This is a genomic window from Variovorax sp. DAIF25 (assembly GCF_050711835.1).
GTDB lineage: Bacteria > Pseudomonadota > Gammaproteobacteria > Burkholderiales > Burkholderiaceae_C > Variovorax.
The window spans coordinates 4782467-4895191 of sequence record NZ_CP136636.1; the positions used below are offsets into that span (position 1 = coordinate 4782467).

At 70.4% G+C, this 112725-nt stretch carries 106 protein-coding genes (2 of these 106 only partly in view); 41 read left to right on the forward strand and 65 right to left on the reverse strand.

Features of this window, described 5'->3' with window-relative positions; translation table 11 throughout:
• The 5 genes in view from R0232_RS22000 to R0232_RS22020 are tightly spaced (at most 48 nt apart) and all read left to right on the forward strand, a layout consistent with a single transcriptional unit that may run on beyond the window.
• Positions 1-67, forward strand: partial view of a hypothetical protein gene (locus R0232_RS22000; protein ID WP_431509412.1) — the 3' portion only. The gene continues 119 nt to the left of window position 1, outside the view; the window shows 67 of its 186 coding nt (coding positions 120-186); the start codon falls outside the window, past its left edge; it ends in the stop codon at positions 65-67.
• A 48-nt stretch (positions 68-115) separates the two neighbouring features.
• Positions 116-796: a hypothetical protein gene (locus R0232_RS22005; RefSeq protein WP_431509413.1), complete on the forward strand. Its 681-nt coding sequence runs from the start codon at positions 116-118 to the stop codon at positions 794-796.
• 27 nt (positions 797-823) lie between these two features.
• Positions 824-1009 (forward strand): hypothetical protein, encoded by a 186-nt coding sequence (locus R0232_RS22010; protein WP_431509414.1) that lies wholly within the window; start codon positions 824-826, stop codon positions 1007-1009.
• 32 nt (positions 1010-1041) lie between these two features.
• On the forward strand, positions 1042-1503 hold the full coding sequence (locus R0232_RS22015; protein WP_431509415.1) for a YiiD C-terminal domain-containing protein: 462 nt from the start codon (positions 1042-1044) through the stop codon (positions 1501-1503).
• Between the two features lie 8 nt (positions 1504-1511).
• Entirely contained in the window at positions 1512-2249 is a 738-nt protein-coding gene (locus R0232_RS22020) for an IclR family transcriptional regulator (protein WP_431509416.1), read from the forward strand.
• Positions 2250-2258: 9 nt separating this feature from the next.
• On the opposite strand, the gene R0232_RS22025 is transcribed toward R0232_RS22020, so the two are convergent.
• Positions 2259-3155, reverse strand: coding sequence for an HpcH/HpaI aldolase/citrate lyase family protein (locus R0232_RS22025; RefSeq protein ID WP_431509417.1), 897 nt, complete (start codon positions 3153-3155; stop codon positions 2259-2261).
• 147 nt (positions 3156-3302) lie between these two features.
• On the opposite strand from R0232_RS22025, the gene R0232_RS22030 reads away from it, so the two are divergent.
• From R0232_RS22030 to R0232_RS22095, 14 genes are all read left to right on the forward strand, one after another.
• Entirely contained in the window at positions 3303-4673 is a 1371-nt protein-coding gene (locus R0232_RS22030; protein ID WP_431509418.1) for an MmgE/PrpD family protein, read from the forward strand.
• Positions 4670-5170: a MaoC family dehydratase gene (locus tag R0232_RS22035; protein WP_057593609.1), complete on the forward strand. Its 501-nt coding sequence runs from the start codon at positions 4670-4672 to the stop codon at positions 5168-5170. The genes R0232_RS22030 and R0232_RS22035 overlap by 4 nt, the downstream gene beginning before the upstream one ends.
• Before the next feature lie 4 nt (positions 5171-5174).
• The gene (locus R0232_RS22040; RefSeq protein WP_431509419.1) at positions 5175-6410 is read left to right on the forward strand and encodes an acyl-CoA dehydrogenase family protein; all 1236 of its coding nucleotides are present in this window, start codon (positions 5175-5177) and stop codon (positions 6408-6410) included.
• A complete protein-coding gene (locus R0232_RS22045; RefSeq protein ID WP_057593607.1) occupies positions 6407-6898 on the forward strand; it encodes a MaoC family dehydratase in 492 nt (163 codons plus the stop codon). Before R0232_RS22040 ends, R0232_RS22045 begins: the two co-directional genes overlap by 4 nt.
• A 62-nt stretch (positions 6899-6960) precedes the next feature.
• Positions 6961-8139, forward strand: a complete 1179-nt coding sequence (locus R0232_RS22050) for a CaiB/BaiF CoA transferase family protein (protein WP_281081374.1) — start codon at positions 6961-6963, stop codon at positions 8137-8139.
• 27 nt (positions 8140-8166) lie between these two features.
• Positions 8167-9078 carry an HpcH/HpaI aldolase/citrate lyase family protein gene (locus R0232_RS22055; protein ID WP_261216515.1) on the forward strand — a complete coding sequence of 304 codons (912 nt, stop codon included), beginning with the start codon at positions 8167-8169 and terminating at the stop codon, positions 9076-9078.
• Between the two features lie 70 nt (positions 9079-9148).
• Positions 9149-10174: a Bug family tripartite tricarboxylate transporter substrate binding protein gene (locus tag R0232_RS22060; RefSeq protein ID WP_093356081.1), complete on the forward strand. Its 1026-nt coding sequence runs from the start codon at positions 9149-9151 to the stop codon at positions 10172-10174.
• A gap of 148 nt (positions 10175-10322) precedes the next feature.
• Complete coding sequence (locus tag R0232_RS22065; protein ID WP_177239591.1) at positions 10323-11216, forward strand: helix-turn-helix domain-containing protein; 894 nt, start codon at positions 10323-10325, stop codon at positions 11214-11216.
• 138 nt (positions 11217-11354) lie between these two features.
• Positions 11355-12959, forward strand: coding sequence for an amidohydrolase family protein (locus R0232_RS22070; protein WP_431509420.1), 1605 nt, complete (start codon positions 11355-11357; stop codon positions 12957-12959).
• Entirely contained in the window at positions 12956-13990 is a 1035-nt protein-coding gene (locus R0232_RS22075; RefSeq protein WP_431509421.1) for a CobW family GTP-binding protein, read from the forward strand. Before R0232_RS22070 ends, R0232_RS22075 begins: the two co-directional genes overlap by 4 nt.
• Entirely contained in the window at positions 13987-14790 is an 804-nt protein-coding gene (locus R0232_RS22080; RefSeq protein ID WP_057593600.1) for an ABC transporter permease, read from the forward strand. The genes R0232_RS22075 and R0232_RS22080 overlap by 4 nt, the downstream gene beginning before the upstream one ends.
• Complete coding sequence (locus tag R0232_RS22085) at positions 14787-15851, forward strand: ABC transporter ATP-binding protein (RefSeq protein ID WP_431509422.1); 1065 nt, start codon at positions 14787-14789, stop codon at positions 15849-15851. The genes R0232_RS22080 and R0232_RS22085 overlap by 4 nt, the downstream gene beginning before the upstream one ends.
• Positions 15852-15888: 37 nt before the next feature.
• A complete protein-coding gene (locus tag R0232_RS22090) occupies positions 15889-16923 on the forward strand; it encodes an extracellular solute-binding protein (protein ID WP_431509423.1) in 1035 nt (344 codons plus the stop codon).
• 3 nt (positions 16924-16926) lie between these two features.
• A complete protein-coding gene (locus R0232_RS22095; protein ID WP_431509424.1) occupies positions 16927-17841 on the forward strand; it encodes an ABC transporter permease in 915 nt (304 codons plus the stop codon).
• On the opposite strand, the gene R0232_RS22100 is transcribed toward R0232_RS22095, so the two are convergent.
• Genes R0232_RS22100 through R0232_RS22120 form a run of 5 tightly spaced genes read right to left on the reverse strand, consistent with a single transcriptional unit; the run spans position 17744 to position 22544 of the window.
• Positions 17744-18487 carry a tRNA-uridine aminocarboxypropyltransferase gene (locus R0232_RS22100; protein ID WP_431509425.1) on the reverse strand — a complete coding sequence of 248 codons (744 nt, stop codon included), beginning with the start codon at positions 18485-18487 and terminating at the stop codon, positions 17744-17746. The genes R0232_RS22095 and R0232_RS22100 overlap by 98 nt on opposite strands.
• A gap of 38 nt (positions 18488-18525) precedes the next feature.
• The gene (locus R0232_RS22105; protein WP_431509426.1) at positions 18526-19767 is read right to left on the reverse strand and encodes an ROK family transcriptional regulator; all 1242 of its coding nucleotides are present in this window, start codon (positions 19765-19767) and stop codon (positions 18526-18528) included.
• On the reverse strand, positions 19760-20557 hold the full coding sequence (locus R0232_RS22110; protein WP_431509427.1) for an ATP-binding cassette domain-containing protein: 798 nt from the start codon (positions 20555-20557) through the stop codon (positions 19760-19762). The genes R0232_RS22105 and R0232_RS22110 overlap by 8 nt, the downstream gene beginning before the upstream one ends.
• Positions 20557-21516 (reverse strand): ABC transporter permease, encoded by a 960-nt coding sequence (locus R0232_RS22115; protein WP_431509428.1) that lies wholly within the window; start codon positions 21514-21516, stop codon positions 20557-20559. Before R0232_RS22115 ends, R0232_RS22110 begins: the two co-directional genes overlap by 1 nt.
• Before the next feature lie 26 nt (positions 21517-21542).
• Positions 21543-22544, reverse strand: a complete 1002-nt coding sequence (locus tag R0232_RS22120; protein WP_431509429.1) for a sugar ABC transporter substrate-binding protein — start codon at positions 22542-22544, stop codon at positions 21543-21545.
• 279 nt (positions 22545-22823) lie between these two features.
• On the opposite strand from R0232_RS22120, the gene aspT (R0232_RS22125) reads away from it, so the two are divergent.
• From aspT (R0232_RS22125) to R0232_RS22155, 7 genes are all read left to right on the forward strand, one after another.
• On the forward strand, positions 22824-24515 hold the full coding sequence (gene aspT, locus R0232_RS22125) for an aspartate-alanine antiporter (protein ID WP_431509430.1): 1692 nt from the start codon (positions 22824-22826) through the stop codon (positions 24513-24515).
• A gap of 26 nt (positions 24516-24541) precedes the next feature.
• Positions 24542-26230 (forward strand): aspartate-alanine antiporter, encoded by a 1689-nt coding sequence (gene aspT, locus R0232_RS22130; RefSeq protein WP_093355865.1) that lies wholly within the window; start codon positions 24542-24544, stop codon positions 26228-26230.
• A 55-nt stretch (positions 26231-26285) separates the two neighbouring features.
• Positions 26286-27953, forward strand: a complete 1668-nt coding sequence (locus R0232_RS22135; RefSeq protein ID WP_208508563.1) for a bifunctional aspartate transaminase/aspartate 4-decarboxylase — start codon at positions 26286-26288, stop codon at positions 27951-27953.
• Between the two features lie 301 nt (positions 27954-28254).
• Positions 28255-29493, forward strand: coding sequence for a hypothetical protein (locus tag R0232_RS22140; protein ID WP_431509431.1), 1239 nt, complete (start codon positions 28255-28257; stop codon positions 29491-29493).
• Positions 29494-29658: 165 nt separating this feature from the next.
• The gene (locus R0232_RS22145) at positions 29659-31377 is read left to right on the forward strand and encodes an Hsp70 family protein (RefSeq protein ID WP_431509432.1); all 1719 of its coding nucleotides are present in this window, start codon (positions 29659-29661) and stop codon (positions 31375-31377) included.
• 16 nt (positions 31378-31393) lie between these two features.
• Positions 31394-33079, forward strand: coding sequence for a TonB family protein (locus R0232_RS22150; RefSeq protein WP_431509433.1), 1686 nt, complete (start codon positions 31394-31396; stop codon positions 33077-33079).
• A gap of 40 nt (positions 33080-33119) precedes the next feature.
• A complete protein-coding gene (locus tag R0232_RS22155; protein WP_431509434.1) occupies positions 33120-33779 on the forward strand; it encodes a site-2 protease family protein in 660 nt (219 codons plus the stop codon).
• Between the two features lie 7 nt (positions 33780-33786).
• Here R0232_RS22155 and R0232_RS22160 read toward each other — a convergent pair whose 3' ends face one another.
• The 9 genes from R0232_RS22160 to R0232_RS22200 form a co-directional block, all read right to left on the reverse strand.
• Positions 33787-34983, reverse strand: coding sequence for an MFS transporter (locus R0232_RS22160; RefSeq protein ID WP_208508568.1), 1197 nt, complete (start codon positions 34981-34983; stop codon positions 33787-33789).
• Positions 34983-36095 carry a chorismate synthase gene (gene aroC, locus R0232_RS22165; RefSeq protein WP_093355845.1) on the reverse strand — a complete coding sequence of 371 codons (1113 nt, stop codon included), beginning with the start codon at positions 36093-36095 and terminating at the stop codon, positions 34983-34985. Before aroC ends, R0232_RS22160 begins: the two co-directional genes overlap by 1 nt.
• A gap of 75 nt (positions 36096-36170) precedes the next feature.
• Positions 36171-36356, reverse strand: coding sequence for a hypothetical protein (locus R0232_RS22170; protein ID WP_208508569.1), 186 nt, complete (start codon positions 36354-36356; stop codon positions 36171-36173).
• Between the two features lie 54 nt (positions 36357-36410).
• Positions 36411-37958: an MFS transporter gene (locus tag R0232_RS22175; protein ID WP_431509435.1), complete on the reverse strand. Its 1548-nt coding sequence runs from the start codon at positions 37956-37958 to the stop codon at positions 36411-36413.
• A complete protein-coding gene (locus R0232_RS22180) occupies positions 37955-38311 on the reverse strand; it encodes a YciI family protein (RefSeq protein ID WP_261216487.1) in 357 nt (118 codons plus the stop codon). Before R0232_RS22180 ends, R0232_RS22175 begins: the two co-directional genes overlap by 4 nt.
• The gene (locus tag R0232_RS22185; RefSeq protein WP_431509436.1) at positions 38308-38679 is read right to left on the reverse strand and encodes a YciI family protein; all 372 of its coding nucleotides are present in this window, start codon (positions 38677-38679) and stop codon (positions 38308-38310) included. The genes R0232_RS22180 and R0232_RS22185 overlap by 4 nt, the downstream gene beginning before the upstream one ends.
• Positions 38680-38772: 93 nt before the next feature.
• Positions 38773-40029 (reverse strand): RNA polymerase sigma factor, encoded by a 1257-nt coding sequence (locus tag R0232_RS22190; protein WP_431509437.1) that lies wholly within the window; start codon positions 40027-40029, stop codon positions 38773-38775.
• Positions 40026-40502: an SRPBCC family protein gene (locus R0232_RS22195; protein ID WP_431509438.1), complete on the reverse strand. Its 477-nt coding sequence runs from the start codon at positions 40500-40502 to the stop codon at positions 40026-40028. The genes R0232_RS22190 and R0232_RS22195 overlap by 4 nt, the downstream gene beginning before the upstream one ends.
• A complete protein-coding gene (locus R0232_RS22200) occupies positions 40391-40855 on the reverse strand; it encodes an ArsR/SmtB family transcription factor (protein WP_208511283.1) in 465 nt (154 codons plus the stop codon). The genes R0232_RS22195 and R0232_RS22200 overlap by 112 nt, the downstream gene beginning before the upstream one ends.
• A 119-nt stretch (positions 40856-40974) precedes the next feature.
• Here R0232_RS22200 and R0232_RS22205 point away from each other — a divergent pair, with 119 nt between their 5' ends.
• Complete coding sequence (locus R0232_RS22205; RefSeq protein ID WP_208511284.1) at positions 40975-41397, forward strand: cupin domain-containing protein; 423 nt, start codon at positions 40975-40977, stop codon at positions 41395-41397.
• 13 nt (positions 41398-41410) lie between these two features.
• On the opposite strand, the gene R0232_RS22210 is transcribed toward R0232_RS22205, so the two are convergent.
• The 4 genes from R0232_RS22210 to R0232_RS22225 form a co-directional block, all read right to left on the reverse strand.
• A complete protein-coding gene (locus R0232_RS22210) occupies positions 41411-44656 on the reverse strand; it encodes a bpX6 domain-containing protein (protein WP_431509439.1) in 3246 nt (1081 codons plus the stop codon).
• Positions 44649-46520, reverse strand: a complete 1872-nt coding sequence (locus tag R0232_RS22215; protein WP_431509440.1) for a hypothetical protein — start codon at positions 46518-46520, stop codon at positions 44649-44651. Before R0232_RS22215 ends, R0232_RS22210 begins: the two co-directional genes overlap by 8 nt.
• Positions 46521-46581: 61 nt before the next feature.
• On the reverse strand, positions 46582-47028 hold the full coding sequence (locus tag R0232_RS22220; RefSeq protein ID WP_431509441.1) for a hypothetical protein: 447 nt from the start codon (positions 47026-47028) through the stop codon (positions 46582-46584).
• On the reverse strand, positions 47025-48149 hold the full coding sequence (locus R0232_RS22225; RefSeq protein WP_431509442.1) for an AAA family ATPase: 1125 nt from the start codon (positions 48147-48149) through the stop codon (positions 47025-47027). Before R0232_RS22225 ends, R0232_RS22220 begins: the two co-directional genes overlap by 4 nt.
• A 199-nt stretch (positions 48150-48348) precedes the next feature.
• Here R0232_RS22225 and R0232_RS22230 point away from each other — a divergent pair, with 199 nt between their 5' ends.
• Positions 48349-49335 (forward strand): DUF2167 domain-containing protein, encoded by a 987-nt coding sequence (locus R0232_RS22230; RefSeq protein WP_431509443.1) that lies wholly within the window; start codon positions 48349-48351, stop codon positions 49333-49335.
• A 2-nt stretch (positions 49336-49337) separates the two neighbouring features.
• On the opposite strand, the gene R0232_RS22235 is transcribed toward R0232_RS22230, so the two are convergent.
• The 6 genes from R0232_RS22235 to R0232_RS22260 are packed head-to-tail and all read right to left on the reverse strand — an operon-like array spanning position 49338 to position 54665.
• On the reverse strand, positions 49338-50126 hold the full coding sequence (locus tag R0232_RS22235) for an enoyl-CoA hydratase-related protein (protein ID WP_431509444.1): 789 nt from the start codon (positions 50124-50126) through the stop codon (positions 49338-49340).
• Position 50127: 1 nt separating this feature from the next.
• Positions 50128-50958, reverse strand: a complete 831-nt coding sequence (locus R0232_RS22240) for an SDR family NAD(P)-dependent oxidoreductase (RefSeq protein ID WP_431509445.1) — start codon at positions 50956-50958, stop codon at positions 50128-50130.
• A gap of 27 nt (positions 50959-50985) precedes the next feature.
• Positions 50986-51405 carry a MaoC family dehydratase gene (locus R0232_RS22245; RefSeq protein WP_203201704.1) on the reverse strand — a complete coding sequence of 140 codons (420 nt, stop codon included), beginning with the start codon at positions 51403-51405 and terminating at the stop codon, positions 50986-50988.
• Between the two features lie 14 nt (positions 51406-51419).
• Positions 51420-51860 carry a MaoC family dehydratase N-terminal domain-containing protein gene (locus R0232_RS22250; RefSeq protein ID WP_093355806.1) on the reverse strand — a complete coding sequence of 147 codons (441 nt, stop codon included), beginning with the start codon at positions 51858-51860 and terminating at the stop codon, positions 51420-51422.
• A gap of 14 nt (positions 51861-51874) precedes the next feature.
• On the reverse strand, positions 51875-53059 hold the full coding sequence (locus tag R0232_RS22255) for a lipid-transfer protein (RefSeq protein WP_431509446.1): 1185 nt from the start codon (positions 53057-53059) through the stop codon (positions 51875-51877).
• A gap of 43 nt (positions 53060-53102) precedes the next feature.
• The gene (locus R0232_RS22260) at positions 53103-54665 is read right to left on the reverse strand and encodes a long-chain-fatty-acid--CoA ligase (RefSeq protein WP_208510543.1); all 1563 of its coding nucleotides are present in this window, start codon (positions 54663-54665) and stop codon (positions 53103-53105) included.
• 178 nt (positions 54666-54843) lie between these two features.
• Here R0232_RS22260 and R0232_RS22265 point away from each other — a divergent pair, with 178 nt between their 5' ends.
• The gene (locus R0232_RS22265) at positions 54844-55896 is read left to right on the forward strand and encodes an AraC family transcriptional regulator (protein WP_296789319.1); all 1053 of its coding nucleotides are present in this window, start codon (positions 54844-54846) and stop codon (positions 55894-55896) included.
• A gap of 50 nt (positions 55897-55946) precedes the next feature.
• Entirely contained in the window at positions 55947-56528 is a 582-nt protein-coding gene (locus R0232_RS22270) for a GbsR/MarR family transcriptional regulator (RefSeq protein WP_431509447.1), read from the forward strand.
• Positions 56529-56556: 28 nt separating this feature from the next.
• Here the strand turns inward: R0232_RS22270 and R0232_RS22275 are convergent, their stop codons facing one another.
• Positions 56557-57528 (reverse strand): tripartite tricarboxylate transporter substrate-binding protein, encoded by a 972-nt coding sequence (locus R0232_RS22275; RefSeq protein WP_431509448.1) that lies wholly within the window; start codon positions 57526-57528, stop codon positions 56557-56559.
• A gap of 32 nt (positions 57529-57560) precedes the next feature.
• On the reverse strand, positions 57561-59072 hold the full coding sequence (argH, locus tag R0232_RS22280; protein WP_431509449.1) for an argininosuccinate lyase: 1512 nt from the start codon (positions 59070-59072) through the stop codon (positions 57561-57563).
• A 99-nt stretch (positions 59073-59171) separates the two neighbouring features.
• Here argH and R0232_RS22285 point away from each other — a divergent pair, with 99 nt between their 5' ends.
• Positions 59172-60092 (forward strand): LysR substrate-binding domain-containing protein, encoded by a 921-nt coding sequence (locus R0232_RS22285; protein WP_431509450.1) that lies wholly within the window; start codon positions 59172-59174, stop codon positions 60090-60092.
• Here the strand turns inward: R0232_RS22285 and cydX are convergent.
• From cydX to R0232_RS22345, 12 genes are all read right to left on the reverse strand, one after another.
• Complete coding sequence (gene cydX / locus R0232_RS22290; protein WP_296799786.1) at positions 60089-60238, reverse strand: cytochrome bd-I oxidase subunit CydX; 150 nt, start codon at positions 60236-60238, stop codon at positions 60089-60091. The genes R0232_RS22285 and cydX overlap by 4 nt on opposite strands.
• A gap of 21 nt (positions 60239-60259) precedes the next feature.
• Complete coding sequence (gene cydB / locus R0232_RS22295) at positions 60260-61414, reverse strand: cytochrome d ubiquinol oxidase subunit II (RefSeq protein ID WP_431509451.1); 1155 nt, start codon at positions 61412-61414, stop codon at positions 60260-60262.
• Positions 61411-63012 (reverse strand): cytochrome ubiquinol oxidase subunit I, encoded by a 1602-nt coding sequence (locus R0232_RS22300; protein WP_281077868.1) that lies wholly within the window; start codon positions 63010-63012, stop codon positions 61411-61413. The genes cydB and R0232_RS22300 overlap by 4 nt, the downstream gene beginning before the upstream one ends.
• Before the next feature lie 64 nt (positions 63013-63076).
• Positions 63077-64783: an amino acid ABC transporter ATP-binding/permease protein gene (locus tag R0232_RS22305; RefSeq protein ID WP_431509452.1), complete on the reverse strand. Its 1707-nt coding sequence runs from the start codon at positions 64781-64783 to the stop codon at positions 63077-63079.
• Complete coding sequence (cydD, locus tag R0232_RS22310) at positions 64780-66474, reverse strand: thiol reductant ABC exporter subunit CydD (RefSeq protein WP_431509453.1); 1695 nt, start codon at positions 66472-66474, stop codon at positions 64780-64782. Before cydD ends, R0232_RS22305 begins: the two co-directional genes overlap by 4 nt.
• A gap of 155 nt (positions 66475-66629) precedes the next feature.
• Complete coding sequence (locus R0232_RS22315; RefSeq protein WP_431509454.1) at positions 66630-67751, reverse strand: acyltransferase family protein; 1122 nt, start codon at positions 67749-67751, stop codon at positions 66630-66632.
• Between the two features lie 65 nt (positions 67752-67816).
• Complete coding sequence (locus R0232_RS22320) at positions 67817-68779, reverse strand: NAD(P)H-dependent flavin oxidoreductase (protein WP_093355778.1); 963 nt, start codon at positions 68777-68779, stop codon at positions 67817-67819.
• A 156-nt stretch (positions 68780-68935) separates the two neighbouring features.
• On the reverse strand, positions 68936-70726 hold the full coding sequence (locus R0232_RS22325; RefSeq protein ID WP_431509455.1) for an acyl-CoA dehydrogenase: 1791 nt from the start codon (positions 70724-70726) through the stop codon (positions 68936-68938).
• A 74-nt stretch (positions 70727-70800) separates the two neighbouring features.
• Positions 70801-71733 (reverse strand): electron transfer flavoprotein subunit alpha/FixB family protein, encoded by a 933-nt coding sequence (locus R0232_RS22330; RefSeq protein WP_431509456.1) that lies wholly within the window; start codon positions 71731-71733, stop codon positions 70801-70803.
• Between the two features lie 14 nt (positions 71734-71747).
• On the reverse strand, positions 71748-72497 hold the full coding sequence (locus tag R0232_RS22335; protein ID WP_431509457.1) for an electron transfer flavoprotein subunit beta/FixA family protein: 750 nt from the start codon (positions 72495-72497) through the stop codon (positions 71748-71750).
• Positions 72498-72633: 136 nt separating this feature from the next.
• Positions 72634-73914, reverse strand: coding sequence for a mechanosensitive ion channel family protein (locus R0232_RS22340; RefSeq protein ID WP_093356142.1), 1281 nt, complete (start codon positions 73912-73914; stop codon positions 72634-72636).
• A 75-nt stretch (positions 73915-73989) separates the two neighbouring features.
• On the reverse strand, positions 73990-74943 hold the full coding sequence (locus tag R0232_RS22345) for a histone deacetylase family protein (protein ID WP_093356145.1): 954 nt from the start codon (positions 74941-74943) through the stop codon (positions 73990-73992).
• 77 nt (positions 74944-75020) lie between these two features.
• Between R0232_RS22345 and R0232_RS22350 the strand changes: the two genes are divergently transcribed.
• From R0232_RS22350 to R0232_RS22375, 6 genes are all read left to right on the forward strand, one after another.
• The gene (locus tag R0232_RS22350; RefSeq protein WP_093356147.1) at positions 75021-75941 is read left to right on the forward strand and encodes an AAA family ATPase; all 921 of its coding nucleotides are present in this window, start codon (positions 75021-75023) and stop codon (positions 75939-75941) included.
• A complete protein-coding gene (locus R0232_RS22355) occupies positions 75938-76915 on the forward strand; it encodes a DUF58 domain-containing protein (RefSeq protein WP_431509458.1) in 978 nt (325 codons plus the stop codon). The genes R0232_RS22350 and R0232_RS22355 overlap by 4 nt, the downstream gene beginning before the upstream one ends.
• Positions 76916-77585: 670 nt before the next feature.
• Positions 77586-78716: an IS481 family transposase gene (locus R0232_RS22360; protein WP_431509459.1), complete on the forward strand. Its 1131-nt coding sequence runs from the start codon at positions 77586-77588 to the stop codon at positions 78714-78716.
• 135 nt (positions 78717-78851) lie between these two features.
• Complete coding sequence (locus tag R0232_RS22365; RefSeq protein ID WP_431509460.1) at positions 78852-80882, forward strand: transglutaminaseTgpA domain-containing protein; 2031 nt, start codon at positions 78852-78854, stop codon at positions 80880-80882.
• A 57-nt stretch (positions 80883-80939) separates the two neighbouring features.
• Positions 80940-82214, forward strand: coding sequence for a lytic murein transglycosylase B (gene mltB / locus R0232_RS22370; RefSeq protein ID WP_431509461.1), 1275 nt, complete (start codon positions 80940-80942; stop codon positions 82212-82214).
• A 10-nt stretch (positions 82215-82224) separates the two neighbouring features.
• A complete protein-coding gene (locus R0232_RS22375; RefSeq protein WP_431509462.1) occupies positions 82225-82866 on the forward strand; it encodes an HD domain-containing protein in 642 nt (213 codons plus the stop codon).
• A 16-nt stretch (positions 82867-82882) separates the two neighbouring features.
• On the opposite strand, the gene R0232_RS22380 is transcribed toward R0232_RS22375, so the two are convergent.
• The 16 genes from R0232_RS22380 to glpD all read right to left on the reverse strand — a co-directional run bounded on the left by R0232_RS22380 (position 82883) and on the right by glpD (position 98283).
• Positions 82883-83374, reverse strand: a complete 492-nt coding sequence (locus R0232_RS22380) for a hypothetical protein (protein WP_431509463.1) — start codon at positions 83372-83374, stop codon at positions 82883-82885.
• Positions 83371-84459, reverse strand: a complete 1089-nt coding sequence (locus R0232_RS22385) for a beta-ketoacyl synthase N-terminal-like domain-containing protein (protein ID WP_431509464.1) — start codon at positions 84457-84459, stop codon at positions 83371-83373. Before R0232_RS22385 ends, R0232_RS22380 begins: the two co-directional genes overlap by 4 nt.
• A gap of 7 nt (positions 84460-84466) precedes the next feature.
• Positions 84467-84739, reverse strand: a complete 273-nt coding sequence (locus R0232_RS22390; protein ID WP_296798125.1) for an acyl carrier protein — start codon at positions 84737-84739, stop codon at positions 84467-84469.
• Positions 84736-85893 (reverse strand): ABC transporter permease, encoded by a 1158-nt coding sequence (locus R0232_RS22395; protein WP_431509465.1) that lies wholly within the window; start codon positions 85891-85893, stop codon positions 84736-84738. The genes R0232_RS22390 and R0232_RS22395 overlap by 4 nt, the downstream gene beginning before the upstream one ends.
• Before the next feature lie 6 nt (positions 85894-85899).
• Entirely contained in the window at positions 85900-86808 is a 909-nt protein-coding gene (locus R0232_RS22400) for an ABC transporter ATP-binding protein (protein WP_431509466.1), read from the reverse strand.
• Positions 86808-87821: a BtrH N-terminal domain-containing protein gene (locus R0232_RS22405; protein ID WP_431509467.1), complete on the reverse strand. Its 1014-nt coding sequence runs from the start codon at positions 87819-87821 to the stop codon at positions 86808-86810. Before R0232_RS22405 ends, R0232_RS22400 begins: the two co-directional genes overlap by 1 nt.
• The gene (locus R0232_RS22410; protein WP_208508520.1) at positions 87818-88213 is read right to left on the reverse strand and encodes a hypothetical protein; all 396 of its coding nucleotides are present in this window, start codon (positions 88211-88213) and stop codon (positions 87818-87820) included. The genes R0232_RS22405 and R0232_RS22410 overlap by 4 nt, the downstream gene beginning before the upstream one ends.
• A 32-nt stretch (positions 88214-88245) precedes the next feature.
• Positions 88246-89388: a beta-ketoacyl-ACP synthase III gene (locus tag R0232_RS22415; RefSeq protein WP_431509468.1), complete on the reverse strand. Its 1143-nt coding sequence runs from the start codon at positions 89386-89388 to the stop codon at positions 88246-88248.
• Complete coding sequence (locus R0232_RS22420) at positions 89378-90361, reverse strand: dialkylrecorsinol condensing enzyme (protein ID WP_431509469.1); 984 nt, start codon at positions 90359-90361, stop codon at positions 89378-89380. The genes R0232_RS22415 and R0232_RS22420 overlap by 11 nt, the downstream gene beginning before the upstream one ends.
• Positions 90362-90584: 223 nt before the next feature.
• The gene (locus tag R0232_RS22425; RefSeq protein WP_093354765.1) at positions 90585-92315 is read right to left on the reverse strand and encodes an ABC transporter substrate-binding protein; all 1731 of its coding nucleotides are present in this window, start codon (positions 92313-92315) and stop codon (positions 90585-90587) included.
• 101 nt (positions 92316-92416) lie between these two features.
• Positions 92417-92725, reverse strand: a complete 309-nt coding sequence (locus R0232_RS22430) for a DUF2160 domain-containing protein (protein ID WP_093354762.1) — start codon at positions 92723-92725, stop codon at positions 92417-92419.
• A gap of 13 nt (positions 92726-92738) precedes the next feature.
• Positions 92739-93551 carry a carbohydrate ABC transporter permease gene (locus R0232_RS22435; protein ID WP_296777404.1) on the reverse strand — a complete coding sequence of 271 codons (813 nt, stop codon included), beginning with the start codon at positions 93549-93551 and terminating at the stop codon, positions 92739-92741.
• A complete protein-coding gene (locus R0232_RS22440; protein WP_203201731.1) occupies positions 93548-94438 on the reverse strand; it encodes a carbohydrate ABC transporter permease in 891 nt (296 codons plus the stop codon). Before R0232_RS22440 ends, R0232_RS22435 begins: the two co-directional genes overlap by 4 nt.
• Positions 94435-95514 (reverse strand): ABC transporter ATP-binding protein, encoded by a 1080-nt coding sequence (locus R0232_RS22445; protein WP_296798109.1) that lies wholly within the window; start codon positions 95512-95514, stop codon positions 94435-94437. The genes R0232_RS22440 and R0232_RS22445 overlap by 4 nt, the downstream gene beginning before the upstream one ends.
• Before the next feature lies 1 nt (position 95515).
• Complete coding sequence (locus R0232_RS22450; RefSeq protein ID WP_431509470.1) at positions 95516-96589, reverse strand: ABC transporter ATP-binding protein; 1074 nt, start codon at positions 96587-96589, stop codon at positions 95516-95518.
• Positions 96589-98283, reverse strand: coding sequence for a glycerol-3-phosphate dehydrogenase (gene glpD / locus R0232_RS22455; protein WP_431509471.1), 1695 nt, complete (start codon positions 98281-98283; stop codon positions 96589-96591). Before glpD ends, R0232_RS22450 begins: the two co-directional genes overlap by 1 nt.
• A 157-nt stretch (positions 98284-98440) precedes the next feature.
• Between glpD and R0232_RS22460 the strand changes: the two genes are divergently transcribed.
• Both R0232_RS22460 and glpK read left to right on the forward strand, forming a co-directional pair.
• Positions 98441-99226 carry a DeoR/GlpR family DNA-binding transcription regulator gene (locus tag R0232_RS22460; RefSeq protein ID WP_093354748.1) on the forward strand — a complete coding sequence of 262 codons (786 nt, stop codon included), beginning with the start codon at positions 98441-98443 and terminating at the stop codon, positions 99224-99226.
• Positions 99227-99233: 7 nt separating this feature from the next.
• Entirely contained in the window at positions 99234-100733 is a 1500-nt protein-coding gene (glpK, locus tag R0232_RS22465; protein ID WP_431509472.1) for a glycerol kinase GlpK, read from the forward strand.
• 15 nt (positions 100734-100748) lie between these two features.
• Here the strand turns inward: glpK and R0232_RS22470 are convergent, their stop codons facing one another.
• On the reverse strand, positions 100749-101165 hold the full coding sequence (locus R0232_RS22470) for an SH3 domain-containing protein (RefSeq protein WP_256223038.1): 417 nt from the start codon (positions 101163-101165) through the stop codon (positions 100749-100751).
• A gap of 211 nt (positions 101166-101376) precedes the next feature.
• Between R0232_RS22470 and R0232_RS22475 the strand changes: the two genes are divergently transcribed.
• Complete coding sequence (locus R0232_RS22475) at positions 101377-101853, forward strand: hypothetical protein (protein ID WP_208508513.1); 477 nt, start codon at positions 101377-101379, stop codon at positions 101851-101853.
• 226 nt (positions 101854-102079) lie between these two features.
• A complete protein-coding gene (locus R0232_RS22480) occupies positions 102080-103651 on the forward strand; it encodes a phosphoethanolamine transferase (protein WP_431512923.1) in 1572 nt (523 codons plus the stop codon).
• A 25-nt stretch (positions 103652-103676) separates the two neighbouring features.
• Here R0232_RS22480 and R0232_RS22485 read toward each other — a convergent pair whose 3' ends face one another.
• The 9 genes from R0232_RS22485 to R0232_RS22525 form a co-directional block, all read right to left on the reverse strand.
• Entirely contained in the window at positions 103677-104219 is a 543-nt protein-coding gene (locus R0232_RS22485) for a prolyl hydroxylase family protein (protein ID WP_431509473.1), read from the reverse strand.
• Positions 104220-104248: 29 nt separating this feature from the next.
• Positions 104249-105205, reverse strand: a complete 957-nt coding sequence (locus R0232_RS22490; RefSeq protein ID WP_431509474.1) for an alpha-E domain-containing protein — start codon at positions 105203-105205, stop codon at positions 104249-104251.
• A 23-nt stretch (positions 105206-105228) separates the two neighbouring features.
• The gene (locus tag R0232_RS22495; RefSeq protein ID WP_093354736.1) at positions 105229-106725 is read right to left on the reverse strand and encodes a circularly permuted type 2 ATP-grasp protein; all 1497 of its coding nucleotides are present in this window, start codon (positions 106723-106725) and stop codon (positions 105229-105231) included.
• A gap of 102 nt (positions 106726-106827) precedes the next feature.
• A complete protein-coding gene (locus tag R0232_RS22500) occupies positions 106828-107673 on the reverse strand; it encodes an oxepin-CoA hydrolase, alternative type (RefSeq protein WP_431509475.1) in 846 nt (281 codons plus the stop codon).
• Between the two features lie 202 nt (positions 107674-107875).
• Positions 107876-109972, reverse strand: a complete 2097-nt coding sequence (locus R0232_RS22505; RefSeq protein WP_431509476.1) for an acetate--CoA ligase family protein — start codon at positions 109970-109972, stop codon at positions 107876-107878.
• A 40-nt stretch (positions 109973-110012) separates the two neighbouring features.
• Entirely contained in the window at positions 110013-111002 is a 990-nt protein-coding gene (locus tag R0232_RS22510) for a tripartite tricarboxylate transporter substrate binding protein (protein ID WP_431509477.1), read from the reverse strand.
• A 65-nt stretch (positions 111003-111067) separates the two neighbouring features.
• Complete coding sequence (locus R0232_RS22515; RefSeq protein WP_431509478.1) at positions 111068-111448, reverse strand: Zn-ribbon domain-containing OB-fold protein; 381 nt, start codon at positions 111446-111448, stop codon at positions 111068-111070.
• Positions 111445-112599: a thiolase family protein gene (locus R0232_RS22520; protein ID WP_431509479.1), complete on the reverse strand. Its 1155-nt coding sequence runs from the start codon at positions 112597-112599 to the stop codon at positions 111445-111447. Before R0232_RS22520 ends, R0232_RS22515 begins: the two co-directional genes overlap by 4 nt.
• A 2-nt stretch (positions 112600-112601) precedes the next feature.
• Positions 112602-112725, reverse strand: the 3' end of a protein-coding gene (locus tag R0232_RS22525) for an IclR family transcriptional regulator (protein ID WP_431509480.1). 737 nt of this gene lie beyond the right edge of the window; only the last 124 of its 861 coding nucleotides appear in the window; the start codon falls outside the window, past its right edge; it ends in the stop codon at positions 112602-112604.

A 112725-nucleotide genomic window follows, 5' to 3' on the forward strand; every position in this document is an offset into this window, starting at 1 on the left:
CGGGATCCTGGCGGCGCTGGCGATCGGGGTGTTTCTGCGATTCAAGCGGGGGCGGGTGCGCAAGTAGATGCATCGACCCCTGTTTTCCCGGCCGGGTCTCGCGGCGAATCGGTCGATGCCGTATCGCATCGCGGCGGCCCTGAGCCTCATCCTGCTGCACTCGATCTCCGTCGCCGCGCCACGCCTGTTCGACGTTCCGCTGGCATCCGTCACGCCGGCCCTGCTGGCCGAAGCCGCCAATCACTATGTGGCGCTGGGCGAAACGGAAGCCATGAAAGAACTTGGAGAACTGGCCCGGTCGAGTTCCCCACTCGCTCGCGGTTTTTTCGACGGCAACGACATCCGGATCGGCTGGTTGTGCCGGATTCTTTTCGAACCCGGTCCCGGTTCTCCGTCCTCGAGGCCACCCGGATTCGGTGGACTGACCGATTTTCCCGAGCGGAACATGCGCCCCGACCACTGGCCGCTCTTTCCGCTGGCGCGCTCCGGCACGAGCCATTTCGTCCTCGGCCACTCCTACCTGATCGGAGGCCTGCCGGAATTCGCATCCCAGTACCTCGACTACTCGCGGCAGCATGGCACTTTCAGACAGAGGCCCTTGCCCGTTCCCACGCGCGAACAGGCCATCAAGGATGCCTTGGCGCTGCGCGCCTCCACGGAATGGCAATCCCTGCGATGGAAGGACAGCGGCGAAGGATGGTCCTACACGCTCAGCGAAACCAGTGCATGGCACGCCGTGTTGGACCAGGCGATCGCCATCGAGGAACAGCCGCACGGATCGGAAAGACGGCCTTGAGCGGCCGACGGCACCGGAGTCACCCCCATGCTCGAAGCCCTGATTTCCCCCACCTCCTGCGTCGGCGCGGCAGCAGGCCTGCTCATCGGCCTCGCGGTCCACTGGTTCGCACCGGCCGACATCGACACCGTACAGCTCGGCGCCTGGCTCGTGGGCATCGGCTGGGCCGCGGGCCTGGCGTGGGACCTCATGCACACGCACCGGCCGAAGTAGCACGACACACACATCCCAAAGAGACCACCGCATTGAACCCCGCAGACCTGGAGCACTACCTCCACGACCACATCCCGCTCTCGAAGGCCATGGCCGTGTCCGTCGCCTCGGTGGCACCGCATGAAGTGGTGCTGCGCGCACCGCTCGCGCCCAACATCAACCACCGCGACACCGTGTTCGGCGGCAGCGCCTCGGCGGTCGCGATCCTCGCGGCCTGGTCGCTGCTCAACACGCGGCTGACGGCCGAGGGCCTGGCCAGCCGGCTCGTGATCCAGCGCAACACGATGGCCTACGAGCTGCCGATCGAGGGCGACTTCATCGCGCGCTCGGCCTTCGACGAACCCGCGCAGTGGCTGCCGTTCGCGCGCATGCTGGCGCGCAAGGGCAAGGCCCGCATCTCGGTGTCGTCGCAGCTCGAGTTCGGCGGGCAGGTCGTGGGGCGGCTGACGGGCGAATTCGTGGCACTTCGGCCGCCGCCCGAACCGACCGCGTAGCAACGGCCATGCAGAACACCCTCGTGAAATCCGCGGTGCGGGTCTTCGAACTGCTCGAGCTGTTCGAGGCCGAGCAGCGGCCGCTGCGCGTGGCGGAGATCGTGCAGAAGCTGGGCGCGCCGCAATCGAGCGTCTCGATGCTGCTCAAGACCCTGGCCAGCCAGGGCTACATGGAGTACGAGCGCGCGACGCGCAGCTACTGCCCGTCGGTGCGGGTCGCGTTCCTCTGCGAATGGGCCACGCACATGCCGGGCCAGCGCGAGACGATCCACGACACGCTGCGCCGCCTGGCCAGCGAGACCGGCGAGTCGGTGCTGCTCGGGCGCAAGAGCGGCCTCTCGATGCAGTACATCTCGGTGATCCAGTCGCAGCATGCGCTGCGCTTCTCACCCTCGCCGGGCGTGAAGCGGCCCATGCACCACGCCGCCATCGGCATCATGCTGCTGAGCGAGATGAAGGACGAGCAGATCGAGCTGCTGCTGCGGCGCTACAACGCCGAGCGCGGCAAGAGCGGCCCGATCGCACGGATCGCGCAGACCCTGCGCGCGGTCGAGCAGGCGCGCGAACAGGGCTGGTACGAATCGGCCAATCTCGCGACCTCGGGCGCGGGCGTGATCGCCACCCTGATCCCCACCAAGATCCGCAGCCAGCGGCTGGCGATCGGGATCGGTGCGCCGGTCGATCGGCTGCACCAGCGGCGCAGGCAACTGCTGCCCGCGCTGCTGGCCGCCGCCGGCAACTGTTGAGCGCGGCGCTCAGCGGTCTTGGCCGCGCGCCTCGATCACCGCCTGCATCGCCAGCAGACGCTGCGCCTGCGCGAGGTGCAGCCGCTCGACCATCCGGCCCTCGAGGTTGATGACGCCCGCGCCGGCATGCCGGGGCAGCTCGAAGGCCGCGACGATCGCCCGCGCCTCCGCGAGCGCCGCCGCCGAGGGAGAGAAGGCCGCGTTCGCCGGCGCGATCTGCGACGGATGGATCAGCGTCTTGCCGTCGAAGGCCATGCGCGCCGACTGCAGGGCCTCCGCATCGAAGCCCGCTGTGTCGGCGAAGTCGTTCCAGACGCCGTCGAGCACGCAGACGCCGTGCCGCTTCGCGCTCAATACGACACCCATGAGCCAGGGCATCAGGTAACGCCGGCCATCGCCCGCGAACACGCCGGTTTCCTTCGCGAGGTCGTTGGTGCCGACCACGAGGGCCTCGAGCCGCGGCCGCGCGCCCAGGCCGGCGCGCACGATGTCGTCGAGCGCCGCGAGCGCGTCGGCCGTCTCGACCATCAGCCATAGCCGCAATTCAGCGCCGAGACCATGGCGCAGCGCCGCCTCCGACAGGAAGCGTACGTCGTTCGCGCTGCCGATCTTGGGCACCAGCAGCGCATCGGGGCGACAGCGCGCCACGGTGCGCATGTCGGCATCGAAGTCCGCGCTGCCGATGGCGTTGATGCGCACCACCCTGTACTGCAGCCCGGGCCGTCCGGCCTCGAAGACCTGCAGCAGGTGGCCGCGTGCCGCCTCCTTCATCTCGGGAGCGACGGCATCTTCGAGGTCGAAGACGACGGCATCGGCATCGAGGCCGCCGACCTTGGCGAGGGCGCGTGGATTGGAGGCCGGAACGTAGAGCGCCGAACGGCGCGGTGGGTGCTGAAGTGCATTCATGGGCGTGCAGTCTGCCGCTTCGCTCGCGCGCCCTCCATCGCATATGTGATGGTTCTCGCGCGTCTTCAACCATCACATCCATGATGCTTTTCGCCGAAGCCCGCCCGGATACTTCAGCGAACGAGACAACCAGACGGCAGGAAAAAGATGAGCGAAGCGCACACCGGCGTGACGAAGGACGTGGAAGCCACCCGGCTGCTGGCCGAATGGATCGGCGGCGGCGCGCAGCAGGCGATCACGCCGCTGGCGCTCGAATGGGCGCGGCACGTGATGCTCGACTGGCTTGCCGTGACCATCGCCGGCAGCAGCGAACCGCTGGTGCGGATACTCGCGGAGGAATACGGCGGCAGCGGCGGCGAAGCCTCCTCGCTGATCGCGAGCGGCCGCCGCGCGCGGCCGGTCGATGCGGCGCTGATCAACGGCGCCGCCGGCCATGCGCTCGACTTCGACGACGTGGCCTCGCGCATGTTCGGCCATCCCAGCGTGCCGGTGGTGCCCGCGGCGCTGGCACTGGCCCAGGCGCGCGGCGCTTCCGGCCTCGCGCTGCTGCGCGCCGTGGTGGTCGGCCACGAGATCGAGAGCCGCGTCGGCGAGATGGTGGGCCCGAGCCACTACCGCCACGGCTTCCATGCGACCGGCACCGTCGGCACGCTGGGCGCCGCGGCGGCCTGTGCCCACCTGCAAGGGCTCGACCCGTCGCGCACTGCGCATGCACTGGGCCTCGCGGCCACCCAGGCCGCCGGGCTCAAGTCGATGTTCGGCACCATGGCCAAGCCGCTGCACGCGGGCAAGGCCGCGATGAACGGGCTGATGGCCGCGCAGCTTGCGGCGCGCGGCTTCACCGCCAACGAGCAGGCGATCGAGGGCGCGCAGGGTTTCGCGCGCACGCTGGCACCGGAGCTCAACCCCTTCCCCGCCACCATCGACACCGCGTCCGGCTTCGCGATCGAGCGCACGCTGTTCAAGTACCACGCCGCCTGCTACCTCACGCACTCGTCGATCGAGGCCATCCGCGAACTGCGCGCGCGCCACGGCGTCGGCCTCGACGACCTGGAGACGATGACGCTGACGGTCTCGGGCGAAGGCAACCACCGCGGCGTCTGCGACATCGAAGCCCCGGCGACCGGGCTCGAAGTCAAGTTCTCAATTCGCCACCTAGGAGCGCTGGCGCTCGACGGCGCCGACACCGCCGCGCTCGGTCTCTACACCGACGAGACGGCAAGCGATCCGCGCTGGCGCCGGGCGCGCGAACGCGTGACGCTCGAGGTCGCCGACACGCAGCAGCGCGACACCGCGACCGCCACCTTGCGCACGCGCGATGGCCGCGTGTTGAGCGCGCAGGCCAACGTCGCCATTCCCGCCACCGACCTCGATGCGCAATGGCAACGCCTGCATGCCAAGGCGCGCGCGATCGCCGAGCCGGTGATCGGCGCCGCGCGCTTCGAGCGGCTGGCGCAGGCGGTCGCGGCACTCCCCACCTCCCCCCACCTCCACTCCCTGATCGAAGCGATTCAATGACGCCCAACGACATCACGGTCCAGCGCCTGAAGGCCGAGGCCAGGCCCAGGACACGCGGCAACCGGTACGAGGATTTCGACATCGGCCGCCGCTTCGCGCACCACTGGGGCCGCACGGTCACGGCCGCGGACAACACGCTGTTCTCCACGCTGACGCTGCACTACAACCCGCACTACACCAACGAGGCCTTCGCCCAGGCCCATGGCCACCCGACCACGCCGGTCAATCCGCTGCTGGTGTTCAACACGGTGTTCGGCCTGTCGGTGGAAGACCTGTCCGAGGGCGGCGGCCCCTTCCTCGGCGTGGACGAGCTCAGCTACCTGCGGCCCGTCTATCCGGGCGACACGCTCGAGGCCCGCTCCGAAGTGGTGGCCGCGCGCCTGGCGAGCAACCGCCCGGGCTACGGCATCGTCACCTGGCACACGCGCGGCAGCAACCAACGCGGCGAGGAGGTCATCGCCTTCAAGCGCACGAACCTGGTCAAAACGAGGAACTGAAACGATGTCGGAAGATGGTCTGGGCTACATGACGCAAGAGCGTCGCATGATCCGCGACGCGGCGCGCGAATTCACGATGAAGGAGGTGCTGCCGGTCGCCAACAGGCTCGACGGCCCGGAGGGCGAGATCCCGATGGAACTGCGCCAGAAGATCGCCGACATGGGCTACTTCGGGATCATGATTCCCGAGCAGTACGGCGGCCTCGGGCTCGGCTACTTCGAGTACTGCCTGATCTGCGAGGAACTGGCGCGCGGCTGGATGTCGGTCGCCTCGATCGTCGCGCGCGCCCAGGGCGGCTGGATCAAGGCCGCCATGCCCGAGGAGATGCGCGCCAGGTACCTGCCGCGCGTGGTGCGCGGCGAGTTCCTCAACGCCAGCGCGCTGTCCGAGCCCGACACCGGCTCCGACCTGGCCTCGATCTCCTGCCGCGCAGTGCGCGACGGCGACGAGTGGGTGATCACCGGCAACAAGTACTGGTGCACCTTCGCGGACGGCGCCGACTACATCACGCTGTTCGCCCGCACCGCGCCGCCGCCCAACTCGGAAAAGCGCTGGCTCGGCATCTCCTGCTTCCTGATCGAGAAGGAACGCGGCAGCTTTCCGAAGGGCATGACCGGCGCGCCGATCCCCAAGATCGGCTACTTCGGCTGGAAGACCTTCGAGCTCGCGCTCGACGGCCTGCGCGTGCCGGCGGACTGCCTGATCGGCGAGGAAGGCAAGGCCTTCCACCTGATGACCAAGGGCCTGGAAGGCGCGCGCGCCCACACGGCCGCGCGTGCCATCGGGCTGGCCCAGGGCGCGCTCGAGGACGCCATCGCCTATGCCGGCGAACGCAAGCAGTTCGGCATGCCGATCGCCGAGTACCAGGCGATCCGCTTCAAGATCGCCACCATGGCGACCGAGATCGAGGCGGCGCGCCAGCTCATGCACTTCGTCTGCAGCGAGATCGACAGCGGCCGGCGCTGCGACAAGGAAGCCTCGATGGCGAAGTACTTCGCCTCCGAGATGGCCGAGCGCGTGACCTCCGAGGCGATGCAGATCTTCGGCGGCGCGGGCTACACCAGGCTGTTCCCGGTCGAACGCTACTGGCGCGACGCGCGGCTCACGAAGATCTTCGAGGGCACCTCGGAGATCCAGCAGCGCATCATCGCGACCAGCCTGCTGGGCAAGTCGGAGGTCGAGGCCATGATCGCCGGGCGCGCCTTCGCGGCCGTGGCGCAGAAAGGCGGCGCGGCATGAGAAGCGCCGAACTCACCAGCGCCGACAACTACTTCGAGGACTTCGAGGTCGGCCTGCTGCTGCGCCACCACCGCGGCAAGACCGTGACCGAGATGGACAACGTGCTGCTCACCAACCTGGTGATGAACACCGCCGAGGGCCATTTCAACGAGGACGCGATGAAGAAGCAGGATGCGCGCGGCATCTTCGCGCAGCGCGTGGTGTTCGGCGGCATCAACCTGTCGATGGTGCTCGGGCTCGCGGCCCAGGACACGGCCGAGCAATGCCTGCAGGAACTGGCGCTCGACAGGATCCGCCTGTCGCATCCGGTGTTCCATGGCGACACGCTCTATGCCTACAGCGAAGTGCTGGAAGCGCGCGCGGCCGAGCGCGACGACGCCGGCATCGTGCGCTTCCGGCACTACGGCCTGAACCAGGACGACAAGCTCTGCGTCGAGGCCGAGCGCACCGTGCTGCTCAAGCGCAAGAGCCATTGGGCGGGCCGGTGACGCAGGCTGCCCCCGCCGCCACCGGCGCCCTCGACGGCCTGGTCGTGCTCGACCTCACGCGCATGCTGGCCGGCCCCTACGCCACCATGATGCTGGCCGACCAGGGCGCGCGCGTGGTGAAGATCGAGCCGCCCGGCGGCGACCCCACGCGCCGGACCGGCCCGCACCTGCCCGGCGCGCTGACCATCGCCGAAGGCGGCTTCGGTGGCTACTTCGCCTCGATCAACCGCAACAAGCAGTCGCTCGCGCTCGACCTCAAGCAGCCCGCCGGCAAGGCCGCGCTGCTGCGCATGGTGCGCGGCGCCGACGTGCTGGTCGAGAACTACCGCTGCGGCGTGATGGAACGGCTGGGCCTGGGCTACGAGGCGCTGATCGCCGAGAACCCGCGCCTGGTGTATGCCGCGATGCGCGGCTTCGGCGATCCGCGCAGCGGCCGGAGCCCCTACGCCGACTGGCCGGCCTACGACCCGGTCGCGCAGGCGATGGGCGGCATCATGGGCATCACCGGCCCGGTGCCCGCAGGTGCGCCGACCAAGATCGGCCCGGGCGTCGGCGACCTGGTGCCCGCGACCTTCCTCGCCTTCGGCATCGCCTCGGCCTGCTGGCGCGCGCAGCGCACCGGGCGCGGCCAGTTCGTCGACGTGTCGATGGTCGATGCGGTGCTGGCGATCTGCGAGCGGCTGGTCTACCAGTACAGCGCCTCGCACGAGTCGCCGGGCCCCGAGGGCAACGGCCACCCGCTGCTGTGCCCCTTCGGACTGTTCCCCGCGAAGGACGGCCACGTGAGCCTCGGCGTGCCCAACGACCGCTTCTGGGTGCCGCTGGTGCAGCGCATGGGCCGGCCCGAGCTCGCGAGCGATCCGCGCTACGCGAGCAACGAGGCGCGCATGGCGCACCGCGCCGAGGTCGAGGCCCTGGTCGGCGAATGGACCGCGCGCCACACCAAGGCCGAGCTGTCGTCGCTGCTCGGCGCCGAGATTCCGTTCGGCCCGGTGTTCGACGCGCAGGACATCTTCGAGGACGCGCATTTCCGCGCGCGCGGGATGCTGGTGGAGACCGAGCAGCCGGGCGCCGCGCGCGCGCTGACCGTGGCCGGCACGCCCGTCCACATGAGCGACACGCCCGGCGGCGTGCACCGGCGCGCGCCGCTCACCGGCGAGCACAGCGACGCGGTGCTCCAGGGCTTCGGCTTCGCGCCGGCCGAGATCGCGGCGCTGCGCGCCGACCACGTCATCCACTGAAACCACTGCCCGAAGGAAACGAGTTCCATGCAAGAACGACCCCAGAGATTGCGCCGCTGCCAGCTGTCCGTGCCCGGCTCGAGCGAGAAGATGATGCAGAAAGCCGCGGGAATGGACGTCGACTTCGTCTTCCTCGATCTCGAGGATGCGGTCGCACCGTCGGAGAAACGCCCCGCGCGCGCGAAGATCGTGCACGCGCTCAACGGCCTCGACTGGGGCCGCACCACGCGCTGCGTGCGCATCAACGACCTGACGACCGAGTACGCCTACGAGGACATCATCGAGGTGGTCGAGGGCGCGCGCGAGAACCTCGACGTGATCATGCTGCCCAAGGCGATGAGCGCAGCCGACGTGCAGTTCGTCGACAAGCTGCTGTCGATGATGGAGAAGAAGCTGGGCCTCAAGAAGCGCATCGGCATCGACGTGCTGATCGAGGAGGTCGAGGCCATGATGCGGGTCGAGGAGATCGCGGCCTCCACGCCGCGGCTCGAGTGCCTGATCTTCGGCATGGGCGACTACTCGGCGAGCCAGGGCATCTCGCTGCGCGATATCGGCGGCGCCAGCGGCTACCCCGGCGACATCTGGCACTACCAGCGCCACAAGCTGACCATCGCCGCGCGCGCGCACCGCATCGATGCCGTCGACGGCCCCTTCGCCGACTTCAGGGACCCCGACGCCTTCCGCGAGGAATGCCGGCGCTCGATGATCCTCGGCATGGTCGGCAAGTGGGCCATCCATCCCTCGCAGGTCGCGCTCGCGCAGGAAGCCTTCTCGCCGCCGGCCGCCGACGTGGCGCGCGCGCGCGACATGATCCAGGCCTACGACCAGGCCCTCGCGCAGGGCCTCGGCGCCGTGCAGTACGACGGAAAGATGATCGACATCGCGTCGGTGCGCATCGTGCGCAACCTGGTCGAGCGGGCCGACCGCATCGGCATGTAGGCGCGCGTGCCCGTGGACGCGCTGCCGCCGGCAGCCGCGTCACCTGAAGCGACCCGAAGGAGACAAAGCAATGCAACGAGACAAGATCGAACCGTCCCTGCCCCTGGATGCCGCCCGCCGGCGGCAGCTGCTCGCGGCCGGCCTGGCGCTGGGCACCGGCGCACTGCCGCGGCTGGCCTTCGCGCAGGACTGGCCCACCAAGCCGGTGCGGCTGGTGGCCGCGCAGGCGCCCGGCTCGTCCAACGACGCCACCGCGCGCGCGGTGGCCGAGTACATGACCTCGAGCCTGGGCCAGGCGGTGGTGGTGGAGAACAAGCCCGGCGGCATCGGCATGATTGCGGCCGACAACGTGGCACGCTCCCCCGCGGACGGCTACACCCTGCTCATCACGCTGCACAGCCAGCTCGCGCAGGCACCGGTGATGCTCAAGAAGGTGCCGCTCGACACCTCGAAGGACCTGGTGCCGATCGCGGCCTTCAGCACCGGCGTGTCGCCGATGGTGGTGAAGAAGGACCTGCCGGTGAAGAACTTCAAGGAGCTGCTCGCGCTCGCGCGCCAGCGGCCGGTGTCGGTGGGCAACTACGGCATCGGCTCGGGTTGGCAGATCATGATGACCCAGCTCGCCAAGCAGACCGGCGCCAGGTTCGACATCGTGAACTACAAGGGCACGGGCCCGATGGTGTTCGACCTGATGGCGGGCAACATCGACATCGGCGCGGGCTCGCTGGCGGGCCTGGGCCCCGGGATCCAGAAAGGCAGCTTCCGGCCGGTGCTGGTCATCTCGGGCGGGCGCTCGGAGAAGCTGCTGCCCGGCATTCCGACCTGGGCCGACGAGGGCTTCACCGGAGCCGCATTCGAGAACCTCACCGAGTGCAACATGATCCTGGGCCCCGCGGGCCTTCCGGCCGACGTGGTGCGCCGCGTCGCCGATGCCTGCCGCGAATCGGCGTCCAGATCGGAGGCCGTCAAGAATGTGCTGGCGCAGCTCGGCGTGGAGGAAGCGCCGCTGACGGGCGCCGAGCTGCAGCGCTTCATCCAGCGCACCTGGCCCACCTACCAGGCGATGACGAGGGAGCTCGGGCTGCAGGCGCAGTAGCCGCGCGCGCTGCGCGGGAAGCGGAAGGGAACGCCGCGGGCGGCGGCCGGACCGGGATTACCCCCCGGTGACTGGCCCGGAAAATGCATGAGAATTCGCGCACTTTCGACTGCCTCGGCGCTCGCCGCCCCCTTCCCGAACGCACCTCATGCTGCCCCTGCGCGACCTCAACGACATGGAAGACCTGTGGGGCCTGCGCAGCGCCGGTGCGCTGATGAACCTGCCGTCCACCGGGGTGTCGGTGCTGCGCTGGACGCGCAAGACGGCCGGGCCCTTCCAGTTCGACATCGAGACCTCGCAGGACTTCATGATGTTCTCGATGGTGCTGCTGCCGATGGACGCCTGCTCGCGCGTGGACGACACGGTGATCTGGGACGGCCCGATCGAAGGCGGCAGCGTGCGGCTGATCGACTCGCGCACCATCGAGCGCACGGGCTTCGAATCGCCCAGCCCCTTCGACCTGCTGCACATCCATTTCTCGCTCGGCGAGCTGCGCGCGACCGCGCGCCGCTTCGGCATCGACTTCGAGGACTTCGAGCCGCGCGACGGCCCGCTGTACCGCGACGACCGCGTGGGCCGCCTGCTCGGCGCGCAACTCGTGGCGGCGCTCGATGCCGACGGCGCGGCCGGGCGCATGTATGCCGACGGCATCGCGCAGTCGCTGGTGGCGCACCTGCTGCGCAGCTACGGGCGCGTGGTCCATGCCGAGGCGCCGCCGGCGCATGAAGGCCTGCAGGCGGCCTTCGACCACGTGGAGCGCCATCCGCACGAGCCGCTGAGCGTGGCGCGGCTCGCGCGCCTGGCCGAGATGAGCGAATTCCATTTCGCGCGCCGCTTCAAGCAGCGCTACGGGCTCACGCCGCACGCGCACCTGGTGGCGGCGCGGCTGCGGCTGGCCAAGGCCGACCTGGCCTTCTCGGACAAGAACATCCTGCAGATCGCCATGGACTGCGGCTTCTCCGACTCCAGCCATCTCGCGCGGCTGTTCCGCCGCACCGAAGGCATGACGCCGCAGGTCTACCGGCAGGCCCGGCGCCAGTAGCGGACCGCGCCCTCCCGCCGGCCCGGCAGCAAGAACATGCTGTCCGCCGCGCAGGATTGACCGAGACGGCCTGCCCCCTCGCTCGAAAGAATCGCCCTCGCCATCCGGCTTCTCCGGGTGATGTTCGAGGAGATTCGAGTGACAGCAGCAACTGCGATGCAGGACAGCACGCCGGGCGTCGAGGCCGGCGACGAGATCGCGGCCGGACTCCGGCTGCGCGGCGGCACCGAGAAGGCGCGCGCCACGCGGCGCGACCGCGGCGAAGGGCCGTTCGAGCGCCTGGTGCTGCGCGGCGCCACCGTGATCGACGGCACCGGCGCGCCGCCCTGGGGGCCGGTGGACATCGTGATCGAGCGCGACCGCATCGTCGAGATGCGCAGCGTGGGCGCGCCGCGCCTCGCCATCGATCCGGCCGGGCGCCCGGCTGCGGGCCGGCACGAGATCGACTGCCACGGCAAGTTCGTCACGCCGGGCTTCGTCGATGCCCATGCCCACATCGGCTCGCCCTTCGTCAGCCGCGATGCGCCGCCGTCCGACTATGTCTACAAGCTGTGGCTGGCGCACGGCGTGACCACGGTGCGCGAGATGGGCTGCTTCAACGGCCTGGGCTGGACCCTGGACCAGCGCGAGCGCGCGGCCGCCGGCACCATCGCGGCGCCGCGCATCCTCGCGCACGCCTACTTCCCGGCCGTCAACGACATCCTCAAGACCCTGCACACGCCGGCGCAGGCGCGCGACTGGCTGGGCCGGCTCAAGGCGCGCGGCGCCGACGGCGTGAAGTTCTTCGGCGCGCCGCCGGCCCTCATGCAGGCCGCGCTGGCCGAGTGCGCGAGCCTGGGCCTGCGCAGCGGCTGCCACCATGCGCAGATGGCCGTGACGCGCATGAACGCGCTGACCACCGCGCAGTGGGGCCTGACCAGCGCCGAGCACTACTACGGCCTGCCCGAGGCGCTGTTCGAGGAACGCGTGGTGCAGAACTACCCGGCCGACTACGACTACGGCGACGAGTACTTCCGCTTCTCGGTCGCGGGCCAGACCTTCGGCCAGGCCGCGCAGCCCGGCAGCGCCACCTGGCGCAACGCGATGGACCGCTTCCTCGAACTCGGCTTCGCCTTCGTGCCCACCTTCGGCATCTACGACGCCAACCGCGACCTGATGCGCACGCGCCGCGCCGACTGGCACGACGACTACACCTGGCAGGCCTACTGGGACAACTTCCAGCCCTACCGCGGCGGCCACGGCTCGTACTGGTACCGCTGGTCGACGAAGAACGAGATCGAGTGGAAGGAGAACTACCGGCTCTGGATGCGCTTCATCAACGAGTACAAGAACCGCGGCGGCCGCGTCTGCGCGGGCAGCGACTCGGGCTTCATCTTCCAGCTGTTCGGCTTCGGCTTCGTGCGCGAGCTCGAGATGCTGCAGGAGGCCGGCTTCCATCCGCTCGAGGTGATCCGCGCCGCCTCGCTCGAGGGCGCGCACCTGCTGGGCATCGAGGCCGACTGCGGCAGCCTCGAGGTCGGCAAGCGCGCCGACCTGCTGGTGCACGACCAGAATCCGCTCGAGGACTTCAAGCTGCTCTACGGCACCGGCGCGATGCGGCTGAACGACGACAGCCGGCGCGTGGAGTGGCAGCGCGGATTGAGCCGCACCATCGCGGGCGGCATCTGCTATGACACGGCCGAGCTGCTGGCCGACGTGCGCGCGATGGTCGCGGCCAACCGCGCCGAGGCGGCCACGGCATGAATCCGGCGAGCGACTTCCCCCCGGTGCCGATCGAACTGACCGTGCTCACCGGCTTCCTCGGCAGCGGCAAGACCACGCTGCTGTCGAGCTACCTGCGGCTGCCGCAGGCGGCCGACACGGCCGTGATCGTCAACGAGATCGGCGAGGTCGACCTCGACGGTGCCGTGCTCGCCGCCACCGCCACCAAGGTGCCGATGGCCTTGCTGAGCAACGGCTGCGTGTGCTGCGCGATGGGCGGCGACCTGCCCGGCACCATCGCGGCGCTGATCGAGGAGCGCGAGACGCGCGGCCTGCCGCCGCTCGCGCGCATCGTGCTCGAGACCACCGGCCTCGCGCGGCCCGGCCCCGTGCTGCGCAGCCTTGGGCCGCTGGCCGCGCACCTGCGCGCGCAGGTGGTCGCCACCTTCGACTGCGTGCGCGGCGAGTCGCTGCTCGCGCTGCCCGAGGCGGCCGCGCAGATCGCGGGCGCGCAGCGCATCGTGCTGACGCGGCAGGACCTCGCGCCCGAAGGTGCCACCGAGGCGGCGCGCGCGCTGCTCGCGCAGGTCAATCCGCTGGCCGAGCTGGTGGCCGAGCCGACGGCGGCAGCGCGCGCGCTGGCCGCGCTCCCACCGCCGGCCGCGCGCTCGCCGATGCCCGAACTGGCCGCGTCGGACGACGCGCCCGCGCACAGCGACATCCGCACGGCGCTGTGCCGCTTCGCCGCGCCGGTGGCACGCGACGCGCTCGCCGAATGGCTCGACAACCTCGCGGGCCTGTGCGGCGAGCGGCTGCTGCGCGTCAAGGGCGTGGTCGCGGTGCGCGGCGAACGGCTGCCGCTGCTGGTGCAGTGCGTGGGCACGCTGTTCGCCCCGCTGCTGCCGTTCGCCGGCACGGCGAACGGCTCCTTCCTGGTCGTGATCGTGCGCGGCATGCGGCTCGACGAACTGCGCGAGCTGCAGCCCTCGCTGCCGCTGACCGTGCATACGGCGACGCGGCCGAATGCGATCGGCCGGCCGCTGTCGGCCGTGCTCGAGGAAAGCTGCGCATGAGGCCCACCACCGTCGCGCGCCGGCTGCTGGTGGGCGCCACCTATGCCGCGATGCTGCTGCCGCTGGTCACCGTGGCCTGGCTCAGCGTGTTCGCGCAGCCGATCATGAGCTTCCCGCCCGAGGGCTATTCGCTGCACTGGTACGCCAATGCCTGGAGCAAGCCGCAGTTCGCGAGCAGCTTCGTGCTGTCGCTGCAGCTGGCGGCGATCTCGGCGCTGCTCGGCGTGGGCACCGGCACGGCGGCGGCCTATGCGATCGAGCGCGGCCGGTTCCGCGGCCGGCGCGCGCTGTCGGCGCTGCTGCTGTCGCCGCTGGCCTTTCCGGGCGTGGTGCTGGGCACCGGCATCTACGTGTTCTTCGTGCGCGTGGACAACGCCATCGACCTGCAGATCGTCGCCACGCTGCCGGGCCTGATCGCCGCGCATGCGCTGCTGGCCATTCCGTGGACGGTGCGCCTGGTCTCGGCCAGCCTGCAGGGCCTGGGCCGCGCGCCCGAGGAAGCCGCGGCCAACCTGGGGGCGCGCCCGCTCACGGTGTTCCTGCGCGTCACGCTGCCCTCGATGCGCGCCGGCATCGTGGCCGCGGCGGTGTTCAGCTTCATCGCCAGCTTCGAGAACCTCGAGATGACCATGATGCTCACGGGTCCCGGGTACGCCACCCTGCCGGTGGAAATGCTGAGCTACCTCAACTTCAACATGGACCCGACGCTGGCCGCGGTCGGCACGGTGCAGACCGTGCTGATCGCCGTGCTGCTGCTGGTCGCCGATCGTTTCGTCAGTCTGTCCCGGGTGACCTCTTGAGCCATCTCCATCTCGACAACCTCCAGTGCACCTACGACCGCACGGTCGCGGTGCGCCATCTCGACCTGCGCGTGGCCCAGGGCGAACTGCTCGCGCTGCTCGGCCCCTCGGGCTGCGGCAAGAGCACCACGCTGCGCATGGTGGCCGGCTTCGTGCCGCCGAGCGCGGGCCGCATCCTGTTCGGCGAACGCGACGTGACGCATGCGCCGCCGCATGCGCGCGACACCGGCATGGTGTTCCAGGGCTATGCGCTGTTCATGCACATGAGCGTGGCCGAGAACGTGGCCTTCGGGCTGCAGATGCGCAAGGTACCGCGCGCCGAGCAGGCCGCGCGCGTGAAGGAAGCGCTGCGGCTGGTGCAGCTCGAGCACCTGGCCGAGCGCCGGCCCGCCGCGCTCTCGGGCGGCCAGCAGCAGCGCGTGGCGCTGGCGCGCGCGCTGGTGGTGCGGCCCGCGGTGTTCCTGCTCGACGAGCCGATGTCGAACCTCGACGCGCGGCTGCGCACCGAGGTGCGGCTCGAGATCCGCGCGCTGCAGCAGCGCCTGGGCCTCACCACACTGCTGGTGACGCACGACCAGGAAGAGGCGCTCACCACCGCCGACCGGCTGGCCGTGATGGACCATGGCCGGGTGCGGCAGGTCGGCACGCCGCAGCAGGTGTACGAGCAGCCGGTCGACCAGTTCGTCGCCAACTTCATCGGGCGCTGCAACCTGGTGCCGGGCCGGCTCGAGGCGCCCGGTGCTTTCCGCGCGGGCGCGCAGCTGCTGCCCTGCGCCGCCGCGGCGACGCCGCCGCGCGCGACCGGTGAACTCGCGCTGATGGTACGGCCCGACCGCATCCGCATCGCCGAGGCCGGCGCGCCCGGCCTGCCCGCGCGCGTGAAGCTCGGCACCTACCTGGGCGGCACGACCGAATGGCACTTCGAGACCGAGGTCGGCCCGGTCTCGGTCGCGCAGCCCAGCGTGCCGGCGCGGGGCGCTCCCGCGGTCGGCGAGCGCGTGAGCCTGCAGTGGTCGGCGGAACACGCGCTGCCCCTGCCCGCGGATGCCACGGCTTCCTGAGCTTCCCCTTCCCTCTCTCTCCACTCCGATCATGTCCATGCATTCCACACGCCGTTCCCTGCTGCTGGCCGCAGCCTCGCTGCCGCTGGCCACGGCCCGCCCCGCCCTGGCCGCCGTCGGCGGCCGCGTCGTCGTCGCCACCTGGGGCGGCGACTACGGCGACCTGCTCGGCAAGCATGTCGAGCAGCCGCTGCTCAAGCCGCTGGGCATCGAGGCGGTGCAGAGCGTGGACGACGGCCCGCCGCGCAAGGCCAAGCTGCTGGCCGAGCGCAACGGCCGCCGCGGCAGCCTCGACGTGGTGTCGATGGTCGACTTCGAGGCCAGCGGCCTCGCGCAGCTGGGCCTGTTCGAGACGCTGTCCGAGGCCAACGTGCCGAACGCGAGGAACGCCATCGCCGCGCTGCGCCAGCCGCAGGCGCTGCCGCACATCTACTCGGGCCTGGTCATCGCCTACAACCCCGCGAAGATCAAGGCGGCGCCGAAGTCGCTCGCCGACCTCTGGGACCCGAAGTACAAGGGCCGCGTCGGCTTCGCCGACATCCTGTTCCCCTACAACATCGCCGCCGCCTCGCTCGCGGCCGGCGGCACGCTGGGCGACCTCGCGCCCGGCATGGCCAAGCTCGGCGAGATGAAGGCGCTGGCGCCCAAGATCTTCGCCACCAACGAGGCGGTGGCGCAGGCGCTCAAGGCCGAGGACATCTGGATCACCCTGGCCTGGCGCGCCCGCGTCCACCAGTGGCGGCGCGCCGGCGTGAGCGTGGCGGCGGCCGTGCCGGCCGAGGGCATCGTGCCGACCACCTTCACCGCCTCGGTGCCCAAGAACAGCCAGCAGAAGGACAACGCCTTCGCCTACCTGAACGCCATGCTCGATGCCGGCGCGCAGTCGGCCTTCGCCGAGCGCATGGGCTACGTGCCCACCGTCACCAATGCGAAGCTTCCGCCCGAGCTGGCCGCGCAGATCGCCTTCACGCCCGAGGAGCAATCGCGCTTCAAGGTGCCCGACTTCGGCTACTTCGCACAGGCGATGCCGGCGCTGCAGCAGTACTGGTCGCGCGACTTCAAGGCAGCCTGAGCGATGCGCCTTTTGACCCTGCCCGCCATCGCGATCGTGCTGGCGCTGATGGTGGCGCCGATGGCGATGCTGCTGCGCTATTCGCTCAACCTCTACACGCCGACCGAGCTGATGGTCGAGGCCTTCACGGCGCGCAACTACGTGCAGCTGTTCGCCGACCCGTACTTTCGCGAGGTGCTGGGGGTGACGCTGAAGGTGGCCGCGCTGACCACGGGCATCGCCCTGCTGCTCGGCCTGCCCGCGGGCTACACGCTGGCGCGCATGCCGCGGCGCTGGAAGATGTGGCTCACGCTGGCCACCATCCTGCCGCTGATGGTGGGCAACGTGGTGCGCTCGGCCGGCTGGATGGCGCTGCTGGGCAACAGCGGACTGTTCAATGCGCTGGCGCAATGGAGCGGACTGGCGCGCGAGCCGCTGCAGCTGATGTTCCACCAGCCCGCGGTGGTGGGCGTGATGGTCACGATCGTGCTGCCGCTGATGGTGATGACGCTGGCCAGCGTGATCGAGGGCATTCCACGCAACGTCGAGGAGGCCGCGGCCAACCTCGGCGCGCGGCCCTTCACCGCCTTTCGCCGCGTGGTGCTGCCGCAGGCCATGCCGGGCGTGATCGCGGGCATGTCGCTGGTGTTCATCCTCTGCATGAACGCCTATGCCACGCCGGTGCTGATCGGCGGGCCGCGCTTTCGCATGATGACGCCCGAGATCTACCAGCAGTTCGTCGGGCTCAACAACTGGCCCTTCGGCGCGGCGCTGGCCTTCATGCTGCTGGCGGTGACGCTGGTCGCGGTGCTCGGGATCGGGATGGCGCTGCAGGTCGGCCTCAGGCCCGCAAGGCCGACAGCGCCCGCAGGCGCCGATGCGCCTCGCCCTGCGCATCGATCGGCGACTGGTTCTTCGCCTGCAGGTAGTGGTGGGTGAAGACCGCGAGGTAGGCGTCGAGGATCTGCGCGGCCAGCGCGTCGCCAGCCAGTTCCATGCACAGGCTTGCGACCTCGCTGGTGCAGAGGTGGTCGTCGCGGCCCGACTGGCGCAGCCGGTACTGCGTGCTGCGTGCGAGCACCGGGCTCAGCACCGGCAGCTGCGCGAGGTAGGCGCTGCGCCGGAACATCTTGCGCCCCTCGGCCCAGGTGCCGTCGAGCAGCACGAACAGCGGGCGCTTCGCGGGGCCGCCTGGCGATGCCTCGGGCGGCGCGACGGTCTGCACCACCCGCCCGGGCGCGGCGTACTGCCCCGGAAACACCACGTACGGCTGCCATTGCGGATCGGCCAGCAAGGCCAGCAGCGCGGGATCGGCCTCGGTGCGCGACCAGCCGAAGGCGAAGGTGTCCTCGACCACGTCGGCGATCAGCCAGCCGGTGTTGCTGGGCTTGAGCGCCTCGATGTCGCCCATGATCAGGCAGACGCCCGCGCGCGTGGCCATCGAGGGCCGCAGCGCGCACAGGCAATGGCTGGGCGCGAGCCGGCAGCCGGCGCAGCGTTCGCGCTTGAAGCCGCCACGGGCCAGGAAGGGTTTGACGCTGCGCGCGAGGCGTTCGGCGCGCAGCAGGGAGACGGCGTGGGGCATGCGGCGATTCTCGGGCATGCCCGCGTGCCGGCCGGTCTTCAACCGGCCTTGAGGAACACGTCGTGATCGGGCGCGAAGTTGGCGTGCAGCGGCAGCATCGCGCCGCCCAGCGCGCAGGCCTGCGCGCCGACGCGCCCGCCATGCAGCTGCGGGCGCCACAGGCCCTCCCAGTTGCAGCCGTCGAGCGCGGCGCGCGTGGCCTCGAGCAGCGCCTGCTGCAGCGGGCGCGACATCGAGCCGTCCATCACCACGTCGGCCAGGTCGAGCATCGCGGTGCCGCTCGCGATCGCATGGGCCAGCGCCTCGGCGGCCGAGGCGAGCCAGGCCGCGGTGGCGTCGGCGAACGGCGGCTGCAGCGCGCGCTCGTCGTAGGCCGCGTCGGGGTCGACGCCCTCGCGCTGCAGCCGCTGCTCGAGCTCCCACAGCGAGGCCTCGGCGATCAGCTGCGGCGGCGCCGCGTCGCCATCGCCATCACGCTTGGCGCCGCGCACGCGCTGCATCGGCAGCGAGGCGAGCGCGCCGGCATTGCCGTGCGCGCCGCCGTGCAGGTGCGAGTTGAGCACCAGGCCGCCGCCGACGAAGGTGTCGACGAACACGTAGAGAAAGCTTTTCAGGTCGTGGCCGCGCCCGTTCACCAGCTCGGCCACGCAGGCCGCGACGGTGTCGCGCGCGAAGATCACCGGCAGGTCGGTGCGCTGGCGCACCTCGGCGCCCAGGTCCATGCCGTTCCACAGGTCGGACTGCGCCTTCGACAGCCCGAGCGTGCGGTGCCAGCCGCCGAGCAGGAACGGCGCGGCGAGCCCCACGCCGACGGTGCGCGCAGCCAAGGGTCCGAGGCCATCGCGCAACCGGTGGGTGTGCTGCGCGATGGCGGGCAGCAGCGCTTCGGCATCGGGAAAGTCGTAGGCCATCGCGTGGCGCTCGCGCACCTGGGCCGTGAAGTCGATCAACAGCCACTCGGCGCCGCGCCGGCCGACCTTGACGCCGATCGCGAAGGCGCCGTCGGGGTTGAGCGCGAGCGGCACCGAGGGCTGGCCGATGCGGCCGCGCACGCGGCTCTGCTTGACGATCAGGCCGTCCTCCTCGAGCCGCGCGGTGATCAGCCCGATGGTCTGCGCGCTCAGGCCGGTGAGGCGCGCGAGGTCGGCCTTGGGCAGGCTGCCGTGCACGCGCAGCGCCTGCAGCACGGTGCGCTCGTTGAACTGGCGCATGCCGACCTGGTTCGAGCCGCGCGGGCGCAGCAGGTCGGGCATGCGCGCGGCGGGCGCGGCATCAGGCATGCGCCTCCGCGGGCAAGGCGCTCGGCAGCATGGCGCCGGTCATCACGGCCACGGTGTCGCTCATGCTGATCTTCTTCGGATCGAGCACGGCGGCGCGCTTGCCCAGGCGCGCGACGTGGATGCGGTCGGCGACCTCGAACACGTGCGGCATGTTGTGGCTGATCAGCACCACGGGCAGGCCGCGGTCGCGCACGCGGCGGATCAGCTCGAGCACCATGTTGCCCTCCTTCACGCCGAGCGCGGCGGTGGGCTCGTCCATGATGACCACGTGGCGCGCGAAGGCCGCGCTGCGCGCCACCGCCACGCACTGGCGCTGGCCGCCCGAGAGGGTCTCGACCGCCTGCGTCATCGACTGGATGCCGACCTTGAGGTCCGCCATGCGGGCCGCGCTCTCCTGCAGCATCCTCTTCTTGTCGAGCATGCGCAGCACGTTGCCGAGGAAGCCGGGGCGGCGCAGCTCGCGGCCGAGGAACAGGTTCTCGTAGATGGTCATCGCGGGCGCGACGGCCAGGTCCTGGTAGACGGTCTCGATGCCGGCCCGCCGCGCGTCGAGCGGATTGCGGAACTGCACCGGCCGGCCGTCGAGCAGGATGCGGCCCTCGTCGGGCACGATCGCGCCCGACAGCGCCTTGATCAGCGAGGACTTGCCCGCGCCGTTGTCGCCGATCACCGCGAGGATCTCGCCTTCGCGCAGCTCGAAGTCGACGCCATCGAGCGCGGTGACCTGGCCGTAGCGCTTCACCAGGCCCCGGGCCTGCATCACCACCTTCGGGTTCGTCACGGCGTTCATCAGCGGGCCCCCTTGCGCGAGAGCTGGTCGGCCGCCACCGCGAGGATCACGAGCACGCCCGTCACCAGCACCTGGTAGATCGACGACACGCCCATCAAGGTGAGCCCGTTGCGGAACACGCCCACGATCAGCACGCCGATCAGCGAGCCGAGCACGATGCCGCGGCCGCCGAACAGGCTGGTGCCGCCCAGCACCACGGCCGTGATGGCATCGAGGTTCTCGGTCTGGCCCGCGTTCGGGTCGCCCACGCCGGTGCGCGCCACCGACAGCAGCGAGGCGATGCCGTAGAACACGCCCGCGGCCACGTACACGCCCAGCAGCACGCGCTGCGTCGGGATGCCGACCAGCCGCGTGGCCTCGGCGTTGTTGCCCACCGCGTAGATGTGGCGGCCGGCGCCGGTCTCGCGCAGCACGAACCAGGCGAGGCCGTAGAGCGCCACCATCAGCACCGAGCCCCACGCCACCTCGGCACTGCCGATGGTGAAGGTGGTGCCCAGGCCCGTGAGGCCGGCCGGCAGGTCGGTGATGGTCTGCGAGGACGAATACAGCTGCGTGATCGCGAACGCGATGTTCAGCGTGCCCAGCGTCACGATGAAGGGCGGCAGCTTGATGCGCGTGACCAGCAGGCCGTTGAGCAGGCCGAACAGCGTGGTCACGCCGATGCCGCAGAGGATGGCCACCGGGACCGGCAGGCCGAGCTCGGTGGCGAACTTGGTCATGATGATGCCGCCCAGCGCCATCACCATGCCGCACGACAGGTCGATGCCGGCCGTGAGGATGATCAGCGTCTGGCCGATCGCGATCACGCCGACCACCATCACCTGCTGCAGGATCAGCGAGAGGTTGCCGCCGGTGAGAAAGCGGTCGGACTGGGTCGCGAAGAAGATGCAGGCACCCAGCAGGGCCAGCCACGGCCCGAGGGCGCCCCACGGGATGTGGTGCGTTGCGGATTTCGCCATCGATGTGCCTCCCTGGGGCTGTCTGCTTACTTCTTGCCCCAGCACAGCTCGGCGCCGGTCCTGGTGTCCTTGCTCTCGACGCCGGCCACGCTCTTGCCCGCGATCAGGGTCACGCCGGTGTCGACGTAGCCCGAGGCCTTCTTGCCGGTCTTGGCGAATTCGACGCCCGCCGCCACGCCCATCGCGGCCATCTTCAGCGGGTACTGCTGCGAGGTCGCGGCGATGATGCCGGCGTTGGTGTCCTTGATGCCCTGGCAGCCGCCGTCGACCGAGACGATCAGCACGCCCTTCTCCTTGCCCGCGCGCTTGAGCGCGTTGTAGGCACCGGCCGCGGCGGGCTCGTTGATGGTGTAGACCAGGTTCACGTCGGGCGCCTTCTGCAGGCAGTTCTCCATCACGGTCTGGGCCTTGGCCTGGTCGCCGAAGCTGTCGGCCATGCAGACGATCTCGGGCGCCTTCGAGAGCTCGTTCGACTTGGCGTCGTTCGCGGCCAGCCCGAAGCCCTTCATGAAGCCGTTGTGGCGCTGCGCGCCCACCGGGTGGCCCGGCAGCAGGTCGAGCGCGACGATCTTCGGCGTCTTGCCGGCCATCGCGGCCTTGGCGTATTCGCCGATCAGCACGCCGGCCGTGTAGTTGTTGGTGGCGAACAGCGCGTCGGTGGCCTCGGGCGGATCGGCCGGGCTGTCGAGCGCGATCACCATGATCCCCTTGTCGCGCGCCTTCTTGATCGCCGGCACGATGGCCTTGGCATCGCTCGGCGTGATCAGGATGGTCTTGGCGCCGGCCGCGATCATGTTCTCCATCGCCGTGATCTGGCCCGCGTTGTCGCCGTCGGCCTTGCCCGCGCCCGACAGCAGCTTGGCGCCGAGCTTCTTGGCCTCTTCCTGCGCGCCCTCCTTCATCTTCACGAAGAAGGGGTTGGTCTCGGTCTTGGTGACGAGGCCGATCACGGGTTCGCCGGCGGCGAAGGCGGTGGATGCGGCGACGGACGCGGCCGCCAGGGCCAGGATGCAGCGGATGCGGGGCATGGGTTGTCTCTCCTTGGGCGGGCGGCTGGATCGGACCGCCCTGTTGGTTCTCGGAATCCGGCCGGGTCGCCATGCGGAGGGCGTCGCCGGGCCGGGCGCCAGCGGACTATCGGCGAAGGAAACGACTAAATCAAGATGATTTAGTTATCGAAAACCCGCACAGGAAGCGGCAAGGATTCGGCTCGCAGCCCGGGATTTGGACGCCTGTCAAACGAAACAGTTACTTGCATTTACTCGCATTACCGACAGAATGACTCAGCATCTGGAGGTCAAGCACGCGTGAGTGGCGAGGTCGTCGAACTGCTGAGAACCCAGCCCGAAATCGCGCTGTTCCTCGTGCTCGCCATCGGCCATGCCGTCGGCGCCATCCGCTTCGGACCGATCCAGCTCGGCGGCATCTGCGGCACCCTGATCGCCGCGCTGGTGGTCGGCCAGCTCGGCATCCGGGTCGACGACAGCGTGAAGAACGTGTTCTTCATGCTGTTCATCTTCGCGCTCGGCTATGCGGGCGGCCCGCAATTCTTCGCCAACCTCGACGCCAAGGGCCTGCGCCTGGGCCTGTTGTGCCTGGTCGAGGTGGTGGCGGTGCTCGCGCTGGTGCTGGGCGCCACCGTGCTGCTGTCGCTCGACCAGGGCACGGCCGCCGGGCTGATGGCCGGCGCGGCCACCGAATCGGCGGTGGTGGGCACGGCCACCGACGCGATCTCCAAGCTCGGCCTGCCCGCGGCGGACATGCAGCAGCTGCAGGCCAACGTGGTCACGGCCTACTCCATCACCTACGTGTTCGGGCTGATCGCGATCGTGGTCTTCACGAGCCAGATATTCCCGCTGCTGCTGCGCGTGGACCTGCGTGCCGAGGCCGATCGCCTCTGGAAGACCATGGGCGGCGGCGGCGACGATCCCGGCACCGCGAGCGCCGTGCCCGAGATGGTCGGCCGCGTGTTCGAGGTGACGACGGGACGCGGCCGCTCGATCGGCGAGCTGGCCACGATCCTCGGCGGCCAGGCCCACATCGAGCGCGTGCTGCGCGCCGGCCAGAGCCTGGCGGTGGAACCCGCGCTGCGGCTGCGCGCCCACGACCGGGTGCTGGCCATCGGCCGCCGCGCGGCGCTGGTCAACGTGGCCGAGCTGCTGGGCCGCGAGTTCGCCGACACCACGGCCTTCGACGCGGTGGTCGAGACCACCGAGGCGGTGCTGAACCGGCGCGAGTGGTTCGGCCGCGAGCTGCGCGAGCTGGCCGCGGCGCTGCCGCCCTCGGTGCAGGTCACGGGCCTGGCGCGCGACCGCCATGCGATGCCGCTGCTGGGCGACCTGCGGCTCGCGCGCGGCGACGTGCTCCAGCTCTACGGTCCGGTCGACGAGGTGGCGCGCGCGCTGCCGCTGGCCGGCGACCGGGTGATGGCCTCGACGCGCAGCAACATCAGCTTCGCGGCCGCGGGCATCCTGCTCGGCGTCTTCATCGGCGGCTTCAGCGTCAAGCTCGGCGGCATCCCGTTCTCGCTCGGCACCGGCGGCGGCGCGCTGCTCACCGGCCTGGCCTTCGGCTGGTACCAGGCGAAGAACCCGCACCGGCTCAGCGTGCCGCCCGATGCGCTGGCGCTGATGAAGGACCTGGGCCTGGCCACCTTCATCGCCTGCGTCGGCCTGGCCTCGGGGCCGCAGGCGCTGGCATTGATCAAGAAGTTCGGCGTGGCGCTGCCGCTGGTCGGCGTGGCCGTGGCGGTGGTGCCGGCGAGCCTGTCGCTGTTCATCGGCCACCGGCTGCTCAAGCTCGAGGCACCGGTGCTGCTGGGCGCGATCGCGGGCCAGCAGTGCAGCACGCCGGCCCTCAGCGCGGTGCAGAACGCGGCCGGCAATGCCACGCCGCTGCTGGGCTACACCATCACCTATGCGATCTCGAACGTGGTGCTGCCGCTGATGGGACCGCTGATCGTCGCGCTGGCCGGCCTGGTGCACCACGCGGCGAAATGAATCTGAAACCTGGAAGGAGCTGATCCATGGAATGGCTGCACGAAACATTCAAGAAGTCGCCCGAGATGGCGCTCTTCCTCTCGCTGGCGGTCGGCTACTGGATCGGCAAGATCAAGTTCGGCAAGTTCCAGCTCGGCGGCGTGGCCGGCTCGCTGCTGGTGGCGGTGATCGTGAGCCAGGTCGGCGTGCAGGTCGACGCCGGCGTGAAGGCCGTGCTGTTCGCGCTCTTCATCTACGCGGTGGGCTTCGAGAGCGGGCCGCAGTTCTTCAGCTCGCTGGGGCGGCAATCGATCAAGGAGATCATCCTGGCCGCGGTGATGGCGGCCACCGGCCTGGCCACGGTGGTGGTCATGGCCAAGTGGTTCGGGCTCGACAAGGGCCTGGCGGCCGGCGTGGCGGCCGGCGGCCTCACGCAGTCGGCCATCATCGGCACGGCCGGCGACGCGATCGCCAAGCTCGGCCTCGACGCGGCCGAGACCGCGCGGCTGCAGGCCAACGTGGCGATCGGCTATGCCGTGACCTACGTCTTCGGTTCCTTCGGCGCGATCATCGTCTGCGTCAACCTGCTGCCCAAGTTCATGGGCCGCACCATCCGCGACGACGCGATCGCGGCCGAGACCGCGATGCAGGCCGGCGTGAAGGTGCTGGGCGCCGACCAGGAGGAAGCCGCGCCCTCGCTGGTGGGCCGCATCTACGAGCTCACGGCCGACCCGCAGCGCACCGTGGCCGACATCGAGAACGCCGACCCGGCCACCACCATCACCATCGAGCGCGTGAAGCGCGACGGCCGCTTCGTCGAGGTCAGCCCCACGCTCGCGCTGCGCCGCGGCGACATCGTGCTGGCCGTGGGCCGGCGCGACGCGGTGGTGGCGAGCGCGCCGCTGCTGGGCAAGGAGGTCTACGCGGTCGAGGGCATGGAACTCACCATGCACAAGCGCGACATCGTGCTGACCAACAAGGACTTCGAGCGCAAGACCGTGGCGCAGATCCGCGAGGCCACCGCGGGCGGCGTGCGCCACGGCATCTTCGTGGTGCAGCTGAGCCGCATGGGCCAGGTGCTGCCGATGCAGCCCGACACCGTGGTGCAGGCCGGCGACGTTGTCACGATCTTCGGCGCCGAGCAGGACGTCAAGCGCGTGGCCGCGATCGTCGGCGACGTGATCGTGCCGAGCGCCAAGACCGACTTCGTCTACCTCGGCGCGGGCCTGGTGGTCGGCCTGCTGGTGGGCCTGCTGAGCGCGAAGATCGGCAGCATTCCGCTCACGCTCGGTGCCGGCGGCGGCGCCCTGCTCTCCGGCCTGCTGTTCGGCTGGTACCGCGCGCGGCGCCAGACCTTCGGCGCGCTGCCGCCCAGCGCGGTGCAGCTGCTCAAGGACCTGGGCCTGGCCGGCTTCGTGGTGGTGGTGGGGCTGTCGTCGGGCTTGCAGGCGGTGCAGACCGTCAAGCAGCACGGGCTCACGATCTTCGGCGTGGGCGTGGTCGTGACCATCGTGCCGATGATCCTCACGATGCTGTTCGGCCGCTACGTGCTGCGCTATGCCAACACCGCGATCTTCGCGGGCGCGCTCAGCGGCTCGCGCAGCGCCAACCCGGCCTTCGGCGAGGTGCTCGACAAGGCCGAGAACTCGATCCCCACCGTGCCCTTCGCGATCACCTACGCGCTGGCCAACGTGTTCCTCACGCTGCTCGGGCCGCTGATCGTCGCGCTGGTCTGAGCACGCCCTCCCTCTTCTTCCTTTCCTGCCTTACTCACAACCAAGGAGCCTTTCCATGGATTTCGGCGACGTGAAAAAACTCAGCGGCCTGAGCCCCTTCGAACTCAAGGACGCGCTGATCCAGGTGGCCAGCCAGGGCGACCGCCTGATGCTCAACGCGGGGCGCGGCAATCCGAACTTCCTCGCGACCACGCCGCGCCACGGCTTCTTCGCGTTCGGCGAATTCGCCATGACCGAGAGCGAGCGCTCCTTCGTCTACATGGAGGGCGTGGGCGGCTTCCCGCAGCGCGAGGGCATCGAGGCGCGCTTCGAGATCTTCACCAAGGCCAACGCGGGCCGGCCCGGCGTGCGCTTCATCGAGGCCGCCGTCTCGTACGTGCGCGACCAGCTCGGCCTGTCGGCCGGCGACTTCATCTACGAGATGTGCGAGGCCATCCTGGGCTGCAACTACCCGGTGCCCGACCGCATGCTGCGGCTGAGCGAGATCATCGTGGGCCAGTACATCCACAAGGAGATGATCGGCACCCATCCCTTCGTCGGCAGGTTCGACATGTACGCGGTGGAAGGCGGCACCGCCGCCATGACCTACCTGTTCAACAGCCTGCGCGAGAACAACCTGCTCAAGCCCGGCGACACCATCGCGCTGGGCATGCCGATCTTCACGCCCTACATCGAGATCCCGCACCTCAACGACTACCAGCTGATCGAGGCGCTGATCGACGCGCCGTCCGAGAACGGCTGGCAGTACACGAAGAAGGAGCTGCAGAAGCTGCTCGACCCGAAGGTCAAGGCCTTCTTCCTGTGCAACCCGAGCAACCCGCCCTCGGTGAAGATCAGCGACGAGGTGCTGGGCTACATCGCCGACATCGTCAAGCAGCGGCCCGACCTGATCATCCTCACCGACGACGTCTACGGCACCTTCGCCGACGACTTCCGCTCGCTGTTCGCGATCTGCCCGCGCAACACCATCCTCGTGTATTCGTTCTCGAAGTACTTCGGTGCCACCGGCTGGCGCATGGGCGTGGTGGCCACGCACGAGGACAACGTGCTCGATCACCAGATCGCGGCCCTGCCCGAGGCGGCGCTGAAGGAACTCGACGCGCGCTACAGCTCGATCACCACCGAGCCGCGCCGGCTCAAGTTCATCGACCGGCTGGTGGCCGACAGCCGCACCGTGGCGCTCAACCACACGGCCGGCCTGTCGACGCCGGTGCAGGCGCAGATGGTGATGTTCTCGCTGTTCTGCCTGATGGACGAACCCGAGGCCTACAAGCACGCGATGAAGCGCATCGTGAAGCGTCGCAAGGAGGCGCTCTACCGCGAGCTCGGGCTGCCGCTGTCGGCCGACCCGAACTCGGTGAGCTACTACCACCTGCTCGACCTGCAGGAGATCGCCACCCAGATGCACGGCGAGCGCTTCGGCGACTGGATCGTGACCCAGCTGCAGCCCAACGAGGCGCTGTTCCGCATCGCCGAGGAGACCGGCATCGTGCTGCTGCCGGGCCGCGGCTTCGGCGGCAAGCACGCCTCGGGCCGGGTCTCGCTGGCCAACCTCAACGAGTACGACTACGCCAACATCGGGCGCTCGCTGCGCAAGCTGGCCTCGGAGTACTTCGCGCGCTTCGAGAAGCAGTCGGGCAAGGCCAGGCGCAGCAGCGACCCGGCGGTGTCGGCGGTGGTGGTCAAGCCGCAGAAGGCGGCGAAACGGAGCAAGAAGAAGTAAGTAGCGACAAATAGCGGATCGAGGCAGCCACCGGATTTCATTTGCATTTCCTTCGGATTCCAAGGGTTTTCCCTTCCTCCCTTTTTTCTTACATCTTGATTTATCCGCTTACGATTTGACGGTCGACGGCCGTCAGGTCGATGGCCGCGATAACTCCAAGAAACACTGAGGGAAAACAGGAATGAAATGGTTTGCGCATGCGGCGACGACAGCCGCACTGGTCGGGGTATTGGCGGGATGCGGAGGAGGTGGTGGAGGGGGCGGTGGAGGCCTGCCCTTCCCGATCGTGCCCTCGACCCCCATGACCCTCGCCGTCGAGGTGAACGGAAAAACCGTCACCGCGGATGCCGGTGGCAAGTATTCGATCAAGCCCGGCGACATGGTCACGCTGACACCCAATCAAGGCACCGGCTGGAACAACAGCTCGACGCCCGAAGGCGCCGTCACCGTGCGCAAGGCTGCGATCTCGAGCAGCCAGTGGTCGGCACAGATCGTCAACAACACCACCGCGGCGGCCGTCTTCACCGTGAGCGCCAAGGCGAGCGCCGACGCGGCCCAGGTCAAGGATGCCGTCTTCAACGTTTCCGCCGGCAACGCGAGCAACGGGACCTACAGCGTCTTCGCGACCAACGGCACCCGGCAGAAGCTGGCGCTCAACTTCGACGCGCAGTTCTACGTCATGACCGACAACGCAGGCGTGGCCGTCGAGGACAGCTTCAGCGCCGACCTTACGGAAGCCGGCAGCTACCTGTTCAAGTCGTCGCGCAGCACCGCCAAGGCGGTCAACACGCGCTTCCGCATGGTCACCGACACGGTGGTCGGCAGCTTCCCCTTCGAAGCCGCGGGCGTTCCGAACACGTATGCGGTCCAGCCCTTCGTGGCGTCGCGCGCGCTCGTGACCAAGCAGAGCGACCTGGACGGTGACTACAACCGCCTCGGTATCGGCGTGCTGCCCAGCGTGCGCGACTCGAACATCCGCCAGGCCCGCGTGACGGGCGGCGGTACGGTGTTCCTGCTGTGCAACGAGGTGGCGATCACCGCGCCCGCCAGCTGCTCGCCGGCTTCCGTGTTGACCTACAACGTGACGCCCGGCGCAACGCCCGACGCATGGAACATCACCAGGGTGACCGACCCCACGGACACGGGCACGTTCTCGATCGCGCGCGTCGCGGGCAAGAACGTGTACCTGTCCGCCGGCACCAACCCCAGGGCGCCGAACGACGCGCTGTTCCGTATCGGCCTGGTCGAATCCTCGACCTGGGGCGCCACGACCGCCAGCGGTGGCGACACCGCCGGCCGCTGGGGCACGCTGAAGTTCACGGCCACCACCTACGAGACCGTCCTGGCGCAGCCCGATGCCACCGTCTACGCGGTGGGCTATCCGCTCAACATCACCAGCGCCTCCATCGCCGGCATCAAGGGCATCAACCAATCGGGCACGGACCGCTACTTCGGCGTCCAGGACGGCATCATTTCGGCCGTCGTCGGCGCTCGAGGCGGCCCCGTGGCCGGCTACATCCAGATCGGTCTGGTGAACTGACGATCCGACAGGGCTCCCGGTGATCCGGGAGCGAAGCCATCGCGCCGCGCGCCTGAAAAGGTTCGCGGCGTTTTTGCTTTTCGAGGCCGTCTTTCGCCCGGCGCCGCGACGCCCTGGCATACGATGGAGGGCAACAGAAGAGGGACCCGCGAAGGGGCGAGAAGAATGATCGTTGGAATTGACCTGGGCACCACCAACAGCCTGGCGGCGGTGTGGCGGGATGGCGCTTCCGTGCTGGTGCCCAATGGGCTCGGCGAGTACCTGACGCCCTCGTGCGTCAGCATCGACGAGGACGATTCGGTGCTGGTCGGCAAGGCGGCGCGCGAGCGGCTGCAGACGCATCCCGAGCGCACGGCCGCGGTGTTCAAGCGCTACATGGGCAGCAACAAGACGATGCGGCTGGGCAAGCGCGAGTTCCGGCCCGAGGAACTGTCGGCGCTGGTGCTGCGCTCGCTCAAGGCCGATGCCGAGGCGATGCTCGGCGAGCCGGTCACCGAGGCGGTGATCACCGTGCCGGCCTACTTCTCCGATGCCCAGCGCAAGGCCACGCGCGCCGCGGGCGAGCTCGCGGGCCTGAAGGTCGAGCGGCTGCTCAACGAGCCGACCGCCGCCGCGCTGGCCTACGGCATGCACGACATGAGCGCGGAAACCCGCTTCCTGGTGTTCGACCTCGGCGGCGGCACCTTCGACGTGTCGATCCTCGAGATGTTCGAGGGCGTGATGGAGGTGCGCGCCTCGGCGGGCGACAACTTCCTGGGCGGCGAGGACTTCGTCGAGGCGCTGATCGCGCTCTTCTTCGAGCGCAACAAGCTGCCAGCCAGCCTGCGCACCGATGCCCACTTCATGCAGCGCCTGGCCGCGCAGACCGAGGCCGCCAAGCGCGCGCTGAGCACGCAGCCGACGGCCGAGATCGTGGTCGCGCACGAGGCGGCGCAACACCGGCTGGCGCTCGACGAAGGCACGCTCGAGCAGGCCTGCGCCGCGCTGCTCAAGCGGCTGCGCGCGCCCGTCGAGCGCGCGCTGCGCGACGCCAACCTGCGCGCCGGCGAGCTCGACGCGGTGGTGCTGGCCGGCGGCGCCACCCGCATGCCGGTGGTGCGGCGCCTGGCCACCACCATGTTCGGCCGCTTCCCCTCGATCGACTTCAACCCCGACGAGGTGGTGGCACGCGGCGCGGCGGTACAGGCCGGCCTGAAGGCGCGCGACGCGGCGCTCAAGGAAGTGGTGATGACCGACGTGGCGCCCTACTCGCTGGGCGTGGCGGTCAGCCGCTGGCTCAGCGACACCACGGTGACGCACGGCCACTTCGACCCGATCATCGAGCGCAACAGCACGGTGCCCGTGAGCCGCTCGAAGAGCTACGTGCCGAACTCCGGCAGCCAGACCTCGGTCGACCTGCACGTGTTCCAGGGCGAGTCGCGCATGGTGCGCGACAACGTGCACCTGGGCACCCTGCACGTGCCGCTGCCGAGCCTGGGCGCGGGAGCGTCCCCGGGCGATGCCGCGGTCGAGGTGCGCTTCACCTACGACGTCAACGGCCTGCTGCAGGTCGAGGCCACGGTGCAGAAGACGCAGGAGACCTTCAGCCTGCTGATCGAGGGCAATCCGGGCCTGCTGAGCGAGGCCGAGATCAAGGAACGGCTGGCGGCGCTGAGCGCGCTCAAGATCCATCCGCGCGACCGCATCGAGAACCGCACCCTGCTGGCGCGCGCCGAGCGCATCTACCAGCAGCTGCGCGGCGACGTGCGCGAGTGGCTGGGCATCCGCATCGCCGAATTCGAACGCGTGCTGGCGCTGCAGGACAAGCGGCAGATCGCGGCGATGCAGCGCCAGTTCCAGGAGCAGTTGGAGCAGATCGAGCGCGACGGCCCGCTGGCCGATTGAGACGGGGGCGACGACCATGACCGAGGTCCCCGGCTTCCTGCTCGAGCTCGGCCTGCGCGCCGATGCCGACGAGCGCGCCGTGCGGCGCGCCTATGCGGTGCAGCTCAAGCAGATCGACCAGGCGGCGCAGCCGCTGCAGTTCCAGCAGTTGCGCGAGGCCTACGAGGCCGCGTTGCACTGGGCACGGCAGGCGCGGGACGTGCAGGGGGCCGAGGCGGCGCAAGCGCCGCCCTCCCCGTCCTCACCGCCCGAAGCCGTGGTCGAGGCCGCCCCCGAACCGGCACCGCCCCCGACCCCCGCCGAACCGCGCGCCGACCCCGTGCGCGACATCCTCGTCGCGCTCGACACCCAGCTGCAGCAGGAGCCGCTGCGCAGCGCCCCCGAAGCCACCGCGCTGCTCGAACACACGCTCGAGGACCCGCGCCTGCTCGACATGGACGCGCGCTTCCTGTTCGAGGCCAACATCGCCCACCTGCTGGCCTGCGGCTGGCGGCCCGGCCACGAACACCTGTTCGAGGCCGCGCTCGTTTTCTTCGATTGGCGCACCGACTCGGCGCGGCTGCTGCGGCTGGGACAGGCCGGGCAGGTGGTGGACCGCGCGATCGTCGAGCAGGATGCGCAGGGGCAGCAGGCGCCGCTCGCACGCGATAGCCAGCTGGAGTACCTGGAACTGCTGCGGCGCACGGCACGGCCCGAGCCTCGGATGCTGGCGCTGGGGCTCAGACCGGTCATGCATGCGGCAGCCCACTACCCGACCTGGCTGCGCCTGACCTCGAACACCGCGAACATCGAGGCCTGGAACGAACGCAACGCGGACCTGACGTGCACCAACCCGAAGGCGCCCGTCTACGACGACTCGGTCAGCACCTCGCAGATGGTGACCTGGTTCGTTGCTTTCTGCGGCGTGGTGCTGCTGATCGTGCTGCTGAAGGCCGCACCCTCGGGGCAGCCTGCGTCGCCGACCGAGCAGGCCGCGCAGCGTGCAGGAGCAGCCGCCGTCCAGGATCTCTTGCGCAATGCACGCGCCCGGCAGTCCTCGCAACCGTTGCCCGCTGCACAGGCAGAGGCTTCCGACACCCCCGCCATCCCGGCACCCCAGCGCCCGTCGATCGAACCCGATCCGCCGGCCGCCAGGTACACGAGCGCCCCACGCCCGATCTACCCCGCCATGTCGAAGCGGCTCGGCGAACAAGGGACCGTCACGCTCAAGGTCCGGGCCGATGCCCAAGGCGCGGTGAGCGATGCCGTGGTGCTGCAGGGCTCGGGTTACGCGCGCCTGGACAACGCCGCCATCGATGCGGTGCGCGAGGCCCGGGTCGTTCCGAGGAAGGGCACGGACGGCCGCAGCGTGGGCGCCTGGTACAAGGCTTCGATCCAGTTCACGCTGAACGATACCGACCGGCCGCCGGGCACGGCAACGCCGCCCGCGCCGCGCCGCAGCTACGGCGACAGGGTCACGGCGGCGGTCCGCCCGAACATCGCGTTCTCCAATGACGTGCCTGGCAATCCGGCAGTCGAATACACGCTGGCGCTGCGACCGGACGGGCGAATCATGGACACCAGGCTGTCGAAGGCCAGCGGCGTTCCCGAATGGGATGCCGCCGCGCTGCGCGCGATCCTCAGGACCGACCGCATGCCGCTGACCGACGACGGCACCGTGCCGTCGTCGATGGTGCTGGTGCTGCGGCCGAAGCTGCAATGAAGCGCCGCACCGCCGGGCACGCGCGCCCTCTATAGACCGCATGGCCTGGATCCCTCTCGCCGCCGCACTCTGCACCGCCCTCCACCTGGGCGCCATCGCGCTGGCGGCGATGCGCTTCGGCATCCCGATCCGGGAGATCCATTACGGCTGGGGTCCGACGCTGCTGCGCATCGGTCCACTGCGGATCAAGCCGCTGGTGTTCGCCGGCTCGGTCGTGCTCAAGGACGGCGGGGCCGAAGGGCTCGAAGGCGATGCCAAGCGCGATGCCTTCGACAGCCAGCCGCGCATGACGCGGCTGCTGATCGGCTGCGCCGGACCGTTCGCGCTGCTGACGCTCTCACTGCTGGTGTCGCCCTTCGACGGCCTCGGGCAGATCGGCAGCGGCTTCGTTCAGTACGTCGAGGGCGCGCTGTCGCCATTCGGGCAGGCGCAGCGGCTGCTGCGGCTCGCGGCCGAGGCGGCCGGCGGCCTGGACTTCATGCCGCTGCTCGGCCTGGTCGCGGCGAAGGCCGCCGCGTTCAACCTGCTGCCGCTGCCCGGCAGCAACGGCGGCTTCCTGCTGCAGGCCCTGTTCGAGCGCACGGAGCTGGCGCGGCGCTGGCCGCCGCAGGCCACGCGGGCGGCGCTGCTGGTGTTCCTGGGCTCGATGCTGTCGTGGCTGCTGGCCCTGGCGATCTACCTCGGGCCCTTGCTGGTTTGACCGCGCATCACGCCGGGCTGGCAGCCCGCCGCGCCGCGGCCTCCAGCCGCATCACCTTCCACGCACACAGGGTCCCCGCCACCGCGAGCAGCGCCGCCAGCGCGAACATCGTGCGGTAGCCGAAGGCCTGCGCCACCGCGCCGCCCAGCAGCACGCCGAGCACGCCGCCGAAGCCGTAGCCGATGACGGTGAACAGCGCCTGGCCGCGGCCGCGCAGCCGGCCCGGGAAACGGCGCGACACCACGGCGATGCAGGTGGTGTGGTGGGCCGCGAAGCTCAGCGCGTGCAGCCACTGGGCCACGACCAGCGCGGCGATCCAGCCGCCGAGGCCGGCGGTCAGGCCCAGCCGCGCGACGGCCGCGATGCCGCACACCAGCATCCAGCGCGGCATCGGCAGCAGGCCGATCAGCCGGCCCTGCAGGAAGAACCAGACGATCTCGGCCACCACCGACAGCGCCCACAGCAGGCCGATGGTGCTCTTGCCGTACCCGAGCGAATCGAGGTAGAGCGAGAAGAAGGCATACACCGAGAAGTGCGACATTACCTGGAAGAACAGCGCGGCGAAGAACCACTGCACGACGCGGTTGCGCAGCACCGGGCCGATGGGTTCGCCGGGCGCGTCGTGCGCGGCCACGGGCTCGCGGCTGTCGGGCAGGCGCAGGGTGGCGAGCAGCACCACGGCCAGGGTGCCGGCGGCCCAGGCCGGGAAGTGCTTCATGCCGAAGCGGTCGAACCACTCGCCCGCGACGAACACCGTGACCAGGAAGCCGGCCGAGCCGCACAGCCGGATGCGCCCGTAGCGGCCCCAGTCGCCGGCCACGAGGTGCGCCATGGCGGCCTCGGTCAGCGACATCATCGAGCTGGTGTGGGTGAACATCAGCAGCAGCACCAGCGCGAGCCACCACGCGCCGCCGTTCCACCACAGGCCGAAGGAACTGAGCAGCGCGATCGCCGCGCTGATGCGCAGCAGCAGCACGCGCTGGCCCGTGTGGTCGCTGAGGGCGCCCCAGGCATAGGGCGCGAACACGCGCGTGACCGATTGCACCGAGGCCAGCAGGCTGATGGTGAAGATCGGCAGCCCCAGGTCCTTGAGCCACAGCGGCAGGTAGGGATTGAAGAAGCCGATGTGCGCGAAATAGCTGGCCGACAGGCCAGCGAACGCCAACAGGTGGCCGCGCCCGGCCACGGGTGGCGGCGCGGACACTAGAGGAAGGACGCCTGCGGCGACGTGGCCTGGGTCTTCTCGTTGTCGCCCTGCACGTCACCGCATTGGGCGCGGTGGCGCAGCGCATGGTCCATCACGACCAGCGCGAGCAGCGCCTCGGCGATCGGCGTCGCGCGGATGCCCACGCAGGGGTCGTGGCGGCCCTTGGTGACCACCTCGACTGGGTTGTTGTTCACATCGATCGACTGGCGCGGGCTGATGATCGAACTCGTGGGCTTGATCGCGATGCTGACCTCGAGGTCCTGCCCCGAGCTGATGCCACCGAGGATGCCGCCCGCGTTGTTGCTCAGGAAGCCGGTCGGCGTGATCGAGTCGCCATGGGTGGTGCCGCGCTGCGTCACGCTGTCCCAGCCGGCGCCGATCTCGACCGCCTTCACGGCATTGAGGCCCATCATCGCGTAGGCGATGTCGGCATCGAGCTTGTCGTAGAGCGGCTCGCCGAGGCCGACGGGCACGCGGGTGGCGGTCACGCGCACGCGCGCGCCGCAGGAGTCGCCGGCCTTGCGCAGCCGGTCCATGTAGTCCTCGAGCGCGCTCACGTCGGCGATCGGCGCGAAGAAGGGATTGTTCGGCACGTGGTCCCAGCTCTCGAAGGGGATCGCGATCTCGCCGATCTGCGTCATGCAGCCGCGGAACACCATGCCGTACTTCTCGGCCAGCCACTTCTTGGCGACCGCGCCGGCCGCGACCGTGGGCGCGGTGAGCCGGGCCGAGGAGCGTCCGCCGCCGCGCGGGTCGCGGATGCCGTATTTCTTGTGGTACGTGAAGTCGGCGTGGCCCGGGCGGAACTGCTGGGCGATCTGGCCGTAGTCCTTGCTGCGCTGGTCGGTGTTCTGGATCAGCAGCGCGATCGGGGTGCCGGTGGTCTTGCCCTCGTACACGCCCGAGAGGATCTGCACCGCGTCGGGCTCGTTGCGCTGCGTGACGTGGCGGCTGGTGCCGGGACGGCGGCGGTCGAGGTCGGCCTGGATGTCGGCTTCGCTCAGTGCCATGCCCGGGGGGCAGCCGTCGATCACGCAACCGATGGCCGGGCCGTGGGATTCCCCGAAATTGGTGACCGCGAAGAGATGTCCGAAGGTGTTGCCGCTCATGGGCGGGGATTATCCCCCGCAATGCGGGGCCGGGCGGCGCGGCGCCCGAATGCCCGAGGGCAATGCCCGCGCGGCCTACTCGGTGGCGCCTTCGAGCCGCCGCGCCAGCGTGCCGAGCTGCAGTTCGATCGCGAACAGCCGCTCGTTGAGCACCGCGGTCTGCAGCCGGATCGCCTCGACGATCGCGCGGGCCTGCGGATCGGGCGTGTTGTCGACCAGCTCCGCGAGGTCGTGCAGCTTCTTGCGCAGTTCGTTGCTCATGGACTCTCCGTGGGGTTCGTTCGGTGACGCGGCCAGTATGGGCCCGGCCCGGCCTCAGGGCAACGCATCGGCCGCGGCGGGCCGGGTTTGTCCCGAGCGGCGCATGACCACGGCCAGCAGCGCCGCGATGGCCAGCAGCACCACCACGCCGATGCCGGCCATCAGGTGCAAGCCGCGCAGCAGCGCCGTGCGCGCATCGGCCAGCAGCTCGGCACCGGCCGCACCGCCGAGCTGCCCGGCCAGCGCCACGGCACCGCCGAGCGTGCTGCGCGCGGCCTCGACCGCGGCGGCATCGCCGAGCGAGGCGGGCACGGCGTCGGCCATCATGGCGCGGTAGACCGCCGCGCCCACGCTGCCGAGGATGGCGATGCCCAGCGCGCCGCCGAATTCGGAACTGGTTTCCGAAATCGCCGAGGCCACGCCCGCGCGCTCGGGCGGCGCGCTGCCCACCACCAGGTCGGTCGACAGCGTGAACACCACCGCCAGCCCGAGCGAGGACACGACCATGCTGCCCACCAGCAACGCCAGGCCACCCTGCACCGGCAGCGCGACCAGCAGCGCGAAGCCCAGTGCCGCGACCACGAGTCCGCCGGTCATCGCATGCGCCGGCCGCACGCGCCGCGTGAGCGCGGGCGCCGCCATCGAGCCGACGATGAAGGCGCCCGCGCTGGGCACGCTCCACAGGCCGGCCTGCAGCGGCGACAGCCCGAGCACCATCTGCAGGTACTGGGCTTCGTAGAGGAACAGCCCGAACATCACGAAGCACGACAGCATGTAGGCGCCCAGCGCCACGCTGAAGGCCGGCGCGCGGAACAGCCGCAGGTCGATCATCGGATCGGCCAGCCGCCGCTGGCGCCGCACGAACAGCCAGCCGATGGCCAGCCCCACCGCGATGGCGGCGAGCGACAGCGCGCTCGCACCGTGCTCGGCCGTCTGCTTCACGCCGTAGATGGCCGGCAGCACCGCGCCCAGCGACAGCGCCACGCTCGCGAGGTCGAGCCGCGCGGCCTCGGGGTCGCGGTACTCGGGCAGCAGCACGGGGCCGAGTACCAGCAGCAGCACCATCACGGGCACGCCGACCAGGAACACCGAGCCCCACCAGAAGTATTCGAGCAGCACGCCGCCGACCACCGGGCCGATGACCGCGCCCGCCGAGAAACTCGAGATCCAGACGCCGATGGCCAGCGTGCGCTGACCCGGATCGAGGAACATGTTGCGGATCAGCGAGAGCGTGGACGGTGCCAGCGTCGCGCCGGCCACGCCGAGCAGCGCGCGGGTGGCGATCAGCATGTTGGCGCTGTTCGAGAAGGCCGCCAGCACCGAGGCCAGGCCGAAGGCCACGGCACCGATCAGCAGCAGCCGGCGCCGCCCGATGCGGTCGCCCAGCGTGCCCATGGTGACCAGCAGGCCCGCGACCAGGAAGCCGTAGATGTCGACGATCCACAGCAGCTGCGCCGCCGTGGGCTTGAGCGCCTCGCTGATCGCGGGGATCGCGAGGTTCAGCACCGTGAGGTCCATCGAATAGAGCATGCACGGCAGCGCGATGACGGCCAGGCCGGTCCATTCGCGCACCGTGGCGCGCGGCGGCGCGGCGCCGCTCATCGAGGGCCCTCGGGGCCGGGGCCGAACGAGAGGATCGGCCGCAGCTCGATGCTGCCGTTGCGCGCGGACGGGATGCCGGCCGCGATCCGCAGCGCTTCTTCCTCGCTGCCGGCCTCGACCAGATAGAAGCCGCCGAGCTGCTCGCTGGTTTCGGCGAAGGGACCGTCGGTCACGGACAGCCGGCCGCGGCGCATGCGCACGGTGGTGGCGGTCTCGGCCGGCTGCAGGGCCTCGGCCTCGACCAGCTGGCCGCGCGCGCGCAGTTGCGCGTCGTAGTCGATGTGTTCCTGGATGTAGTGCGCCATGTCGAGCGGCGGAGCCTCGGTTTCGTAGATCAGGCAAAGGTACTTCATGCGGCATTCCCCTCAGCGGCGTCCATGCTCTGGATCGGACGGACTTCGATGCTGCCGTGGCGCGCCATCGGGATGTGGCCCGCGAGCTGGATCGCGACGTTGAGGTCGCGCGCCTCGATCAGGATGAAGCCGCAGAGCTGCTCGCGCACCTCCGCGAACGGCCCGTCGACATGTGAGGCCTTGCCGTCGCGCACGCGCACGACCTTGGCGGACCTGGCGTTCGCCAGCACGTCGGCGGCGATGAAGTGGCCGTTCTTCTCGAGCTCGCGGTCGTAGGCCATCGAGTCTTCGTCGAGCGCACGCCGCTCGTCGGGCGACAGGGTGGCGAACAGGGCCGGGTCGCAGTGGACGAGGCAGAGGTATTTCATGCGGAATCTCCTTTCGGATGGAATGAGGACACCACTGGTCGATCGGCGAGGCGCCGGATCGACATGCGGGCGCGACGAACTGCAACTATTTTTCTAGCCGGGCAAGGACGCCAGTTGCCGCGCGAGGAACTGGCGCTCGGGCTGCTGCCGGGCCAGCGCGAGCGCGCGCTCGTAGGCGCCGCGCGCCTCGCCGAGCCGGCCGAGGCGGCGGCACAGCTCGGCCCGCGCGCCATGCGCGAGGTGATAGTCGGTCAGCTCGCCGCGCGCGAACAGCGCGTCGACCAGCGCCAGGCCCGCGGCCGGACCGTCGCGCATCGCGATCGCGGCCGCGCGGTTGAGTTCGGCCACGGGCGAGGGATCGAGCCGCAGCAGCACGTCGTAGAGACCGACGATCTGCGGCCAGTCGGTGGCCTCGGCACGCTCGGCCTCGGCATGGACCGCGGCGATCGCGGCCTGCAGCGCATAGGGGCCGAAGCGGCGCGAGCGCAGCGCGCGCTCCACCAGCGCGGCGCCCTCCTCGATCTGCGCGCGGTGCCAGAGGCCGCGGTCCTGCTGGTCGAGCAGCACGATCTCGCCCTGCGCCGAGGTGCGCGCGGCACGGCGCGCATCGTGCAGCAGCATCAGCGCCAGCAGGCCCAGCGCCTCGGGCGCGGCCTCGGCGCCGGGCAGCAGCTCGACCAGCAGCCGGCCGAGCCGGATCGCCTCGGCCGAGAGATCGGCGCGCGTCAGGCTCTCGCCCGAGGAAGCCGCATAGCCCTCGTTGAAGACCAGGTAGACCACGCGCAGCACCGCGTCGAGCCGTTCGGGCAGCTCGGTGCGCGTGGGCACCTGGTAGGGAATGCGCGCGTCGCGGATGCGGGCCTTGGCGCGCACGATGCGCTGCGCGATGGTCGGTGCGGGCACCATGAAGGCGCGCGCGATCTCCTCGGTCGCGAGTCCGCAGACCTCGCGCAGCGTGAGCGCCACCTGGGCATCGGGCGAAAGGGCCGGATGGCAGCAGGTGAAGACCAGGCGCAGGCGGTCGTCCTCGAGTTCGTCGGTGTCGGCGTCCCAGCCCGGCGCGGGGTCGGCCAGCGCCTCGGCGCGCTCGGCCGACTCGTCCCAGGGCGAGAAGCGCGCCTGGCGCCGGATGGCGTCGATCGCCTTGAAGCGCCCCGCCGACACCAGCCACGCGCGCGGGTTCGCGGGCACGCCCTGCGCCGGCCACTGCTCGAGCGCGGCGCGGAAGGCCTCGTGCAGCGCCTCCTCGGCGCGGTCGAAATCGCCGAGCAGGCGCACCAGCGTGGCGAAGATGCGGCGCGATTCGCCGCGGTAGACCGCCTCGAGCGTGGCGCGCACCGGGTCCGTCATGCGGCGGGTTCCGGCCTGCCCAGCCAACGCTCGAGCCGCAGCATCGAACCGGTCCAGCCGTGTTCGTGGCCCTCGCGCGCGGCCTGGTCGAAGAACTGCTCGTGCAGCAATTCGAGCTCGCAGCCGGTGCCGGCCGCATCGGGCTCGATGCGCACCGTGACGCGCGATTCGCGCTCGGGCGTGCTGCGCCAGGCCCAGCTGAAGACCAGCCGGCGCTGCGGCACGATCTCGAGGTAGGTGCCGCTGACGTCGTGCGTCTCGCCGTCGGCCGCCAGCATCGCCACGCGGAAGCGTCCGCCCACGCGCAGGTCGACCTCGGCATGCGGCACCGCGACGATCTCCTCGGGGCCGAACCAGTGCCTCAGCGCTTGCGGGTCGGTCCACGCGCGCCAGACCTTGTCGGGCGCGACGGCGTAGTGGCGGCGGAGGGTGAGGGAGGGACGCCCGGTGTCTGGGCTGGCAGGTTCCGCCATTCGGTTTGCTCCTGGTGGTAGAGAAAGCGCGCCAAGGCATCGAGGCGCCCGGTCCAGAACTTCTCGTAGCGCGACAGCCACACGGCGGCCTCCTGCATCGGCCGCGGCGAGAGCTCGCAGCGCACGACACGGCCTTCCTTCGTGCGCGAGATCAGCCCCGCGTCCTCGAGCACGCGCAGGTGCTTCATGAAGCCCGTGAGCGACATCGCATGCGGCGCGGCCAGCTCGGTCACGCTGAGGCTGCGCTCGCCCAGGGTCTCGAGCACCGCGCGGCGCGTCGAGTCGGCGAGCGCGGCGAACACGGCATCGAGGGCAACGGGCGCGGGCGGCGCGGCGGCATCTGAGTGAACCATGCGGTTGAGTATCTGGAGCCGGTGCGCCAGCGTCAAGGCTTGGGGATATCGCAGTCGGCCGCGGGAACGCTTTATGCGTGCTGCGGCGCAGCATCCCCACTCGCCGCAAAGGAGCTTCCATGCTGGACCGTACCGCCACCCAGTTCTCCCACGTCAAACCGGGCGACACCGAATTCGTCTCGGGCGGACTGCGCGACTTCTTCCTCTACCGCGACCTCGGCGTGGCCGCCGCCACCAACGGCAAGGTGATCGCGCACCTCGTCAAGGCCAACATGGCACCGGAAGCGGGCACCGGCTGGCATCGCCACGAGGCCGACTTCCAGATCGTGATCATGGTCAAGGGCTGGGCCCGCTTCATGTACGAGGACAAGGAAACCCTGGTCGAGGCCGGCGACGTGGTGCACCAGCGCCCCGGCATCCGGCACTACCTGTTCGACTACTCGCCCGACATGGAGTACCTGGAGATCGTCTCGCCGGCCGATTTCAAGAGCGTGGATGTGGAGCCGGTGTGCGAGATTCCGGCGCCTACGCCCTGGAAGTAGGAATCGCGGGCACTCAGCGCAGGCCGAAACCCACGCTCGTGCTGCACTCGGTGTCGAGGTGCAGCACGCGGCCCTCGCCGTCGAACAGCAGCCAGCCATCGGCGACCGGCCGCATGCGCGGCCCGAACTCGCCGGGCCAGTGCAGCGTGGCGGCGAGCCCGCCGTCGTGCACCCGCAGCCACTGCACCCGGCACGCCGACCCGGACGCCTGCACCGCCGTCACCAGCCACGCCATGTCGACCTGCGCGCGCAGCGTGCGTGCCTCCCGGCCCGAGACCCGCAGCTCGCCCGCGTGGTTCGCCGTGATGTGCCAGTGCAGGCGCAGCTTCGCCTCGCCATCGACGTCATCCTCGGCGTCGTCCTCGGCAATGAGATGGAAGGCACCGAAATCCGGATGCAGCAGGCGCATCGACGTCACGCCCTCGGGCTTCGCGATCGCCTCGCGGCCCTGCAGGCGCCGCTGCCCCGCGCCATAGCGCCAGAGCGTCGGCGTGCCCGACGGATCGGCGACCACGAACTGCTCGCGCTCATTCGACACGCGCAGGTCGAGCACCGGCCCCGGCAGGTCGACGACCTGCCACAGCACCTCCTGCAGCGAATGCGCGGTATCGAGCACCTGGATGCGGTTGGCCCGGGTCACGGTCCAGCCGATGCCGTCGAACTCCGTGCCGAAGCCGTCGACGGCGACCATCCCGAGATCGACGACCCGGCGCTGCACGAGGTCGATACGGCTCACGCGCCACAGCCCGTCGCGCCGGGCCAGCGCCAGTGCGACCTGCCCGCTGTACGCGGCGACGAGCCGGTCGGCCGGCACCGGAAAGCGCGCCAGGGTCCGTCCCGCGCCATCGCAGACCAGCACGCCCGCCTCGCCGAGCGCGAGCAGGTAGCGGCCCGGCTCGGGCAGCGTCGCGTCGTGCACCGGATGCGCGCCGGCCGCGGGCGCCTCGAGCGCCAGCACCGAGGGCCGACTCAGCAGCGGCACGACCCGCAACCCCGGCATCTCCCCGCCGGGCATATCCGCCTGCAGCAGCGGGTCGGCATGCAGCCGCAGCAAGCCCTGCATCTCCTTGGCCCCGAGGCGCCCCTCGCCATGCGCGTGGTCGGCCACCAGCGCGGGAATCACCGCGGCCGCGAGGCCACGCGAGCCGTCGTTGTGATGCGTGACCGCGAGCAGTTCGGTCGCCAGCGCGGCGCGCTCGCGGTGCAGCCTCGGGTCGTCGCGCAGCGCCCGCAGCCGCGGCGCGCAGGCCGCGAGCGTGTCGGGCAGCAGCACGGCGCGCTGCACCAGCGCGCGTGCCGCCAGCTGCCCTTCGGCCGCTTCCGCGGCGAGCAGCCAGGCGATGGCCTGCTCGCGCGCCGCCGGCAGCGGCCAGACCGCGTCGACCGCGCGCAGCCATTCGCCGCGCTGCGCCAGCGCCTCGCCCCACTCCTGGCGCAGCCGGTTCGCGGCATCGGGCCACTTGTCCTGCAGCTGCAGCACGGCCTGCGCGAAGGCGTTGTCGCGCCGCGCCACCGCGACCGCGCGGCGCCAGTCGCCGGCCAGGCACAGCAGCCGCACGATCACCACGGACGGGCGGTCCCAGGTCAGCGCGAGTTCGGCCGCCTGCAGCGCGCGACCGTGCTTCTCGAGGTAGTCGAGCGCCTCCTGGCGCGACTGCAGCAGTTCGGCCAGCACGAACACGGCCTCGTCGATGCGGCCCTCGCGATCGAGCTTCTCGAAGCTGCGGCGGTAGAGCTGGCGCAGGTGCGTCTCGAAGTCGTGGCCCAGGTAGATGCTCGAGCGCGGCCCGAGCGCGCCGCTGAGCGACAGGCTGTCGCGCCGGCCCGGCGTGCCGAAGGCCTGGCCGCCGTCGAAGGCATCGTTGCCTTCGCCGCCCAGCGGAATGGCATGGCGCAGCGCCTCCATCAGGTCGCCGTCGTCGAACATCTTGAGCATGCGCTGCATGTAGGCCGCCTGCTGGCGGCCGATCAGCTTCGACAGCCGCGACGCGACCGCCATGCGCGCCAGCCAGTCGCGCCAGCGCGAGCGCTGCGGCTGCCCCTCGCCGCGCGGCGGCAGCGTGGCGGGCGCCGGCACCGGCGCGCCCGCGCGGGTGGCGACGTCGATCTCCCGGCGCGCGCGGGCCCGCTCCTGCCTGCGCCAGAGGGCCCAGGACGCGAGCACGATCAGGACCAGCGAGGCCAGCAGCACCAGGGCCAGCGTGCCGTCGGGCGCCACCACGCCCTGCGACGCAGCAGAAGCCGGCGGTGTGGTGGCGCGCGTGGGCGAACGGCTGTCCTCGCCCGCGAGGTAGAGCCCCAGCAGCGCGAACGCCACCAGCACCCACACCCAGCCCTGGCGCGAGGGCCGACCGGCCGGCCCCGCCATCGGCACCGTGCGTTCGGCGCGTTGCACGGGCGGTGGCGGCGTGGGCACCAGCGGCACCCGCGGGCGCGGCTGCCTCGATGCGCGGCGATGGAAGGCGCGCAGTCCCCACACCGCGAGTGCCACGAGCAGCATCACGCCGAGGAAAGCCCCGGCCGAGCCATCGGCGAACGGCGAGGTGCTCGCGGTCGCGGACGAGGAACCGCCGGGCTGCTGCGCGTTGAACATGAGAAAGCCCAGCAGCACCAGCGCGAAGGCGATCCAGGCAAGCCAGTACCGTGGCGGCTTGCCCTCTGCGCCCCCCTCCGTCGCGGATGGCGTGCGCCGTGCCTTGGCGTCCTGCGCCAGCTTCTGCAGGAACTCCACCTGCGCCTGGCTCGCGGGCGGGATCGCATCGCCGAGCAGTTCGCGCACCGTACGGCCCTCGGTGTCGAGCACCACGGGCTCGGGCAGGAGTTCGCGGCAGTCGAAGGTGTCGAGCAGCGCCGGGCCGCCCGCCAGCCACTCGGAGGGATCCACCGCCACGGCCTGCGCGAACTGCAGTGATCGCACCTCGCCGCCCTGCACCAGCCAGACGTCGGCCGCCGGCAGCAGGGCCCGCTCTTCCTTCGCGAGTTCCGCGGAGCACAGCGTCGCGCCCTCGCGCCGCAGCGGCCAGCCGGCCGCCGCATCGCCATCGAGCAGCACCGGCTGCGCGAAGCGCAGCAGGTCGCCGGCCTCGAAGCGGCTCAGTTGCGCGCCGGGCCGCCAGGCATCGAGGATGCGTTGCGCGCGCGCGGCCTCGTGCAGCCAGTCGGCGGGAAACCACAGCCCCGCGACCGGCTGCCGCCCCTTGAGCAGCGGGCGATGCACCTGCGCCGCGGGCATGCGCGGCGACGATCCGGCGTCAGCCATTCGCGCCTCCCCCGGCATGGAAGAAGCCCAGCAGCACGCGCAGCGACAGGTCGAACAGGATCAGCTTGCGGTGCAAGGTCAGCATGGCGGCCAGGCCGGTGTTGGGGCAGACGGCGATCTTCTCGATGCGCTCGGGTGCGTGGTAGACGGTTTCGGCGCCGGCGCTCGAATGCAGCACCAGCGCGCTGCGGTCGGGCGAGAGGCCCAGCATCGCGAAGCGGCTGTTCTGCGCATCGAAGACCAGCGCCATGCCCTTGTGCGCGCCGACCTCGAACGACTGCCAGGCATGCGGGTGCTCGCGGTACGGTCCCCGGTAGTCGGGATTGGGCGCATGGATGCGCCAGCGCTCCCGGCCCTCGCCACCGTCGTCGGCCGAAAGCCGCACCGCGCAGGCGCCCAGGCCGAGCCGCCAGCGCGTGCCACCGGCCAGGAAGACGCGCGTGTCCTCGGGCGCGGTGCCGATCGGCAGCACGGTCGCCGGGCCGGTATCGACGCTGAGGCGGCACAGCATCAGCTGGCCCGAGCGGCGCGCCACGTAGACCAGCGCATCGTCGGCCCACTGGCTGATGCACAGCACGCTGCGCTCCACCAACGCGGGACTGGCTTCCTCGGGCTTCGGCCGGCTCGCTGCACGCGCCGTCCAGCTCACCAGCCGGCCGGCGCGGTCGAGCAGGCAGACCTTCTGCACGCCACGGTGGCGCAGCCAGGCCATCGGCAGCCACACGCCGAGGCCGGGCGGTGCCGAGAGCCGGTCTTCCTCCTGCGCCTCGACGATCGCGGCGAGGCCTGGCACCTGCCAGAAGTACATCGCCGCCTCGGTGTCGAGCACCCCGCCCAGCCGCTTGCCGCCGAAGGCCAGCGCCAGCGGCGCGGCCTGGTCGCGCCACTGCTGATGGCCGATCTTGCCGGCCTTCTTCTGGCCCTGCTGCGGCACGAAGTACACGGCGGCGCCGGGCTGGTCGAGCAGCGGCACCGCCACGTGCCGGCCCTGCCAGCCGATCACCGGCGGCCGCTGCAGCGACACGCGGGCGCGGTGGCGCTGGTGCAGGTCCTTCGGCGGGGACGGCGCGAACTCGCCCTTCAGCAGCCGCACCGCGGCCTTGGTCGCGGGCAGCGGCAGCTGTGCATGCCGCACGCCCGCCACGTCGGACAGCGAGACCTCGAGCACGTCGCCCTGCACCGCGCGGCGCAGCCGCACGCGGTGGCTGGTCCAGCGTTCGGCGGCGGGCGGATCGACCGCGGCCTCGCCGATCAGCCAGCACTCGCCGGGCGCCCGCTCGAGCTTGTCGAGCGCGAGCCGCCAGGTCGCCGCCTGCGCCGCATCGGCGGGCACGAAGCTGCGGCCCAGTAGCAATGCCCGCAGCTGCTTCGCGTCCTGGGCGTCGCGCAGCACGCCGGGCTGCTGCAGCGTGCCCCACTGCAGCAGGCTGCCGGTCTGCGCCGCGCGCCGCGCCAGCAGGATCCAGAGCGCGAGCTGGCCCAGCCGCGGCGCGCCCCACTGCAACGGCCCGGCGTCGAAGAGCGCGACGATGCCCTTCTCGGCCTCGCGCGCACGCGGGCGCGGGGCCAGGAACAGGTGCTCGCTCGAGGCGGCGCGGCGCAGGAACTCGTCGGGCAGCTCGTCCGCCAGCAGCCATTCGGTCGCCAGCAGGCGCTCGTAGCGGCCGCGCCGGCGCAGGTCGTCGAGGCCGTCGAACTCGGGCGCCGTGGCCTTCACCTGGCCGCGGAAACGGCCGAGCAGCGGCTGCATGCGCTGCAGCAGCGCACCGAGCTCGCCCGTCAACTCGGGCGCGAACCAGGCCAGCCATGGATGCCATGGCCGCAGCGTCTCGGGCAGTTCGGTGGCGGCCGGCGCGGCGCTCATAGAAGTACCTTCGTGCTCCGCACTGCGGTGCGAGCTTGCTTGGGGCGGCCCGGCGCGGCGCTCATGCTGCCACGCCCTCCCAATGCCCCTCGATGCGTGCAAGCAGGGCCGCCGACAGCGGCAGCAGCCGATCGAGCGGCAGCACGGCCTCGGGCCGCGGCCACAGCAGCAGCGGCTGGCGCTGCGGATGGCGGCGCTGCAGCGCGCGCGCCACCAGGTCGATCGGGCGGTCGGGCGCCTCGAGCACCGGCAGCCACAGGCCCGGTGCCGCTTCGCTCGGCCCCGCATAGGCGATACCGTCGACCCAGGGCAGCGCGTCCGCCCGGCCGACCACGACCAGCAGGTCGCGACCCGCGGTCGCCGACAGCCCCTCGCACTGCGCCGGCTCGAGCTTCAGCAGCCGCTGGTGCAACGCGCGCGCCGTCGCGCCCCAGGCCACCGCGGCGCCCGCAGGCAACGGCTCGCCGCGCGGCCGCCAGCGCCAGTCGATCGAACCGGCCAGGCTCATGCGGCGACGGCGAGGCGCTCGACCAGCCGGCCGCGCCATTCGACCAGCGCCTCGGGCAGGTGCTCGCCGCCGAAGTTCGCGTCGATCTCGCGCAGCACGCTCTCGATGCGCAGGCGACCGGGCGCGGCCTCCTCGGCCAGGCAGCCGCGCGCCGCTTCCGCCAGCCGCGCGGCGCGCGACAGCGGCTGCAAGGTCGCCTCCTCGACCGCGCTCAGCAGGTGCGGATGGGCGGCGTTGGCGAAGACATCGCGCAGCACGTCGCGCGCGCTCTGCTGCGCCTCGTGGGTCGGCAGCACGTACAGCAGCGGCCAGAGGTCGGCCTCGCTGGTCTGCAGGCGGCCGGCCAGCACCGCGGCGGCGGCCAGCAGCCGCTGCGACTTCACGATGCGCCGGTCCGACAGCGTCACGCCCGCCTGCCGCAACTGGCGGATGGCATTGGCCAGCGCCGGCTGCACGCCACCGAGGTCGACCTGCTGCAGATGGCGGCAGAGGACGTCGAGGTCCGCCAGCGCGCCGCCGCCCGCGGCCGGCGCATGGTCGGAGCGCCAGCCGCCGCTGAGCATGGCCTCGAGCTGGTGGTCGGGCAGCGGCTCGATGAAGGCATGCAGCAGGAAGCGGTCGCCGAAGGCCGCGAGGCTCTCGTCGTCGGGCAGCGCATTGGCCGCGCCCACACACACGCGCAGCGGGCAATGCAGCTGCGTGTGGCCGCGCCGGAAGCGGCGCTCGTTGAGCACGCCCAGCAGGGTGTTGAGGATGGCCGTGGAGCCCAGGAAGACCTCGTCGAGAAAGGCGACGTCGGCCTCCGGCAGCATGCCGCTCACGTCGGTCTCGACGGTGCCGGCGCGCAGCTTGTTGAGGTCGACCGGGCCGAACAGCTCCGAGGGCTCGGTGAAGCGCCCGAGCAGGTATTCGAAGTAGCGCCCGCCCAGCGCCTGCGCCACGCGCCGCACCACCGCGCTCTTGGCCGTGCCGGGCGGGCCGATCACCAGCAGGTGTTCCTGGGCCACGGCCGCCAGCACGATCAGCTCGGCCAGCTGGTCGCGGCCGACGAGGCCGTCGGTGGCCGATCGGATCGCATGGCGGACGTGTTCTGCGGCGGCCTGGAGTGATGTGTCGGTCATCTGAAAAAAGCGTTGCACTTCGAAACAGCCGGCTAGTGTGCCGCAGAGCCATGACGAGGGGGCGCCACCGAGGGCGCACAGGGCTTCGCGCGGGCTCCGGCGTGCCTTTCATCGCGGTCGAGCCACCCCTTTCGCCGTGCGGTTCGCCCGATAGACTCCCGGCGTCTCGCAAAACCGATAACAACCGAGGAGAGAGATCATGAGGATCCCCATGGCCCGCCTGTCGGCGGCCGTCCTGTTCGCGTTCGCCGTCCTGGCCGCCGGCCCGGCCGCCGCCGCGCCGCCGTCCAATCCCCCGAGTTCGGCCGCCGTGCCGGCCCACTCGCTCGAAGCCGAGCAGGAGGCCGCGTTCAAGGCCGCGCGCGCGGTGCAGAAGACCGGCCCGGCCGACATCGCCCTGCGCGACCAGGCCCACCTGAAGCTGCCGCCCGGCTATGTCTGGGTGCCCACGCCGGCCGCGGCGCAGCTCATGCGCAGCATGGGCAACCGGGTCGACGACAGCTTCATCGGCGCGGTCTTCCCGAACAACGACGCCGACTGGTTCGCGGTGGTGAAGTTCGTCAAGGAGGGCTACATCAAGGACGACGACGCCAAGGACTGGAACGCCGACGACCTGCTCAAGAGCCTCAAGGAAGGCACCGAGGCCGCGAACGAGGAACGCGCCAAGCGCGGCATCCCGGCGATCGAGGTCACGGGCTGGGCGCAGAAGCCGCAGTACGACGCCTCGGTGCACCGCCTCGTGTGGTCGGCGCTCTCCAGGCACAAGGACGAGGCCTCGGGCAACCAGGGCGTCAACTACAACACCTATGCGCTGGGACGCGAGGGCTACATCAGCCTGAACCTCGTGACCAACGCCAACGACCTCGAGAAGTACAAGCCCGACGCAACCCAGCTGCTGGCGGCGCTGCAGTACGACGACGGCAAGCGCTATGCCGACTTCGATGCCTCCACCGACAAGGTCGCGGCCTATGGCCTCGCGGCGCTGGTGGCGGGCGCGGCGGTCAAGAAGCTCGGCCTGTTCGCGGTGATCGCGGCCTTCCTGGCCAAGTTCGCCAAGATCATCGCGGTGGCGGTGGGCGGCGCGCTGTGGGGCGCGGGCAAGCTGTTCCGGCGCAAGGAGAAGGCGCCTGTGGCGAGCGACGCGCCGGCCGGCGGATTGCCGCCGACGAATCCGCCCGCGGCCTGAATTCAGCCGGCGCCGAAACGCGGTGCGCGCTTCTGCAGGAAGGCCGCCACGCCCTCGCGCGCATCGGCGCTGCCGGCGCGCTCGCGCAGCAGGCGGTGCTCGAGCGCCAGGTGCGCCTCGAGCGTGCGGCCCGGCGCATCGGCGCACAGCGCCTTGATCGCGGCGAAGGACCCGGGCGCGCCAGCGGCCAGCCGCCGCGCCAGTGCCTCGCCGGCCGCGGCCAGTTCGGCGTCGGGATGCAGCGCATCGACCGCGCCGGCCGCCAGGCAGCGCTGGCTGTCGATGGGGTCGCTGAGCATCAGCCACTGCTGCGCGCGCAACGCCCCGATGCGCCGCGCGAGGAACCACGAGCTGCCCGCATCGGGCGACAGGCCGATGGCCGCGTAGCCGGTGCGCAGCTTCATCGACTCGGCCGCGAGCACGAAATCGCCGCTGAGCGCGAGGCCCACGCCTGCCCCGCCGACCGCGCCGTTGAGCACCGTCACGAGCGGTGCCGGACCGTTCACCAGCCGCAGCAGCGCCGGATGCAGGGGATCGAGGATTTCATCGACCAGCGCGGGCAGGCCTTCCCCGGCCGCGACGAACTCCTCGATGTCGCCACCGGCGCAGAACACCCGGCCCTCGCCGGTCAGCAGCACCACGCGCGGCGCGGCCGCCAGCACCTCGTCGATCGCGCGCACCAGCGCGCGGCTGCTCGCGGCGCCGATCGCGTTGGCGCGCTCGGGACGGCGCAGCACGATGCGGCCGATGCCCTCCTCCACCGACCAGCCGATGCCGTGCTCGAGCGGCATCTCAGATGCCCGTGAGGCCGCCGGTGCACATCAGCGTCTGGCCGCTGACGTAGTCCGACTCGGGAATGCACAGCAGGTAGACCGCGCCGGCCGCCTCCTCGGGCGTGCCGCCGCGGCCCAGCGGAATGGTCTGCTCCATCATCGACAGCAGGCCGGGGTTGATGCCGACCTTGATCTCGCGGCCGTCGATGTTGGCGGTGGTGGCATCGGCCGCGCTCGCGGTCAGCCGGGTCTGGATGAAGCCGAAGGCCACGCAGTTGACGGTGACATTCATGCGCCCCCATTCCTTGGCCAGCGTCTGCGTCATGCCGACGATGCCGGCCTTCGCGGTCGCGTAGTTGGCCTGGCCCGCGTTGCCGAACAGCCCGGCCACCGAGGAGATGTTGACCACCTTGCGCACGGTGCGCCGGCCGGCCTCGGTCTCGGTCTTCGAGAGCTGGCGGATCACGGGCTGCGCCGCGCGCAGGATGCGGAACGGCGCCGTGAGGTGCACGTCGAGCATGGCGTACCACTGCTCGTCGGTCATCTTCTGCACCACGCTGTCCCAGGTGTAGCCGGCATTGTTGACGATGATGTCGAGGCCCTGGAACTCGCTGACCGCGGTACCGACGAAGCGCTCGGCGAAGTCGGGCGCGGCCACGCTGCCGTTGCAGGCCACGGCCTGGCCGCCGGCGGCGCGGATGGCCTGCACGGTCTCCTCCGCGGGGCCGGCGTCGAGGTCGTTGACCACCACGCGCGCGCCTTCCGAGGCGAGCTTGAGCGCGATCGAGCGGCCGATGCCGCGGCCCGAGCCGGTGATGAGGGCAACCTTGCCTTCGAGTCTGGATGTCATGTCTGGATGTCTTTCTTCATCGGGTCTCTAGGCCAGCGCCACCAGCGCTTCGCCCGCGATGCGCACTTGCCCGTGCTGGTTGGTGCTGCTGACTTCGACGCGCACGCAGCGCTCGCCGTCGCGCTCGAGCTTCTCGACCACGCGGCCCGTGCAACGCACCGCATGGCCCAGGTGGGTCAGGCCCTGGAAGCGCACGTCGAAGCGGCGCAGTTGCGACTGCGGCGCCCACTGCGTGAGCAGCCGGCCGAGCCAGGCCATGCCCAGCATCCCCTGCGCGAACACGTCGGGCATGCCGGCGCGGCGCGCGAAGTCGATGTCGATGTGGATCGGGTTGTGGTCGCCCGAGGCGCCCGCGAACAGCGCGAGCGTGGTGCGGTCGACCGGCGGCAGTTGCAGCGGCGGCAGTTCGTCGCCGACCTGCACGGTGTCGTGGTTCGGTGCGGTCATGGGGTTCCTCGGGCTCAATGCCGGCAGACGATCACGGTGCGCAACTCAGCCACCAGTTCGTCGCGCTGGTTGGTGGCGCGCGAGCTCTTCACCACGAACTCGAGCGCGCCGTTCTTCTTGTCGTAGATGTCGGTGATGGTCGAGCGCACGGTCACGGTGTCGCCCGCGCAGGCCGCGCGGTGGTAGCTGAAGCCCTGCTCGCCGTGCAGCAGCTTGGCCAGCGGTATGCCCAGGTCGGCCAGCAGCTGGTTGGACGCGCCCGAGTCGAGCTCGGCCGCGAACAGGAAGGTGGGCGGCGCCGGCAGGTCGGCATAGCCGGCATCGCGCGCGGCGGCGGGGTCGGTGTAGACCGGATCGGTCTCGCCGATCGCCTTGGCGAAGAACTGCAGCCGCGTGCGCTCCAGCGGCAGCACCGAGGCGGGCAGCTCGTGGCCGATCCATTTCCTGTCGATCATCGCCGGGCCTTTCTTCAGACGCGTTCGTAGAGCGTGACCACGCAGGCGCCGCCCAGGCCCAGGTTGTGCTGCAGCGCGAGCCGCGCGCCCTCGACCTGGCGCTTGTCGGCCGTGCCGCGCAGCTGCTGGACCAGCTCGGTGCATTGCGCCAAACCGGTGGCGCCCAGCGGGTGGCCCTTGGACAGCAACCCGCCCGAGGGGTTGGTCACGACCTTGCCGCCGTAGGTGTTGTCGCCATCGACCACGAACTTCTCGGCCCCGCCCACCGGGCACAGGCCCAGCGCCTCGTAGCTGATCAGTTCGTTGTGCGCGAAGCAGTCGTGCAGCTCGACCACGTCGATGTCCTGCGGGCCGACGCCCGCGGCCTCGTAGACCTGCTGCGCCGCCTCGCGCGCCATGCTGAAGCCGACCACCTCGCGCATGTCGCGCGCCTCGAAGCTCACGGGGCGGTCGGTGGTCATGGCCTGGGCCTTGATGCGCACGCTGCGGTCCAGGCCGTGGCGCTGCGCGAACCCGGCCGAGCAGACGATGGCGGCGGCCGCGCCGCAGGTCGGTGGGCAGGCCATGAGCCGCGTCATCACGCCGGGCCACATCACGGGCGTGGCCAGCACCTCGTCCTCGGTCACGACGGTGCGGAACAGCGCCACCGGGTTGTTCGATGCATGGCGGCTGGCCTTGGCGCGGATCTTCGCGAAGGTCGACAGCTGCGTGCCGTACTGCTGCATGTGGGCCAGGCCCGCGCCGCCGAAGTAGCGCAGCGCGAGCGGCACCTGCTCGTTGCCCACCAGCTCGTCGGTGATGGCCTCGAAGCGGTCGAAGGGGCTGGGCCGGTCGTTGAACACCGCGCCCAGCGCGCCCGGGCTCATGTGCTCGAAGCCGAGCGCGAGCACGCAGTCGGCCGCGCCGCTGGCCACGGCCTGGCGCGCGAGGAACAACGCGGTCGAGCCGGTCGAGCAGTTGTTGTTGACGTTGACCACCGGGATGCCGGTCATGCCGACCTCGTAGAGCGCGCGCTGGCCGGCCGTGGAGTCGCCGTAGACATAGCCCACGTAGGCCTGCTGCACCTGCTCGTAGCCGATGCCGGCATCGGCCAGCGCCGCGTCGAGGGCCTGCGCCGCCATCTGCGGATAGGGCAGGTTCGCGCCGGGCTTGGTGAAGGGGATCATGCCGACACCGACGACATGCACATCCTGGGTCATGGGAATTCCTCTCTGTGTAATGAATGGAAGCGAAACGAAAAGATCAGGCGATCGCGCGCTGGCGGTCCTTCCAGAACGGCTCGCGCAGCTTGGTCTTGAGCACCTTGCCGGCGCCCGAGAGCGGCAGCGCCTCGACCAGCGCCACGCTGCGCGGGCACTTGTAGCCCGCGATCAGGGTCTTGCAATGCGCGATCAGCTCGTCGGCCGTGACCGGCTGCCCCGGCTTGGCGACCAGCACCGCATGCACGGCCTCGCCCCATTCCTCGCTCGGGATGCCGATGACCGCGCAGGCCGCGACCGCCGGATGCTGGGCGATGGCATTCTCGACCTCGGCCGAGTAGATGTTCTCGCCGCCGCTGATGATCATGTCCTTCATGCGGTCGACCACGAAGATGAAGCCGTCGTCGTCCATGTAGGCACCGTCGCCGGTGTGCATCCAGCCCTCGCGCACCGCGGCGGCCGTCTGCTCGGGCTTGTTCCAGTAGCCGAGCATCACGTTCGGCCCGCGCACCGCCACCTCGCCCACCGTGCCGCGCGGCACCTCGGCGCCCTCGGCATCGACGATGCGCACTTCCATGCAGAAGCTCGCGCGGCCGGCCGAGCGCAGCTTGCCGGCCTTGCGGCCCTCGACCGTGTGGTACCAGGCGGGGTTGATGGTGGCGACCGGCGACAGCTCGGTCATGCCGTAGGCCTGCACGAAGTCCACGCCCGGCAGCGCCGCCATCGCGCGGTTGAGCACGGCCTCGGAGATCGGCGAGGCGCCGTAGGCGATGCCGCGCAGGCTGCCGAGCTCGCGCGGCCTGTCGCGCATGGCGGGATGGTCGACCAGCATCTGGATCATGGTCGGCACCAGCAGCGTGTGGGTCACGCGCTCGCGCTCGATCGCATCGAGCACCGCCTCGGGGTTGAACATCGGGATCACCACGTGCGTGTTGCCCTGGAACCAGTGCGGCCCCGAGATGCCCATGTCGGCCAGGTGGAACATCGGCGCCGCATGCAGGTAGCAGCCCTCGGCCGGCGCCATGCCCTCGGCCTGCGCGGCCAGCGCCGAGGCGCAGAGGTTGGCGTGGCTCAGCATCACGCCCTTGGGAAAACCCGTGGTGCCGCCGGTGTAGAAGATGCCGGCGAGGTCGTCGCCATGGCGGTAGGCGTCGGGCACCGGCGCCGCGCTGTCGAGCAGCGCCTCGTAGCCGAGCATGCCGGCGGGCACCGCGCCGTCGCCGCAGTAGATCAGCTCGCGCAGGGTGGTGGACTGGCCGCGCAGCTGCTCGGCGGCGGCGCGGAAGGCGTCGTCGACCAGCAGGATCTGCGAGCCCGAGTCCTCGAGCGAATAGAGGATCTCGGCCGGCGACCAGCGGATGTTGCAGGGATTGAGCACGCCGCCGCCCCAGGGCACGGCCATCTGGTATTCGAGGTAGCGGTCGGAATTGAGCGACAGCATCGCGACCCGGTCGCCGTTCTTCATGCCGAGCTTCTGCAGCGCGCCGGCCAGCCGGGCCACGCGTTCGCCGAATTCGCGGAAGCTCTTGCTGCGGCTGCCGAAGCGCACCGCGGTCTTGTCCGGTTTCTGCTGCATCGCGCGGTGCAGCGCCTGGGTCAGGTACATGGTGGCTCGTCTCCTAATCGTTGGTCTTGTCGTCACACCTTTGTAGGTCTGTTTCTGGCGTGAGCGCATGGTAGAAATCCGGGCCCGGGCCGGCGATTGCGCTTCGCGTCGTTCGCATTGCAGAAAACGTCAATCGACGGCCTGCCGCGTCCCGTGTACGGTCGAATCGCCCTCTCCCATGCTGCAACCGCCCGTCACCATCCCGATCGCCTTCGTCGAAGGCATGCTTTCCGGCATCCGTGCCCGCGGCGCCGCCGCCCCGATCGACATCGACCGGGCGCTGGAAGACGCCGGCGTGCCGCCGCCGCTGCTGGCCGAGCCGGGCGCGCGCGTCACGGCCGAGCAGTACGTGGCGCTGTTCGCGCTGCTGATGGACCGGCTCGACGACGAGTCGCTGTGCTTCCTCACGCGCCGGATGCGCCGCGGCAGTCTGGCGCTGATCGCGCGCTCCACGCTCGGCGCCCCCGATTTCGGCCATGCGCTGCGCCGCGTGGCCCACACCTTCAGCCTGCTGCAGGACGACCTGCGGCTGGTGCTGCTGCGCGAGGGCGAGCTCGCGGGCTTCGGCATCGCGATCGAGAACCCCGCGATCGGCCACCAGAACTTCCTGCACGAGCTGATGCTGCGCGTGTACTGGCGCCTGCTGGCCTGGCTGCACGGCGGGCGGCTGGCCGCGCGGCGCTTCGACTTCGGCTTCGCGCTGCCGCCCTACGCGGCCGGCTATGCCAAGGTGTTCCCGGGCACCCTGCGCTTCGGCCAGCCCTGCTCGGCCGTGTGGTTCGACGCCGAGGCGCTGCGCACGCCGATGCACCGCGACGCGCATGCGATCCGCGACTTCCTCGCGGCCTCGCCCGGCAACGTGATCCTGCCGCGGCTGGCCGAGCAGCCCATCAGCGCCAAGGTGCGCGAGATCCTGCAGCAGAAGCGCCCGGCCTGGGCCGACCTCGCGACCGTGGCCGCCTGCCTGCACATGTCGGTCAGCACCCTGCAGCGCCACCTGGCGACCGAGAGCACCTCGTTCCAGGCGCTCAAGGACCAGCTGCGGCGCGACGTGGCGATCGTGCGGCTGGCCACCAGCGCGGTGCCGCTGGCGGCACTGGCGGCGGAGCTGGGCTTTGCCGACAGCGCGGCCTTCCAGCGCGCCTTCAAGACCTGGACCGGCGGCGCGCCGGGTTCGTACCGGCGCCGCGTGGCCGCGGCGGGCGGTGGCGATTCCCTGCCGGCGCCCTGAGTTTTCAGAAGGTTCCGGAACCACCGCAAGGCCCGGGCGACAATCGCCCCATGCCTCCCACCTCCGACCTGCCCCCGCTCAACCGCCAGTTCGTCGCCCATTTCGGCGAGATGGGCAGCAAGTGGGGCATCAACCGCACCGTCGGCCAGATCTACGCGCTGATCTTTCTCTCGGAGCGCCCGCTCAATGCCGACGAGATCGCCGAGCTGCTCGAGTTCTCGCGCTCCAACGTGAGCATGGGCCTGAAGGAGCTGCAGGCCTGGCGCCTGGTGCGCCTGCGCCACCAGCCCGGCGACCGGCGCGAATACTTCGAGGCACCGTCGGACGTGTGGGAGATCTTCCGCGTGCTGGCCGAGGAGCGCCGCCGCCGCGAGATCGAACCCACGCTCTCGATGCTGCGCAATGCCCTGCTCGAGTCGCCCCACAGCGAGGCCGAGCGCCATGCGCAGGAGCGCATGCGCGAGATGCACGACCTGATCGACCGGCTGATGAAGTGGTTCGACGACGTGCAGAGGCTGTCGCCCGAGACCGCGATGCAGCTCATGGGCATGGGCGCGACGGTGACGCGGGTGCTGACGCTCAAGGACCGCATCACGGGCGGACGGGCCGCGAAGAAGAAGACGGCCGAATAGCCGGGCCGGACAGGCCGGCCCTGCGGGCCTATTCGACCTTCGCGCCTGACACCTGCACCAGCTGCCGCATCTCGGCCACGTCCTTCGCCGCGAAGGCCTTGAACTCGGCCGTGCTCATCTTCATCGGCACGATCCCCGCCTTGTCGAGCGCCGCGACCACCGCGGGATCGGCCAGCACCCGGGCCACGGCCTGGTTGATCTTCTCGACCGTCGCCGCGGGCGTGGCGGCCGGCAGCAGCAGCCCGTACCAGGAGTCGTAGTTGAACTGCGGCACGCCGCTCTCCGACAGAGTCTTGAGCCTGGCCAGCGCGCCTTCGCGCCCGACCGGCGATGTCAGGCCCAGCACCCGGATGCGCGGATCGTCGAGGTAGGCCAGCGCGCCGATCGAGGCCGGCATGATGGCCTGCACGCGTCCCGACAGGACCTCGTTGAGCGCCTCGCCCGTGGCCTTGAACGGGATGTGCTGCATCTGCAGGCCGGCGACCGCGCAGAGGTAGGCCATGCCCAGGTGCGTGGCGCTGCCGTTGCCCGCCGAGGCGTAGTTGAGCTTGCCGGGATTGGCCTTGGCATAGGCGACGAACTCCGCCACATTGCGCGCCGGCACCGCGGCCGACACCATCAGCGCGAAGCCGGTCTTGCCGATGTGCGCGGCCGGCGCGAAGCTCCTGACGGCGTCGTAGGAGACCTTCGGATAGAGCGCCGCGTTGATGTGATGGCTCGAGGACACCAGCGCCATGGTGCGGCCGTCGCCCGCGCTGTTCGCGACATAGGCCATGCCGATGGTGCCGCCGGCACCCGCGCGGTTCTCGACGATGACGCTGGCATCGAGCGCCTTCGACAGCGCCGGTGCGATCACGCGCGCCACGAGGTCCTGCGTGCCGCCGGCCGCGAAGGGGACGACCACCTTCACCGTGTCGTCGGCGAACGCAGGGGCCGAAGCGCACAGCGCAAGGCAGGCGGCGAGCGCGTGCAGCGCGCGGCGCGAGAGGGGGAAAGTCATTGTCTGTCTCCTTGTTCGATGGGGGAAAGGCTTCAGTGCGCAGCGCTGGCGATCAGGGCCTGCACGCGCTCGTCGAGTTCGCGCGTGGCGTGGCGCGCGGCCTGCTCGAGTTCCGACACGCGCCGCCGATCGCGCGACAGGCATTCGCCGGCGGCGCGCGCCAGCGCGGCCGTGTCCGATGCGGAAGGCCCACCGCAACCCACGCGGCGCTCGACCGCGCGCGCGGGATCGAGCACGGTGGCCAGCGTCGCGTCGGGGATCGCGATCTCGCGGCCCAGCGCCTGCATCGAGGCCTCGGCGACCAGGCCCGCGTCGACCTGCCCTGGCAGCAGGCCGCGTTCCAGCGCGAGCCGGACGATGCGGCCGGTCACGTGATGCGCGTCCTTGAAGGCCAGGCCCAGCGTGCCGACCAGGAAATCCGCGAGATCGGTCGCGGTCGAGAAATTGGCCGCGGCCAGGTGCCGCATGCGCTCGGGCTGCGGCTCGGCGCCTTCGACCACGAGCCGCACCACGGGCAGCAGGCTCGCCAGGCCATCGAGCGTGGGCCAGGCCCATTGCAGGCTGTCCGCGTTGCCGTCGAGCACATGCGAGAACGGCGTGCCGCGGAAGGCACCGAATGCGGTGACGATCGCTCCGAGCACATGCGACTGCCGACCCTTCACGAACTCGAGCACGGCCTGGTTCTTCTTCTGCGGCATGATGCTCGAGGTGATCGCGAGGCTGTCCGGCAGCTCGAGCATGCCGGACTCGTAGGTCGACATCTGGTAGAAGTCCTGCGCCATGCGCCCGAAGCTGATGCTCAGGAACATGCCGGCCACCAGCAACTGCTGGATCGCATCCTTCGAGGCGATCGCATCGAGCGCATGCGGCACCGCGCCATCGAAGCCCAGCAACCGCGCCGTCTGTTCGCGGTCGATCGCGAAGGTCGTGCCCGCCAGGGCACCGGCCCCCAGCGGACAGCGGTTGATCGTCTCGTGGGCCTCGAACAGGCGCCGCGTGTCGCGCTGCAGCGACTGCTCGATGCCCAGCAAGTAGAAGCCGAAGGTGATCGGCTGCGCATGCTGCAGATGGGTATAGCCCGGCATCACGCAGTCGCTGAAACGCTCGGCCTTCGCGAGCAGCGCGGCCCGCAGGCTGCAGACCTCTTCGAGCAGCAACATCGCATTGCGGCGCGCACGCATGCGGTCGAGCGTGGACTGCAGGTCGTTGCGGCTGCGCGCCATGTGCACGCGGCCGCCGATGCCCTGCCCGACACGGCGGATCAGCTCCGCCTCGTAATTGAAATAGACGTCCTCCAGACTCGCGTCGATGGCAAAGGCCGCGGGGCCTTCGCCCTGCAGCCGTGCGATCGCGCGCAGCAGCGTGGCGGCCGAGGGCGCGTCCATCAGGCCGCGGTCGACCAGCATCACCAGGTGCGCCTGGTTGACCTGCGTGAGATGCGGCAGCACGGCCGCGAATGCGTCGGTGATCCAGGGTCGGAAGATGGCCTGCTGCGCGGCATCGGCCAGGGGTTCATGCAGCAGTCCGCTGACGAGTGATTTCATGTCTTTCGTTCGAGTGCCAAGGGGTGCGAACGATTACAAGAGAACCCTAGAATTCGGTCAACGAACCATTTTTCACCTATCCATTCCAGGATCTCATACATGAATTCGATGCGTCACATCGAAGTCTTCCGGGCCGTGATGCTCACGCGCAGCATGACGGGCGCGGCCGACATGCTCTTCGTGAGCCAGTCCGCCGTGAGCAAGATCGTTCGCGAGTTCGAGGACGAACTGGGCTTTCCGCTCTTCACGCGCGGCAAGGGCGGCGCCAACCCCACGCCCGAAGCCGTGGCCCTCTATGCCGAGGTGGAACGCGCCTTCGTGGGACTCGACCGCATCAGCCGCACCGCGGAGCGCATCCGTTCGCGGCGGCACGGCCAGCTGCGCATCGTCGCGATGGCCGCGCTCACGACGGTGTTCCTGCCGCGCGTGATCCGCTGCTTCAACGAACAGTGCCCCGAGGTCAGCATCTCGCTCGAGACCTACAACTCCGCGGAGGTCGTGGGGCTGGTGGCGACGGGCCTGTTCGACATTGGCTACGCGATGACGCCGATCGACACCCACCAGGTGGTGACCAGCGAGGTGATGCACCTCGATTGCGTCTGCCTGCTGCCCGCAGGCCACCGGCTGGCCGGCAAGCGCGTGGTGCGCGCGAAGGACTTCGAGGGCGAGCGCTTCGTCTCATTGGCCAACGGCAACACCACGCGGCTGAAGACCGACGCCCTGTTCAAGAACGAGAACGTCGAGCGCGAGATGGTGCTCGATGCGAGCTGGTCGGCCTCGGTCAGCGGCCTGGTGGCCGAGGGGCTGGGCGTGGCGATCGTGGAGCCCTTCTCGGCCGAGCTCGCGCGGCGCGCGGGCTGCCAGGTACGCAAGCTCGCGCAGAAGATCGAGTTCTCGTTCGCGGAGCTGCGCCCGCCGCATGCCTCGCAGAACGAGCTCGCGAACATCTTCGGCCAGCACTTCCGGCGCGAGCTGCTGACCGTCGCCGGCGCAGCCGCGCGCCGGCGCGCGAAGGGCTAGAGCCGCTCCTGCCCTTCGGGCGTTTCGCGCGTCTCGAATTTCTCCTTGCGGACGGCGTCGTCGGCCATCAGCTCGAACCACATCGCATTGAGCACCGCGAAGGCGGCCGCCAGCGGCAGGCCGAGGATCCAGGCGAAGTACCACATCGTTCTTTTCCTTCCTTGCAATCAGTACGCGTGACCGCGTTCCTCGCGGATCGCCTTCTCGTCGACCTTGCCCCACAGCACGTGGTAGACCCAGGTCGTGTAGGCCACGATCAGCGGGATGAAGATGGCCGTGACCACCAGCATGATGAACAGCGTGAGGTGGCTCGAGGACGAGTCCCACACGGTGAGGCTGGCATGCGGATCGATCGAGGACGGCAGGATGAACGGGAACATCGAGGCGCCCACGCTCAGGATGATGCCGGCGATGCCGAGCGCGCCGGCCAGCAGCGCGAGCAGTTCGCGCCGCAGCGCGAGGCCGGCCAGCGCCAGCAGCGCGCCCGCGAAGCCGGCCACCGGCGCGGCCAGGGTCCAGGGGTGGGCCGCGTAGTTCGCGAACCAGGCACCGGCCTGCAGCTCGACCGACTTGAGCAGCGGATTCGAGGGTCCCACGGTATCGACCACGCTGGTGATGCGGTAGCCGCCGATGGCCGAGGCCATCCAGAAGCCCGCCGCCGCGTAGAGCACGATGGTGGCGGCGGCCGCGACCATGCCGTAGCGGCGCGAGCGCTCGGCCACGGGCCCGGCGGTCTTCAGCTGCAGCCAGGCTGCGCCGTGCATCGCCATCATCGCCACCGACACCAGCCCGCACAGCAGCGCGAACGGGTTCAGCAGGCCGAAGAAGCTGCCGTCGTAGTGGATGTGCATGTCGGTCGCGAAGCGGAACGGCACGCCCTGCAGCACGTTGCCCACCGCCACGCCGAAGATCAGCGCGGGCACCAGGCCGCTGAAGAACAGCACGCCGTCCCAGCGCGCGCGCCATTGCGGCGATTCGCGCTTGCTGCGGAACTTGAAGGCCACCGGCCGCAGGATCAACGCCGAGAGCACGACGAACATCGCGAGGTAGAAGCCCGAGAACGAAACGGCGTAGAGCTGCGGCCAGGCCGCGAACACGGCGCCGCCGCCGAGGATCAGCCAGACCTGGTTGCCTTCCCAGACCGGGCCCACGCTGTTGATGACGAGCCGGCGCTCGACGTCGTTGCGCGCCGCGAACGGCAGCAGCATGCCGCTGCCGAGGTCGAAGCCGTCGGTGACGGCGAAGCCGACCAGCAGCACGCCGATCAGCGCCCACCAGATGAAGCGCAGGGTGTCGTAGTCGAGGAGTGTGTGGAGGATCATGCGGCGCTCCCGGTGGTCGAAACGGCGTGGGCGGGCGGAACGTGCGAACGCGCATCGCCCTCGTCGGGCGAGTGCTCGGCGACCGGCCCCTTGCGGATCGCCTTGACCATCAGCTTGAGCTCGATGACCAGCAGCACGGTGTAGATGGCGACGAAGCCCGCGAGCGTGAGCAGCACCGACTTCACGCCGAGGTTCGAGACTGCCACCGCGGTCGGCAGCACGCCCTCGATCACCCAGGGTTGGCGGCCGAACTCGGCCACCAGCCAGCCGGCCTCGGCCGCGATCCACGGCAGCGGGATCGCGATCACCGCGGCGCGCAGCAGCCAGCGGTGGCGGTCCAGCGTGCGACGCGCCGACAGCACGAAGAAGGTGCCGGTCAAAAGGATCAGCAGCATGCCGATGCCCACCATGATGCGGAACAGCCAGAACAGCGGCGCCACCTGCGGCACCGTGTCCCAGGCCGCCTTGGCGATCTGCTCGTCGGTGGCCTGGCGCGGATCGTCCACGTAGCGCTTGAGCAGCAGCGCATAGCCCATGTCGACGCCGTTGTTCTCGAAGGCGTCGCGCACGCCCTGCGTGACCGGCTTGCCGCCGGCCTCGCGGATCTTCTGCAGCGCGTCGTAGGCCTTGATGCCCTCGCGGATGCGTGCCTCGGCGCGCTTCACGAGCTCGTCGATGCCCGGGATCACGGTGGTCAGCGAGCGCGTGCCGATCAGCCCCATCACGCCCGGGATATGGATCGCGTAGTGGGTCTCGCGCGCGGCCTGGTCGGGGAAGCCGAAGGCGGTGAAGGCCGCGGGCGCGGGCTGGGTCTCCCACATGGCCTCGATGGCCGCGAGCTTCATCTTCTGGTGCTCGGTCGAGAGGTAGCCGCTCTCGTCGCCCAGCACCACCACCGACAGCGAGGCAGCGAGGCCGAAGGAGGCGGCCACGGTCATCGAGCGCTTGGCGAGCTCGATGTGGCGGCCCTTGAGCAGGTACCAGGCCGAGATGCCCAGCACGAACACCGCCGCGCAGACATAGCCGGCCGACACCGTGTGCACGAACTTGGCCTGCGCCACCGGGTTGGTCAGCACCGCGAGGAAGTCGGTGACCTCCATGCGCATGGTCTGCGGATTGAAGGCCGCGCCCACCGGGTTCTGCATCCAGCCGTTGGCGATCAGGATCCACAGCGCCGAGAAGTTGGAGCCGATGGCCACGGCCCAGGTGGTGGCCAGGTGGCCGACCTTGGAGAGTCGGTCCCAGCCGAAGAAGAACAGGCCGACGAAGGTCGCCTCCATGAAGAAGGCCATCAGGCCCTCGATGGCCAGCGGCGCGCCGAAGATGTCGCCCACGTAGTGGCTGTAGTAGCTCCAGTTCATGCCGAACTGGAACTCCATCACCACGCCGGTGGCGACGCCCATCGCGAAGTTGATGCCGAACAGCACGCCCCAGAATTTCGTCATGTCGCGCCAGATCACGCGGCCCGTCATGACGTAGACGGTCTCCATGATCGCGATGACGACCGAGAGGCCCAGCGTCAGCGGGACGAAGAGGAAGTGGTAGAGCGCCGTGACGGCGAATTGAAGTCGCGACAAGGCGACGATGTCGAGATCCATGATGGCTTCCTTTGTGTTCCCTGTGTTCTTCGTGGTGGAGTGGTTGGCGTTGCTTCGGTGTCGTTCAATCGGCGCGCAGTTGCCGCAGCGCGTGCTCGAAGGCCTCGCTGCCGCGCCGCAGGTCGGCGGCGATGCAGCCGTCCTCGATGCGCAGCAGCCGGTCGGCGAGCGCGGCCTCGCGGCGCAGGTGGGTGGCGATCACGAGCGTGCGGCCCTCGGCGTGGCGCGCGAGGCGCTGCAGCACGTCGTGCGCGACCGCGGCGTCGAGCGCCTCGGTGGGCTCGTCGAGCAGCCACAGCGGCACCGGGCGCAGGAAGAGGCGCGCGAGCGCCAGGCGGCGCGACTGGCCGCCCGAGAGGCCGAGGCCGCCTTCGCCGAGGCGCGTGGACAGGCCGGCCGACAGATCGCGCACGTCGTCGGCCAGGCCCGCGGCCTGCAGCACGGCCCACAGCTGTTCGTCGTTCGCGGCGGGATCGGCCAGCCGCAGGTTGTCGCGCAGCGTGTCCTCGAACAGTTCGGTGCGCTGGGTCAGCAGGCAGCACGGCAGCGCGGCCACCTCGCCGCGGCGCGGCGCGAGTTCGCCCGCGATCACCGAGAGCAGCGTGGACTTGCCGCTGCCGCTGAGGCCGACGATGGCGACGCGCTCGCCTTCGGCAATGGCCAGCGAGAGGTCTTCGATTGCGGGCACGGTGCTGGCGCGGTGGAAGGCCTCGATGGCCGTGAGGCGCAGCGCGAGCGATGCGTCTTCCGGGAGCCTTGGCGCGACGGGCGCATCGTCCTGCGCCATGCGCGGTGCCAGGCGCCGCACCGCGAGCCAGGTGCGGCCCGCGTCGAGCGCGCCGCGGCGCAGCGCGGCGAAGGGTTCGAGCGCGGTGAGTGCCACCAGCAGCGCGAGCGCGGCGGCGGGTGCGCCGATCGCGCCCTCGCCCACCAGCGCCGCCACCGCGAGCAAGACGGCCACCAGCGTAAGCGTGCCCGCGCCGCCATAGGCCAGGCCGGCCGTGCTCTCGAGGCGGTTGAGCGCGAGGTCGGCGCGTGCCAGCCGTTGGTCGGCCGCGGCCAGCGCATCGCGCTGCGCGTCGAGGCGGCCAGCCATCGCCAGTTCGGTCTGGCCGGCCACTAGGTCGGCCGCGCGCTCGCGCAGCGTTTCGATGGCGCGCGCCCGCCGCAGGGCCGGACGCCGCGCGCGGCGCGACACCGCGAAGGCCAGGCCCCAGCCGACGGTCACGAGCCAGGCCGCGAGCGCAGCACCCATCGCGGCCTGCATCGTGCCGAGCACCACGCCCGCCAGCAACGCGGCGCCGAGCGCGGCGGCGGCCGGCACCAGCAGGCGCAGGTAGAGCGACTCGAGCGCATCGATGTCGCTGGTGAGTCGGAACAGCAGCCGCGCCGGACGCAGCGCCAGCGCGCGCGCCGCCTCGGCCCGGGCCCAGCCGCGGAACAGCCGCACGCGCAGCACGGCCAGCGCGCCGAAGGTGGCGTCGTGCGTGACCAGCCGCTCGCCATAGCGCGACGCGGTGCGGCCCAGCGCCAGCAACCGAATGCCGGCCGAGGGCGCGAACACGTCGAAGGTGAAGGCCGTGGCCGCATGCAGGCCCGCGAGCGCGGTGGCGGTGATGAACCAGCCCGAGAGCCCGAGCAGCGCCATGCCCGTGAGCACGGTCACGGCGGCCAGCAGCGCGCCCCAGCGCAAGGCGCGCGACTGGGCAGCGAAGAAGGGGCGCAGCACCAGGCGCAGTTCGCCGGCGTGACGGTTCGTGCTCGGCTTCATGCGGCCTTCTCCGCGGCATCGGCGCCGAGCTGCACGACACGGTCCAGGCGCGCGGCCAGCGCGGGGTCGTGCGTGGCGACGATCATCGTGCGGCCGCGCGCGAGTTCGAGCAGCGCATCGGCCACGCGCCGCGCGGTCTCGGTGTCGAGGTGGGCAGTGGGCTCGTCGACCAGCAGCAGGTGGGCCTGCGGATGGACCGCGATGCGCGCCAGCGCGAGGCGCACGGCCTCGCCGCCCGACAGGCCCAGGCCGCCCTCGCCCAGCGCCGCGCCCGGATGCGCCTGCGCAACGTGCTCGAGCTGCGCGAAGCGCATCGCGGCCTCGACGCTGCCCGCGTCGAGCGCGCGGCCCAGCGCGACATTGGCGGCGACCGGGCCCGCGAACACATGCGGCCTCTGGCCCATCCAACCGATGCGCGCGCGCAGCGCGGCGGCGGTGCGGTCGTTCATCGGCACGCCGCCGATCAGGATCTCGCCCTGCTGCGCCGGCACCAGGCCCGCGAGCAGCGACAGCAGCGCGGTCTTGCCGGCACCGCTGGCGCCGGCCAGCGCGATGTGCTCGCCCGCGGCGACGCGCAGCTCACGGCCTTCGAACACGCGGCGCGATTCGCCGGGCCAGGCGAAGTGCAGGTCGTGCACGGCCACCGAGGGCGCGGCATTCGACGGCTGCCTCGAGACCAGGTGCAGGTCCGGCGCGTGGGCACCCGGCAGCGGCAGCGCCTCGCGCCGCAGGCCCTCGAGCGCCTCGAGCGCGGCCTCGCCCGCCGCGCGGTCGTGCCACACGGCCGAGAGTTCGCGCAGCGGCTCGAAGAAGGCCGGCGCGAGCAGCAGCACGAACAGGCCCTGGCCCAGGCTCAGCGGTCCGTTCCAGGTGCCGAAGCCCAGCGTGCCCAGCAGGTGGAAGCCGACGTAGACCGCGACCATCGCCACGCCCAGCGCCGAGAACAGTTCGAGCACGGCCGAGGACAGGAAGGCGATGCGCAGCACGGCCATGGTGCGTTCGCGCAGCGACTGCGCCGAGTCGGCAAGCCGCGCCGCGGTGGCATCGACCGCACCTAGAGCGCGCAGGGTCGCGAGGCCGCGCAGGCGGTCGAGCAGGAAGGCGTTCATGCCGCCCATCTGCACCATCTGCGCCTCGCTGGCCGCCTTGGCGCGCCAGCCGACGATGGCCATGAACAGCGGGATCAGCGGCGCCGCGAACAGCAGCACCAGCGCCGCCACCCAGGTCTGGCTCGCGACCGCGGCAAGGATCGCGAGCGGCACCACCGTGGCGCGCCAGCGCGCGGGCTGGTAGCGCACCAGGTACGGCACCAGCGCCTCGGCCTGCTCGGCCAGCGCGCTCGCGGCCAGGCCCGAGGGCACGCGGCCACGGTCGAGCGGCGACGCACCGGCCAGCGCCTCCGCGGCCTGGGCGCGCAAGGCCGACAACCGCGCGCGCGCCCGCCCGAAGGTGCGCCGCGTGCCCCAGGCTTCGCAGGCGGCGCGCAGCCAGCCGAACAGGAGGATGCCGAGCGCGGGCCACAGCACCGCGGCCAGCCCGCCGCCATCGGTCCCATTGGCCAGAGCCTGCACCGCCCAGGCCAGCAGCGCCGCCTGCGGCAGCCACAACAGCGCGGCCGCGCCCTGCACCACGCCGCCGATCTCCGGCCGGGCCAGGGCACGCAGGGGTCGACGGTGGGCGGAAGGGTTCATCTGTTTTTGATTTCGTGAATTTTCAGTATTTACTGAAACTTCCACAATGATACCGAAAACCTGACCGGACAGCGAGCACGGCGAAGCCTGCCCGCTTCGCCGGGCAGGCGCAAGTCAACGAAGGAACACGTCCGGCCAGAACGGCCGGCGGGATGTCAGTGCGAGACGACGATGCCGCTGATGAGCAGCCCCGCGAACAGCGCGGCGACGGCGCGCCACGAGGCCGGCCGGGCCTCGACCCAGCGGTACAGCAGCGCGGCCGCGGCGATCGACAGGCCGAAGGTCGCGAGCATGCCGAGCCCGTCGATCCAGGGCGCGTGCGGCCCCAGCCGCACCACGGCGGCATTCACCGCGAGCAGCACCGGGAAGTGGATCAGGAACAGCGAATAGGACATGCGCCCCAGCCGCTGCAGCGCGACCGCCGCCAGCGGCCAGCGCGGCGGCGACAGCCACTGCCGGCGCTGCGCCACCGCGATCAACAGCGCCGTGACCAGCGCGGTCGCGATACGGCTGCGCCATTCGAGCGCCAGCGCGCCCGTGCCCAGCAGCAGCAGCAAGGCGACCCCGCTCTGCCAGGTGCTCGCGCGCGTGGCGCGGCCGATCCAGAACACCAGCATGCCGAGGCCGTAGGCGCCGAAGAAATAGAAGGCGGTGTCGTCGAGCTCGGACTCGCGGTTGAACAGCGCCAGCGATGCGACGGCCACGCCGAGCACCAGCGCGACCGCGAGCCAGCGCCGGCGCGTGGCCTCGCCGGGCCGCGCCGCCTTGTCGGCCGGGGGCGCGAGCAGCGCCGGCAGACCGATCAAGGTGAGCGCCAGCGCGAACAGCTGGAAGTCGATCGCCACGTACCAGACGCCGGTGGACAGCGCCTCGTAGCCCAGCAGGTCCTGCAGCAGCAGCCCGTGCGCGAGCAGCTGGCCGATGCTCGGCGAGGCCGGTACGAGGTCGGCGTCGAGCCAGGGCCGCACCGCGGCCGCCACCAGCACGCAGACGGTGAGCGCGGCGAGGTAGGGCATCACCAGCCGGCCGTAGCGCTGGACGATGCGCACCAGCGGGCGGTCGATGCGCAGCAGCCCGTCGGGCGCGAGGCTGGCCGCGGCCAGGAAGCCGGCGATCACCAGGAAGATCTGAACCGCGAGCCGCCCGTCGCTGGCCAGCCAGCCGAGGAAATCGGGCGCGAGCGACAACGCGCCCGCGGGCATCGGCCCGTAGCGCGACAGGTGATGCCCGACGATCACCGCGCAGGCGAGGCCCTTGGCAGCGTCGAGCAGCGGCATGCGCTCCCGCCGCGCAGCGGGAGCAGCTGCGGCTGTCGCCGCGGGTGCCGGCAGGTCGTGCACGCTCAGAGCGCGAGCCGCTGGCGAGCCTCCTGGTATTCGCGCTTGAGCTTCTCGATGAAGACGCCGGCGCTCGAGACTTCGCTGATCGCGCCGATGCCCTGGCCCGAGCCCCAGATGTCCTTCCAGGCCTTGGCCTTGCTGCCATCGCCGCCCGAGAAGCTCATGGTCTTCACGTCGCCCTCGGGCAGGTTCGCCGGGTCCATGCCGGCGTTCACGATGCTGGGCGCGAGGTAGTTGCCGTGCACGCCGGTGAACAGGCTCGAGTAGACGATGTCGTCCGAAGTGCCCTCGACGATGGCCTGCTTGTAGGCATCGCTCGCGCGCGCTTCCTCGGTCGCGATGAAGGCGGTGCCGATGTAGGCGAAGTCGGCGCCCATGGCCTGCGCCGCGAGCACCGCGCCGCCGGTGGCGATAGCGCCCGACAGCGCGATCGGGCCGTCGAACCACTGGCGGATTTCCTGGATCAGCGCGAACGGGCTCTTGATGCCCGCATGGCCGCCGGCACCGGCCGCCACCGCGACGATGCCGTCGGCGCCCTTCTCGATCGCCTTCTGCGCGAACTTGTTGTTGATCACGTCGTGCAAGGTCACGCCGCCATAGCTGTGGACCGCGTCGTTGACGTCGGTGCGCGCGCCCAGCGAGGTGATGACGATCGGCACCTTGTACTTCACGACCATCTCCATGTCGTGCTCGAGGCGGTCGTTGCTCTTGTGCACGATCTGGTTGATGGCGAAGGGCGCGGCGGGTTTGTCGGGGTTGGCCTTGTTGTAGGCCGCGAGCTCCTCGGTGATCTCGATCAGCCACTCCTCGAGCTGCGCCGCGGGCCGCGCGTTGAGCGCCGGCATCGAGCCGACCACGCCGGCCTTGCATTGCGCGATCACGAGCTTGGGGTTGCTGATGATGAACAGCGGCGAGCCGATGATCGGCAGCGGCAGGTTCGCGAGCACGGGGGGCAGTTTCGACATGGTCGTTGTCTCAGGGGTTGTTGAATTCGGGAGCGGACAGCCGGACGCTGAGGACGCGAAGATTTCGCGAAGTGCGCAAAAGCAAAACCAAATTTTGATTTCTCTTTCGCGTCCTTTGCGTAACCTTTGCGACCTTCGCGTACGGAAGTCCGGATGTCAGAAAGCCTCGAGCGCCAGCGCGTTCACGCTCTCGGCACCGTCGACGATGCTGTCGCGCAGGCCCGGCGCCTTCGCGAGGATGTGCTCGGCATAGAAGCGCGCGGTCGTGATCTTGGCCTGCATGAAGTCGACGTCGACGTTGTGCGAGGCCTGGTCCTGCGCCACGATCAGCGAACGCGCGAGCTGCCAGCCGGCCACCAGGTTGCCCGCGAGCATCAGGTAGGGCACGCTGCCCGCGAACACCGCGTTGGGCGAGGCCTTGGTCTGGCCCGCGACGAAATCCACCACCTCGACGAAAGCCTCGCGCGCGGCCTTCAGGCGCTTGAGCACGGCCTTGGCGGCGGCGCTGTCGCTCTTCGCGAGCTCGGCCTCGGTCTTCTCGATCTGCGCGGCGATGGCCTTGGCGGTCTGGCCGCCGTCGCGCGCGGTCTTGCGGCCCACGAGGTCGTTGGCCTGGATCGCGGTCGTGCCTTCGTAGATCGTGAGGATCTTCGCGTCGCGGTAGTACTGCGCCGCGCCGGTCTCCTCGATGAAGCCCATGCCGCCGTGCACCTGCACGCCCAGCGAGGTCACCTCGAGGCTCATCTCGGTGCTGTAGCCCTTGACCAGCGGCACCATGAATTCGTAGAAGGCCTGGTTCTGCTTGCGCGCGTCGGCATCGGGATGGTGGTGCGCGGCGTCGTAGGCCGCGGCGGCCACGCTGGCCATGGCGCGGCAGCCTTCGGTGTAGGCGCGCATGGTCATCAGCATGCGCTTCACGTCGGGGTGATGGATGATCGCCGCGCTGGCATTGATCGAGCCGTCGACCGGGCGGCTCTGCACGCGCTCCCTGGCGTAGGCCACGGCATGCTGGTAGGCGCGCTCGGCGATCGCGATGCCCTGCATGCCCACCGCGTAGCGGGCCGAGTTCATCATGATGAACATGTACTCGAGGCCGCGGTTCTCCTGGCCCACGAGATAGCCGACGGCACCGCCATGGTCGCCGTACTGCAGCACCGCGGTCGGCGAGGCCTTGATGCCCATCTTGTGCTCGATGCTCACGCAGTGCACGTCGTTGCGCGCGCCCGGCGAACCGTCGGCGTTCAGCAGGAACTTCGGCACCACGAACAGGCTGATGCCCTTCACGCCCTCGGGCGCGCCGCTCACGCGCGCCAGCACGAGGTGCACGATGTTCTCGGCCATGTCGTGCTCGCCGTAGGTGATGAAGATCTTGGTGCCGAAGACCTTGTAGCTGCCGTCGGGCTGCGGCTCGGCGCGGCTGCGCACCAGCGCGAGGTCGCTGCCGGCCTGCGGCTCGGTGAGGTTCATCGTGCCGGTCCACTGGCCGCTCACGAGCTTCTCGAGGTAGGTGGCCTTGAGTTCGTCGGAGCCCGCGGTCAGCAGCGCCTCGATGGCGCCGTCGCTCAGCAGCGGGCACAGCGCGAAGCTCATGTTGGCCGAATTGAGCATCTCGCCGCAGGCCGCGCCGATGGTCTTGGGCAGGCCCTGGCCGCCGAAGTCGGCCGGATGCTGCAGGCCCTGCCAGCCGCCCGACACGTACTGTGCGAAGGCTTCCTTGAAGCCGGCCGTGGTCGTGACCTCGCCGTCCTTGAACGACGAGGGATTGCGGTCGCCCGCGACGTTGAGCGGCGCGATCACGTCCTGGTTGAAGCGCGCGCATTCCTCGAGCACGGCCTGCGCGGTCTCGAGGCCGGCGTCCTCGAAGCCGGGCAGCCTGGCGATCTCGCCGATGTTGGCCAGGTGCTCGATGTCGAACAGCATGTCCTTGAGGGGGGCGGTGTAGCTCATCTCATGTCTCCCGATACTGCGGATGTGAAAAGGGCATCGCGAACGATGCCCTCTGGCTCAATGCAATGGCGCGATCAGAGCGCCTTGACCAGTTCCGGCACCGCCGTGAACAGGTCGGCCACGAGGCCATAGTCGGCCACCGAGAAGATCGGCGCTTCCTCGTCCTTGTTGATCGCCACGATCACCTTGGAGTCCTTCATGCCGGCCAGATGCTGGATCGCACCCGAGATGCCCGCGGCGATGTACAGCTGCGGCGCGACGATCTTGCCGGTCTGGCCCACTTGCCAGTCGTTCGGCGCGTAGCCCGCGTCGACGGCGGCGCGGCTGGCACCCAGGCCCGCGTTGAGCTTGTCGGCCAGCGGGGCCATCACTTCGGTGAACTTCTCGGCGCTGCCCAGGGCACGGCCACCCGAGACGATGATCTTGGCGGCCGTCAGTTCGGGGCGTTCGCTCTTCGTGACCTCGCGGCCCACGAAGCTGCTCTTGCCGCTGTCGGCCACGCCTTCGGCGTTTTCGACCGTTGCAGTGCCACCGGTGGCGGCCGCGGCGTCGAAGCCGGTCGTGCGAACGGTGATCACCTTGGTGGCATCGCTGCTCTGCACGGTGGCAATGGCATTGCCCGCATAGATCGGACGCTCGAAGGTGTCGGGGCTGTCGACCTTGGTGATGTCGCTGATCTGCGCGACATCGAGCTTGGCGGCCACGCGCGGCGCGACGTTCTTGCCGTTGGCGGTCGAGGGGAACAGGATGTGGCTGTAGTTGGAAGCGATCGCGAGGACTTGCGCCGCGACGTTTTCAGCGAGGTTCTCGGCGAGGCTCGGGCTGTCGGCCGCGATGACCTTGGTCACGCCAGCGATCTGGGCGGCCGCCTTGGCGGCTTCGGCCGCGTTGGCACCGGCCACGAGCACGTGGACGTCGCCACCGCAGGCAAGCGCAGCGGTCACGGTGTTGAGGGTGGCCGGCTTGATGCTGGCGTGGTCGTGTTCGGCAATGACGAGTGCGGTCATGTTCGTTGTCTTCCTCAGATCACTTTGGCTTCGTTCTTCAGCTTGTCCACCAGGGTCGCCACGTCGGGCACCTTGATGCCGGCGCCGCGCTTCGGCGGTTCCGAGACCTTGAGAGTCTTCAGGCGCGGCTTGACGTCCACGCCCAGGTCCTCGGGCTTGAAGGTGTCGAGCTGCTTCTTCTTGGCCTTCATGATGTTGGGCAGCGTGACGTAGCGCGGCTCGTTGAGGCGCAGGTCGGTCGTGATGACGGCCGGCAGCGTGAGCGAGACGGTCTCGAGGCCGCCGTCGACTTCACGGGTCACGTTGGCCTTGTCGCCGGCGACTTCGACCTTCGAGGCGAAGGTGGCTTGCGGCAGGTCGGCCAGCGCGGCCAGCATCTGGCCAGTCTGGTTGGCATCGTCGTCGATCGCCTGCTTGCCGAGGATGATCAGTTGCGGCTGCTCCTTGTCGACCAGCGCATTGAGCAGCTTGGCCACGGCCAGCGGCTGCAGCTCTTCCGAGGTCTCGACCAGGATGCCGCGGTCGGCGCCGATGGCCATCGCGGTGCGCAGGGTTTCCTGCGACTTGGCGTCGCCGCACGAGACGGCGATGACCTCGGTCACCACGCCCTTCTCCTTCAGGCGCACGGCCTCTTCGACGGCGATCTCGTCGAAGGGGTTCATGCTCATCTTGACGTTGGCGATGTCCACGCCCGTGCCGTCGCTCTTGACGCGCACCTTCACGTTGTAGTCGACGACCCGTTTGACAGGCACAAGAACCTTCATTGACTTGACTCCATTGGGATTGCAAAAAGGGGGCTTCGAGAGCAACCGGTCATTCTAGGACGCGACCTTTGCCGTCTCTGATCTGATTCCGATTCACGCCGCGGGGCGAAAAAAGAACGGTCGTGCTTTTCCTCGATTATAGAGCAGCGTCCGCCGGCGGCGAAATCCCGGGCGGCAGCGACTCGACGCGCAGCACGCGCTGCGGATAGGGAATGTCGATCTTCGCGGCGCGCAGGCCTTCGAGAATGGCGACGTTGATCGCCGAGCGCAGGTTGTCCTTGCCCTTGTCGGGATCGGCGACCCAGAAGTTCAGCGTGAACTCCAGCCCGTCGGGCGCGAAGTTCATCAGGAAGGCCACCGGCGCCGGGTCGGTCATCACGCGCGACTGGGCCTTGGCGGCATCGCAGAGGATGGCCTGCACCTGCGCCACGTCGCTCTCGTAGCCGACCACGATGCTGGTCGTGATGTTGAACTTGCGGTCCGCGATCGAGAGGTTCTCCACGCGCGAGGTGATCAGCGACTCGTTCGGCACGATCGCCTCGCGGCCGTTGCCGGCGCGGATCAGCGTGTAGCGGGTCTTGATGTCGGTGATGCGGCCCTCGAAGGTGTCGACCTTGACGTTGTCACCGATGCGGATCGAACGCTCGAGCAGGATCACGAAGCCGCTGACGTAATTGGCCGCCAGCTTCTGCAGGCCGAAGCCCAGGCCGACGCCGAGCGCGCCGCCGAGCACCGACAGCGCCGTGAGGTCCACGCCCACCGCCGACAGCGCGAACAGCAGGCCTACGAGCAGCAGCAGCGCGCGCACCGCGTTCGACGCCACCTTGCGCATCGACAGGTCGGTGACGGCCTCGCGCAGGATGCGCTTCTCGATGGTCGAGGCGATCCACAGCGCGATCACCAGCACCAGGCCGGCCGACAGCGCGCCCTGGATGATGGTCTGCAGGCTCACCTTGGTCTTGCCGAAGGCCAGCGTGATGTCGTCGAGCTCGGCCAGCACCGGCGGCAGCAGGCCGATGATCCAGAGCACGGCCGCGAGCCAGGCCAGCCACGAGATGGTGCGCTCGAGCAGCCGCACGAGGTTGGAAGCCGGGAACACGGCGCGCAGCACGCGCGCGAAGAGCCGGATGACGGCGAGCGACAGGAACACCGAGACGCCGATGCGCAGCACCAGGATGGTCTGGTACTCGGCCACCAGCCGCCGCGCGAGCTCGGCGAACACCAGCGCCATGAGCGGGAACAGCACGCCGTCGAAGGTGCGCTCGCCGAACCAGATCGAGTCCTTGGGCTGGTCGCGTCCGAACCAGCGGCAGATGCCCCAGGCCAGGGCGATGCAGGCGGCGAGCGCGGCCAGCTCGATGGCGATGCCGCGCGCATCGACCTGCGCGAGTCGTTGGGTGAAGTCGTTGAAGTTCATCTCTTGCAGCAAAAGGGGCCGGGCCCACACACGGCGCGCTCGGCGCACCACCGGGGTGCGCCCGCGCCCTTCGGATCAGAGGTCGGCCAGCACCCGGATGTGCGCTTCCACGCTGCGCGCGAGCGCGTCGAGGTTGTAGCCGCCCTCGAGCATCGAGACGATGCGTCCGCGCGAATGGCGGCGCGCCACGTCGCGGATGCGGTCGGTGATCCAGGCGAAGTCGTTCTCATTGAGACCGAGCTGCCCGAGATCGTCTTCCCGGTGCGCATCGAAACCCGCGCTCACGAACACCATCTGCGGCCGGAACGCCTCGAGCCGGGGCATCCAGATCGCCTCGATCATCTCGCGCACGTCCATGCCCTTGGTGTAGGCCGGGATCGGCAGGTTGAGCATGTTCGACGCCGGATGCTCGGTGCCGCTGTAGGGATAGAACGGGTGCTGGAAGAAGCCGACCATCAGCACGCGCGGATCGTCCGACAGGATGTTCTCGGTGCCGTTGCCGTGGTGCACGTCGAAGTCGACCACGGCCACGCGGTCGAAGCCGTGCACCTCGAGCGCATGGCGCGCCGCGATCGCGACGTTGTTGAGGAAGCAGAAGCCCATCGCCTGCTCGCGGCAGGCATGGTGGCCGGGCGGCCGCACGGCGCAGAAGGCGTTCTCGACCTCGCCGGCGATCACCGCGTCGGTGGCGGCGATGGCCGCCCCGGCGGCGCGCCGGGCCGCCAGCAGCGTGAAGCGGTTGAGCGCGGTGTCGGGGTCGATGTGCGCATGGTCGGGGCCGCCGACCGGTTCGTCGGCCACCAGCCGCTGGTGCAGCGCCTCGAGGTACTCGACGTGTTCGGTGCTGTGCGCCCGGGTGATCTGCGGCAGCGTGGCCAGCGGGACGTCGCGCCGCTCGAGCGCGTCGCCGACGCCGGTGGCCAGCAGCCGGTCCTCGATGGCATCCAGGCGCTCGGGGCATTCGGGATGACCCCGGCCCATGTCGTGCTTCCAGCAGTCGCGATGAGTGAAGTAACCGGTCTTGCCCATGTCTCGGTGTCGCGTCTAGACCTCACGCGGCGCGGGGCTGCCGGGTCTTACGGTATCGTTTGCATATGGATACAAATATGGACGTTGCCGCGAAGCTTGCCACTTTGCTGAGCCAGCTTAACACGGTGATCGTGGGCAAGGAGGCCCAGGTGCGCGACTGCGTGGCCTGTCTGCTGGCCGGCGGCCACCTGTTGATCGAGGACGTGCCCGGGGTCGGCAAGACAACGCTGGCCCATGCGCTCTCGCACACCTTCGGGCTGCAGTTCTCGCGCGTGCAGTTCACGGCCGACCTGATGCCGGGCGACCTCTCGGGCGTGGCGATCTACGACCGCGGCCAGCAGGCCTTCGTGTTCCATCCGGGCCCGATCTTCTCGCAGGTGCTGCTGGCCGACGAGATCAACCGCGCCAGCCCCAAGACCCAGAGCGCGCTGCTCGAGGCGATGGAGGAGAAGCAGGTCACGATCGAGGGCGAGACCCGCCCCCTGCCCACCCCCTTCTTCGTGATCGCCACGCAGAACCCGCAGGACCAGCTCGGCACCTTCGCGCTGCCCGAGTCGCAGCTCGACCGCTTCCTGATGCGCATCTCGCTCGGCTACCCCGATCGCGCCGCCGAGCGCCAGCTGCTGTCCGGCATCGACCGCCGCGAGATGCTGGCCACCCTGCCCGCGCTGCTCACGCCCGGCGAGCTGACCGCGCTGCAGCAGCGCGTGCAGCAGGTGCATGCGGCCGAGCCGCTGCTGAACTACGTGCAGGACCTGATCGCCGCCACCCGCTCGGGCCGCTGGTTCCTGCAGGGCCTGTCGCCGCGCGCCGGCATCGCCGTGCTGCGCGCCGCCAAGGCCCAGGCCCTGCTCGCCAACCGCCACTACGTCGCGCCCGACGACGTGCAGGCCGTGCTGCCGCAGACGGTGGCGCACCGCCTCACGCCGGTCGGCGATGCCGGCCGCGGCGCGGTCGAGCAGGTGCGGGCGATGATCGCGGCGGTGCCGCTGCCGTGAACGCCGTCGGCGCCATCCGCTCGCGCATCGACGGCTGGTTCCTCTCGCGCCGGCCGCCGTCGGACACGCTCGAGCTCACGCAGCGCAACGTCTACATCGTGCCCACGCGCGCCGGCTGGACCCTGGCGCTCACGCTGCTGGTGCTGCTGGTGGCATCGATCAACTACCAGCTCAACCTCGGCTACCTGCTGACCTTCCTGCTCGCGGGCAGCGTGGCGGTGGGCATGCACGTGTGCCACGGCACCTTGCGCGGGCTGGCGATGCACCTGATGCCGCCCGATGCGCATTACGCGGGGAGCGCGGCGGTGTTCCGGGTGGTGCTGCACAACGCGCGGCGCGGGGTGCGCTACGGGATCGGGATGGCGGTGCGCGGCAGCGGGCAATGGGCCTGGACCGATGTGCCGGCGCAGGGCAGCTCGACGGTGGAGGTCGCTTTTCTGCCGGAGCGAAGGGGGTTGCATCCAGTGCCGGCGTTGACGGCGGAGACGCGGTTTCCGCTGGGTACTTTTCGGGTGTGGACGGTGTGGCGGCCGGCTTCTCGGATGCTGGTGTATCCGGCGCCCGAGGTGCATCCGCCGCCTTTGCCTGCGGGGGAGCCGTTGTCGGGGTCTGCGGCTGTTTCTTCTCTGGTGCGGTCCTTGGGGGCTGGGGAGTACGACGGGGTGCGGGCTTATCGGCGGGGGGATCCGTTGAAGCTGGTGGTCTGGAAGAAGGCGGCGCAGGCGTTGGCTGCGGGGTCCGAGGAGTTCGTGAGTCGGGATGCTCAGCAGACGCAACGCGAGGAGCTTTGGCTGGATGCGCAGGCTACGGGGTTGGCCGATGGTGAAGGGCGGGTTTCTCGGTTGTGTGCCTGGGTGTTGATGGCGGATCGGTTGGGGGTGGACTATGGGGTTCGTGTGGGTGGGCGGGTATTGAAGCCTTCTCAGGGGGAGGCGCATCGGAGGGCTTGTCTGGAGATGCTGGCTCTATGTTGACTTCCTGGGTTTGGGTTGTTCTTGGCTTTGCTCTTCCTGCGGAGGGCGTTGGCCGGGTCTCGCCCTGGCGGGCGACTTACTTTTCTTGTCTCGCCAAGAAAAGTAAGCAAAAGAAGGCGCCCCCGCTGTCTGTGTCCCTCCGCTTCGCTACGGGCAACCTGCGGTGCTCGGAGAAAGCGGGGGTCCGCAGAACTCGCTCCGCTACGCTGCGCTCAGACAGCTGCGGCCCTTATCCCGCTTTCTCCTGCGCTCCTCGGCACAGCCAGAGGGGATTAGGGTCAACGCGCCGTGGCGCGTCCTTGTGTGGAGGGTGCGAATGCGAAAGCCTCGGGCCTTCTTCTACCTCTCTCCCGGCCGAGCGAAGCGAAGGCCCGTTGGGTCTTGGTGGCCGAGCGCAGCGACGGCCCGAACCACCCCTCTGGCTGCGCCGAGGAGCGCAGCGTTTCGCGGATAAGGGCTCGCAGCTGTTTGAGCGAAGCGAGTTCTGCGAGACCCCGCGAAACGCGAGCACCGCAGGTTGCCCGCAGCTTCGCTGCGGGTCGCAGACAGTGGGTCGCCTTTTCTTTGGTTACTTTCTTTTGGCGAAGCTGTATGGACCGGGCACATGGTGGACAGGTGTGCGAGGACATGGTGGACACCATCGGGCGTATCGCCCGATCGGAAGACGACCATGCCCTGGAGCACCCGAGACACCATGAGCCTGAGAGAAGAGTTCGTTGCCCTGGCACGCCAGGAAGGTGCCAACCGGCGTGAGCTGTGCCGGCGCTTCGGCATCAGCCCGCAGACCGGCTACAAATGGCTCGCACGCAGTGCCACGCTGGGTGCCGCCGGCCTGGGCGATGCCAGTCGCCGCCCACACAACAGTCCCGGCGAGACCTCGCCCGAGCTTCAACAATCCATCGTTTCGCTGCGCCAGCAGCACCCTGCATGGGGCGCACGCAAGCTCGCACGGCGCCTGAGTGACCTCGGACAGGGTTGCCTGGCTCCGAGCACCGTCAACTCCATCCTCAAGCGCCACGGCCTCATCAGCGCCCAGGCCAGCAGTGCGGCCACCGCCTGGCAGCGCTTCGAGCACGAGGCGCCCAACAGCCTCTGGCAGATCGACTTCAAGGGCTACGTGTCCACCGCAGCGGGGCCCTGCCATCCGCTGACGCTGCTGGACGACCACTCCCGTTACAACCTGGCCCTGCGCGCCTGTGCCCGCCAGCAAACGGCCAGCGTGAAGGAGCAGTTGCAGGACGTCTTCTCCCGCTACGGTCTGCCGGTGCGCATCAATGCGGACAACGGCGCACCCTGGGGCAGTCCGCGCGAGCCGGGCCAGCTCAGCGAACTCGCGCTGTGGCTCATCCGCCTGGGCGTGCGGGTGAGCTTCAGCAGCCCTTATCACCCGCAGACCAACGGCAAGGACGAGCGCTTCCATCGCAGCCTGAAGGCGGAGTTGCTGGTCGGGCGCAGCTTCCAGGATCTGGCGCAGGCGCAGCAGCAGTTCGATCGCTGGAGGCGTATCTACAACCATGAGCGCCCGCATCAGGCGCTGGGCATGAACACCCCGGCGAGCCGGTACCGCGCCAGCGAGAGGGCCTATCCGAGGACGCTGCCACCGCTCGAGTACGGCCCGAACGACACGGTGGTGAAGGTCGGCTGGCTGGGGGAGGTGCGCTTCAAGAGCAAGCGCTTCAAGGTGTCCGCAGCACTCAAGGACCACGAGATCGCGCTGCGCGCGCAGCCCGGGCGAGAGGGCTGCTACGACGTCTACTTCGTGCACCACAAGCTGCGCGAGATCGACCTGCGCGAGGCCTGAACCACCATGCAGAATGTGTCCACCATGTCCTCGCACATGTGTCACCCATGTCTCCGGTCCATACACGAAGCAAAAGAAAGTGACTCGCCCGCCGGGGCGAGACCCGGCCAACAGCCTTCATAAGAAACCAACCTCATGAAGAAGCTAACGATGGCGACATTGCCAAGAGACACAAGAGACACCCTCTTCCTCCTGGCAGTCATAGCCCTCATCATCCTCCCCCAGGTAGACCACCTCCCCTGGTGGTGCACCACCCTCACCACAGCAGTCCTGATCTGGCGCGGCACCCTCGCCGTCCAATCCAAACCCCTCCCCTCCCGCTGGTGGCGCATCGCCCTTCTCGTGGTGACGGTCGCCGCCACCTTCGCCACCCACCGCACCCTGCTCGGCCGCGACGCCGGCGTCACCCTGATCGTGATCCTGCTCGCACTCAAGACGCTCGAGCTGCGCGCGCGCCGCGACGCCTTCGTCGTCTTCTTCCTGGGCTTCTTCGCGATGCTCACGAACTTCTTCTATTCGCAGTCGCTCGCCACCGCCATCACGATGCTGCTCGCGCTGCTGGGCCTGCTGACCGCGCTGGTCAACGCCCACATGCCGGTGGGCCGGCCGCCGCTCGCGCAGGCGGCGCGCACCGCGGGGTGGATGGCGCTCGCGGGCGCGCCGATCATGTTCGCGCTGTTCCTGCTGTTCCCGCGCTTCGCGCCGCTGTGGGGCACGCCGAGCGACGCGATGGCCGGCCGAAGCGGGCTGTCGAACACGATGCGCGTGGGCACCATCGCCGAGCTCGCGCTCGACGGGCGCGTGGCGGCACGCATCAAGTTCGACGGCAACCGCGCGCCGCCGCAGAGCCAGCTCTACTTCCGCGGCCCGGTGCTCGCGCAGTTCGACGGCCGCGAATGGACCGCGCTGCCGTCCTGGCGCCGCGGCGCGGCCGGCTCCGAGCTGCGCACCAGCGGCGAGCCGCTGGGCTACGAGGTCACGCTCGAGCCCAGCAACCGCCCGTGGCTGCTGACGCTCGACGCCGCACCGCGCGCGCCCGCGCTGCCGGGCTACGAGGTCACGGGCAGTTCGGACCTGCAATGGTTCGTGAACCGGCCGCTGTCGGACCTGGTGCGCTACCGCGCCCAGAGCTACACGCGCTTCGAGAGCGGCCCCGCGAACAGCGCGAACACGCTGCGCGCCTACCTCGCGCTGCCGCCCGCATCGAACCCGCGCACCGCGGCGCTCGCGCGCGAGATGCTCGCCGACCCGGCGCTGGCCGGTGCCGCCACGCCCGCACTCGTGCAGGCGGTGCTGCGGCGGCTGCGCACCGGCGGCTACAGCTACACGCTCGAGCCCGGCGTCTACGGCAACGACACCGCCGACGAGTTCTGGTTCGACCGCAAGGAGGGCTTCTGCGAGCACATCGCCTCGGCCTTCGTGGTGCTGATGCGCGGCATGAACGTGCCGGCGCGCATCGTCACCGGCTACCAGGGCGGCGAGCTCAACGGCATCGACGGCTACTGGGTGCTGCGCCAGAGCGATGCCCACGCCTGGGCCGAGGTCTGGGAGGCCGGCAAGGGCTGGGTGCGCGTCGATCCCACCGGCGCGGTGGCACCGGGACGCGTCGGCCAGTCGATGCGCCTCGTGCAGGCGCCGGGTCTGTTCGCGGGCGCCGTCATCGCGATGAGCCCGACCTTCGCGCAGAACCTGCGCGCGGCCTGGGAGGCCGTCAACAACGGCTGGAACCAGTGGGTGCTCAACTACACGCAGAGCCGCCAGCTCGACCTGCTGAAGAACATCGGCTTCACGGCGCCGAGCCTCGAGGACCTGGCCTACGTGCTGCTCTACCTGCTGGTGGGCGCGAGCCTGGCCGGCGCGCTCTGGACGCTGTGGGAACGCAGCCAGCACGATCCCTGGCTGCGCCTGCTCGGCCGTGCGCGCGCGCGGCTCGCGAAGGCCAGCCTCGCGGTGCCCGACACCGCGCCGCCGCGCCAGATGGCGGCGCTGGCCGAAGCCTTCTTCGGCATCGATGAAAGCGCGCCGCTGCGCGACTGGCTGCTGAAGCTCGAGGCCCAGCGCTACGCCCCGGACGGCCCCGGGACGCTGGCCGCTCTACGCGCCGAGTTCCGCCGCCTGCCCTGGCCCGCGCGCAAGGCCGGGCCTGTACTACTGCAGCCCGGCTGAACGCAACCACATGTGTCGCCCGCCGGCCCTCGCGCGGCCGGGCGGCACAATCGGCCGATGCGATCTTCCTTCTCCCCGCGGTGCCAGCCGGTCCGCGCCGCCGCCCTCGCCCTCTTCGCTGCCTGTGCCGCCTGTGCCGCCGGGTTCGCCACGCAGGCCGCGGCCCAGTCCCGCCCGGCAGTCAAGGCCGTGGTCGGCAGCACGCCCTACGCCACGCGCGACGACGCGATGCGCTTCGCCGACGAGGTCGCGGCGCGCCGGGGCCTGGACCGCCAATGGGTGCGCGCCACCATCGGCGGTGCGCGCTTCCTGCCCAACGTGCCGCGGCTGATGCTGCCGGGACCGGTGGGCACGGTGAAGAACTGGCAGGTCTACCGCAGCCGCTTCATCGATGCCACGCGCATCGCCGCGGGCGTGCGCTTCTGGCGCGCCAATGCCGACCTGCTCGCGCGCGCCGAGGCCACCTACGGCGTGCCGCCCGAGATCGTCGTGGGCATCGTGGGCGTGGAGACCATCTACGGCCGCAACATGGGCAACTTCCGCGTCATCGATGCGCTCGCCACGCTGGCCTTCGACTTCCCGCAGGGCCATCCGCGCGCGGCCGAGCGCCAGGCCTTCTTCCGCGGCGAGCTCGAGAGCTTCCTGAGCACCGAGAGCCGCACCGCCGACGATCCGATGGTGCCGCTGGGCAGCTACGCGGGCGCGATGGGCATGCCGCAGTTCATGCCGAGCAGCATCGCCAAGTACGCGGTCGACTTCGACGGCGACGGCCGCATCGACCTGGTCAACAACACGGCCGACGTGATCGGCTCGGTGGCCAGCTACTTCAAGGCCTTCGGCTGGCAGCCGGGCATGCCCGCGATCTACCCGGTGCGCTTCGACGAGTCGCGGCTGCGCAAGGACATCCTGCTGGCGCCCGACATCCTGCCGAGCTTCAGCGCCGACAGCTTCGTGGCCGCGGGCGCGGTGCCCGACGGCGAGGGCCAGCGCCATCGCGGCCTGCTCGCGCTGATCGAACTGCAGAACGGCGCCAACGCCGCGCCGACCTACGTAGCGGGCACGCGCAACTTCTACGTGATCACGCGCTACAACTGGAGCAGCTACTACGCGATGTCGGTGCTCGACCTCGGCAACGAGGTCAAGGCGGCGATGGGCTATGCGCCGGCGCCGCAGCCGGTGCTCGCGCCGGCCCCCGCGCCGCTGCGCTCGCAGCCGAGGCTCGATGCGCAACCGATGCCACTGCCCCTGCAATCGACGCCGACCGAGCCGACGGCCTCGCAACCGCTGCCGCCCGCCTCCTCGCCGCGGCAACCGATGCCGCTGCCGCAGTGAGGGCCACGCGATGACGCCCCTGTCGAGCGCGGCCCTGCGGGCCAATTGGCACGCCGCCTGGCGCGCGCTCGGCATCGCGCAACCCGCCACGCCCGAGCGCGATGCGCTGTGCGACCAGCTGCAGCGCCGCTACGCCGAGCCGCAGCGCCACTACCACACGCTGCAGCACCTCGGCGAATGCCTGGCCTGGTTCGAGCGCGAGCAGGCCGCCGCGCAGCGGCCCGGCGAAGTGGCGCTCGCGCTGTGGTTCCATGATGCGATCTACGACGTGCATGGGCACGACAACGAGGCACGCAGCGCCGCCTGGGCGCTCGAGGCGCTGCGCAGCTTCGAGGCCGGCGAGGACGCGGCGCAGCGCGTGCACGACCTCGTGATGGCCACGCGCCACGATGCCGTGCCCGAGGGCCGCGATGCCGAACTGCTGATCGACATCGACCTTTCGATCCTCGGCGCCGAGCGCGCGCGCTTCGATGAGTACGAAGAGCAGGTCGGGCGGGAATACGCCTTCGTGCCGCTCGAGATCCGCCTGCCGCGCCGGCGCGAGATCCTGCAACGCTTCCTCGACCGCGACGCGATCTACGCCACGCCGCGCATGCACGCCCTGCTCGAGGTCCGCGCGCGCGAGAACCTGCGCCGGTCGATCGCGGGCTGAACGCGCCGCCGGTCTCTCAGGCCGGCAACAGCCGCCACCATTCCGAGCGCATCGGCAAGGCGCCGCCGGCCTCCTCGACCTGGCCCAGCAGCAGGCCATCGGCCCCCGCGCCGTGCACCACCAGCCGCAGCAGTTGCTCCGCATCGCGATTCAGCACGAAGCTGCCGTCGCCGCGCCAGCCCAGGCAGCGGCCGACCTCGGCCAGCGCCAGCGCGGGCTGGCTCTGCATGAAGGTGAAGGGCATGGTGAGCCCCGCATCGAGCTGCTCGAGCCCGGTGCAGGTCGCGGCCCAGGGCCCGCGCCGGCTGCCGACGCGCAGGCGTGCACCGGCCGGCAGCGCGGCCTCGCCGGCCGCGTCGATGCAGCGCAGCGCGCCATGCATCGCGAGCTCGGTCCAGGTGCCGACGCGGCGCGGCCGGTAGCCGAGCCGCTGCACCAGCTGTGCGTGCCAGTCGTCCGGCAAGGGGTCGGCACCGACATGCGCGACGATGCGCCAGCCCTCGATCATGGCGCGCCCTCCCCCGCATCCTCGAGCACCAGCGCCGCATGGCCGCCACCGAAGCCCAGCACGTTGAACAGCACATGACGCAGTCCGCGCGGCGCCGAGGCACTCAGCGACAGGCCCAGCGCCGCGTCGGGCGCATGCGTCGCCACCGGCCAGGCGCCGTGCGCGATGCAGCCGGTCAGCAAGGCCAGCTCGGCCGCGCCCGAGGCGCCGAGCGTGTGGCCGATCGCGGTCTTGAACGACACCAGCGGCGGCAGCGGATCGAACAGCGCGCGCAGCGCCTGCGCCTCCACCGCGTCGTTGCCGGGGCTGCCCGCGGCCTGCACCTTGACCAGGTCGATGTCGCGCGGCCGCAGCCCGGCCTGTGCGAGCGCGGCCTCGCACACGGCGCGCACCGCGCCCGCCTCGTTGCCCGCGGGATTGCTCCCGTCGACCCTGTTCGCGCCGCCCGCCACGCGCCAGCGCGCGGGCCGCGTGCGCAGCTGCAGCGCCGCGAAGGCCTCGCCGAGCACCAGCCCGTCGCGGCCGGCGCCGAAGGGCCGGGCGCCATCGGGCGACAGCAGCTGCATCGCGCCGAAGCCCGCCACGGTGAAGCGGTTGTCGGGCTCGGCGCCGAGCACCAGCGCCTCCTCGGCCCCGCCGCCGCGCAGCAAGTCCGAGGCCGCGAGGATCGCGTTGAGCGCCGAGGTGCAGGCCGTCGACACGGTGAAGACCGGGCCGCGCCAGGCGAGCGCGCCGGCCACGATCTCGGCGAAGTCGAGCAGGTCGCCGCCGAGCCGGCGGTCGTCCTTCTCGTGCTCCATGTGGCCGATGTCGAGCGAGGACGAGGCGACGAACAGCGGCGCGTCGCGCGACACCGCGCCGCCCGCGCGATCGGCCTGCGCCACCACCGCGCGCGCGCGCCGGCGCACGCGTTCGTCCCAACCGCCATCGCTCGCCGACAACTGGTAGACGGGCCACTGCGCCTGCGCCGACACGGCCACCGGCACGGGCCGCACACCGCCCGCGCGCAAGCTGGCGAGCGCCACGTCCAGGTCGTCGCCCAGCGCGCAGGCCAGCCCCACGCCGCCGAGGTACACATCCCTCATCGCGCGTTCATGCCTTCTGCTCGCGCAGCAGGTGCTCGGCCAGGTGCGCGACCGAGCTCAGCGCGCGGCGCGTCTCCTTGCTGTCGGGCATGCGCACGCCGAAGGCCTGCTGGATCGCCATCGACACCTGCAGCGCATCGAGCGAGTCGAGGTCCAGCCGCGCCTCGGGGCCGAACAGGGCCTCGTCGTCCGACAGGCCGCCGGGCGGCGGCTCCTTCTCGACGGCCTCGAGCACCAGCGTCTTGAGCCGGGCGATGAATTCGGGAGTGACGAGGTTCATGGCGTGCGCCTGCGAAAGAGAAAGACCGCGAGCACGAACATGGCGGCCGCGAACACCACCAGCCGGCCGACCTGCGGCAGCGTTTCGGCCACGCCGCCGCCGCGCAGCAACACGGTCAGCAGGGCCTCGAGGCCCCAGTTCATCGGCGAAAGCTCGACCAGCCGCTGCATGAAGCCCGGCATCACGAACTTGGGCACCATGATCCCGCCCGCGGCCGCCATCAGCACGTTGACCATCGGCCCGATGGTGGCGGCCTGCGCATGGCTGCGCACCGCGCAGGCCAGCGCCAGCGAGAGGCTCACGGCCGCGAAGCTCACCGCGCCCAGCGCGACCAGCAGCGCGCCCCAGTCGATGCCCGCGAGCGAGAGCGCATCGCCGCCGATCAGCGGCATCAGCCAGATGCCCGCGGCCAGCATCAGCGCGGCCTGTACCGCGTTCACCGCGAGATAGGGCAAGGCCTTCGAAGCCAGCAGCATGGCGCGCGAGACGCCCAGGCTCTGCAGCCGGCCCAGCGCGCCCGAGCCGCGCTCCTGCACCAGCAGGCTCGAGAGCGAGGCCACCACGAAGAACATGCCGAACACCAGCCAGGCCGGCACGTTCTGCTGCACCGAGGTCGGCCGCGGCCCGCTGCTCGCGAAGCGCTCGGCCTGCACCAGCGCCTGGATCGAGGCGCCCTGCGCCGGCCCCGCGGTGCCCGGCACCTGCAGCGCGAGCCGCGCCTTGAGCTCGCCCGAGGCGCCGACCAGCTCGGCGCGCAGCGCGTTGTGCAGGTTGCTGTCGATGCCGGGCTCGGTCAGCAGCTGGATGTAGGGGCGCGTCGAGAGCGCCACCGATTCGAGCTCGTCCGACAGCCCCGGCTGCAGCACGATCACGTACTTGAGCTCGCCGCGGCGCAGCCGCGCCTGCCAGTCGGCGCCCAGCGGCTCGGGCGCGCCATGCGCCTTCTGCCACAGCTGCAGCAGCCACTGCGCGGGCGTGCCGTTGTCGCGCACGTCGACCGCGTAGTTCAGCGCGGCCAGCGGCGGGCGGTAGATGTCCTTGAGCGTCAGCGACATCAGCACGATGAAGATCATCGGCATCAGGAACAGCGCGGCCAGGCCGTGCATGTCGCGCCGCAGCGCGAGCAGTTCCTTCTTGATGAGGGCCCGGAGCATCGGTGGTCAGTCCCGCAGCGAGCGGTGGGTGAGCGCCATGAACAGCTGCTCGAGGTCGTGGCGGCCGAACTCGGCATGGCGCACCTCGATGCCCGCGGCCTCGAGCGCGGCCAGCACCGGGGCCGGGCCGGTGCCCGGATGCAGGTGGATGCGCCAGTGCACGCCGCCCTGCTCCACCGTGCCGAAGCGCGAGAGCATCTGCGCATCGAGCCCATCGGCCGCCAGCGTGAGCAGCATCGCGTTCTTCGACAGCAGTTCCTCGAGCGAGCCCTCGCGCAGCACCCGGCCGTGGTCGAGGATCGCCACGCGGTCGGCGATGGCCTCGATCTCCTCCATGTAGTGCGAGGCATAGATCACCGCCGCGCCCGCGTGCGCCAGGCCCTTGATGGCGTCGAGCACGAAGGCACGCGACTGCGGATCGACGCCGACGGTGGGCTCGTCGAACAGCATCAGCTCGGGTTCGGGCAAGAGCGCGATCGCGAGGTTGAGCCGGCGCTTGAGGCCGCCCGACAACCGCTCGGCGCGCGTGCCCGCGAAGGCCTCGAGCTGCGCGAACGCGAGGCAGGCCGCGATGCGCTCGCGCTTGCGCGCGCCCGCGAGCCGGCCCGCGGCGGCGAAGCAGGCCAGGTTCTCGGCCACGGTGAGCATCGGGTAGAAGGCATGGTCCTGCGGCGCCACCGCGATGCGCGTGGGCGCCTGCGCGCGCACCTGCGCGAGCGGCACGCCATCGATGCGGATCTGGCCCGACTGCACCGCGAGCGCGCCCGACAGGTGCGAGATCAGGGTGGTCTTGCCCGCGCCGTTGGGCCCGAGCAGGCCGAGCACGCAGCCGCGCGGCACGGACAGCGACACGGCGTCGAGCGCGTTCGCCTGGGCGTGCGGGTAGCGGTGGCTCAGCCCCTGCAGTTCGAGCATCAGGACACGGCGGCCTTGAGGTCGCGGAAGAAGCTCTGCTCGCGCTGCGCCTGCTCGCGCAGCAGCGCCGCGAGCTTCGCCGGATCGACCGCCTCGCGCCCCTTGACCATGCGCGCGGCCTTGAGCGCGAAGGCGCGCCAGTCGTCGCCGATGACCGTGAGGCGGTCGGACATCTGCAGCAACTGCGGCTTGCCGAGCAGCGCGGCGGCCTCCTGCAGGAAGGCCGCGTAGATGAAGCGGAAGCCGGCACCGCCGGTGCCGATCTCCTCCTGCATGCGCACCAGGTGGCCGATGAAGGCCACGGTGCGCGGATCGGCCGGCGCGAGCTTCGCGATGCGGCCGGCCAGGGTGCGCATGCCGCGCACGCCGACGATGGGCACCGGCGCGAGCATGTTGCGCACGGTCTTCAGGATCGCCTTGCGCACCGCGCCCGCGTCGACCGCCTTGCGCTCGATCGCCTGCGGGTAGTACATGAGCCCCTTGGGCGCGAGCACGCCCTTGGCGAAGCGGGCGCGCGCCAGGTCGGCGCTGGCGCAGCGCACCGGCTCCTCGAACACCGGGTCGCTGATCAGGTACTCGTCGCCCTCCTTGCCATAGACCAGCAGGTTGTGCGCATTGAAGTGGAAGCGCATGTTGGGCGGGAAGTACGGCAGCCAGTAGACCGAGGTCTGCAGGCCCACGAGGTGGCCGTCGGCGAGCAGCGCGTCGAGCCGGCGCTGGCCGTCCTCGGGGCTTCTGAAGGTCTCGAAGCAAAAGCGCGCGGCCATCGGCGCGAGCAGGCCCTTGATCATCGCGCGCGGCGGCATGCGGTAGGAGATCAGCGGCAGGCCCGAGAGCTTGATGAACGGCAGGTAGGCGAACGACAGGCCCGAGGACAGGCCCAGCGCCATGCTCTCGGTCATCGCGGGCACGCCGTGGTGGCGCATCAGGCTCGAGATCACGCCGCTCTCGCAATGAGCGGCCTGGCTGTGGCGGAAGCCGGCGTCGGCGACCGGTGCGGCGATGGCATTCATGGCAGTTCCTTGAGCGCTGCGACGGACAGGCCCAGCGCCTGCGCATAGCGCGCGAGCTGGTCCCCGGAGAGCGCCGCGAAGTGCCGCGGCTGCAGGTGGCGCCGCACGCGCCATTGCCAGAAGCCGCTGGTCTGCGACAGCAGCGCCACGTCCATGCGGCGGTCGTACATCCAGTATTCGAGCGGCGAGGCCAGGCCCTGCGCCACGCGCTCGCGCGCCGTTGCGGCCTGCGCCACCAGCGTGTCGACCGCGTGGGTGGTGACGATCTCCTCGGCCTCCCAGCCGCGCGAGGTGGTCGTGACCACGCGGCCCTGCGCATCGCGCGCGTACATCAGCTTGGCGTGGCCCGCGAGCGTGGCGTTGCCTTCCTGGGGAACTGCGTCGAGGTCCATGTCAGCGTCTCTCCTTCGCCATCGGCTTCGTGTCAGACGGCCTCGAGGTAGATGAAACCGCTCGAGAAGCGGCCGCTCTCGGGCACGAACATCAGCAGCTTGTGGCCGGGCCGGATGCGGCCCGAGCGGAACAGCTCGTCGAGCATGATGTAGGGCGAGGCGGAACCGGTGTTGCCCTTGCTGACCAGGTTGCTGAACCAGCGCTCGCGCGGAATCGCGAAGCCCATCTGCTCGAGGCAACGCGCCACCGGTTCCACGAAGTAGCTCGACGACAGGTGCGGCAGGAACCAGTCGACGTCCTCGGGCCGCAGGCCGCGCTTCTCGACGATGGCCGCGAGCGGCTCGCCGAGCGTGGCGCGCACGATGTTCTCGTTGAGCAGCCGCACGTCCTGCTTGATCGCGAAGGTGGAGTCGCGGTGCCAGTCGCGCGGCGCGGTGCGGGCCCAGCCGGTGAGGCTGCCGTCGGCGTTGCGGTCGGCGCCGGCATACATGCACACCGGCAGCTCGTGCGCGGCCGAGGAGAGATCGATCCACTCGACCTTGAGCGACAGCGGGCCGCGCGGCGCGCGCTCCAGCAGCACGGCGCCCGCGCCATCGGACAGCATCCAGCGCAGGAAGTCCTTCTCGAACGCGATCTCGGGATTGGTCTCGAGCAGGTCGATGCGGTGCTCGATCTCGGCCTCGAAGCGCGAGCCGCGCATCAGCGGCGAGGCCAGCTCCGAGCCGGTGGCCACGGCACGCTCGGCATCGCCCGCGCGCACCGAGAGCCAGGCGTGCTTGAGGGCGGTGGCGCCGGCCAGGCAGATGCCCGCGCAGGCCACCACCTCGAGCCGCGGCCAGCCGAGCTCGCCGTGCACCATCACCGCATGGTTGGGCATCAACTGGTCGGGCATCGAGGTGCCGGTGACGAGGCAGTCGATGCGCCCCAGCTCCTCGGGCGTGCCCAGGTTGCGGATCGCCGCGGCGGTGAGCTCGGCATTGCTCATGGCCTGCAGGCCGGTCGCGCGGTCGATCGCATAGTGGCGCGACTGGATGCCGTTGCTGCGCAGGATCAGGCGTCGCGCACGCGACACCCGGTCGCCGACGCGGCCCAGGACTTCTTCGATGTCTTCGTTGCTGACCGGAGCAAAAGGCAGGAAGGCGGCGGTACGGGTCAGGAAGACATCAGTCGTCATAGAGATGGGAACGGTCCGTGGCCGAGCCGGAGGGCCACTCGAAATGGGCGGTCATTCTAGTCAGCCACCCTCGCAGCAGAGGGCGCAGCAGCGCCTGCAGCGTGAGGCTCACCGGGACCACGGTGACGATCAGCGCGAGCAGGAACAGCACGTACAGCACCAGCAGCGGCTTGCGCTGCCAGGCCCCGGGACCGCCGGCGGCCATCAAGAGCTTGCCCCAGAGGAAGAAGCTGCGCGTGCCGGCCTTCTCGCTGACCAGCAGCCGCGCGTTGGCGTTGACCGCGCCCAGGCCCGCGAGCAGCGGCGCGGTGCCGCGCTCGAGCCCCTGGTGCAGCGCATCGCGCAGCGCGCGGCCGAAGCGCACGGTGCACGCGATCTGGCCCGGCTCGAGGCCCGCGTCGGGCATGCCCCAGAAGCCGCGCTTGCGGCCCCAGACCAGCCAGGCCGGGGTGGTGAAGAAAGTGGCGAGCGTGGGGCCCGGATCGGTCAGCACCACGTTGTCGATCAGCCGCGCATCGATGGCGGCCAGCAGGCCCTTGAGCTTCTCGTGCGCGAGGTGCCACATGTTGCGGCAGGCGATCACCGTGACCACGGGCTTGCCCTGGAGCAGGCGCGCCGCCACCGGGTGCTTGAGGAAGGCCGTGATCGGCTGCGAGGGCGCGAGGAACCACACCTGGTAGGGCAGGATCACGAGGTCGAAGTCCTCCTCGCCCGTGAGCGCCAGCGGCTGCAGCGCGGGCGGCTTCATGTGCGCGGTCTCGGGAAAGGCGTCGAAGAAGCGGATGAAGCCCCAGGGGAACGGAAAGGGCCGCACCGGCCGCAGCGTCTCCACGTGCACCGCGATCGCCGGGTCGTCGCGCAGCGGCGCCACGATCCGCTCGGCGACGCTGCCGAGCTGGCCGGTCTGCGAATAGTGGATCACGAGCACGCGCTTGGCGATGGGGGGCGCGACGGCCTCGGAAGGGCTGGACAAGCTGGAATTCACGGGTGGGCGGTTCGAAGGGCCGTCGAATGTACGCGATGCCCCGGCATCGCGCATCTGCCATAGGTCATGCATCGAAAGGATGCGGCCAACCGGCGACGCGCGGCGTACGAGGACTCGTAGGCCCCGGGGCCGCATGCCGGGCGCGCATGCAAAAAAGGGGCCGCGCCTCGCGGCACGGCCCCTGCGGGCAGGGTTCGGGCGATCGTCCCGATCAGCGAACCTTGCCTTCCTTCCAGGCCGTCAGCAGCTTGTTGTAGTCGATGGTCTCGCCCTTGGGCTTCTCGTTGGCCAGCTTCTTCCACGGCGCGTGGTCGTCGCTCAGGTACTTGGCTGGGTCGCCCTTGGGATTGAGCTTGGGCGCGCACTTGGCCATGCCGGCGCGCTCGAGGCGGGCCATCACGTTGTCCATCTCGTCGGCCAGGTTGTCCATCGCCTTCTGCGGGGTCTTCTCGCCGGTCACGGCCTCGGCCACGTTCTTCCACCACAGCTGCGCGAGCTTCGGATAGTCGGGCACGTTGGTGCCGGTCGGGGTCCAGGCCACGCGCGCCGGGCTGCGGTAGAACTCGATCAGGCCGCCGTACTTGTTGGCGTTCTGCGTGAAGTAGTCCGAGCGGATGTCGCTGTCGCGGATGAAGGTCAGGCCGGTGATCGACTTCTTCAGCGAGGTGGTCTTGGCGGTGATGAACTGCGCGTAGAGCCAGGCCGCGGCCGTCTTGTTGGCGTCGTGGCCCTTGAAGAAGGTCCACGAGCCCACGTCCTGGTAGCCGTTCTGCATGCCCTGCTTCCAGTACGGGCCGTTCGGGCCGGGGGCCATGCGCCACTTGGGCGAGCCGTCCTCGTTGACGACCGGCAGGCCCTTCTTGGTCATGTCGGCGGTGAAGGCCGTGTACCAGAAGATCTGCTGCGCGATCTGGCCCTGCGCCGGCACCGGACCGGATTCGCCGAAGGTCATGCCCATGGCTTCCTTGGGCGCGTACTTCTTCATCCAGTCGATGTACTTGGTGAGCGCGTAGACCGCGGCCGGCGAATTGGTCGCACCGCCGCGCGACACCGATGCACCGGTCGGCGTGCACTTGTCGGCCGCCACGCGGATGCCCCATTCGTCGATCGGCATGCCGTTCGGGATGCCCTTGTCGGCCGCGCCGGCCATCGACAGCCAGGCATCGGTGAAGCGCCAGCCCAGCGACGGGTCCTTCTTGCCGTAGTCCATGTGGCCGTAGATCGGCTTGCCGTCGATGGTCTTCACGTCGGTGCTGAAGAACTCGGCGATGTCCTCGTAAGCACTCCAGTTCAGCGGCACGCCCAGGTCGTAGCCGTACTTGGCCTTGAACTTGTCCTGCAGGTCCTTGCGCGCGAACAGGTCGGCGCGGAACCAGTAGAGGTTGGCGAACTGCTGGTCGGGCAGCTGGTAGAGCTGGCCGTCGGGCGCGGTCGTGAAGCTGGTGCCGATGAAGTCCTTGAGGTCGAGGCCGGGGTTGGTGAACTCCTTGCCCGCGCCGCCCATGTACTCGGTCAGCGACATGATCTTGCCGTAGCGGTAGTGGGTGCCGATCAGGTCGGAGTCGGAGACCCAGCCGTCGTAGATCGACTTGCCCGACTGCATCGAGGTCTGCAGCTTCTCGACCACGTCGCCTTCCTGGATCAGGTCGTGCTTGACCTTGATGCCGGTGATCTCCTCGAAGGCCTTGGCCAGCGTCTTCGATTCGTATTCATGGGTGGTCAGCGTTTCGGAAACGACCGACACCTCCTTCACGCCCTTGGCCTGCAGCTTCTTCGCGGCCTCGATGAACCACTTCATTTCCTCCATCTGCTTGTCCTTGGACAAGGTCGAAGGCTGGAACTCGCTGTCGATCCATTTCTTGGCTTCGGCCTCCCCGGCCGACGCACCGTGCGCGGCGAACATCGCAGCCGCCAACGCCAACGCTGTGTAGCGCATCTTCATGAACGTGTCTCCTCGGTTGATTGCTTCCCCGGCTTTGTCGATCGCGGCTCCGGGGAGGCGGAGAGCCGGATTCGTTGTGGAAAGAAGAAGGCGCGCCGCGTTCAGCCCTTGCGCAGGATCAGCGCGAGCAGCGCCATCGACAGCACGAAGCTGATCCAGACCGAGGGCTCGGCCTCGAGGCTGAACCAGGCCTGGAACTTGTCGGCCAGGCCGACGAAGGCCAGGTTGACGTAGGCGGCCGACAGCAGGCCGATGAACAGCCGGTCGCCGCGCGTGGTGGCGATCGGCAGCCAGCCGCGGCGCAGCGTGGTCGGCGACTTGAGCTCCCACACCGTCATGCCGGCCAGCATGAGCACGATGCAGATGAAGAAAACGGCCACCGGGGTGGTCCAGACCATCCAGTCGAACATCTCTGTTGTCTCCTCAGACGCGGCCCATCGCAAAGCCTTTTGCGATGTAGTGGCGCACGAACCAGATCACGATCGCGCCCGGCACGATGGTCAGCACGCCGGCCGCCGCCAGGGTCGCCCAGTCCATGCCCGAGGCGCTCACGGTGCGCGTCATCGTCGCCACGATCGGCTTGGCGTTCACGCTCGTGAGCGTGCGCGCCAGCAGCAGCTCGACCCAGCTGAACATGAAGCAGAAGAAGGCGGCCACGCCCACGCCGGCCTTGATCAGCGGCAGGAAGATGGTGAGGAAGAAGCGCGGGAACGAATAGCCGTCGATGTAGGCCGTCTCGTCGATCTCGCGCGGGATGCCGCTCATGAAGCCTTCGAGGATCCAGACCGCGAGCGGCACGTTGAACAGCAGGTGCGCGAGCGCCACGCCCAGGTGCGTGTCCATCAGGCCGACCGTGCTGTAGAGCTGGAAGAACGGCAGCAGGAACACCGCGGGCGGCGTCATGCGGTTCGTCAGCAGCCAGAAGAACACGTGCTTGTCGCCGAGGAACGAGTAGCGCGAGAAGGCATAGGCCGCCGGCAGTGCCACGGTCAGCGAGATCACGGTGTTGATCGCCACGTAGATCAGGCTGTTGATGTAGCCCGAGTACCACGACTCGTCGGTGAAGATGCGCGCGTAGTTGGCCCAGGTGAGCTGCTGCGGGAAGAACGAGAAGCTCGAGAGGATCTCCTCGTTCGTCTTGAAGCTCATGTTGATCATCCAGTAGATGGGCAACAGCGCGAACAGGATGTACAGCACCAAAAAGATGCTGCGCTTGTGGAACCGCTTGTCGTTCATTGCTCTTTCTCCACCTCTTGCGTACCCACCCGCTGCATCCAGTTGTAGAGCACGAAGCACAGCAGCAGGATGATGAGGAAATAGATCAGCGAGAACGCCGCCGCCGGACCCAGGTCGAACTGGCCCACGGCCTTCTGCGTCAGGTACTGGCTCAGGAAGGTGGTGGCATTGCCCGGCCCGCCGCCCGTCAGCACGAAGGGCTCGGTGTAGATCATGAAGCTGTCCATGAAGCGCAGCAGCACCGCGATCATCAGCACGCCGCGCATCTTGGGCAGCTGGATGTAGCGGAACACCGCGAACTTGCTGGCGCCGTCGATGCGCGCGGCCTGGTAGTAGGCATCGGGGATCGAGCGCAGGCCGGCATAGCACAGCAGCGCCACCAGCGGCGTCCAGTGCCAGACGTCCATCACCAGCACCGTGAGCCAGGCGTCGGTGGCGCTACCGGTGTAGTTGTAGTCCACGCCGAGCTTCTGCAGCGCGTGGCCCAGCAGGCCGATGTCGGCGCGGCCGTAGATCTGCCAGATGGTGCCGACCACGTTCCAGGGAATCAGCAGCGAGAGCGCCACCACCACCAGCACGGCCGAGGACTTCCAGCCCTTGGCCGGCATCGACAGCGCGAGCGCGATGCCCAGCGGGATCTCGACCAGCAGCACCGCGAGCGAGAAGCCGAGCTGGCGCCACAGCGCCTGGTGCAGCTCGTCGTCGCGCATCACGGCGGCGAACCATTCGGTGCCGACGAAGACGCGGCGCTCGGGCGAGATGATGTCCTGCACCGAGTAGTTCACCACCGTCATCAGCGGCACGATGGCCGAGAAGGCGACGCAGATCAGCACCGGCAGCACGAGCCACCAGGCCTTCTGGTTGATCGGTTTGTTGGTGGCGTTCATGCGACCAGCTCCTCGTCCTTGTAGTAGCAGGTGTGCGCATCCAGCACGCGCAGCCACACGGTGTCGCCCACCGCGGGCGGCTGCTCGTCGGGATGCAGGCGCACCTTGAGCGGGCTGCCGTCGCCGCCCTCGGTACGGGCACTCACCATCGTGTAGGTGCCCACGTCCTGCACCTGTGCCACCGTCGCGGGCACGGCGCCGCCGGCACCGGCCGGGGCCAGCCGCAGGTATTCGGGACGGATGCCGATCTTGAGTTCGCCCGCCGGCAGTTCGCGCGTGGGCACCAGCGGCGTGCCCGCCACCTCGATGGTGCCGTTGGCGCTGCGGGCCGCGAGGAAGTTCATGCCCGGCGAGCCGATGAAGTGGCCGACGAAGGTATGGGCCGGGCGCTCGAACAGCGCGTCGGCGCTGCCCACCTGCACCGCCTTGCCACGCGTCATCACCACCACCTCCTCGGCGAAGGTCAGCGCCTCGACCTGGTCGTGCGTGACGTAGATCAGCGTGAGCTTGAGCTCGCGGTGGATCTGCTTGAGCTTGCGCCGCAGCTGCCACTTGAGGTGCGGGTCGATCACGGTCAGCGGCTCGTCGAACAGCACCGCCGAGACGTCGCTGCGCACCAGGCCGCGGCCCAGCGAGATCTTCTGCTTGGCATCGGCCGCGAGGCCCGCGGCGCGCTGGTTGAGCTGGCCGCTCATGTCGAGCATCTCGGCGATCTCGCCGACGCGCTTCCTGATCTGGTCGGCCGGCATCTTGCGGTTGCGCAGCGGGAACGCGAGGTTCTCGGCCACGGTCATCGTGTCGTAGATCACCGGGAACTGGAACACCTGCGCGATGTTGCGTTCCTGCGGCGTGGCCTGCGTCACGTCGCGGCCGTCGAACCTGACCGTGCCCTGCGAGGGCACGAGCAGGCCCGAGACGATGTTCAGCATGGTGGTCTTGCCGCAGCCCGAGGGGCCGAGCAAGGCGTAGGCGCCGCCGTCGCGAAAGCTCATCTTGAGCGGCAGCAGCGCATAGTCGCTGTCCTGCGTCGGGTTCGGGCGGTAGGCGTGGGCCAGGTCGAGGTCGATGCGGGCCATCTCAGTTTCCTTTGCGCCATGCCGGCGCGCGCGCCAGCTTCTCGCCGGCATCGAACACATAGGCCCGCGCCGCGCTGAAGTACAGCGTGATCGAGGCCCCCAGCTCGAAGCGGTGCACGCCGGTGAGCTGCGCCACCAGTTCGCCGACCGCGGTCTCCACGTGCACGAAGGTGTCGGAGCCCGAGATCTCGGCCAGCTCCACGGTGCCGGGCAGCGCGATGTCGCCCTCGCCCGCTTCCACGTCGAGCGCGCTCGCGCGCAGCCCGATGGTGACCGCGCCCGCCACCGACTCGGGCAGCGCGAGCGCCAGCGCCGGCCCGCGCGCCAGCTGCACGCTGCCCGCGGCGGCGGTGCCGGCCAGCAGGTTCATCGGCGGATCGCTGAAGGCGCGCGCCACGCGCAGCGACTGCGGCGCATGGAACACCTCGGCGGTCGGGCCGTACTGCAGCAGCTCGCCGGCATCCATCACCGCGGTGTGGCCGCCGAGCAGCAACGCCTCGCCGGGCTCGGTGGTGGCGTAGATCACGGTCGAGTCCCCGGCCGCGAACAGCTGCGTGAGTTCCTCGCGCAGGCCTTCGCGCAGCTTGTAGTCGAGGTTCACCAGCGGCTCGTCGAGCAGCATCAGCGGCGCGTTCTTGGCCAGCGCGCGCGCCAGCGCCACGCGCTGCTGCTGGCCGCCCGAGAGCTCCTGCGGATAGCGGTCGAGGAACATGCCGATGGACAGCTTGTCGGCCAAAGCGCGCACGCGCGCGTCGATGTTCGATTCGCCGCGCAGCTTGAGCGGCGAGGCGATGTTGTCGGCCACCTTCAGCGAGGGGTAGTTGATGAACTGCTGGTAGACCATCGCCACGTTGCGTTCGCGCACCGGCATGCCGGTGACGTCCTGGCCGTCGACCAGCACCCGGCCCTCGGTGGGCGTGTCGAGGCCGGCCATCAGCCGCATCAGGCTGGTCTTGCCGGCCTGCGTGGCGCCGAGCAGCACGGTCACCGCGCCGCTCTTCGGCGCGATGCTCTGCTCGTAGAGCCAGGTTTGCGCGCCGACCTTCTTGGTCACGCGCTCCAGTGACAGCTGCATCAGCCTTCCCTCCCTTGCATTGCCGGAATCTCCTGCCGCGCATCCAGCCAGTCGGCCACCTGCCGGCGCTGCTGCGGCGTGTAGCGCAGCCCGAGCTTGGAGCGGCGCCACAGCACGTCGTCGGCGCTCACCACCCATTCGTCGCGCTGCAGGAAGCGCAGCTCGCGCTCATGCAGGCCGGGCGCCACCTCGGCGCCGAGGTCGGCCATCGATGCCGCATCGCCGAGCAGTTCGCCGATGCGCGCGCCGTAGGCACGCGCGAGCCGGCGCGCGAGCTTCGCGTCGAGCCAGCCGTAGCGCTGCTGCACGGCGGCCAGGAAGCGCTCGAAGTCGCCGTCGGGCCGCTGCGCCGCGCCGATCCAGGCCGACAGGTCGCCGCCCGCGAGGAAGGCGCCCTCGGTCCAGGCCGGGCGCTGGCTGTTCGGCTGGCCCAGCATGCGGCCGACCTCGTCGGCGGCGTCCTCGGCCAGCTTGCGGAAGGTGGTGATCTTGCCGCCCCACACCGACAGCAGCGGCGCGGCGGCGGTGTTCGACTCGAGCATGTAGTCGCGCGTGACCGCCGACGGATCGCCCGAGGCATCGTCGAGCAGCGGGCGCACGCCCGAGTAGGTCCACACCACGTCGCTCGGCGCGATCGGCTGCTCGAAATAGCGGCTGGCCTGGGTGCAGAGGTACTCGACCTCCTCGTCGGCGATGCGCGCCGCGCCCGGGTCGTCGCCATGCAACTCGATGTCGGTGGTGCCGATCAGCGTGAAGTCGTCCTGGTAGGGGATCGCGAAGATGATCCGCTTGTCGGGGTTCTGGAAGATGTAGGCGTGGTCGTGCGCGAACACGCGCGGCACCACGATGTGGCTGCCCTTCACGAGGCGCAGGCTCTTGGTGGCCAGTGCCTCGCCGTTGGCGGGCTTCGCCACGCCGCGCAGGAAGGATTCGGCCCAGGGCCCGGCGGCATTCACGACCGCGCGGGCGCGCACCGTGCGGTGCGTGCCGTCGGGGCCCTCGAGCACCGCGGTCCAGCCGTCGGCCTCGCGGCGCGCATGCACGCAGCGGGTGCGCGTGAGCACCTCGGCGCCGCGTGCGCGCGCATCGAGCGCGTTGAGCACCACCAGCCGCGCGTCGTCGACCCAGCCGTCCGAATAGACGAAGCCGCGCTTGAACTGCGGCTTGAGCGGCGCGCCCGCGGCATGGGTGCGCAGGTCCACGCCGCGCGAGGCCGGCAGCACCTCGCGTTTGGCGAGGTGGTCGTAGAGGAACAGGCCGATGCGGATCATCCAGGCCGGGCGCATCGAGGGGTCGTGCGGCATCACGAAGCGCAGCGGCCACATGATGTGCGGCGCGCTCTTGAGCAGCACCTCGCGCTCCTGCAGCGCCTTGCGCACCAGCGAGAACTCGTAGTACTCGAGGTAGCGCAGCCCGCCGTGGATCAGCTTGGTGGAAGAAGACGAGGTATGGGAAGCGAGATCGTCCTTCTCGCACAGCACCACGCGCCAGCCGCGGCCCGCGAGATCGCGCGCGATGCCGCAGCCGTTGATGCCGCCGCCGACGATCAGCACATCGCAGTCGGTGGCCGGTGCCGGCGGATTCTGGGAGAGATCGCTCACTGGAATGCCACCCGTCCTTTCGCCCGTCTCTTGTTGTTTCGATGCGTGACCAAAGTCACCGAAGGCGGCCATTGTATTTTCGGTTTTTTTCATTTGAGTTCCTTATGGCGCGATTTTCCTCCGAGTTTTCCCTTAGAGATGTTCGTTTTTTTTCGTTCTATAAAGTGACGCGCCCAACGCCGGGTCACCGGCCATCCCGTGTTTTTTTGCGTACTCTCGGCTTACTTTCATTCGTTTTCGCCCCCACTCAGTGAATTCCAACCCTCGCCAGATCAATCTCCTCGACACCGTGCGCGCGCGCGGCTCGGTCACGGTCGAACAGCTCGCCGACATGCTCGGCGTGACCCTGCAGACCGTGCGGCGCGACGTGCAGCGGTTGGCCGACGAAGGCCTGCTGACCCGCTTCCACGGCGGCGTGCGCGTGCCGAGCTCGACCACCGAGAACATCGGCTACCAGCAGCGCGAGACACTGCATGCCGACGGCAAGGCGCGCATCGCGCGGCGCGTGGCCGAACTGGTGCCGAACGACTGCTCGCTGATCCTCAACATCGGCACCACGACCGAGGCGATCGCGAAGGCGCTGATGCGCCACAGCGGCCTGCGCGTGATCACCAACAACCTGAACGTGGCGACCATCCTGAGCGGCAACAGCCAGTGCGAGGTGATCGTGGCGGGCGGCTCGGTGCGCGCGCGCGACCGCGCCGTCGTGGGCGAGGCCACGATCGATTTCATCCGGCAGTTCAAGGTCGACATCGCGCTGATCGGCGTGTCGAGCATCGAGTCCGACGGCTCGCTGCGCGACTTCGACCTGCGCGAGGTGAAGGTGGCGCAGACCATCATCGCGCAGGCGCGCGAGGTCTGGCTCGCGGCCGACGCGAGCAAGTTCAACCGCCCCGCGATGATCCAGCTCGGTACCCTGTCTCAGATCGACCGCCTCTTCACCGATGCGGAACCGCCCGATCCCTTCCCGACGCTGCTGCGCGACGCGCAGGTGCGGCTCGAGATCGCCCGGCCCCATCAGACCCCGAAGGAATGACTCCCGCATGACGACCACCTACCTGCTCGCCCTCGACCAGGGCACCTCCAGCTCGCGCAGCATCGTGTTCGACCGCGGCGGCCACGTGGTGGCCATCGCGCAGAAGGAACTCAAACAGATCTATCCGCAGCCGGGCTGGGTCGAGCACGATCCGCTCGAGATCTGGGACAGCCAGCTCGCGACCGCGCGCGAGGTCATCGCCAAGGCGAAGCTGCGGCCCGAGGACATCCATGCCATCGGCATCACCAACCAGCGCGAGACCACCGTGCTGTGGAACCGCAAGACGGGCAAGCCGGTGCATCACGCGATCGTGTGGCAGGACCGGCGCGCCGAGCCGCTGTGCGCCCAGCTGCGCGAGGAGGGCCTGGCCGACACCATCCGCGAGAAGACCGGCCTCGTGATCGATGCCTACTTCTCGGGCACCAAGCTGCGCTGGCTGCTCGACAACGTGCCCGGCGCCCGCGAGCAGGCCGAGCGCGGCGAGCTCGCCTTCGGCACCATCGACAGCTGGCTGATGTGGCAGCTCACGGGCGGACGCAAGCACGTGACCGACGTGAGCAATGCCTCGCGCACCATGCTGTTCAACGTGCACAGCAACCAGTGGGATGCCGAGCTGCTGGCGGCGCTACGCATCCCCGCCGAGCTGATGCCGGCGGTGCAACCCTCGGCCTCGCACTTCGTCGACACCGACGCCGCGCTGCTGGGCCGCTCGCTGCCGGTGGGCGGCGTGGCCGGCGACCAGCAGAGCGCGCTGTTCGGCCAGGCCTGCTTCGAGGCCGGCATGGCCAAGAACACCTACGGCACCGGCTGCTTCCTGCTGATGCACACGGGCGAGGCCTTCCAGCCCTCGAGCAACGGCCTGCTCGTGACCAGCGCGGCGCAGACCACGGCACAGCCGCAGTACGCGATGGAAGGCAGCGTGTTCGTGGGTGGCGCCGTGGTGCAGTGGCTGCGCGACGGCCTCAAGGCGATCAAGGGCAGCGCCGAGGTGCAGTCGCTGGCCGAGAGCGTGCCCGACGCGGGCGGCGTGATGATGGTGCCGGCCTTCACCGGCCTGGGCGCGCCCTACTGGAACGCCGACGCGCGCGGCACCATCACCGGCCTCACGCGCGGCACCACCGTGGCCCACATCGCGCGCGCCGCGCTCGAGAGCATCGCCTACCAGAGCGCCGCGCTGCTGCAGGCCATGAGCCGCGACGCGGTGGCCGCGGGCGGCAAGCCGGTGGCCGAGCTGCGCGTCGATGGCGGCGCCAGCGTGAACGACCTGCTGATGCAGTTCCAGGCCGACCTGCTGGGCATCCCGGTGGTGCGGCCCGAGGTGGTCGAGACCACCGCGCTCGGCGCGGCCTACCTCGCGGGGCTGTCGACCGGCGTCTACGGCGACGTCGGCCAGCTCTCCAAGCTGTGGAAGGTGGAACGCCGCTTCATGCCCACCATGGGCCGCGCGCAGGCCGAGGAATCGATGGCGCGCTGGGAGCGCGCGGTGCGCCAGGCCACGCAGGCCTGAGCGCCTGGACCGGGCCTACCAGCCCCAGGTGAGGCTGGTCGCGACCCAGCCGACCGCGCCGCCCTCGTGGCGCACCTTGGTCCACTTGCCGCGCCGCTCGAGCGTGCGCAGCACGTCGCCATAGCCGGCCTTCTTCACGATCGGGCTGCGCGCGCCCGGCGCGCGCCGCAGGTTCGCCACCTGCGCCTTCACCACGCGGTGCGGCACCTTGTTGGTCATCGAGCGGTAGACCCAGGCACGGTCACCCTCGAAGTCGCGCACCTGCAGCCAGTCGCCCTTGCGCTGGAGCACCTGGAACGGATAGCCGTGCGTCACGGTCCAGTGCGCGGGGTTGCCCACGCCCGGGCCGCTGCGCAGATTGAGCGTCTTGACCGCGGAGCTGACCATCTCGCGCGCCCACGCGGCCGGGGCCGAGACGAGCAGCAGGGTCATGACGAGGAGGAGTGCGGGCAGTCGGCTGAATCCGTTCATGGAGGAGGGTTTCCTTTCTCGAGCGCAAGGGTTTTCCAGAGGGCCGGCGAGGCCGGCGCGAGCCTTTCTGGGCCGCGTGCGCCGCAGAAGTTCCGCGACCGATCGACGGCTGGTCGATACTTGCGCGATGCCTCCGCCTCCCAGGAATCATCGAAACGACCGTGCGCGGCGAGTGCCGCGCCCCCTTGCATGGGCCGCCACGGCCACGCTGCTCGCCCTCGGCCTGCTCGTGTCGGGCTGCACCGACGGCTACCCGAGCGAGGATGCGCCGAACGTGCGCCACATGACGGGCGACCAGCATCTGCGCGCCCTCAACGGCTACCTCGCGCTCGGCGCGACCGCGAGCGGCACCGTGCACCGCAAGCTCGTGAGCCAGGACGACTGCCACGTGGTGCTCAAGAAGCGCCGCGAGGCCGGCCAGGTCCAGCGCATCGTGATCCCGCTGCTCGAGACCAGCGTGGAGATCGCCACCCAGCCCACCGGCAGCGGCCTGCGCGTGAAGCTCGCGCAGCACCTGGAAGACGGCGAGCGCGAGGTCCGGCTCAAGCTCGACCTCGATCGCTGGATCGATGCGGTCGCCTGGCGCTCGCACTTCCAGCAATTGCAGATGAACTGCCGCGAGATCAGCGAGGGCGCCGCGGCCGCGTAGTCGTCCTCGGGGACGGGCGAAGTCCTCGCGGGCGGCGGGGGCACTGCCGGCGACGCCGGCCCGGAGCGGCAGAATCCGCCTGCGCCCCACCCTCCGCCTGCCCCGCTTGACCCCGCCGCCCGCCCAAGCCCCCGACCTGCTCCAGGCGCCGGCCATTCCCTCCCCCGATACCGCGCGCAGCAACGGCCTGCTCGCCTGCGGCGTGGTGGCCGCCACCCTGCTCGCGATGATCGTGCTCGGCCACGACGGGCGTCGCATCGCGCAGCTCGCGGTGCTGGCGCTGCCGATGGTGCTGTGGCTGGCCTGGCCGGTGCGCAGCGCGCGCGTGCGCCGCTGGCGCACCGTGCTGGCCTGCGCCTGGACCCTGGCCTTCGCCGTCGACGGCGCCTTGCGCGCCTACCTGCTCGACACCTACCAGGCCGCGCCCGACGGCGCCATGGTGCTGAGCGCCGCGGCCAACACCAATGCGCGCGAGAGCGGCGAGTACCTGCAGATGCACTGGCGCTCGGCGCTGCTGTGGAGCGGCGCGGCGGCCGCGGCCGCCCTGCTGGTGGCGGCCTTCGCGCGGCGCGGCGCCACCGCGGCGAACGACGGCCCGCGCACGCGCCCGCCGGCCTGGGCCACGGCGCTGATCGCGTTGCTGCTGCTGGTCGCCTGCGTCGGCTACGCCAGCAAGCCCTGGCGCCGGCTGCACCCGGTGGCCTTCTGGTCGCAGTGGGCGCAGTCGGTGCATGCGCTGCGCGGCCTCTGGGCCGACCAGGAACGCACGCGCAAGCAGATGCTCGCGCGCGCCAAGGCCATCGCGCCCGTGGTCGAGCGCGCGGGGCCCTCGACCGTGGTGCTGGTGATCACCGACAGCATCAACCGCGACAACATGGGGCTCTACGGCTATGGCCGTCCGACCACGCCGCGCCTGCTGGCCCACAAGGCGCAGGCGGGCGCGCACATGGAGGTGCTGCGCAACGCCTGGTCGGTCGATGCCACCACCGTGCCCGCGTTGCGCAACATGTTCCATTTCGGCCTGCCCGAGAGCGAGAACCCGCCGCACCTGATCGCGCTCGCGCGCGCGGCCGGCTACAAGGTCTGGTGGATCAGCAACCACGACGACCTCGCGATCGAGCAGCAGCATGCGCGCTACGCCGACGTGGTCGACATGGTCAACCGCACGCCGGGCCGCGCGAGCGCCTCGCTCGACGGCGAGATCCTCGACTGCATGCAGGAAGCGCTGGCCGACACCAGCGCCGACCGCAAGCTGATCGTGGTGCACCTGATGGGCGCCCATCCGCACTACAGCCTGCGCTTTCCGCCCGACGCCAATCCCTTCGACGACAACATCGACGCGGTCGAGACCGGCCTGGTGAAGAACGGCCGCTCGGCCTGGGTGCGCCACTACCGTCACGAGTACGACGCCGCCCTGCTCTATCACGACTTCGTGGTGTCCGAGCTGCTGCAGCAGACGCGCAGCGCGGGCTTGCCGCAGGAGCACCGCGCCTGGATGTACCTGTCGGACCATGGCCAGGAAGTGGGCCACGGCAGCGACCGCGCGGGCCACAGCCCCGCGACCGCCTCGGGCTACCGCATCCCGACCGTGATCTGGCGCCATCCGCAGACACCGTTCGCGGGCCATGCACCGCAACAGCCGCAGCAACCGTTCCGCGCCGACTGGGCCGGCTGGACGCTGATGAACCTGCTCGACATCCGCTGGAACGGCCAGCGGCCCGAGCGCGACGTGCTCGGCGCCGGCTACCGCTGGGAGGCGCCCGTGCTGCCGGTGGCGGTGGAGTCGTTCGAGCGCTGAGCTCGAAGCGGTGGCGGCGGTGCGCTCAGGCCGCGCCGTACATCACGTCGGAGCGCAGCACGTACTTCGTGCCGGCTTCGATGGCCGCGCCCTCGTGCCAGGTGTCGTGCACGAACAGCAGTGCCGCGCCGGCCTCGGGCTTCACGCGGAAGTCGCGGAAATCGGTGTCGCCGCCCGTGAAACCGTCGTTGAGATAGACCAGCAGCGTGAGCCGGCTCGTGCGGCCGTCCTCGTGCCAGGGGCCGTCCTTGTGCATCTTGAAGCGCTGGCCCGGCAGGTACTTGTAGAAGCGCAGCTCGCGCGGCAGCGCCAGCGCCGATTCGCCCTCGAGCTGCGGCAGCTCGACCTGGCGAAGGCGCTGCCAGATCAGCGCCACCCATTCGGGCGCCGCGAGCATCGCGCGCTCGTTGTTGCGGATCGCGGGCATGGCCTTGGGGCCGTCGGCGGTACGCACGCCGGCCGCCGCGAAACCCTCGCGCTCGGCCAGCGCGATCAGCGCCGCGCATTCGTCGACGCAAAGAAATCGCTCGACCGAAAACGCGCGCGGCGAATGGACCACGAGGTTCATTCGCCGCTTTCGCCCCGGGAGGTCGCCGTTCAGTGCGCCGGCACCAGGAAGTCCTGGCTGATGCGCACGCCGAGTTCGTTCACGCGGTCGAGGAACTGCGTGAGGTAGGCATGCAGGCCGGTGGCGAGGATCTCGTCGACGCGCGCGTACTGCAGGTCGGCCAGCAGCTTGCCGGCACGGCGCTGGGTTTCGGCGCTCTGCTCGTTCTGCACCTTCGCGAGGTTGGCCACCACCTCGGCCAGGCTCGCATGCAGCGAGCGCGGCATGTCGGCGCGCAGGATCAGCAGCTCGGCCACGCGCTCGGGCTTGATCACGTCGCGGTAGACCTTGCGGTAGACCTCGAAGGCCGAGACGCTGCGCAGGATCGCGCTCCAGTGATAGAAGTCGTACTCCTGGTCCTCCTCGGTGGCGGCACCGAAGAACTCGCTGTTGAGCGCGTGGAACTTCACGTCGACCAGCCGCGCCGTGTTGTCGGCGCGTTCGAGGAAGGTGCCCAGGCGCGAGAAGTGGAAAGCCTCGTCCTGCAGCATCGTGCCCAGCGTGACGCCGCGCGAGAGGTGCGAGCGGAACTTGACCCATTCGAAGAACTGGCCGGGGTCGCGCTCGAAGTCGCCCGCGCGCAGCATGCGATTGACCTCGAGCCAGGTGGTGTTCTGCGTTTCCCAGGCCTCGGTGGTCAGCGCGCCGCGCACCGCGCGGGCGTTCTCGCGCGCGGCCTTGAGGCAGGAGACGATCGAGGACGGATTGCTCTCGTCCTTGACCATGAACTCCATCACCTCGTTGGGCGCGATCTGGTCGTACTTCTGGTTGTACGAGGGCAGCAGCTCGCTGATCGAGAGCACGCCCTGCCAGCCGTACTTGGCGACCTCGGCCGACTGCGGCAGCAGCGAGGTCTGGTAGTTGACGTCGAGCATGCGCGCGGTGTTCTCGGCGCGCTCGGTGTAGCGGGACATCCAGTAGAGGTGGTCTGCGGTGCGGGACAGCATGTGGTTCTCCGGGCTTCTTGCACTCAGGCCGACTGGCTCTGCGACTGGGACTGCGTCTTCGGCTTGGCCGTGCGGTCGGCCTCGAGGATCCAGGTGTCCTTGGTGCCGCCGCCCTGCGAGGAATTGACCACCAGCGAGCCTTCCTTGAGCGCCACGCGCGTGAGGCCGCCGGGCACCATCTGCACCTCGCTGCCCGAGAGCACGAAGGGCCGCAGGTCGATGTGGCGCGGCGCGATGCCGGCGTCGACGAAGGTCGGCGAGGTCGACAGGCTCAGCGTGGGCTGGGCGATGTAGCCGTCGGGCTTGGCGATCACGGCCTTCTTGAAGTCCTCGATCTCGGCCTGCGTGGCGGCCGGGCCGATCAGCATGCCGTAGCCGCCGGCGCCGTGCACTTCCTTGACCACCAGGTCCTTCATGTTGTCGAGCGTGTACTGCAGCTCGTCCTTGTTGCGGCACATGTAGGTCGGCACGTTCTTGAGGATCGGCTGCTCGCCGAGGTAGAACTCGATCATCTTCGGCACGTACGGATAGATCGACTTGTCGTCGGCCACGCCGGTGCCCACGGCATTGCAGATCACGACGTTGCCGTCGCGGTAGGCGCGCATCAGGCCCGCGCAGCCGAGCGTGGAACTCGGGCGGAACACCTCGGGGTCGAGGAAGTCGTCGTCGACGCGGCGGTAGATCACGTCGACGCGCTTCGGTCCGCGCGTGGTGCGCATGTAGACGAAGTTGTCGCGCACGAACAGGTCCTGCCCCTCGACCAGCTCGACGCCCATCTGCTGCGCGAGGAAGGCGTGCTCGAAGTAGGCGCTGTTGTACATGCCGGGCGTGAGCACCACCACCGTGGGCTCGGCCGTCGCGGCCGGCGCGCTGGCGCGCAGGGTCTCGAGCAGCAGGTCGGGGTAGTGCGCCACCGGCGCGATGCGGTTCTGGTTGAACAGCTCGGGGAACAGCCGCATCATCATCTTGCGGTTCTCGAGCATGTAGCTCACGCCGCTGGGCACGCGCAGGTTGTCCTCGAGCACGTAGTACTCGCCGTTGCCGCTGGCGTCGGGCGCGCGCACGATGTCGATGCCCGAGATGTTCGAGTAGACGTTGTGCGGCACGCTCACGCCCATCATCTCGGGGCGGAACTGGGCGTTGTTGAGGATCTGCTCGGCCGGGATGATGCCGGCCTTGATGATTTCCTGGTCGTGGTAGACGTCATGCAGGAAGCGGTTGAGCGCCGTGACGCGCTGTACCAGCCCCTTCTCCATGCTGTCCCACTCGTGCGCCGGAATGATCCGGGGCAGCAGGTCGAACGGGATCAGCCGCTCGGTGCCCGAGCCGTCCTCGTCCTTGGCGCCGTACACGGCGAAGGTGATACCGACCCGGCGGAAGATCATTTCCGCCTCTTCGCGCCGCGAACGCATCACCTCGCCGGGTTGCTTCGCTAGCCATTGGTCGTATCGCTTGTAGTGCTGCCGGATCGCGGCTCCCGCATAGGGGAGCTGCTCATACATCTCGTCGAATTTGTGCATGGAACGACCAATCTCCTTGAGCCATAGCTTAGCAAGTTCGAGGCCAGTAGAACCCCTGATGCCAAGCCCGGGAAGGCGGCGGTCGAAATTTTTTTCGCGCCTTCAGAGCACCGGGGCCTCGCCGGCGACGCGCTCGCGGCGCGGCGAGAGAAAGGCCTTGATGCGCTCCGCGCTCTCGTCGCCATAGAGGCTGGCGACGAAGAACTCGCGCTCGGCGTCGAGCTGTTCGCGCCGGCTGCGCCCGCGCGCCGCGTGCACGAGCTGCTTGATGCGCGCCTGCACCTCGAACGGGCCGCGCGCCAGCCGCTGCGCCCACTCGAGCGCCGCGGCGCAGGCCTCGCCGGGCGGCACCACCTTGTTGACCACGCCCCAGCCGTGCAGCCGCTGCGCCGTGCAGGGCGTGCCGTCGAGCAGCAGCTCGAGCGCGGCCTGCGGCGGCAGCGCGCGCGCCAGCGAATCGGTGGCGCCGCCGTCGGGCGTCAGGCCCATGGTCACGAAGGAGGTGGCGAACTTCGCGTCCTCGGCCGCCACGATCAGGTCGCAGGCCAGGGCCAGCGAGAAGCCGCCTCCGGCCGCCGCGCCCTCGACCGCGGCGATGACCGGCTGCGGCGCCGCCTCGATCGCGTGGATCCAGTCGTGCAGCGCCGCCAGGTGCTCGTGCTGCTCGGCGGCCGGCAGCCGGCGCTGGCGGGCCAGCCGGCGCAGGTCGCCGCCGCCGCTGAAGTGATCGCCCTCCCCGCACAGCACGATGGCGCGCACCGTGCGAAAGCCCGCGGCGTCGCGCATGGCCTTGGCCGCGGCGCGGTAGACCGCGGGGCTGAGCGCGTTGCGCACGCCGGGATTGCTGAGCGTCAGCACCAGCACCGGGCCGTCGCGGTGCGTCTTGAGCCGCGCGGCGGAGCTGGTGCCGGCATGGCTGCTGGTGATGGCCGGAGCGGCGCCCGTCATGGCGCGGCTCCGGGAAAAGGACGTGGAACGTCCTCGCGCCTGTGCGGTTGCATGCGACTTCCCCCTGTTTGTTTCAGGGCCTGTTAACGCTATGCAATGGGTCGCCTTGCATAGTGTTAACAGGCCCTGGTTCGCTACAACGGATGGGACGCCACCGGCAGCGACTTGGCAAGGGCTTGTTCGCGTGCTTTTAACAACTAGTTCACGATTTCAACTCCACCGACCGCTCGACCAGCGCATCGACCACCAGCGCGCCCTCGCCGCGCGCGCCCACCATCACCGGATTCACGTCGATCGAAGCGATGCGCCCGGGCGCCGCGGCCAGCAGCCGGCCGACGGCGACCGCGATGTCGGCCAGCGCATCGACGTCGAGCGGCGGCTCGCCGCGCACGCCCTCGAGCAGCGGCGCGATGCGCAGCGTCTTCAGCGCCGCCTTCACGTCCGCCGCGGCGAAGGGCGGCAGCAGCACCGCCACGTCCTGCAGCGCCTCGACGTACTTGCCGCCGTCGCCCACCACGACGACCGGGCCGAACACCGGGTCGTGGCGCGCGCCGACCATGCATTCGTGCCGCCCCTTGCGCATGGCCGCGACGATCACGCCCTCGCGTGCCGCGCCGAGTTCGGCCAGCCGGCGCCACTGGGTCTCGAACAGCGCGCCCGCCGCCTGCGCGCTGTCGACGCCCAGCGCCACCAGGCCGTGCTCGGACTTGTGCGGCACGTCGGCCGAGCAGGCCTTGACCACCGCCGGCCCGCCCACCGCGCCCCAGGCGTCGCGTGCCTCGTCGGCGCTGCGGCACAGCCGGTGCGCGACCACCGGCACGCCCTGCGCGGCCAGCAGCGCGAGGCTCTGCGCCTCGTTGAGAAAACGCCCCTCGCCGGGCGGCAGCACGGGCGCCGCGTCCTGCGGCCAGGGCACGTGCCGCTCGCGCATCAGCGCCGTGTGCGAGGCCAGCTGCGCCAGCACGCCCAGCGCCTCGGTCTCGTTGGCGAAGGTCGGGATGCCGCGCGCGCGGAACGGCGCTGCCACGCTGTCCTGCCAGGCGGCCACCACCACCGGCTTGCCGCTCGCGGCCTCGAAGGCCGCGGTGTCGGCCGCGAAGGCCTGCACGTCGTAGCCCGCGCCCGCCACCGGGATGTTGACGAAGAACAGGTCGGCCGCCGGGTCGCGCGCCAGCACGGGCAGCACGCCACCGAAGAGGCCGCTGTCCGACAGCAGCGCGGCCGTGACGTCGATCGGGTTGGTCGCGGTCGCGAAACCCGGCAGCCGCGCGGCCACCTCGCGCCGCGTCTCGGCCGAGAGCGGCGCCAGCGGCAGGCCGAAGGCCTCGGAGGCATCGGCGCCCATCACGCAGCTCGCGCCCGAGTTGCTGACCACCACCAGCCGCCGGCCCTCGGGCCGCCAGCCCTTGAGGTAGGCCTCGGCCGCGAGCGCCTGCGCATGCGGATCGCGCACGCGCCAGATGCCGTGGCGGTGGAAGAAGGCATCGACCGCGCGGTCCTCGTTGGCCAGCGAGCCGGTGTGCGAGGAGGCGGCGCGCTGGCCGCTCTCCGAGCGCCCGGCCTTCACCGCGACGATCGGCAGGTCGCGCTCGCGCGCATAGGCGGCGGTGCGCGCCAGCAGCTCGGGATGGGCGATGTTCTCGAGGTACAGCAGCAGCAGCTTCACCGCGGGATCGTGCGCCACCGCCCAGGCCAGCTCGGACACGCCCACGTCGGCCTCGTTGCCGGTGGCATGCACGTGGCGCACGCCCAGGCCGCGCCCGCGCAGCAGGCCGTAGGCCATCGCGCTCATGCCGCCGCTCTGGCTCACCACGCCGATCGGGCCGTCGGCCGGCGGCACCTCGAGGAACATGGTCGAGAAGCCCGCGATGGCGCCGGTGCCGAAGTTGGCCAGCCCCTGCGTGTTGGGGCCGTACAGCCGCATGCCGGCGGCACGGGCGCGCGCCGTCATGGCGCGCTGCACCTCGCGGCCCTCCTCGCCGGCCTCGCCGAAGCCCGAGGCGATGACCACCGCCGACTTCACGCCGCGCGCGGCGCAGTCGTCGACCGCGGCCACGGCCTTCTCGCCGCCCACGATCACCAGCGCCAGGTCGGGCACCTCGGGCAGCGCGGCCAGCGAGGCGTAGCTGCGCAGCCCCTGCACTTCCTCGCGCGCCGGGTTGATCGGATAGATGCGGCCGGCGAAGCCGTGCTTGCGCATGTAGTGGATCGGGCGGCCGCCGATCTTGTGGATGTTCTCGGAGGCGCCGATGACGGCGACGGATCGGGGGTTCAGGGCGGATTCGAGCAGGTCGGACATGGGCGCTTTCATGGATCGATACGGGGCGGCCGGGCGGCGCTCAATCGAGCGTGGCGCCCGAGACCTTGACCACCTGGGCCCACTTCTCGACCTCGGCCTGCAGGAAGCCGCCGAAGGCCTCGGGCGTGTTCCAGGTGGCCGCGAAGCCCTGCGCCTCGAACTTCTCGCGGACCTCGGGCAGCGTGAGCGCCTTGCGCAGTTCGGCACTCAGCCGCGCGATCGTCTCGGGCGGCGTGCCGGCCGGCGCGAGCAGGCCGTTCCAGGCGATGGCCTCGTAGCCCGGCAGGCCCGATTCGGCCACCGTGGGCAGCTCGGGCGCGGCCGGCGAGCGCTTCGCGCCGGTCACGGCCAGCGCCTTGAGCTTGCCGCCCTTCACGTGCGGCATGGCCGAGAGCATGGTGTCGAACATCAGCTGCGCCTGCCCGCCCATCACGTCGGTCAGCGCCGGCGCGCTGCCCTTGTAGGGCACGTGGGTCATCTTCACGCCGGCCATCGAGGCGAACAGCTCGGCCGACAGGTGGGTCGACTGCCCGTTGCCCGAGGACGCGAAGTTCAGCTGCCCCGGCTTCGCCTTCGCCAGTGCGATCAGCTCGGCCACGTTCTTCGCGGGCAGCTCGGGGTTGGCGACGATCACCAGCGGGCCGCTGGTCAGCAGCGACACCGGCGCCAGGTCCTTCGTGACGCGATAGCCCAGGTGCTTGAACAGCGAGGGGTTGATCGCATGCGCGGTGGTCGCGACCACCAGCGTGTAACCGTCGGGCGCGCTGCGCGCCACGAACTCGGCGCCGGTGTTGCCGCCCGCGCCGGGGCGGTTGTCGACGATGAACTGCTGCCCGGTCTGCTCCGAGAGCTTCTGCGCCACGATGCGCGCGACGATGTCGGTCGGCCCGCCCGGCGGGTACGGCACCACCAGCTTGACCGGCTTGGTCGGATAGCCCTGCGCCCAGGCCGCGGGCAGGCCCGCGAGGCAGGCGGTGGCGGCCAGCGCGCCGAGGACGTGGCGGCGGGCGAGAGTGCGAAACGGTGGCATGCGGTGTCTCCTGCGTGGATGGGGGGTCGAGGAAGCGAAGTCGCCGGGGGCCGGCGCGATCGGAATCAGTCCGGCATGGGCGCGAAGCGCACCAGCACCCGGCCCGCGTGCTCGAAGTAGCCGGCCGCCACGCGCTCGCCGATGCGCACGCCGGGCTGGGCATGCGCCATCAGGCGCGGCCCCTCGTCGAGCATGGCGAGCACCAGCGTGTAGGGCGCGAGCGCGCGGAAGGCGTCGGAGGGCGCGCGCGCGACCACGGTGACGGCATGCACCGTCGCGCGGCCGCTCGCGGTCCGCCAATCGAGCCGCGTGCCGCCGCAGTGCGCGCAGGCATGGCGCGCCAGCGTCTGGGCCCGGCCGCAATCGAGGCAGGCCTGGAAGCGCAGCTCGCGGCGTTGCAGTCCCTCGACGAAGGGCGCGGCCAGCGTGGGGATGGCGCCGCTCATCGTGCCTCCTCGCGCGACAGGATCAGGCTCACGTGCGAGGACATCACGCCGCCGTCGGCATGCACGAAGGCGTGCCGCGGCCGCCGCAGCTGGCGCGTGCCGGCCCGGCCCGCCATCTGGCGGAACAGCTCCACCGTGTGCGCCATGCCGCCGGCCACGCCGCAATGGCCGAAGGACAGCAGGCCGCCATGGGTGTTGAGCGGCAGCGGCCCGTCGGCGCGGAAGTCGCCGTCGCGCACGCGCCGGGCCGCGCCGCCGCGCGGCGCGAAGCCGATCTCCTCGAGCAGCATGGCCAGCGTGATGGTGAAGGAGTCGTAGATGCCGAGACCGTCGATGTCGGCGAGGCCCAGGCCCGCCTCGTCGAAGGCGCGTTGCGCTGCCTCGGCCGCGCCGCACTGCAGGACGTCGGCCAGCGCGCTCAGGTGCTGGTGGCGATGGGCCTGGCCCGCGCCGGCCAGCACCACGCCGCTGTCGCCATCGGGCTCGGCCGACACCACCAGCGCCATCGCGCCGTCGGAGATCGGGCAGCAGTCGAGCAACTTGAGCGGCGCGGCGATCGGCTTCGAGGCCAGCACCTCCTCGCGCGTGACCGGCGTGCGCAGGTGCGCATCGGGATGGCCCGCCGCATGGGTGCGCATCAGCACCGCGAGCTCGGCGAGGTCGGCTTCGCACGCGCCGGTCTCGTGCAGGTAGCGCGAGGCCAGCAACCCGTAGTAGGCCGGCACCGATGCGCCGTTGGGCACCTCGAAATCGGCATCGCCCACCTGCGCCAGGGTCTGGATCGCGCTGTCGCGCGACTGCCCGCTGAGCCGGTTCTCGCCCGCCACCACCAGCACCCGGCGGCAGCGGCCCGCGCGCACCAGGTCGCGCGCCAGCATCAGCATGGCGCTGCCGGTGGCGCCGCCGAGCTGCAGGCTGTGGGCATAGGCCGGCCGCAGCGCGAAGCGCTCGCAGAACAGCGTCGAGAGCATCAGGTGCGGCAGCGTGGTCGCGTAGCCGCACAGCACGCCGTCGATGTCGGCGCGGCGCAGGCCGGCATCGTCCAGCGCCTGCTGCGCGGCCTCGGCCATCAGCGCGAGCGCGTCGCGGCCTTCGTGGCGGCCGAAGGCGGTGCCGCCGGCGGCGGCGAGGTAGGCGATCGGCGGGTTCATGCTCAGTGCATCCGCGCGCGGCGACCGCCGGTCTGGGTGCTGCGGGTGGCCAGCGCGCCGTGGTGCGCGGCGCCGCTCCACAGCACTTCGCAGGTCGCGCATTCGCGCTTCAGCGCCTGGGCCAGC

Excerpts from the sequence above, each read along its gene's own strand:
- R0232_RS22360 (WP_431509459.1), top strand. The coding sequence starts at position 77,586 with ATGCCCTGGAGCACCCGAGACACCATGAGCCTGAGAGAAGAGTTCGTT.
- R0232_RS22410 (WP_208508520.1), bottom strand. The coding sequence starts at position 88,213 with ATGGACCTCGACGCAGTTCCCCAGGAAGGCAACGCCACGCTCGCGGGC.
- R0232_RS22245 (WP_203201704.1), bottom strand. The coding sequence starts at position 51,405 with ATGACCGCACCGAACCACGACACCGTGCAGGTCGGCGACGAACTGCCG.
- R0232_RS22270 (WP_431509447.1), top strand. The coding sequence starts at position 55,947 with ATGCCTCCCACCTCCGACCTGCCCCCGCTCAACCGCCAGTTCGTCGCC.
- R0232_RS22005 (WP_431509413.1), top strand. The coding sequence starts at position 116 with ATGCCGTATCGCATCGCGGCGGCCCTGAGCCTCATCCTGCTGCACTCG.
- R0232_RS22065 (WP_177239591.1), top strand. The coding sequence starts at position 10,323 with ATGCTGCCCCTGCGCGACCTCAACGACATGGAAGACCTGTGGGGCCTG.
- R0232_RS22210 (WP_431509439.1), bottom strand. The coding sequence starts at position 44,656 with ATGGCTGACGCCGGATCGTCGCCGCGCATGCCCGCGGCGCAGGTGCAT.
- R0232_RS22445 (WP_296798109.1), bottom strand. The coding sequence starts at position 95,514 with ATGGCCCGCATCGACCTCGACCTGGCCCACGCCTACCGCCCGAACCCG.
- R0232_RS22035 (WP_057593609.1), top strand. The coding sequence starts at position 4,670 with ATGACGCCCAACGACATCACGGTCCAGCGCCTGAAGGCCGAGGCCAGG.
- R0232_RS22480 (WP_431512923.1), top strand. The coding sequence starts at position 102,080 with ATGATCGTGCTCGGCCACGACGGGCGTCGCATCGCGCAGCTCGCGGTG.
- R0232_RS22240 (WP_431509445.1), bottom strand. The coding sequence starts at position 50,958 with ATGACATCCAGACTCGAAGGCAAGGTTGCCCTCATCACCGGCTCGGGC.
- R0232_RS22435 (WP_296777404.1), bottom strand. The coding sequence starts at position 93,551 with ATGAACGACAAGCGGTTCCACAAGCGCAGCATCTTTTTGGTGCTGTAC.
- argH (WP_431509449.1), bottom strand. The coding sequence starts at position 59,072 with ATGAAATCACTCGTCAGCGGACTGCTGCATGAACCCCTGGCCGATGCC.
- R0232_RS22230 (WP_431509443.1), top strand. The coding sequence starts at position 48,349 with ATGAGGATCCCCATGGCCCGCCTGTCGGCGGCCGTCCTGTTCGCGTTC.
- R0232_RS22180 (WP_261216487.1), bottom strand. The coding sequence starts at position 38,311 with ATGAAGTACCTTTGCCTGATCTACGAAACCGAGGCTCCGCCGCTCGAC.
- R0232_RS22285 (WP_431509450.1), top strand. The coding sequence starts at position 59,172 with ATGAATTCGATGCGTCACATCGAAGTCTTCCGGGCCGTGATGCTCACG.
- R0232_RS22400 (WP_431509466.1), bottom strand. The coding sequence starts at position 86,808 with ATGCTCGAACTGCAGGGGCTGAGCCACCGCTACCCGCACGCCCAGGCG.
- R0232_RS22215 (WP_431509440.1), bottom strand. The coding sequence starts at position 46,520 with ATGAGCGCCGCGCCGGCCGCCACCGAACTGCCCGAGACGCTGCGGCCA.
- R0232_RS22330 (WP_431509456.1), bottom strand. The coding sequence starts at position 71,733 with ATGACCGCACTCGTCATTGCCGAACACGACCACGCCAGCATCAAGCCG.
- R0232_RS22385 (WP_431509464.1), bottom strand. The coding sequence starts at position 84,459 with ATGAGGGATGTGTACCTCGGCGGCGTGGGGCTGGCCTGCGCGCTGGGC.
- R0232_RS22235 (WP_431509444.1), bottom strand. The coding sequence starts at position 50,126 with ATGCCGCTCGAGCACGGCATCGGCTGGTCGGTGGAGGAGGGCATCGGC.
- R0232_RS22030 (WP_431509418.1), top strand. The coding sequence starts at position 3,303 with ATGAGCGAAGCGCACACCGGCGTGACGAAGGACGTGGAAGCCACCCGG.
- R0232_RS22390 (WP_296798125.1), bottom strand. The coding sequence starts at position 84,739 with ATGAACCTCGTCACTCCCGAATTCATCGCCCGGCTCAAGACGCTGGTG.
- R0232_RS22375 (WP_431509462.1), top strand. The coding sequence starts at position 82,225 with ATGACGCCCCTGTCGAGCGCGGCCCTGCGGGCCAATTGGCACGCCGCC.
- R0232_RS22140 (WP_431509431.1), top strand. The coding sequence starts at position 28,255 with ATGACCCTCGCCGTCGAGGTGAACGGAAAAACCGTCACCGCGGATGCC.
- R0232_RS22315 (WP_431509454.1), bottom strand. The coding sequence starts at position 67,751 with ATGCCGCTGCTCGACGCTGCCAAGGGCCTCGCCTGCGCGGTGATCGTC.
- cydD (WP_431509453.1), bottom strand. The coding sequence starts at position 66,474 with ATGAACCCTTCCGCCCACCGTCGACCCCTGCGTGCCCTGGCCCGGCCG.
- R0232_RS22425 (WP_093354765.1), bottom strand. The coding sequence starts at position 92,315 with ATGAAGATGCGCTACACAGCGTTGGCGTTGGCGGCTGCGATGTTCGCC.
- R0232_RS22040 (WP_431509419.1), top strand. The coding sequence starts at position 5,175 with ATGTCGGAAGATGGTCTGGGCTACATGACGCAAGAGCGTCGCATGATC.
- cydX (WP_296799786.1), bottom strand. The coding sequence starts at position 60,238 with ATGTGGTACTTCGCCTGGATCCTCGGCCTGCCGCTGGCGGCCGCCTTC.
- R0232_RS22350 (WP_093356147.1), top strand. The coding sequence starts at position 75,021 with ATGGACGTTGCCGCGAAGCTTGCCACTTTGCTGAGCCAGCTTAACACG.
- glpD (WP_431509471.1), bottom strand. The coding sequence starts at position 98,283 with ATGAAAAAAACCGAAAATACAATGGCCGCCTTCGGTGACTTTGGTCAC.
- R0232_RS22145 (WP_431509432.1), top strand. The coding sequence starts at position 29,659 with ATGATCGTTGGAATTGACCTGGGCACCACCAACAGCCTGGCGGCGGTG.
- R0232_RS22500 (WP_431509475.1), bottom strand. The coding sequence starts at position 107,673 with ATGACGGGCGCCGCTCCGGCCATCACCAGCAGCCATGCCGGCACCAGC.
- R0232_RS22050 (WP_281081374.1), top strand. The coding sequence starts at position 6,961 with ATGCTGGCCGGCCCCTACGCCACCATGATGCTGGCCGACCAGGGCGCG.
- R0232_RS22440 (WP_203201731.1), bottom strand. The coding sequence starts at position 94,438 with ATGAACGCCACCAACAAACCGATCAACCAGAAGGCCTGGTGGCTCGTG.
- R0232_RS22320 (WP_093355778.1), bottom strand. The coding sequence starts at position 68,779 with ATGTCGAAACTGCCCCCCGTGCTCGCGAACCTGCCGCTGCCGATCATC.
- R0232_RS22080 (WP_057593600.1), top strand. The coding sequence starts at position 13,987 with ATGAGGCCCACCACCGTCGCGCGCCGGCTGCTGGTGGGCGCCACCTAT.
- R0232_RS22200 (WP_208511283.1), bottom strand. The coding sequence starts at position 40,855 with ATGGTTCACTCAGATGCCGCCGCGCCGCCCGCGCCCGTTGCCCTCGAT.
- R0232_RS22120 (WP_431509429.1), bottom strand. The coding sequence starts at position 22,544 with ATGCCCCGCATCCGCTGCATCCTGGCCCTGGCGGCCGCGTCCGTCGCC.
- R0232_RS22380 (WP_431509463.1), bottom strand. The coding sequence starts at position 83,374 with ATGATCGAGGGCTGGCGCATCGTCGCGCATGTCGGTGCCGACCCCTTG.
- R0232_RS22510 (WP_431509477.1), bottom strand. The coding sequence starts at position 111,002 with ATGCCACCGTTTCGCACTCTCGCCCGCCGCCACGTCCTCGGCGCGCTG.
- R0232_RS22110 (WP_431509427.1), bottom strand. The coding sequence starts at position 20,557 with ATGAACGCCGTGACGAACCCGAAGGTGGTGATGCAGGCCCGGGGCCTG.
- R0232_RS22300 (WP_281077868.1), bottom strand. The coding sequence starts at position 63,012 with ATGGATCTCGACATCGTCGCCTTGTCGCGACTTCAATTCGCCGTCACG.
- R0232_RS22325 (WP_431509455.1), bottom strand. The coding sequence starts at position 70,726 with ATGAGCTACACCGCCCCCCTCAAGGACATGCTGTTCGACATCGAGCAC.
- R0232_RS22075 (WP_431509421.1), top strand. The coding sequence starts at position 12,956 with ATGAATCCGGCGAGCGACTTCCCCCCGGTGCCGATCGAACTGACCGTG.
- R0232_RS22495 (WP_093354736.1), bottom strand. The coding sequence starts at position 106,725 with ATGCACAAATTCGACGAGATGTATGAGCAGCTCCCCTATGCGGGAGCC.
- R0232_RS22340 (WP_093356142.1), bottom strand. The coding sequence starts at position 73,914 with ATGAACTTCAACGACTTCACCCAACGACTCGCGCAGGTCGATGCGCGC.
- R0232_RS22225 (WP_431509442.1), bottom strand. The coding sequence starts at position 48,149 with ATGACCGACACATCACTCCAGGCCGCCGCAGAACACGTCCGCCATGCG.
- R0232_RS22150 (WP_431509433.1), top strand. The coding sequence starts at position 31,394 with ATGACCGAGGTCCCCGGCTTCCTGCTCGAGCTCGGCCTGCGCGCCGAT.
- R0232_RS22105 (WP_431509426.1), bottom strand. The coding sequence starts at position 19,767 with ATGCCTGATGCCGCGCCCGCCGCGCGCATGCCCGACCTGCTGCGCCCG.
- R0232_RS22195 (WP_431509438.1), bottom strand. The coding sequence starts at position 40,502 with ATGGCGGAACCTGCCAGCCCAGACACCGGGCGTCCCTCCCTCACCCTC.
- R0232_RS22205 (WP_208511284.1), top strand. The coding sequence starts at position 40,975 with ATGCTGGACCGTACCGCCACCCAGTTCTCCCACGTCAAACCGGGCGAC.
- R0232_RS22250 (WP_093355806.1), bottom strand. The coding sequence starts at position 51,860 with ATGATCGACAGGAAATGGATCGGCCACGAGCTGCCCGCCTCGGTGCTG.
- R0232_RS22170 (WP_208508569.1), bottom strand. The coding sequence starts at position 36,356 with ATGAGCAACGAACTGCGCAAGAAGCTGCACGACCTCGCGGAGCTGGTC.
- R0232_RS22095 (WP_431509424.1), top strand. The coding sequence starts at position 16,927 with ATGCGCCTTTTGACCCTGCCCGCCATCGCGATCGTGCTGGCGCTGATG.
- R0232_RS22220 (WP_431509441.1), bottom strand. The coding sequence starts at position 47,028 with ATGAGCCTGGCCGGTTCGATCGACTGGCGCTGGCGGCCGCGCGGCGAG.
- R0232_RS22260 (WP_208510543.1), bottom strand. The coding sequence starts at position 54,665 with ATGTACCTGACCCAGGCGCTGCACCGCGCGATGCAGCAGAAACCGGAC.
- cydB (WP_431509451.1), bottom strand. The coding sequence starts at position 61,414 with ATGATCCTCCACACACTCCTCGACTACGACACCCTGCGCTTCATCTGG.
- R0232_RS22275 (WP_431509448.1), bottom strand. The coding sequence starts at position 57,528 with ATGACTTTCCCCCTCTCGCGCCGCGCGCTGCACGCGCTCGCCGCCTGC.
- R0232_RS22470 (WP_256223038.1), bottom strand. The coding sequence starts at position 101,165 with ATGACCCTGCTGCTCGTCTCGGCCCCGGCCGCGTGGGCGCGCGAGATG.
- mltB (WP_431509461.1), top strand. The coding sequence starts at position 80,940 with ATGCGATCTTCCTTCTCCCCGCGGTGCCAGCCGGTCCGCGCCGCCGCC.
- R0232_RS22365 (WP_431509460.1), top strand. The coding sequence starts at position 78,852 with ATGAAGAAGCTAACGATGGCGACATTGCCAAGAGACACAAGAGACACC.
- R0232_RS22175 (WP_431509435.1), bottom strand. The coding sequence starts at position 37,958 with ATGAGCGGCGCCGCGCCGCCGCGCGCCACGGTGCGCGAATGGACCGGC.
- R0232_RS22430 (WP_093354762.1), bottom strand. The coding sequence starts at position 92,725 with ATGTTCGACTGGATGGTCTGGACCACCCCGGTGGCCGTTTTCTTCATC.
- R0232_RS22490 (WP_431509474.1), bottom strand. The coding sequence starts at position 105,205 with ATGCTGTCCCGCACCGCAGACCACCTCTACTGGATGTCCCGCTACACC.
- R0232_RS22020 (WP_431509416.1), top strand. The coding sequence starts at position 1,512 with ATGCAGAACACCCTCGTGAAATCCGCGGTGCGGGTCTTCGAACTGCTC.
- R0232_RS22520 (WP_431509479.1), bottom strand. The coding sequence starts at position 112,599 with ATGAACCCGCCGATCGCCTACCTCGCCGCCGCCGGCGGCACCGCCTTC.
- R0232_RS22010 (WP_431509414.1), top strand. The coding sequence starts at position 824 with ATGCTCGAAGCCCTGATTTCCCCCACCTCCTGCGTCGGCGCGGCAGCA.
- R0232_RS22115 (WP_431509428.1), bottom strand. The coding sequence starts at position 21,516 with ATGGCGAAATCCGCAACGCACCACATCCCGTGGGGCGCCCTCGGGCCG.
- R0232_RS22155 (WP_431509434.1), top strand. The coding sequence starts at position 33,120 with ATGGCCTGGATCCCTCTCGCCGCCGCACTCTGCACCGCCCTCCACCTG.
- R0232_RS22055 (WP_261216515.1), top strand. The coding sequence starts at position 8,167 with ATGCAAGAACGACCCCAGAGATTGCGCCGCTGCCAGCTGTCCGTGCCC.
- R0232_RS22335 (WP_431509457.1), bottom strand. The coding sequence starts at position 72,497 with ATGAAGGTTCTTGTGCCTGTCAAACGGGTCGTCGACTACAACGTGAAG.
- R0232_RS22135 (WP_208508563.1), top strand. The coding sequence starts at position 26,286 with ATGGATTTCGGCGACGTGAAAAAACTCAGCGGCCTGAGCCCCTTCGAA.
- R0232_RS22395 (WP_431509465.1), bottom strand. The coding sequence starts at position 85,893 with ATGCTCCGGGCCCTCATCAAGAAGGAACTGCTCGCGCTGCGGCGCGAC.
- R0232_RS22405 (WP_431509467.1), bottom strand. The coding sequence starts at position 87,821 with ATGAATGCCATCGCCGCACCGGTCGCCGACGCCGGCTTCCGCCACAGC.
- R0232_RS22025 (WP_431509417.1), bottom strand. The coding sequence starts at position 3,155 with ATGAATGCACTTCAGCACCCACCGCGCCGTTCGGCGCTCTACGTTCCG.
- R0232_RS22190 (WP_431509437.1), bottom strand. The coding sequence starts at position 40,029 with ATGACGGACCCGGTGCGCGCCACGCTCGAGGCGGTCTACCGCGGCGAA.
- R0232_RS22305 (WP_431509452.1), bottom strand. The coding sequence starts at position 64,783 with ATGAAGCCGAGCACGAACCGTCACGCCGGCGAACTGCGCCTGGTGCTG.
- R0232_RS22265 (WP_296789319.1), top strand. The coding sequence starts at position 54,844 with ATGCTGCAACCGCCCGTCACCATCCCGATCGCCTTCGTCGAAGGCATG.
- R0232_RS22345 (WP_093356145.1), bottom strand. The coding sequence starts at position 74,943 with ATGGGCAAGACCGGTTACTTCACTCATCGCGACTGCTGGAAGCACGAC.
- aspT (WP_093355865.1), top strand. The coding sequence starts at position 24,542 with ATGGAATGGCTGCACGAAACATTCAAGAAGTCGCCCGAGATGGCGCTC.
- R0232_RS22185 (WP_431509436.1), bottom strand. The coding sequence starts at position 38,679 with ATGAAATACCTCTGCCTCGTCCACTGCGACCCGGCCCTGTTCGCCACC.
- R0232_RS22515 (WP_431509478.1), bottom strand. The coding sequence starts at position 111,448 with ATGAGCGGCGCCATCCCCACGCTGGCCGCGCCCTTCGTCGAGGGACTG.
- aroC (WP_093355845.1), bottom strand. The coding sequence starts at position 36,095 with ATGAGCGGCAACACCTTCGGACATCTCTTCGCGGTCACCAATTTCGGG.
- R0232_RS22100 (WP_431509425.1), bottom strand. The coding sequence starts at position 18,487 with ATGCCCCACGCCGTCTCCCTGCTGCGCGCCGAACGCCTCGCGCGCAGC.
- R0232_RS22450 (WP_431509470.1), bottom strand. The coding sequence starts at position 96,589 with ATGCAGCTGTCACTGGAGCGCGTGACCAAGAAGGTCGGCGCGCAAACC.
- R0232_RS22090 (WP_431509423.1), top strand. The coding sequence starts at position 15,889 with ATGCATTCCACACGCCGTTCCCTGCTGCTGGCCGCAGCCTCGCTGCCG.
- R0232_RS22045 (WP_057593607.1), top strand. The coding sequence starts at position 6,407 with ATGAGAAGCGCCGAACTCACCAGCGCCGACAACTACTTCGAGGACTTC.
- glpK (WP_431509472.1), top strand. The coding sequence starts at position 99,234 with ATGACGACCACCTACCTGCTCGCCCTCGACCAGGGCACCTCCAGCTCG.
- R0232_RS22060 (WP_093356081.1), top strand. The coding sequence starts at position 9,149 with ATGCAACGAGACAAGATCGAACCGTCCCTGCCCCTGGATGCCGCCCGC.
- R0232_RS22415 (WP_431509468.1), bottom strand. The coding sequence starts at position 89,388 with ATGACGACTGATGTCTTCCTGACCCGTACCGCCGCCTTCCTGCCTTTT.
- R0232_RS22485 (WP_431509473.1), bottom strand. The coding sequence starts at position 104,219 with ATGAACCTCGTGGTCCATTCGCCGCGCGCGTTTTCGGTCGAGCGATTT.
- R0232_RS22505 (WP_431509476.1), bottom strand. The coding sequence starts at position 109,972 with ATGTCCGACCTGCTCGAATCCGCCCTGAACCCCCGATCCGTCGCCGTC.
- R0232_RS22255 (WP_431509446.1), bottom strand. The coding sequence starts at position 53,059 with ATGACCCAGGATGTGCATGTCGTCGGTGTCGGCATGATCCCCTTCACC.